Annotated in this window: 61 protein-coding genes (2 of these 61 running past the window's edge); 14 read left to right on the top strand and 47 right to left on the bottom strand. The window is 64.2% G+C overall.

Annotated elements, in window-relative coordinates; all coding sequences use genetic code 11:
* The 3 genes in view from BM338_RS14985 to BM338_RS14995 are tightly spaced (at most 36 nt apart) and all read right to left on the bottom strand, a layout consistent with a single transcriptional unit that may run on beyond the window.
* Positions 1-128: the 5' portion of a hypothetical protein gene (locus BM338_RS14985; protein WP_090452012.1), read on the bottom strand. It extends 70 nt beyond the left edge of the window; the window shows 128 of its 198 coding nt (coding positions 1-128); it begins with the start codon at positions 126-128; the stop codon falls past the left edge of the window.
* A 36-nt stretch (positions 129-164) separates the two neighbouring features.
* Positions 165-971: a family 1 encapsulin nanocompartment shell protein gene (locus tag BM338_RS14990; RefSeq protein ID WP_090452014.1), complete on the bottom strand. Its 807-nt coding sequence runs from the start codon at positions 969-971 to the stop codon at positions 165-167.
* Positions 964-1,968, bottom strand: coding sequence for a Dyp-type peroxidase (locus BM338_RS14995; RefSeq protein WP_255367328.1), 1,005 nt, complete (start codon positions 1,966-1,968; stop codon positions 964-966). Before BM338_RS14995 ends, BM338_RS14990 begins: the two co-directional genes overlap by 8 nt.
* Positions 1,969-2,687: 719 nt before the next feature.
* On the opposite strand from BM338_RS14995, the gene BM338_RS15000 reads away from it, so the two are divergent.
* Together BM338_RS15000 and BM338_RS15005 are read left to right on the top strand one after the other, a co-directional pair.
* Positions 2,688-7,154 (top strand): PAS domain S-box protein, encoded by a 4,467-nt coding sequence (locus BM338_RS15000; RefSeq protein ID WP_177229372.1) that lies wholly within the window; start codon positions 2,688-2,690, stop codon positions 7,152-7,154.
* Between the two features lie 68 nt (positions 7,155-7,222).
* Positions 7,223-8,092: a diguanylate cyclase domain-containing protein gene (locus BM338_RS15005; protein WP_255367329.1), complete on the top strand. Its 870-nt coding sequence runs from the start codon at positions 7,223-7,225 to the stop codon at positions 8,090-8,092.
* 57 nt (positions 8,093-8,149) lie between these two features.
* Here the strand turns inward: BM338_RS15005 and fdhD are convergent, their stop codons facing one another.
* From fdhD to BM338_RS15065, 12 genes are all read right to left on the bottom strand, one after another.
* Positions 8,150-8,965 carry a formate dehydrogenase accessory sulfurtransferase FdhD gene (gene fdhD / locus BM338_RS15010; RefSeq protein WP_090452020.1) on the bottom strand — a complete coding sequence of 272 codons (816 nt, stop codon included), beginning with the start codon at positions 8,963-8,965 and terminating at the stop codon, positions 8,150-8,152.
* The gene (locus BM338_RS15015) at positions 8,962-9,969 is read right to left on the bottom strand and encodes an ABC transporter ATP-binding protein (protein WP_090452022.1); all 1,008 of its coding nucleotides are present in this window, start codon (positions 9,967-9,969) and stop codon (positions 8,962-8,964) included. The genes fdhD and BM338_RS15015 overlap by 4 nt, the downstream gene beginning before the upstream one ends.
* Positions 9,969-10,736: an ABC transporter permease subunit gene (locus BM338_RS15020; RefSeq protein ID WP_090452024.1), complete on the bottom strand. Its 768-nt coding sequence runs from the start codon at positions 10,734-10,736 to the stop codon at positions 9,969-9,971. The genes BM338_RS15015 and BM338_RS15020 overlap by 1 nt, the downstream gene beginning before the upstream one ends.
* An 8-nt stretch (positions 10,737-10,744) precedes the next feature.
* A complete protein-coding gene (locus tag BM338_RS15025) occupies positions 10,745-11,656 on the bottom strand; it encodes an extracellular solute-binding protein (protein WP_090452026.1) in 912 nt (303 codons plus the stop codon).
* A complete protein-coding gene (locus BM338_RS15030; protein WP_090452028.1) occupies positions 11,653-12,003 on the bottom strand; it encodes a hypothetical protein in 351 nt (116 codons plus the stop codon). The genes BM338_RS15025 and BM338_RS15030 overlap by 4 nt, the downstream gene beginning before the upstream one ends.
* Positions 12,000-12,572, bottom strand: coding sequence for a molybdenum cofactor guanylyltransferase (locus tag BM338_RS15035; RefSeq protein WP_090452030.1), 573 nt, complete (start codon positions 12,570-12,572; stop codon positions 12,000-12,002). Before BM338_RS15035 ends, BM338_RS15030 begins: the two co-directional genes overlap by 4 nt.
* Positions 12,556-13,068 carry a molybdenum cofactor biosynthesis protein MoaE gene (locus BM338_RS15040; RefSeq protein ID WP_090452033.1) on the bottom strand — a complete coding sequence of 171 codons (513 nt, stop codon included), beginning with the start codon at positions 13,066-13,068 and terminating at the stop codon, positions 12,556-12,558. Before BM338_RS15040 ends, BM338_RS15035 begins: the two co-directional genes overlap by 17 nt.
* Before the next feature lies 1 nt (position 13,069).
* On the bottom strand, positions 13,070-13,330 hold the full coding sequence (locus BM338_RS15045; RefSeq protein ID WP_177229373.1) for a MoaD/ThiS family protein: 261 nt from the start codon (positions 13,328-13,330) through the stop codon (positions 13,070-13,072).
* A complete protein-coding gene (gene glp, locus BM338_RS15050) occupies positions 13,327-14,580 on the bottom strand; it encodes a molybdopterin molybdotransferase MoeA (RefSeq protein ID WP_090452037.1) in 1,254 nt (417 codons plus the stop codon). Before glp ends, BM338_RS15045 begins: the two co-directional genes overlap by 4 nt.
* The gene (gene moaCB / locus BM338_RS15055) at positions 14,577-15,575 is read right to left on the bottom strand and encodes a bifunctional molybdenum cofactor biosynthesis protein MoaC/MoaB (protein ID WP_255367330.1); all 999 of its coding nucleotides are present in this window, start codon (positions 15,573-15,575) and stop codon (positions 14,577-14,579) included. Before moaCB ends, glp begins: the two co-directional genes overlap by 4 nt.
* Positions 15,576-16,279: 704 nt before the next feature.
* Complete coding sequence (locus tag BM338_RS15060) at positions 16,280-18,586, bottom strand: FdhF/YdeP family oxidoreductase (protein ID WP_090452040.1); 2,307 nt, start codon at positions 18,584-18,586, stop codon at positions 16,280-16,282.
* 52 nt (positions 18,587-18,638) lie between these two features.
* Positions 18,639-19,535 carry a bestrophin family protein gene (locus BM338_RS15065; protein WP_090452042.1) on the bottom strand — a complete coding sequence of 299 codons (897 nt, stop codon included), beginning with the start codon at positions 19,533-19,535 and terminating at the stop codon, positions 18,639-18,641.
* Between the two features lie 469 nt (positions 19,536-20,004).
* On the opposite strand from BM338_RS15065, the gene BM338_RS15070 reads away from it, so the two are divergent.
* The 5 genes from BM338_RS15070 to BM338_RS21410 all read left to right on the top strand — a co-directional run bounded on the left by BM338_RS15070 (position 20,005) and on the right by BM338_RS21410 (position 61,873).
* The gene (locus tag BM338_RS15070) at positions 20,005-20,775 is read left to right on the top strand and encodes an efflux RND transporter periplasmic adaptor subunit (RefSeq protein ID WP_177229374.1); all 771 of its coding nucleotides are present in this window, start codon (positions 20,005-20,007) and stop codon (positions 20,773-20,775) included.
* Positions 20,776-20,910: 135 nt separating this feature from the next.
* Entirely contained in the window at positions 20,911-59,154 is a 38,244-nt protein-coding gene (locus BM338_RS15075) for a pesticin C-terminus-like muramidase (RefSeq protein ID WP_090452046.1), read from the top strand.
* An 80-nt stretch (positions 59,155-59,234) separates the two neighbouring features.
* Positions 59,235-60,500 (top strand): hypothetical protein, encoded by a 1,266-nt coding sequence (locus BM338_RS15080; RefSeq protein ID WP_090452048.1) that lies wholly within the window; start codon positions 59,235-59,237, stop codon positions 60,498-60,500.
* A 37-nt stretch (positions 60,501-60,537) separates the two neighbouring features.
* Entirely contained in the window at positions 60,538-61,239 is a 702-nt protein-coding gene (locus BM338_RS15085) for a lysozyme inhibitor LprI family protein (RefSeq protein WP_090452051.1), read from the top strand.
* Positions 61,240-61,312: 73 nt separating this feature from the next.
* Entirely contained in the window at positions 61,313-61,873 is a 561-nt protein-coding gene (locus BM338_RS21410; RefSeq protein ID WP_143109315.1) for a hypothetical protein, read from the top strand.
* A gap of 18 nt (positions 61,874-61,891) precedes the next feature.
* Here the strand turns inward: BM338_RS21410 and bamE are convergent, their stop codons facing one another.
* Positions 61,892-62,206 (bottom strand): outer membrane protein assembly factor BamE domain-containing protein, encoded by a 315-nt coding sequence (bamE, locus tag BM338_RS15095; RefSeq protein ID WP_090452055.1) that lies wholly within the window; start codon positions 62,204-62,206, stop codon positions 61,892-61,894.
* Positions 62,207-62,613: 407 nt separating this feature from the next.
* On the opposite strand from bamE, the gene BM338_RS15100 reads away from it, so the two are divergent.
* The 4 genes from BM338_RS15100 to BM338_RS15115 are packed head-to-tail and all read left to right on the top strand — an operon-like array spanning position 62,614 to position 69,951.
* A complete protein-coding gene (locus tag BM338_RS15100; protein WP_090452057.1) occupies positions 62,614-63,963 on the top strand; it encodes a TolC family outer membrane protein in 1,350 nt (449 codons plus the stop codon).
* Positions 63,960-65,810 carry a GAF domain-containing protein gene (locus tag BM338_RS15105; RefSeq protein ID WP_090452059.1) on the top strand — a complete coding sequence of 617 codons (1,851 nt, stop codon included), beginning with the start codon at positions 63,960-63,962 and terminating at the stop codon, positions 65,808-65,810. The genes BM338_RS15100 and BM338_RS15105 overlap by 4 nt, the downstream gene beginning before the upstream one ends.
* A gap of 15 nt (positions 65,811-65,825) precedes the next feature.
* Positions 65,826-67,970: a peptidase M50 gene (locus BM338_RS15110; protein ID WP_090452061.1), complete on the top strand. Its 2,145-nt coding sequence runs from the start codon at positions 65,826-65,828 to the stop codon at positions 67,968-67,970.
* Positions 67,963-69,951: a preprotein translocase subunit SecA gene (locus tag BM338_RS15115; RefSeq protein ID WP_090452063.1), complete on the top strand. Its 1,989-nt coding sequence runs from the start codon at positions 67,963-67,965 to the stop codon at positions 69,949-69,951. The genes BM338_RS15110 and BM338_RS15115 overlap by 8 nt, the downstream gene beginning before the upstream one ends.
* A 9-nt stretch (positions 69,952-69,960) precedes the next feature.
* Here the strand turns inward: BM338_RS15115 and poxB are convergent, their stop codons facing one another.
* Entirely contained in the window at positions 69,961-71,673 is a 1,713-nt protein-coding gene (gene poxB, locus BM338_RS15120) for a ubiquinone-dependent pyruvate dehydrogenase (RefSeq protein WP_218156367.1), read from the bottom strand.
* 222 nt (positions 71,674-71,895) lie between these two features.
* Between poxB and BM338_RS15125 the strand changes: the two genes are divergently transcribed.
* Entirely contained in the window at positions 71,896-72,522 is a 627-nt protein-coding gene (locus tag BM338_RS15125; RefSeq protein ID WP_090452069.1) for a LysE family translocator, read from the top strand.
* A 50-nt stretch (positions 72,523-72,572) separates the two neighbouring features.
* Here the strand turns inward: BM338_RS15125 and BM338_RS15130 are convergent, their stop codons facing one another.
* On the bottom strand, positions 72,573-73,493 hold the full coding sequence (locus BM338_RS15130; RefSeq protein ID WP_090452071.1) for a sigma-70 family RNA polymerase sigma factor: 921 nt from the start codon (positions 73,491-73,493) through the stop codon (positions 72,573-72,575).
* A 2-nt stretch (positions 73,494-73,495) separates the two neighbouring features.
* Positions 73,496-74,248, bottom strand: a complete 753-nt coding sequence (locus tag BM338_RS15135; RefSeq protein ID WP_090452073.1) for an SDR family oxidoreductase — start codon at positions 74,246-74,248, stop codon at positions 73,496-73,498.
* A gap of 117 nt (positions 74,249-74,365) precedes the next feature.
* Between BM338_RS15135 and BM338_RS15140 the strand changes: the two genes are divergently transcribed.
* Positions 74,366-74,914, top strand: coding sequence for a hypothetical protein (locus BM338_RS15140; RefSeq protein WP_090452077.1), 549 nt, complete (start codon positions 74,366-74,368; stop codon positions 74,912-74,914).
* Positions 74,915-74,918: 4 nt separating this feature from the next.
* Here the strand turns inward: BM338_RS15140 and BM338_RS15145 are convergent, their stop codons facing one another.
* From BM338_RS15145 to BM338_RS15280, 28 genes are all read right to left on the bottom strand, one after another.
* Complete coding sequence (locus BM338_RS15145) at positions 74,919-75,545, bottom strand: TetR/AcrR family transcriptional regulator (RefSeq protein ID WP_090452079.1); 627 nt, start codon at positions 75,543-75,545, stop codon at positions 74,919-74,921.
* Entirely contained in the window at positions 75,542-76,942 is a 1,401-nt protein-coding gene (locus BM338_RS15150; protein WP_090452081.1) for an efflux transporter outer membrane subunit, read from the bottom strand. The genes BM338_RS15145 and BM338_RS15150 overlap by 4 nt, the downstream gene beginning before the upstream one ends.
* Positions 76,935-80,078: an efflux RND transporter permease subunit gene (locus BM338_RS15155; RefSeq protein ID WP_090452083.1), complete on the bottom strand. Its 3,144-nt coding sequence runs from the start codon at positions 80,076-80,078 to the stop codon at positions 76,935-76,937. Before BM338_RS15155 ends, BM338_RS15150 begins: the two co-directional genes overlap by 8 nt.
* Before the next feature lie 9 nt (positions 80,079-80,087).
* Positions 80,088-81,266, bottom strand: coding sequence for an efflux RND transporter periplasmic adaptor subunit (locus BM338_RS15160; protein ID WP_090452086.1), 1,179 nt, complete (start codon positions 81,264-81,266; stop codon positions 80,088-80,090).
* 246 nt (positions 81,267-81,512) lie between these two features.
* Positions 81,513-83,135: a DUF6519 domain-containing protein gene (locus BM338_RS15165; protein WP_090452088.1), complete on the bottom strand. Its 1,623-nt coding sequence runs from the start codon at positions 83,133-83,135 to the stop codon at positions 81,513-81,515.
* A gap of 10 nt (positions 83,136-83,145) precedes the next feature.
* Positions 83,146-85,395 carry a hypothetical protein gene (locus BM338_RS15170; RefSeq protein WP_090452090.1) on the bottom strand — a complete coding sequence of 750 codons (2,250 nt, stop codon included), beginning with the start codon at positions 85,393-85,395 and terminating at the stop codon, positions 83,146-83,148.
* Entirely contained in the window at positions 85,392-88,529 is a 3,138-nt protein-coding gene (locus BM338_RS15175) for a putative baseplate assembly protein (protein ID WP_090452092.1), read from the bottom strand. Before BM338_RS15175 ends, BM338_RS15170 begins: the two co-directional genes overlap by 4 nt.
* Positions 88,526-91,285 carry a putative baseplate assembly protein gene (locus BM338_RS15180; protein ID WP_090452094.1) on the bottom strand — a complete coding sequence of 920 codons (2,760 nt, stop codon included), beginning with the start codon at positions 91,283-91,285 and terminating at the stop codon, positions 88,526-88,528. The genes BM338_RS15175 and BM338_RS15180 overlap by 4 nt, the downstream gene beginning before the upstream one ends.
* Positions 91,282-91,641, bottom strand: coding sequence for a GPW/gp25 family protein (locus tag BM338_RS15185; RefSeq protein WP_090452096.1), 360 nt, complete (start codon positions 91,639-91,641; stop codon positions 91,282-91,284). The genes BM338_RS15180 and BM338_RS15185 overlap by 4 nt, the downstream gene beginning before the upstream one ends.
* 7 nt (positions 91,642-91,648) lie before the next feature.
* Positions 91,649-91,972, bottom strand: coding sequence for a hypothetical protein (locus BM338_RS15190; protein WP_090452098.1), 324 nt, complete (start codon positions 91,970-91,972; stop codon positions 91,649-91,651).
* Between the two features lie 12 nt (positions 91,973-91,984).
* Entirely contained in the window at positions 91,985-92,500 is a 516-nt protein-coding gene (locus BM338_RS15195) for a phage baseplate assembly protein V (protein WP_090452100.1), read from the bottom strand.
* The gene (locus tag BM338_RS15200; protein WP_090452102.1) at positions 92,497-93,624 is read right to left on the bottom strand and encodes a hypothetical protein; all 1,128 of its coding nucleotides are present in this window, start codon (positions 93,622-93,624) and stop codon (positions 92,497-92,499) included. The genes BM338_RS15195 and BM338_RS15200 overlap by 4 nt, the downstream gene beginning before the upstream one ends.
* Positions 93,625-93,628: 4 nt before the next feature.
* Positions 93,629-93,988, bottom strand: a complete 360-nt coding sequence (locus BM338_RS15205; RefSeq protein WP_090452104.1) for a hypothetical protein — start codon at positions 93,986-93,988, stop codon at positions 93,629-93,631.
* Positions 93,985-94,641, bottom strand: a complete 657-nt coding sequence (locus BM338_RS15210; protein ID WP_090452106.1) for a hypothetical protein — start codon at positions 94,639-94,641, stop codon at positions 93,985-93,987. Before BM338_RS15210 ends, BM338_RS15205 begins: the two co-directional genes overlap by 4 nt.
* Positions 94,638-97,415, bottom strand: a complete 2,778-nt coding sequence (locus BM338_RS15215) for an eCIS core domain-containing protein (protein ID WP_177229375.1) — start codon at positions 97,413-97,415, stop codon at positions 94,638-94,640. The genes BM338_RS15210 and BM338_RS15215 overlap by 4 nt, the downstream gene beginning before the upstream one ends.
* A 25-nt stretch (positions 97,416-97,440) precedes the next feature.
* On the bottom strand, positions 97,441-99,783 hold the full coding sequence (locus tag BM338_RS15220; protein WP_177229376.1) for an eCIS core domain-containing M35 family metalloendopeptidase: 2,343 nt from the start codon (positions 99,781-99,783) through the stop codon (positions 97,441-97,443).
* A gap of 4 nt (positions 99,784-99,787) precedes the next feature.
* The gene (locus BM338_RS15225; protein WP_090452114.1) at positions 99,788-100,099 is read right to left on the bottom strand and encodes a hypothetical protein; all 312 of its coding nucleotides are present in this window, start codon (positions 100,097-100,099) and stop codon (positions 99,788-99,790) included.
* Positions 100,096-102,258, bottom strand: a complete 2,163-nt coding sequence (locus BM338_RS15230) for an ATP-binding protein (protein ID WP_090452115.1) — start codon at positions 102,256-102,258, stop codon at positions 100,096-100,098. The genes BM338_RS15225 and BM338_RS15230 overlap by 4 nt, the downstream gene beginning before the upstream one ends.
* On the bottom strand, positions 102,255-103,499 hold the full coding sequence (locus BM338_RS15235) for a Pvc16 family protein (RefSeq protein ID WP_090452117.1): 1,245 nt from the start codon (positions 103,497-103,499) through the stop codon (positions 102,255-102,257). Before BM338_RS15235 ends, BM338_RS15230 begins: the two co-directional genes overlap by 4 nt.
* Positions 103,496-104,245: a hypothetical protein gene (locus tag BM338_RS15240; protein WP_143109317.1), complete on the bottom strand. Its 750-nt coding sequence runs from the start codon at positions 104,243-104,245 to the stop codon at positions 103,496-103,498. Before BM338_RS15240 ends, BM338_RS15235 begins: the two co-directional genes overlap by 4 nt.
* Positions 104,242-104,988: a T4 family baseplate hub assembly chaperone gene (locus tag BM338_RS15245; RefSeq protein ID WP_090452121.1), complete on the bottom strand. Its 747-nt coding sequence runs from the start codon at positions 104,986-104,988 to the stop codon at positions 104,242-104,244. Before BM338_RS15245 ends, BM338_RS15240 begins: the two co-directional genes overlap by 4 nt.
* Positions 104,989-104,990: 2 nt before the next feature.
* Positions 104,991-105,518, bottom strand: coding sequence for a phage tail protein (locus tag BM338_RS15250; RefSeq protein ID WP_090452123.1), 528 nt, complete (start codon positions 105,516-105,518; stop codon positions 104,991-104,993).
* Between the two features lie 10 nt (positions 105,519-105,528).
* On the bottom strand, positions 105,529-107,118 hold the full coding sequence (locus tag BM338_RS15255) for a phage tail sheath family protein (protein WP_090452125.1): 1,590 nt from the start codon (positions 107,116-107,118) through the stop codon (positions 105,529-105,531).
* A gap of 34 nt (positions 107,119-107,152) precedes the next feature.
* On the bottom strand, positions 107,153-107,422 hold the full coding sequence (locus BM338_RS15260; protein ID WP_090452127.1) for a hypothetical protein: 270 nt from the start codon (positions 107,420-107,422) through the stop codon (positions 107,153-107,155).
* A gap of 377 nt (positions 107,423-107,799) precedes the next feature.
* Complete coding sequence (locus BM338_RS15265) at positions 107,800-108,795, bottom strand: sigma 54-interacting transcriptional regulator (protein WP_090452129.1); 996 nt, start codon at positions 108,793-108,795, stop codon at positions 107,800-107,802.
* A 296-nt stretch (positions 108,796-109,091) separates the two neighbouring features.
* Entirely contained in the window at positions 109,092-110,552 is a 1,461-nt protein-coding gene (locus tag BM338_RS15270; RefSeq protein ID WP_090452131.1) for an efflux transporter outer membrane subunit, read from the bottom strand.
* Positions 110,549-113,746, bottom strand: a complete 3,198-nt coding sequence (locus BM338_RS15275) for an efflux RND transporter permease subunit (protein WP_090452133.1) — start codon at positions 113,744-113,746, stop codon at positions 110,549-110,551. Before BM338_RS15275 ends, BM338_RS15270 begins: the two co-directional genes overlap by 4 nt.
* Positions 113,743-114,879 carry an efflux RND transporter periplasmic adaptor subunit gene (locus BM338_RS15280; protein ID WP_090452135.1) on the bottom strand — a complete coding sequence of 379 codons (1,137 nt, stop codon included), beginning with the start codon at positions 114,877-114,879 and terminating at the stop codon, positions 113,743-113,745. Before BM338_RS15280 ends, BM338_RS15275 begins: the two co-directional genes overlap by 4 nt.
* Positions 114,880-115,014: 135 nt before the next feature.
* On the opposite strand from BM338_RS15280, the gene BM338_RS15285 reads away from it, so the two are divergent.
* Positions 115,015-115,343 carry the 5' portion of a TetR/AcrR family transcriptional regulator gene (locus BM338_RS15285; protein WP_255367331.1) on the top strand. It continues 298 nt past the right edge of the window, so the window shows 329 of its 627 coding nt (coding positions 1-329); the start codon lies at positions 115,015-115,017; its stop codon lies off the right edge, out of view.

A 115,343-nucleotide genomic window follows, 5' to 3' on the forward strand; every position in this document is an offset into this window, starting at 1 on the left:
TTCGCCCAGACGTGACCTTCCAACTGCCACTGGCTCGCATCGGCGAGGTCCGGCAGTCCTGCTCCCTTCCGTATGTAAAGCCCCAGCGTCGGTCTTTTCGGATTGATGTAGAAGTCAAATTCCTGCATGGACTTGCCCTCCCGCAGACGTCGCCTCGCGATCGCTCACTTGCCACCGGGTGCCAGTACCACGACGGCCTCGGCGGTCAATTGCAGGAAGGTGAAGGTCTCCTGCAAATACAAGCGAACGGAACTTTCGGTATGGCTCAGGTAGCCGATGGAGATGTCCTGGCCAAGGTGCAGCTCGAAATCGCCGCCACGCGTGCTAAGCACGACACCACCCTTGATGGCCGGCGCCCAGATGATGTCGCCATCCACCAGGTTCCGGATGTCCTTGATCACCGGATACCCTTCTTCGGTGGCGCCGCTGACCGCCGTATAGGGCTGCTCGCCCAGCAACAGCGTGTAAGGGCCGTTGACCCCCATTTCGCGCAGCTGGCTTATCGCTTGTGCCACTGCAGCGGGGTAGCCATCCACATCGGTGGGGAGCGCGATCGCGGGGTTGCTGCTGCCGCGGCGAATACCGCGGATGCCGGCCGCTTCGTAACCTTCGAAGACCACACGATCTTCGGCGAAGGCGATCTTGCGCGCGGCATCCTTGAGCGGCTGCAAATCGGGATCGTTGGCCCCGCGCGCCACCGAATCGATGGCACTGCGCGAAAGCTCAAAGGGAACCCGCAGCTCCACCAACGCCTTCGCCTCACGCAACGAAGCCTCGATGCCGTCATCCGGTGGCTGGATCTTTTCCTGGTGGCCGGTGCCCACCGCCGCGCTATCGAGGCCTTTCGGTCCCACCACATCCACCACCCGCCGCGCGGCCAGATGGCGTTTCAGGGTGCGCGCTGCTTCCTGCTCGATCTGTTCCCACGCTTCCGCGGAAATGGGCGCGAGTCCACGATGAAGATTATTCATGTGCTGCTTCTCCTTTGAGCGAACCGATACCGAGCGAACCATCGGATGTGCCGGCGCCGGGCACATCGGCGGCTGGTGAAGGGCTGGAAGGTCCTACCGACACGTCGGCGAGGAAGGTGGCGGAGGGCACAAAGAACAATGAGCCGGTGACGGCTTTGCTGAAGTCGAGCAGGCGGTCGTAGTTGCCCGGCGGCCGGCCCACGAACATGTTGGTGAGCATCTTCTCGATCCGGTCCGGGGAGCGGGCGTAACCGATGAAGTAGGTGCCGAACTCCCCTTTGCCGACATCGCCAAACGGCATGTTGTCGCGCAGGATTTCCAGCTGCTCGCCGTTTTCTTCAATAGTGGTCAACACGTTGTGTGCGTAGATCGGTTTGGCAGCGTCCTCCAGTTCGATATCGGAGAGTTTCTTGCGGCCGATGATCAGCTCCTGCTGCTCGACAGGCACCGTGTCCCACGCCTTCAGATCGTGGAGGTATTTCTGGACGATGACATAGCTTCCGCCGGCAAACACGGCGTCCTCGTCACCGATGGTCACGGTGTCAATGGCGTCCTGATCCACCGGGTTCTCGGTGCCATCGACAAAACCCAGCAGGTCGCGCGCGTCGAAATACTTGAAGCCGTGCACTTCGTCCTCGGTCATAACGGCGTCGCCGATGCGGGACATGATCTGGGTAGCGAGCTCGAAGCACATATCCATCCGCATCGCGCGGATATGGAAGAGTAGGTCCCCCGGTGTGGAGACGGCGTGGTGCTCGCCTTTGATTTCTCGGAACGGGTGCAACTCAGCCGGTCGCGGCTCTCCGAACAACCGATCCCACGCCTCTGAGCCGAAACCCATCACGCACGACAGGCGGCCATCCGGGTTGCGGAACCCGATCGCCCGCAAAAGGGAGGCCATATCGCTACAAAGCGCACGCACGGCATCCTCGTTTTGCGTCTCGGGCTTCAAGGTCACCACGAGAAAAATGGCCGCGCTCGTGAGCTTGGAGGTCACCGACTGCGAAATGATGGAAGGCACTATCCACTCCTGATGATGGGGTTTCGAAAACATGGTCGAGCCACGATAAAGCCATCCATGTTAGCCAACTATCAATCTTTATCGATCCATCCCTCCCATGACGACTTCGCCCGCCTCGTACAGGAGAGACTGGACATCGTCCGGCGAAAGCATGCCCTAGGCGACGAGCATCTTGACTAGCACCCTGAGGATGAGAGCTGAAGTTCTCCCTCAGGCCCGGAGGGGCTTACGGCCCATGCAGGGTGGCACCATGTGCGCGAGGCGGTTCGCGAGAATCGTGCTTCTTTAAAGCAAGGCGCCCTTGCCAACGGAAGGCTTTCACCCGGACCGTCCAGCGATGATGCCTTACCGAATCACCGCCCCCAAGCCACACCGGTTTCCCTGCGATAAACGTGGCTCGTAAGGCGCCCGGCCCAGGGGCGAGACACTGACTGATCGGGCTTGCGTCACCAGGGTGCTATCCGGTGGCCCGAGATGGTCATCACGCTTGCAGCGCGCCATCCGTTGCACAGGGCGTTGCGCGCTGTATGAGCGCCCGGCGGCATGCCATATTGGCCGAAATCAACCTCCGTCAGGTTGCCGCCCAGGGCCCAACGTCGATGTTCAAGGCACAGAAGTCCCGCCCTCGGCCGGCAAGGCCCGCTCCGGCGGATCACAGCATAGAAAAAGGGGGTTCCTGGCGCAGGTCCAGCCCCTTGTTCTGGTCATTACTGGTGCTGCTTGCCTCGTGCGGCTATGCAGCATTCCATGGGTGGGTCATCCATGAGAACAACAAAAAGGTGGTTGCCCAGCAACTGGACTCCCTCGCGGATAGGGTTTCGAACGAGCTGCAGGAGCGCTTCCGTACTTACGAATATGGCTTGCGCGGTGCGCGAGGCGCGGTCATCGCCGCAGGCGGTACCGGCATCACGCATGCCGCTTTTGCTCGTTACATGCGATCGAGAGATATGGCGACGGAGTTCCCCGGCTCCAGGGGATTTGGCTACATCGTTCCAGTCAAGGTGACGGATCTAGCCGCCTTCGTAGCGCAAGCGCAAAGCGATCGTGGGTCGCCCTTTCAGGTCAGGGAGCTCTCGCCTAACGATGGCGAGCATTTCGTTATCAAATACGTCGAGCCGGAGTCGCTCAACCTGGCGGCTATCGGGCTGGACATTGCTTCGGAAAGCAACCGCCGCGAAGCGGCCGTCAAAGCGATGTCCAGCGGGAAAGCCACGCTCACCGCACCCATCACGCTCGTCCAAGCCACGGGAGCGGTGAACCACAGTATGTTGTTCTTGCTGCCGATTTACTCGGGCGAGCAGCTCCCGCCGGAAAACCAAAGAGCAGGCTCACTGCTTGGGTGGACATATACCCCGCTCGTCACCGACGAAATTCTTGGCGCCATGGCCGGAGCACACGCCGATATTTCCTTTTCACTTGCAGATATCGACGCGCAGGGCAAGGAACAGGAGGTATACGCAACGCGGGCTAAGCGCGCCAAGGCCGATGCCATTGAAGATCGCACAAGGCAGTTCTCCGTCTACGGCAGACAATGGCGCCTGATCGTTGCGCCCGACAACACATTCCTGGCAGGCCTGGATATCCCCGACCCGGTGCTTCCCGTCATCTGGATTGCCACCGGCGGCAGCTTGCTGGCATTGGCGGTATTCCTGGCCACCAGCACTGCTGGGCGGCGGCGGCGCGCGCTGGCGCAGCGCGCGCGCCTGGCAACCATTGTGGAGGATTCGCACGACGCCATCATTGGCACATCGCTCGACGGCACCGTTACCGAGTGGAACCGCGCGGCAACCCATTATTTCGGCTATGAGGCTGGCGAGGCCATCGGCAAGACGATTGCCGACCTCATCGTTCCCGCGCGCTACATCAAAGAAGACCACGACATTCTTGAGCGAGTATTCGCGGGCGAAAATGTCGCCATCAGCGAGTCGGTCCGGCGTCAGAAAAATGGATCCACGTTGTTTGTCGACATCTCGGCATCACCCATTCGCGATGGGCATGGACGTATCGTTGGCGCGGCAAAAACGTTGCGCAACATTACCGAGCGCAAACTTGCCGAGCGAAAGATTCTGGAACTCAACGCCACCCTAGAAGAGCAGGTGCAGCGCCGTACCGCCGAACTTCAATCGGTCTCGGCCCTACACCAGGCCATTCTGTCGAATGCAGGCTACGCGATTATCGCGACCGACCCCAAGGGCACCGTCACCCTGTTCAACCCGGCCGCGGAGGCCATGCTCGGCTACAAGGCCAGCGAAGTCGTGGGCATCCACTCGCCCGCACTCTTCCATGACAAACGGGAAATGGTATTGCGATCGGCGCATCTGACTGAGGAGCTCCAGCGCAACATCGAACCAGACTTCGAGGTCTTCGTCGCCAAGGCGCAAGACGCACCCGATGTGAACGAGTGGACCTATATCCGCAAGGATGCGCAACGGATTTCCGTGCTGCTGAATGTAAGCGCCCTGCGTCGCGAGGACGACACTATCCAGGGCTATCTTGGCATCGCGGCGAGTCTGGTTGAGTTGAAGCGGCGCGAGGCGGCCTTGGAAATCAATGAGCGCAAGTTGCGCGGGCTGTTCGAACTATCGCCGCTGGGTATTGCGCTGACCGACGAGGTCGGCAGGCTGATCGAATTCAATGAAGCCTATCGCGCGCTCACCGGCTACAGCGAGGCCGAATTGCTCGCCATGGATTACTGGAGCCTGACGCCGTCGGAATACCTGGCGCAGGAGCAGTCGGCGCTTATGACGCTGGAGCTGAACGGGCGCTACGGACCCTACGACAAGCACTACATCCGAAAGAATGGAAGCCGGGTTCCGGTACGCCTGAATGGCGTGTCGCTGCGCATTGATAGCAAACCTTGCACCTGGTCCATCGTGGAGGACACCACGGACCAGCGCCTGGCGGAGGCGACCATGGTCAAGGCCATCGCGGCGGCGGAGGCGGCGAGCAAGGCCAAGAGCGACTTCCTTGCCAATATGAGCCATGAAATTCGTACGCCGATGAATGCCGTTCTCGGCATGCTCCAGCTGTTGCAACGGACATCGCTGGACGACAAGCAGCGCGACTACACCAGCAAGACCGAGACGGCAGCAACCACATTGCTTGCGCTGCTGAATGACGTCCTGGACTTCTCCAAGATCGAAGCGGGGCGACAGACCCTGGAGATCCATGAGTTCGATCTGGATCAGATGTTGCGTGAGATCTCGGTCATCGTCAGTGCGAATGTGGGCAACAAGGATGTCGAGGTGGTGTTTGACATCGACCCCCGCATTCCCGATTGGCTGATGGGTGATTCGCTGCGCTTGCGGCAAGTACTGATCAATCTGGCCGGCAATGCCGTGAAGTTCACCCAGGCCGGCGACGTAAGGCTGCAAGCCAAGCTGCTATCACTGGAGACCGGCCACGCACTGCTCCGCTTTGAGGTGACGGACACCGGCATCGGCATTGCCGGCGACAAGCTGTCGACCATTTTCGATGGCTTTTCCCAGGCAGAGGCATCGACGACCCGGCGTTATGGCGGCAGCGGTCTTGGCCTGGCCATCAGCCGGCAGTTGGTGACCCTGATGGGCGGCGAGCTTCACGTGGAGAGTGAGCCTGGCATGGGCAGTTGTTTCTACTTCACCGTGGAGCTGGAAACGACAGCGTCACCGCCGATACGCGATGCCGCCGAAGTCATGCGACGACTGTGTGGCATCCGGGTACTTGTGGTGGATGACAACAGCAGCGCACGCGACGTCATCGCCGACATGGTGCGTTCGCTGGGCTGGACCTGCGACACCGTAGAAGATGGGCCACAGGCGCTGCGGCAGATCGATTCCGTGGAAATGCAGAATGCTTTCTACGACGTCATCCTGATGGACTGGAGCATGCCCGGCATGGATGGCTGGGAGGTCAGTCGCCGAATCCGGGAGCGATACTCGCCCCAGCGCTGCCCGCTTATCGTCATGGTGACCATGCACGAGCGCGAAGCAGTAGCGAATCGTCACTCGCAGTCAGATTCGGTGCTGGACGGTTTTCTGATCAAACCCATCACTGCGTCCATGTTGCTGGACGCAGTGGCGGATGCGCTCGCGTGCCAGCACCCAGCCCTGCAGGCGCGCACCAGGCGCGCCATCGACGCGAATGATGCCGTGCGATTGGACGGGATACGCATTCTGGTTGTCGAGGACAACCTGACCAATCAACAGGTCGCCAAGGATCTGCTGGAACTTGAGGGGGCTTCAGTGGATGTGGCCAGCAGCGGACGCCAGGCCATCCAGTTGCTGGATGAGGCCAAGCAGCCTTACCACCTGGTGCTGATGGATATCCAGATGCCCGACATGGACGGCTTTACAGCGACCCGCCATATACGTGACATGCCCGAGCTGGCCAGCCTGCCCATCGTGGCGATGACGGCCAATGTGCTGGAATCGGACCGCCTAGCTTGCCTGGCGGCGGGCATGAACGATCACGTGGGGAAGCCGTTCGACCTGAATGTATTGGTAGATACCATTCACCGCTGGATAGGCCGGTCCGCGTCCATCAGTGGCGTCCCCTCCTCCGACGCGCGCCCAGGCGAACCGGCCAAGGCATTCGCCGATGTCGAGCTCGATTACGACGGCGCGCTGGCCCGGTTCAATGGCCGGCGCGCACCCTACCATGCGGCGCTGCGCAGCCTCGATCGGTCCGCCCGCGAGGCACTCGCCTTGCTGGGTGAGGCGGTAGCGGACGACAGCCGGGAAGATGCCGCACGGGCATTGCATACGTTGAAAGGTGTGGCCGCCACGGTGGGCGCTCTGCGGCTCGCTACTTTCGCGGCCGTCGCCGAGCGTCGGTTCGACGACCCGCTGAAGTGGCGGGAAGAGCTGCCGCTAGGTGAGCTGAAGCAACTGATTGAGTATGCGGTTCTGACTGCCAATGCGCGGCTGGCCGAGCAGCGTGAGGTACCCGCCGTCCACGCGGGCGACGGCGTATCTCGACCGTCTATCGAGGAACTGGCGACGTTGCTGCGCGCGTCCAGTATGCGCTCGGTAGAGCTTTACGAAACGATCAGGCCGGTTCTGTCGATATCTCGGCCCGAGATGAGTGCCAGACTCAATGACGCACTCATGATGCTTGATTTCCCGAAGGCTCTTGCCGTCTGCGAGTTGTTGCTTCACACCTATGGCGAGGGGCAGCGATGAAAACCGACGACATCTTGCAGAGCATGAGCATAGCTGGCGATAGCACCTCGCGTCCGAGGCTGCTTGTGGTGGATGACCAGCCGATCAATATCCGTGCGCTGCACCAGGTTTTCTCCGAGGACCACGAGGTCTTCATGGCCATGAATGGCAAGGATGCCGTGGCGTTCTGTGAACGCACGCCACCGGATCTGGTGTTGCTGGATATCGTCATGCCTGGCACCAGCGGGCTTGAGGTCTGTCGCGAGCTGAAAGCCAATCCTTTCACGGCGGATATTCCCGTCATATTCGTCACGGCCCAGGACAATCCAGAGGAAGAAAGTGCTTGCTGGGATGCTGGAGCCGTCGACTTCATCACTAAGCCGATCAATCCACAGACCACACGCAATCGCGTGCGCGCACACCTGACTCTGAAGCGGCAGGCCGACGTATTACGCTGCCTCGCCTGGATCGATGGACTTACCAGCATTCCCAACAAGCGTCAGTTCGACGAACGTATGCAGCAGGAACTCCGGCGTTGTCAGCGAGAGTCGATACATCTGGCGGTGGCGGTGATTGATATCGATTACTTCAAGGCCTTCAACGACACCTACGGACACCTTTCGGGCGATGACTGTCTGAAGAACGTGGCCCAGGTGATTCATCGCTGCATGCAGCGGGCCGGCGACATCGCGGCCCGCACTGGTGGTGAAGAGTTCACCTGCATCCTGCCAGGCCTGGATCCTGGCGGAGCCAGGGAGATAGCCGAACGGATCCAGCAGGCCGTGTCTGCGCTGGACATTTCCCACGCTCACGGCATTGGGAACAAAGTCACCGTATCCGTTGGCGTTGGCAGTGTCGTGCCGGATCTGGAAGTGTCGGCCGAATCGCTGATCGAGAAAGCGGATCAGATGCTCTACGCGGCCAAGCACGCCGGTCGCGCGCGCGTCTGTGTCGGTTAACGGACAAGCTCAGACGGCGTGCTTGCAGCCTCGCGCTCAAGGGGCTACAGCAGATCGTCAGGCGATGCCGTCGCCCAGCCGTTGCGGATGGGTGTACACCACGTGCCGTCCCGGGCGCACAAAGCCAGCCAGGGTCAGGTTGCTGGCGCGGGCTAGCTCCACCGCCAGCGCGGTCGGAGCCGATATCGCCGCCAGCAGGCCCACGCCGAGCCGGGCGGCCTTGGTCACCACTTCATAGCTGGCGCGGCTGGTCACCAGCACGAAACCGCTGCGCATATCGGCGCCCTCGCGGCTCAACGCTCCCAGCAATTTATCCACGGCGTTGTGGCGTCCTACGTCCTCGCGCACATACAGAATCTCGCCTTCGATCGATGCCCAGGCCGCGGCATGCACCGCGCCGGTGCAGCTGTTGAGCGGCTGTCGCTGCGCCAGTGCTCCCAAGGCACGCTCCAATGCTCCGGGGGCGAGCACCGGCCCGTCAGGCACCCGCGGCGGCATGGGTTCGAGTACGTCTTCCAGATGACGGTTGCCGCAGAGTCCGCAACCGCTGCGCCCCGGCATCAGGCGCGCCGAGTCGTCGTCCACGGCCAGCACGCCGGAGGCCTGGATGTCCACGACGTAGCCTTCCAGTTGCTCGTGCACCGTCACGCTGTGGATATCGCTTGCGCGAGCGACGCGACCCTCGCTCAACGAAAAGCCATGAGCAAAGTCCTCCAGGTCCGCCGGCGTGGCCATCATCACCGCGAAGGCCTCGCCGTTGTAGCGCAGCTCGACCGGAGTCTCCTCGGCCAGCCAGTCCTCGCCATGTTGTTCGGTGCCGCCCTGATGGACGATGACGGCGCGCCGCGCCAGGCCGGGAGGATGCTGCGTCATGGCGTTGAATGCTCCTGCTCTGCGACGGGCCAGCAGCGAATCGCACTCGGCGGTAGCGACAGCATCGGTGCCTCCGGCGCTTCATGTCCAGGCGGCAGTTCGACCCATAGCCGCGCCTGTCCGCAACGCATGCCGAGGTAACAACCATGCGCGCTGGTTTGCCGCAGCTCGAGCACAGCGGGCAAGGACCCGGAAGGTGCGGAGGCCGCCGCATGCACCTTCACTGCATTGGGGGCGATATGCCAATCGACCGGCGTGCCATGGGGCAGCGTGGTGTGCACCGGCAGGGCTGCATTCGCCTGTGACCACAACAACTGTGGTTCTCCGGAAGCGCCGGCGATCTGACCGCGCTGCACATTGCGCAGCCCCAGCAGCCGCGCCACCGCACCGCTGGCTGGTTGCGCATGGACTTCCGCGGCGGTACCCACCTGCACGATGCGCCGGTTGTGCATCAGCACCAGGCGGTCAGCAATGGCGGCCAGCGCCGGATCATGGCTGACCGCCAGCGCGGGAATGCTCGCCTCGTGGACTTCCGCAATCAGCTCGGCAAGTACTTCATCGCGAGTGATCGGATCCAGCGCCGACGTAGGTTCGTCGAGCAGCAGCAAATGCGGACGCCGCGCCAGCGCACGAGCCAGCGCAACGCGCTGTTGCTGGCCGCCGGACAGCGACGTGGGCCAGCGCTCGGCCAGCGCGGAGATGCCAACCCGCTCCATCCATTGCATGGCCAACTCGCGACGGCGCGAACCGCGCAAGGCAAAAGCCACGTTCTCCCATGCACGCAGATGCGGGAACAGCGCGTGCCCCTGTGGCAGGTAGCCCACCGCGCGACTCTGCGGCGGCAGACCGCCAAACGGTTCGCCACGCGCGGGCACCAACCCGGCGATGGCAGACAGCAGCAGTGACTTGCCTTCCCCGCTGGCTCCCAGCAAGACGGTGAAGCCCTCCACCTCGAAGCAGGCATGCAGCGCCACCGGCCGCTCGATGCGGTAATCGATGCGCATCAGGACAAGCGCCTGCGCACGGCAATGCCCAGCGCCAGCGGCAACGGCAGTGCCACCAGGAAGAACACCCATAGCAAGGGATACACCGCATCCAGCCCGATGTTCTGCAGGTTCACCCACAGCTTCACCGGGATGCCTTGTGGGTAATAGGCGACGATCAGCACGGCGCCGAACTCACCCAGTGCGCGCACCCAGGCCAGCGCCACGGCGGCCGCCAAACCCAGCCGCGCCAATGGCAGACTCACGTGAATAAAGCTGCGCCACGGCGAGTAGCCCAGAGTCAACGCGATCTGCTCCAGTTCGCGCGGTACGCCCTCGAACGCGGTACGCGCGGCCATCACGTAATAAGGCAACGCGGCGTAGAACTGTGCCAGCACGAAGGCCGGCGCCGAGTTAGTAAGCAACAGCCCTGCCCGCTCCAGCAGACGGCCGGCAGGACCATAAGGGCCATACATGGCAGCCAGCAGCAAACCCATGGCCAGCGGCGGAGTGAGCAGCGATACCAGCAGCAGCGCATCGATCAGCCATTGCCTGCGCGTGCGATGCCGTGCCAGCCACCAGGCCAGTGGTGTACCCAGCGCGATGATCGGTACTAGAGCCACCAGGCTGTAGCCCAGCGATACGCCCACTGCCCCGCCATCGCCACGCGTGAACGCGAAATGCCGCCAGTCGGTGACCCACAGCAAGCCGGCAAAGGGCGTAGCTAGTAACAACAACGCCAGCGCCGCCGCCAGTGCGGGCCATCGCGGACGTTGCGATGAGGTCATGGCAATTGTCACAGAGCGTCGCCGTGCGGCGCATCGTAACCGCGCTCACGCAGCATCACCTGTCCCTCGGCGCTCTGCAGCAGGCTGATGAAGTCCTTGCCCAACGCCGGTTGCTTCGCATTGCTCAGCACGGCGGCATAGAACACCAGCGGCTGCGCCGTCAGCACTTTGCCGCCGGGCAGATTCAAACTTGCCTTCGCATACCACGAAGCCTGCATGGCGGGCTGCGCAAGGTTGATTTCGTTGGGCAGATCAATCGTCGGCAAATGGTGCGAATGCGCTGCGCTGGCGTAACCGATGGCCGCGTCGATCTGGCCCGCCTCCAACCGGGACATCAGCGAGGGCTCTGCGAAAATCTGGCTGGGGTTTTGCAGTTCGCCGGCCACTTGTTGCAGCAATTCCGCCTGCTGGTAATAGCGCGCGGCCAGCTGCAAAGTCAGCAAGGCGTTGGCGCCCTGCGGATCTACTGCCGGGTCGGTGCGCCCCAGGCGAAGGCCGGGTTTGCGAAGCACGTCATACCAGTATTTTTTGCCGCGCGCAGCGGTAGCGAAGTCGGCGGCAAAACGACTGCGGGGACTGTAGATCACCACCATCCGCGTACTGGCAACGGGCACGGCGTGCTCCACCAGTCCAGCCTGTTGCACCACCTTCATCGGGCTAGGCGTGATGGCGACAAACACATCCGCTTGCATCTGTTTCGCCGCGAGCAGCCGTGCCAGCGCGAACGAACCCTGGCCGATACCTTCATAGCTGGCGCGATGCGTATTGGCGAAGGCTGGACCGAGCGATTGATCCATCACCACGCCCATTGAGCCGGCATAAGCGACGCGCAGCACTGGCGCATCGGTGGCCAGCGCGGATATGCCGACCAGCATCAGCAGTGGCGCGAGCCAACGTGCCAGAAGTGATGTGCGATTCATGCCTTGTCCTCACGATTCGGGCGGCGATGGCGCACGCTATCGCGCACATCAACGTCGAACAACAGCTGCAGCGGTTCTCCGTCGGGTACCGGCAATCTCAGTGACAAACCGTCGCGACTAGGCAGGCGCGCGGCGAACGCACGCACCTCGGTGTCGTTCATGGTCACCCGCCAGCCGTCGCCATCGCGCTGCCAGCCATCGCGATCGCCCAACGCCAGTTGCTGATGCTCCACCCGCCCGTCGGGCCAGCGTGTCTGGTTGCCTACCGCGGTGCCGGCGAGCAGTTGCGCCAGTTCCGCTTCGTCGATACGCAGGCGCAGCGACTGCTCTTGCAGTTGTATCTTCATCCGTTGACCTCGCTCCACATCGCTTCGGTATTGCAGTCGGTGAGTTGCGCCGCCTCGGCAGCGCTCAACGAGATTTCCTCGTTGCCGATGGCGGCCTGCAGGGCACGCAGCGAGCGCTGCCGCGGATCATCCTGCCGCAATAGCTCGAGCAGCAATGCACGGCCGTGGGTATCCAGCCGTAACCGCAGCGGCAGCACATGACCGACGAAACACAAACTGTGCGCGTGTGATCGCTCCGTGCGCAGACGTCGCAAAAGTCCGGCCTGTAACAGCGGCATATCCACCGGGATCACCAGCAGGTCGGTGTCATCAGCCAACGTTTCAGCGATGCCCGCCAGGCCGCTAAGCGGGCCGGCCTGAGGAAGCGCATCGGCGATGCCGTGATAGTCCGGACGATGGCCGCTGACGCGAACATCGTCGACACCCGCTTCGCGCAGCAGGCCAAGCTGATGTTCGATCAGCGGTCGCCCCTTCCATGACAGCAACGCTTTGTCGCGCCCCATGCGTGATGACCGGCCACCGGCCAGCACCACGCCGATGCACGGCGGCGGTTCAATGATCGTGCCCATGGCCTGCGGTTCCACCGTGGCTGTCCTGGGCACGCTGCATCTCATGTTGCTCTTCGCACAACGAGCAGCCTTCGCTCCAGGCACTGTCGCCGTCGATGTAGTGCTCCTGCTTCCAGATCGGTGCCTCGTGCTTGACCGCTTCAATCGCCAGCCGGCACGCGCGGAAAGCTTCATCGCGATGCGGCGTTCCGGCGGCCACCACCACGGCGAGATCGCCGAGGCCCAGCTCGCCTTTGGCGTGGGCAATATAGAGCTTCAGCGAGTCACCCACTTCGGCACGCGCGCGTTCGCCGATCGCGCGGAAGATACGCAGGGCCAGCGGTTCGAAAAGGTCATAGCTGATCCCGGTGACGACCCGGCCCAGGTTGTGATCGCGCACACGGCCCACGAAGACGGCGATGCCGCCGAAGCGCGGATCGGACACAAACTCGATCGCCGCAGCCGCGTCCAGCGCGGCCACTTTGCGTTCAACCACTGCGACATGCATATCGTCCATGTCAGCCTCCACTCACCGGTGGCAGTACGGCCAGCGCCACATCCTCGGGCACCGTACGATGGTTGTGCAGGATCTCTTCGTCGCTGGCGAATGCGGAGATCCGCACCAGCTTCACATTCACCGCAGGCGCATGCTCGCTCAGGTGCGCGGTGAGCAGTTCGCGAAGCGTTGCGATGGTGCTGCCTGGGGGCACCTCCAGTTCGACGTAACCGCGAGGATCGGCCTCGCGCAACGCGCCATACAGTGCAATACGGACATTCATGCGCCGCTCCCGTCCCATTGCGGACTTTCCAGATGGCTCAGGCCATAAGTGTCCACCAGCGTTCCCACTGGCAATTCCATGGCATCGCGCGGTATGCCGATCCAGGCATTCGCTTCTGCCAGCGGCCGGATGCGGTACGACTCCTGCCCCGTCAGCGCGGTGGCGGCCAACTGCCCTTGGGCGCTCACTTCGATGCGCGACTTCAGATAGAAATGCAGGCGCGGTTTCTTGGTAAAGGCCGCAGCCAGGGGCACCTGCCACGGCCGTTCGCGCGGCAGGCCCAACATGGCTCGCAACGCCGGCTCGACAAAGAAGCGCAGCCCCACCGCCACCGCAATGGGATTGCCGGGCAGACCAAAGAACAGCGTGCCATCCGGCAAGCGCGCAAACAGCAACGGTTTGCCGGGGCGGATCGCTATCTTGTGGAACAGCACTTCCGCGCCCAGTCGCTGCAAGGCCGCTGGTACAAAATCGTAGCGACCCATGGATACCGCGCCGGTGGAGATCACGACGCGCGCACCTGCGGCGCGGGTCCGTTCGACCGCGGCAAGGAACGCATCCACGTCGTCGCTCACCGTTTCGGCGTGCACCAGCTCCGCGCCGGCACGCGGTATCCGCGCAGCCAGGAAGGGTCCGTTGGAATTGCGGATCTGCCCCGACGCCAACGGTGTGTCAGGGTCGTCCACTAGTTCGCGGCCGGTGCATAGCACCGCCACGCGCGGCCGGCTGGCCACACTGACACTGGCCACGCCCAATGCCGCCAACAGCATGAGGTGCTGCGGTGCCAGCAAGCTGCCTGCGGTCAGCACCGTCTCGCCCGCGGCCACGTCGGAGCCGGCGAAGCGCACGTTCTGTCCCGCCGCTACTTCGGCCAGCAGGCGCATACGCAATGGCGCCTCCAGTCGTTCGGCCTGCTCCACCGGAATCACGCGATCCAGCCCGTCGGGCATGCGCGCGCCGGTCATGATTTCCCACGCGCCGCGCGTACCGTTGCGCGCGCCATCACCTGCCGCCTGCTCGCCTTCGATCGGCCATTCGCTGTCGGTCGGCAGGGGCTCGGCACCGCCACTGAGCGCGTAACCGTCCATCGCCGAATTATCGAACGGCGGCAACGCACTCGCACTCAGCACGGGGTGCGCAAGCAGGCGACCCAGCGCGGCGGTGCTATGGCAGCTCTCGCGCTGCCCTTGGCTGCAAGCATCGAGAATAATGCGCTGCGCACCGGCCGGATCCAGCAGATCGTGATTCATGCGTGACCTCCGCCGGCCGCCATGTTCAAGGCGTGCGCGAGGATCGGCGCGAGAATGTCCATGCCCTCGGCCACCGCCTTGGCGCTGCCAGGCAGGGCGATTACCAGCGTTCCCTCCACCAGCACGGCATCCGCGCGACTCAGCCAGGCCAGCGGGGTGTGCTGGCTGCTCTCGCTGCGGAACAGTTCGCCGATGCCGGCCACATGACGATCGGCCGCCAGCGCCAGCGCTTCGGGCGCGCGGTCGCGCGGACCGAGCCCCGTCCCACCCGTGCACAGCACCAATTTGATATCGGCGGCAGCGAGTTCGCGCAGGCGCGCCGCCAGAGGCTCCGCATCGTCAGCACGTACTTCGGCCGGCCCCGTGTCGGCGCCCAAGGTACGCAGGCGCTCCACCAGCAACGGCCCAGAGGTGTCCTCGTAGTCGCCGCGACTGGCGCGGTCGCTTAGCGTGATCACCGCCGCGGCGACGCCTTCAAGCCGTGCCGGCGCACGCGGACGGTAGCGCTGCCGCTCGGCTTCGCTCATGCCTTCCGGATGCAGCCACAAACCCTTCTTGCCACCCTCCTTGAATAACAGCCGGATGGCGCCGAGTGACAGCGCCGGCTGCACTGGCTTGGTGAGGTCATAGAGCGTGAGCAACGCAGCACTGGCGCCTGCCAGGGCCTCCATCTCCACCCCGGTACGGGCAAAGGTGGCGACCTCGCAGTAGACACGGATGGCCTGGCGTTCCGGCACCGGCTCGCACTGCAATTCAATGTATTCCAGCGGTAACGGGTGGCACAGCGGCATCAGTTGCGAGGCGTTTTTTGCGCCCTGCAGCCCGGCGATTTCAGCCATGGCGATGGCGTCGCCCTTGGGCAGTCGCCCTTCCACGATGGCGTCATAGGCGCTACCGGCGTTGAGTTCGCCTACCGCCACCGCGCGGCGCGCCGTGATGCGCTTGCGCCGTACGTCGGCCATATGAAAGTTGGCGCGAGGTTCGCGCTCGGACATGAATCAGCCTCCAGTGGATGCGGGAAGGGGCATTTAATAAGTCTGTCCTCCCATCCTATCCATTTACGCTGCGATAAATGCGGCAATTCCTCCCCAGCCAGGGCATGGGGGCGCGATTGTCCTTTCTACTTCGTCATCCCTGCGTAGGCAGGGATCCAGTAGTGGTGCGTTCGGTTTTGGCGTCTGCGTGCTCTGGCTCGCCTGCCGCGGGCTTCCGAACCGCTGCCGCGGCCCGGGTCACTTTCTCTTTGCTGACCCAAAGAGAAAGTAACCAAAGAGAAATGGCCTGAGAGCAGGCGATGTGCTTGTAGCTAAGCCTCTTCCAGTGTCAGGCGTCGGGCTGTCTTCTCTTCCTGCCCTTTCCTCTGGGTCTGATTAGCGTCGTGTCGGAGCAACGCGTGTTTTTCTCCTCCCCCTGCTCGCAGGGGGAGGCCGGGAGGGGGTAAGCCCTTGAGAAAACCTCTCCCGATACGCTTTCTCAAGTACTCACCCCTCCCCAACCCTCCCCTGCCAGCAGGGGAGGGAGCGAGAGCAAACCCTACGCCTGACACTGGAAGATGCGCAGCTACAGAGCACACCGCGCTCTTTAGACCATTTCTCTTTGGTTACTTTCTCTTTGGGTCAGCAAAGAGAAAGTGACTCGGGCGCCGGCAGGCGTCCGAAATGCCCGCTGCATAAGCGGCCAGGTCGCGACAACGCGCCCACTACGGATCTTTGGCGCCATGCGAGACACCCGCCAGGCCCTCAGCCACCACGCGCACCGGAATGGACTTGGCCGCAGGCGTGCCACTGATCCTGTCGTAGTAGTCCAGCGGCAGCAGCGAATTGAGCTCTGGGTAGTACCCCGCAATAGCGCCGCGCGACATCGGGTAATCGAGAATCGTCAGCCCCTCCACGCGCCGCTGGATGCCATCTTCGCTGATGGTTTCGAGAGCCACCCGGGCCCCCTCCTCCAGACCACGGGCCACGCGATCCTGTTCGTTCATGAAGATCACCATGCGGTCGTTATACACGCCACGATAGCGATCGCTGTAACTGTAGATCGTGGTGTTGAACTGGTCGTGTGAACGCACCGTCGCCAGACGCAACATCGACGGATCGTCAATCGGAGTGTTGACCTCAAGCCCCGGCAGCGGCAGGAAATTGGCCTTGCCATTCGGGGTGGGCCAGACCAGCCGGCGCGGCGGCACATCGAGATGGAAACCCTTAGGGTCTTTGATCCGCTCGGAGAACTCGCTATAGATCGCGGGATACACCTCGGCAATCTTGTCGCGGATCAAGTCGTAGTTGTAGATGTAGCTTTCCCACGGCAGCTTGCTGTCCGGCAAGGTGGCGCGTGCCATGCGGCAGACAATCTCCACTTCCGGCATCACGTCTGCACTCGGCGGATCCAGCACGCCGCGGGACGCCGACACATTGGACATGGCGTCTTCGATCGTGACGAACTGCTCGCCCGCGGAAGTGCGAATCCACTCCGAGCGGGAACTCACCGGCAGGATCAGCGCGTCCTTGCCGTGAACCAGATGACCCCGGTTGAGCTTGGTCGCGATGCCCACGGTCAACGCGAGCTTGCGCATCGCGGCATAGGATCGCTCGGTATCCGGAACCGCACGGACAAAGTTGCCGCCCATGCCGATGAAGACTTTGGCTGTGCCGTCCAGCATCGCCTCGATGGACTCGACGGTATGGTGGCCGTGCTCGCGCGGCGGCTCAAAGCCAAAGACATCGCGCACGCGGTCCAGGTAGGCCTGGGACGGTTTCTCGTCAATACCGACGGTGCGGTCCCCCTGCACGTTCGAATGTCCGCGGATCGGCGCGATGCCGGCACCCGGCTTGCCGAAGTTGCCGCGCAACAACAACAGGTTCGCCACTTGCTGGATCAGTCGCGAACCCTGCTGATGTTGGGTGAGCCCCATGCCATAGCAGATCATCGTGGCGCGCGAACGGATATAGATGTCAGCGCAGCGGCGAATCTGGGCTTCCTCCAGACCGGAGATCCGTACGATATCGTCCCACGTCTGCAACATCACTTCGTCGCGGAGCGCCTCCAGGCCCACCGTATGCTGGCGGATGAAGTCGTGATCGATGACCTGCTCGCCCAGCGCCTCGCGCTCAAAGATCACCCGCATCATGCCTTTCAGCAGAGCAAGGTCACCGCCGATCTTGATGTGAACGAATTCGCTCGCAATAGCGGTGGAGCCGAAGGTCGCCATCTGCACGACATCCTGAGGCTCCGTGAAGCGAATCAGCGCCCGCTCCGGCATCGGATTCACCGCCACGATCGGAACGCCGCGCTTACGGGCCTCGACCAGGTGGGTCATCATGCGCGGCGAGTTAGTCCCCGTATTCTGGCCGATCACGAAGATGGCTTCGGTGTGCTCGAAGTCTTCCAGCACGACCGTACCCTTGCCCACGCCAATCGCCGGCGCCAGTCCGCGGCTGGTGGGCTCGTGGCACATGTTCGAGCAGTCCGGGAAATTGTTGGTGCCGAATTCCCGGACAAAAATTGAGTAAAGAAAGGCCGCCTCGTTGGGCGTGCGGCCCGACGTATAGAACTCCGCATGGTGCGGGCTTTCGAGCGCGCGCAGATGGTGGCCGATCATCGCGAAGGCCTCATCCCAATCGCACGGCACGTAATGGTCCGTGGCGGCGTCGTAGCGCATGGGCTCAGTCAGGCGGCCCTGCATCTCGAGCCAATGATCCGACTGCTCCATCAGTTCGGCGACGGTGTGCTTCGCGAAGAACTCCCGAGTGATGCGGAACTTGGTCGCCTCGAACGCCAGCGCCTTTACCCCGTTTTCGCAGAACTCCAGCTTCTTGGTGCAAGCGGCGTCCGGAAAAGCGCAGCTTGGGCACTTGAAGCCACCCGGCTGGTTCATATCGAGCAGCGCACGCGACCCTTTGGCGACCACGCTTTGTTGAAGCAGCACCTTGGCGGTCGCCGCGGCAGCGCCCCAGCCACCGGCCGGATGGTTGTAAGTCTTGTAACGAGGGGGCTTGCTGTCAGCCATAGTCAACGTGTTCCGGGAAAGAAGTGGCTTGGACCCGCATGGCCCACTGGTTTCAACTCAGCACATCATTATGCGGCTCCAGCAGCGGCGGAAGCTCCTTTTCGCCGAGCAACCCCAGCATCTCGCGCTCGACAATGCGCTGTATCGCATAGAGCGGCAGCGCATTCGGCTCCAGGCTAAAGGGCGCTTCAAGCTGATGGCCGAGCGCATCCAGGCCAAAGAATGTGTAGGCGACAAGAAGCACCGGAAGCAGGGTCCACCAACCCAGCGAGCCCGCGAGTGCGAAAGGAAGCGCGATGCAGAAAATCAGAGCGGTACGGTGCAGCAACAGCGAATAGGTGAATGGCACCGGGGTCGAGGCGATGCGCTCGCATCCGCCTTGAACATCGGATAGCTGGGCAAGTTGCTTTTCCAGCACCGAATAGTGGATCGCCCCGATCTTCTCCTGATGCATCAGCGTCAGGCAGTACGTGCCGACCTGATTGAGCACTTCGTTGGTGGGATTGGGGCTTTGGTCCAGGTTGTCGATGGCACACCACAGGGCGATCGCCGCCGGCTCATCATCGCCGCGAAGACGTGCGGTAAGCCCGGCGGTGAATCCGCACAGGCTGCGCAAGAGGTACTGCCTGTCTTTCTCCTCAAGCGTCGATGTCTGCCGTGCGAATGAGCGACAGGAAATGATCAGCTCGCCCCAAAGCCGTCGCCCTTCCCACCAACGCGCGTAACACGCGTTGTTGCGGAAGCTCATGAACACCGACAGCGCGATACCGATCAGGGTGAACGGAACGGCACTGATCCGCGCAAAGATCCCCGGATGCTCGTTCGCCGCGAGAATCGCGACAACGCTGAGTAGCGCGATCGTGGCCAGGCGCCGCGCGATCCGCGGCAGGATCGACCCGCGGATCGCAAACAGAATGTCTTTGAAAGAGGGCTGCTGGCGGACAATCATCTCGATGAATCTCAATACGTACTAGCAGGAATGGTAGACCGGATCAGCTCGCTCGAGATCGCAGCGAAGGCGGTCGCGGTCGGGCCATCCGGCCTTGAACGTGCCAACAACATGTCCATGGCAAGACACGTCGCCCCCTCCGCACGTGTCGATCGCACCACCCGCGAAGGCATCTCATCTAGACGTTTGCTCACCCGCCGCACGAGCCGCGAATCGGAAGTTGTTGTTCCTCCTGATAACGCAATAACTTGCGAAAAATACTCCTTGTGAGTCATCTGCCGAACCGATAGTTTCTGCTCCGCGGTTTCGCTGGGCGAAGTCAGGGGGCTCCGCCGCAAACCGTGTAACAGGGGACAATGGAATGACTCTTCTGCCCAGACTGGTTCTGGGATGTCTTGGCGCACGGCTGCACGCCCGAAGAATTTGCGTTCTGGCCTTGGGCGCCATCGCTTCCATCGCAAACACATACGTGTCGGCCCTGCCGGCACCGGCAGGCTATGACTGCCTGATCGAGCCCATGCAAACCGTGGAGCTGGGCGCACCCGTGGCAGGCCTGATCGATCGCGTGCTGGTCAAGCGCGGCGATCGCGTGACACACGGCCAGGTACTTGCCTCGCTCGAATCCCATGCCGAACAGGCGGCGTCCGACCTTGCCCGCTATAAGTCACAACTAGCCGGCCCGAGTCAGCTGGCGCAAAGCAAGATCGAATTCTCCCAGCGCAAGTACAACCGGCGTCGCGATATGGCGGCGGAAAAACTCATGTCCAAACAGGACAGCGATGACGCTGAAGGTGAACTCAAGCAAGCCCAGGCCGAACTGCTGGTAGCCAAGGAAAACCGCGAGGTGGCGCACCTGGAGTACGTCCAGCAATCGAGCCAGCTCAACCTGCGCACGATTCGCAGTCCCTTCGACGGTGTCGTGGTGGACCAGATGATGTGGCCCGGCGAAATCTTCGAGCCGGGCGCCACCAAGCACGCCATCGTCAAACTCGCCCAACTCAATCCCCTGCGCATCCGCGTGGTGATGCCGATGCGCGCGTTCGGCGAAGCGGCGGTCGGCATGACCGCCAACGTGGTTCCCGAAATACAGCCGGGCAAGCACTACACCGCGAAGGTCTCCAGCGTGGATCGCATCATCGATGCGGCCAGCGGCACCTTCGTGGTGTTCATGGATTTGCCCAACCCCGGGCTGGACGTCCCGTCGGGCGTCAAGTGCAAGGCCAGCCTGGGCAAGCAGTGACTCGCACATAACGGATGTGACGGTCAGCGCCGCTGCGCTGATCGCTGATGGTTTCAAGGCAACGACACAAGCTCGACACCTTTCAACGCTGAGGGCCCGGCCATTGATGCGCCGAAGGCCCGCCAAGAGGGCAACATGGAACAGTCGCACAGCAACAGCAACGGCAAGGTCTCTCTGGACAACCTCTCGACGGAGCGCGCTGACACAGCGGCGCCCTCGGCCCCGGCGACACCCGCCATTCGCTTCGAAGCGCTTGAGCCGCGCGTCCTGCTTTCGGGCGACGTCAATCCAGCAGCGCTGTCCATCAGCGGCACGCTCGATGCACCCGGACAGCAGAACCACTACCAGTTCACCGTACAGGACACCAAGCGTGTCGTGTTCGACAGCCTGACCAACCGCGGCGATATCAACTGGTCGCTCTCGGGTCCGAACGGGTCGGTGGTCAACGGCAAACAGTTCTCCGCCGATGGCGGCGGCAGTATGCCGGCGTTCGACCTCACCGCCGGCACCTATACGCTAACCGTCGACGGCCTCAACGACGCCGTTGGCGCCTATGCGATGCGCATCGTCGATGCCAGCGCCGCGGCCAACCTCACGCCCGGCACCACGGTGTCCGACACGCTCGTGCAGGGCAACGAGACCAGCGTGTATCGCTTCAACGCCACCGCCGGCCAGCAGTTCTACTTCAAGAGCGGCGGCGTCAGCCCCACCACCGGCGGCAACGCCTACTGGCGCCTGATCGATCCGTATGGGCGGCAGGAAGGCAACGTCAACAACCTGGCTTACGACCAAAACACCTTCGCACTCAAGAGCAGTGGCGAATATCTCCTGCTCGTTGAAGGTGATACCAACAACGCATCGCCGCTGAACTATTCGTTCAACCTCAACCCGGTCACCGATACTCACGCTACGCTCGCGCTCGACCAGGCCACCACGGCCACCATCGCGCAGCAAGGGCAAACGGCGTACTACGACTTCGACCTGTCCACCACCACGCCTGCAATCTTCGATCGTCTGTCGAGCGCCGACTTCGAATGGTCGCTGACCGGCCCCTACGGACAGGTGATTTCCCGTCACAACCCGATCTACGGCGAAAACCCCAACCGCATGAATCTGCTTGCCGGCCATTACACGCTGGCGATCAACATGGACAACGGCGCGCTCGGCAGTGTGCCGTTCCGCTTGATTACCGGGGCATCCACGCAAGCGCTCTCCACCAACAGTGCCGTCACCGGCAGCCTCGACGTTGCCGGCGGATCGGCGCTGTACAAGGTCTCGCTATCGCAAGGCCAGAAGGTGTGCCTGAGCAGCACTTCGCCATCGGGTGGTGCGGTCAACTGGCGCCTGCTCGATCCCTATGGCGCACAGGTGAGCAATGGCACGCTAGGACAGGCTGGCAACACGTATGCGGTACCCACCAGCGGCGATTACTGGCTGGTGCTCGACGGCGCGGACAACAATAGCGCCACGGCTACCGTCAGCTACGGATTCCAGCTCAATCTCGTTCCTGATATCGCGGCCTCGCTGACTGTCGGTACGGCAGTCAGCGGCAACATCGGGCTGGCCGGCCAATCGACCATCTACAGCTTCCACCTGGCTGCGGCAACACAGTTGGCATTCGACTCGCTGACCTCGCGCAATGATGTGCTGTGGTCGTTGAGCGGTCCGCGCGGGCAGGAAGTCAATGGCCGCTCGATGGCCTATTCGGAGGGTTACTACAACAACAGTCTGATGGTGCTTCCGGCGGGCGACTACACGCTCACCGTGCAAGGCAACGGCACGGCCACGGGGGCGTATGGGTTCAACTTGCTCGATCTGTCGCAGGCGGTCGCGGCAACGCAGGACACGGCTTTCAGCGGCACGCTGACACCGGGCAATTCGAGCATGGCCTTCCAGTTCAGCGCGGTGGCCGGCGACAGCGTCAACCTGCACGCCATGGGTGTCACCGGTGGTTCGGCCACCTGGCGTCTCTACGATAGTTTTGGCCGCGTGGTGGCCGGGGCTGCCTCGCTGGCCAACGACAGCGGCAACCTTTCGCTGGCCGTGGGCGGCAACTACACCTTGCTGGTGGAAGGTGATGTGTCCAACACCGCCGCGGTGAATTTCCAGGAGCGTGTCGATCACGTCAGCAACACCGCTCCCACACCGCTGCCCGCGGGCGATCCGCTAGGCCTCGGCAGCACCACTGCCGGCACGCTGGCGACCTGGGACGCCACCAAGACCTATCGCTTCACGCTCACCGGAGACACCCAGCTTCTGTTCGACAGCCAGACCAGCGGCAACAACGCCATTTGGACACTGCGCGGTCCGCGTGGCACGGAGTTCAACCAGGCGTACCTGTCCAATAGCAACGACAACGTATTCACCCTGCCCGCGGGCGACTACGCACTGACCGTGCAAGGTGCGCCGCAGGGCTATGGCGTGGGCAATGGCGCCTACGCGTTCCGCGTCACCGACTTGTCCACCCTGCCCCCGCTGCAACTGGGTCAGTCGACTGTGGCGAACCGCACGCCAGCGAATGCGACAGTGGGTTATCGCGTGCAGGCCACCGCCGGTTCGACGTTGGTGCTCAACGTGGACCGTATTACCAGCTACTACCAGCCCACCTGGCGCCTGATCGGTCCGCAAGGCCAGGTCATCAATACGCAATCGGGCGACAATCCGGGTTATCAGTTCGCCATTCCGGCCGATGGCACCTACACCCTGCTGGACACGGGGCAGTATTACGACAGCTCCGCGTCGTCGAGCGACACCTTCACCCTGAGCAAGCAGGACGTCATCACTACGCCGCTGAACGTCAACGACGTAGCCACCGGCACGCTCACCGGGCGCCAGAGCCTGGCCCAGTACACCTTCACGGTCGATCACCCGCAGGTGCTGATGTTCGACAGCCTCGCCGGCACCAGTGGCGTGCCCAGCAATGTGCAGTGGCTGGTGCGTTCGGCCGCGGGCACGTTCACTAACTGGCAGCAGATGTCCTATGACACGGCATCGGGCGTGCTCTTTCCGCCTGGCCGGTACACGGTGTTCCTGCGCAACATGCAGGACACGCCCACCAGCTATGGCTTCCGCTTGCTCAACCGCGATGTGGCGCAGGATCTGAGCGTAGGCACGACCACGCAGACCAGCCTCACCAGCGACAAGACCACCATCTACCGTTTCAACGCGAATGCCGGCGACCATCTGTACTTCGCCGCCGACCGCAGTGGCGTCAACTACAACGCCAACTGGCAGTTGTTCGGTCCGCAAGGCACGGTCGTCGCCCAAGGCTCGGCCTATAACTATTACGACACCAGCGACATCCTTGCGACTTACTCCGGCGAATACCTGCTGGTCTTTTCGCCCTACCAGAATTCCTACAGCCCGCCGCTCACCCAGTCGCTGACCTTCACCCTGGGCAAGCGCAGCACGCTGTCTGCGCCGCTTACCCTGGGCAGCGATATCGCCGGAACCATCACGCAGCCAGGCCAGACCATCTCCTACAGCTTCACCCTGGATGCGCCCGGCACCCTGCTGATGAACACGCCGCTCGCGCAATCCAACCTGCAGTGGAGCCTGACCGGCCCGCGCGGACAGGAGGCATCGCAGCGCAGTTTCGGCAACAGCTATAGCAACCTGCTGTCGTTGCCGGTGGGTACCTATGTGCTCACGGTCGCCTACACCGATCTCTCTACTGGCAATTTCCATTTCGGCTTGATCAATACCGGTTCGATGACGACGCTGGCCGCCGATCAGGCATCCACCGCCGCGGTTTATCAGAACGGTCAATCCACGCCATACACCTTTACCGCTAGCGCGGACGGCGACTACACCATGGAGGTACCGCCGAACCAGCAGTACAGCCAGTGGCGCCTGCAGAATTTGCAGGGCACGGTGGTCGCCAGCGGCGGCAGTAACAACGTCGCGGCCGATCCGTTCCATTTGCTGGCCGGCACCTATGTGCTGACTTGGAACAACCCGTACTCGGGCCAGCCCGATAGCACCTGCAATTTCACGCTGCGCCAGGTGATCACCACGGCGCTCAGCATGACGCCCGGCACACCGGTGACCGGGACGATCGACGCAATCGCGCGACGCTACGAGTACAACTTCGACCTGACCACGCCCACGCAGGTACTGTTCGACGCGCTCGGCAATCGCTCCGACATTGATTGGCAGCTGGTCGGGCCGACCGGCCAGATCATCAATCGGCAGTCGCTCACCCAGGCCGAGGGCAGCGCCGGCAATCCGTTCATCGCGCTGCTCGCAGCCGGCCACTACCGGCTGACGGTGGTGCCCGAGGGTGCGGCCACGGGTGCCTATGCCTTCAACCTGCTGGATCTTGGCGCCATCAGCGCGCTGACCTCTGGCAATGGACAGACACTGCACATGGCCACCGGCAGTGCGTCGATGGCCTATGCCATCCAGGCACATACCGGTGATTATTTGAAGCTGCACGTGCAGGCGCCGCAGGGCGGCGTGGTGCGCGTGCGTGTGCTCGATGCCAACGGCAATGTGATCCTGCCCTCCTCCGCGTTGGCGGGCGGTGCTGATTTCGCCCTGAAGCTGCCGAACGACGGCCGCTACACGCTGCTATTCGATGGCGACAACACCAATACCTCAGCCGTTGATCTGACCTATGACGCCAGTATCGTCACGCCGGTCACCGCGCCGCTGAGCGCGGGCGTCGATGCACAGGGCAATCTCGCCATCGTCGGCGTACCGGATATCTACGCTATCTCGGTCGCGGCACCTACCATGTTTGTGGTGGATGGCCTGGCCGGAAATGCGCACTGGCTGGTGCGCGATGCCAGCGGTGCCGCCATGCAGTCAGGTCAGCTCGGTGTCGCTGCGCCCATCCGTCTGGGGCCGGGTGCCTATACCCTGGAAATCCAGGCCAGCGACAGCAGTTCGCTGGGCGCATATGGCGTGCGTATCGTCGATGTCGCCACCGCCACCGAGCTGTCCATGGGTCAGGCCACGACGGTGTCCGTCACTGACAACCTTGCGCTGATCTATCACATTGCAGCGACCCTCGATCAATCATCGCTGAGCCTGCAGGTGGATACGGCCGCCGCGGCCGGCGCCATCGTGCGCGTGTTCGATGCCGCGGGTCAGCTGGTGTTGTCCACCAGTGGCGCGATGGCATCGAGTGTTGTGGCAGCCAGCGTGCGTGCCGGCGTCGGCCGCTACATCGTGATCGACGGCAGTACGCCGGCCAGCTTCACGCTGACGCCGAGCGAAGTCGCCGCGCCACCGCCGGCCTTGCTCAACTGGGGCGCCACGCTCAGTGGTTCGTTCACGCTCGCCGGCGACGTGGCCAGCTATCGCCTCGCCATGAATTTCACCCAGACGATGAGTTTCAACGAACTGCTGCATGATCTGGGCTCGCAAGGCATTCACTGGCGCATCGTGCGTGCCGACAGCGGCGACAACGCGCCGTGGCAGGATCAGAACAGCAGCTACTACGACAACCTGCCGCAGGCCGGCGACTATGTACTGAGCATTGCGGCGACCGCCGACAACGCCAGCTATGCGCTGCAAACCCTCGACACTGCCGGCGCACCGGTGCTGGGCGCGCCGGTGCAAGGCATGATGGCTGTTGGTCAGGGCGCTGCCCTGTATCGCTACGAGTTGTCATCGCCGAGCGCCTTGCATGTTCTGCTCGACGCCCAGGGCGCAACGGATTTCGGCTGGACCTTGTTCGATGCGCAGGGCCGTCGCGTTGTCGATGCCAGCAATGGCACCGATACACCAGTGCTCATCGCCGGCACCTACACCTTGATGGTGGATCACAGCCAGCTTGGCGCCGCCGCGGCGTTCGGCCTGAATGTGCAGGCCCTGCCCTTGCCCGTGGTGCCGTTCGACGACCACTTCAGCGGCACCTTGTCGTCAGCGGCGACGATCGCCGGCTATCGCTTCGACCTCACGGCACGGACCGTGCTCCAGTTGCACAACCTCAGCACAGTGCCGGGCTTGCAGTGGAGCATTGTGCCTGTCGGCCAGATGCCCAACTGGTACAACGTCACAACGGGCCAACAGGGACAAAACGATCCCGAGAACGGTTACCCCGCCACTCGTGCGTACGATGCTGGCAGCTATCAATTGTGGGTTCGCGGTCCAGCCAATGGCGGGCAATTCGCCTTCCAGCTACTCAATGCCGCACTCGCTCCCGACCTGAGCGCGCCCGACACCAAGGGTGCGCTCGCCGATGGCAGTTCCGCCGCGATGCTGCGCCTGTCGGTTCCGACGGCGTCGGCATATCACTTCTCGTTTGGTGTGCCGAGCAGCAGCGATGTCAGCTGGAGCCTGCTCAATCAAGACGGCTCCGTGGTCGCCCAGGGCATCGATACCAGTGATGCCAATGTCGATACGTTGCCGCCGGGCACCTACACCCTCGTGCTGAAGGCGGTAAGTTCCAGCGCCGCCCCGGTCGCGTATGACGTCACCACCGCGCTGTACACGCCGCCGGTAGTCCAACTCGGCGATGTCGTACAGGGAACACTCGGCGACAACCCAAACAAGCCGCAAAGCTATCGGTTGGAGGTAACCGCCGATACGTCCCTGCTGCTGAGCCAGCTGACCACGCAGAACAACGTGAACTTCGCGTTCTATCGCGATGGGCAGCTCTACTATCCGGGGCGTACCGGCGACCGGTATTCGTTGCAGGCTGGTACTTACGATATTCGCGTCAACGGCTGGCAGGCCGGCGCCAACTATCAGTTCATGCTGGTGGACGACAGCACCGCGCAGGCCCTGACGGTTGGCACCACACTGCAAGGCCAGCTTGCCTCCACGCAGTCCACAAGCAGTTTCCATTTCAGCAGCGACGGACACGCGCCGCTGGCGCTGTCGACCGGTACCGATGCGCTGAACTGGATGGTCTACGACAGCCGCGGTGATGTGGTCGCCTCGCAGATCAACGGCAACAGTCCCACGCAGATCTGGCCGGCTGACAACTACACCCTGGTGCTCTATCGCCCCATGCCGGGCAGCGACACCGTCAGCTACAGCGTCGCGGCCACCGCGGCCACGGTGCCGACGAGCGCGCTTGCCCTTGGTCAGCAACAGAGTGTTTCGCTGCAGGCGGACAGCGGCTATCTGGCCGACCTCACCTTCAACGTGACCACCGCTGGGCGCTACATGCTGGTATCGCCGGCCAATGGCGGCGACGGCATTTCGTACACCATCACCGACGCGCAAGGTTATACCTGGGCGCAGGGTGGCCTGGGCAACGGCAACAACTACGTCCTGCAGCTTCCTTCGGGCAGCTTCACCCTGCATTTGTTCAAACAGGCAAACTTTAACCACGGCGGCGGCGGTGCCTTCGCCGTGATGGCCGCTGTCGGCAGTAGTGGTGGCAGCAGTGCGACATCCGCGGTCGACGCCGCATTCACCCTAGTCAACCTGGACCAGGGTGCGGACCTCTCGGCCGGCCATACGGTGTCGCTGAATCTGGCCAGCAACCGGGATGTGCAGACCGCCAGCATCAATGCCAGCGCCGGTGACGTACTCAATCTGAGCGCGTTGACCGCCATCGCCGGCGGTGCTTCGTCGCAGGCGTACTGGTACATCCTCGATCCGGACAACAACCAGATCGCGTCCAGCTATTTCAACCAGGCAGGTGCTACGCAGTCGGTCACCTTTACCCAGGGTGGGCACTACGTCCTGGTGGTCATCAACGCAAGCGCGGCGCTCACTGCGACTTTCACCACATCGTTGGTCAGTCAGGGCAACCAGCCCGTGGTCACGCCCGAGGCGCTGGTATTGGGGCAGGACTACGCCGTGCCCTTCAGCGGCACTGACCAACACATCTATACCTTCCATCTCGACAACACGTCCCTGCTGGGGTTGCACGGGCATAGCGACGGTTACGGCGTGAACTGGGTGCTGCGCAATGCCGCCGGGCAGTGGCTCAACGGCGGGCTCTATCCGGGTAATGATCAGTTCAACAGCACGGTGCTCGGTGCTGGCGACTACACGCTGGAACTGACGGCATCGGTCGATGGCACGGCCAACGTCGATTTCAGCGTGATCACCCAGGCACAGGCGAATGCCGCGCAGGATGCAGTCGACGTACCCAGCACGCAGGGTATCTATGCCCTCCACGTGCAGGCTGGCAAGGACTACTTCATCACCGGCCAGTCCTACGTCAGTTATACGATCTATCGCCCTGACATCACTACGTTGAACAACGGCTCGATCTATAGCTCGGACAACATCTTCGTTCAGCACGCCAACACCGACGAGATCTGGTACATCGTCGCATCGGGCGGCAATGGTCCGACCGATTCCATACTCCACGTTGCTGCGGCCGTCTCGCTCAGCCTGAATCAGGAATTGCAGGCAGCGATGCCTGCCACCGGCGGCGCGCGCGTGTATTCGCTCACGATCGATCAGCCGCAGTTGGTGTACATCCAGATGCCTGTCCAGGGTGGCATGCAGGCAACGCTCAGCGGCCCGGGTGTGCAGGGTGTGAATCTGGGTAACGGTTACCAGGTGATGCTCCTCGCACCTGGCACCTATCGCGTCACGGTGACTGGCTATAACCAGGGCGGCGGGAGCGCCACCTCGCCGGATGTGCCTTTCAGTCTGTTGTTCAGCACCCTGGCCAGCGCGCCATCCATCACCGCGGACACTGCACTTTCGGTCAGCCTCAATCCCGGTGAAGTCAAAGCGTTCCAGTTGAATGTGCAGGCGGGTCAGCGCCTGTATTTCCAGCCGCAGGACGGCGTGCCGACCAACGGCTACTGGGATCTGTACGACGCCAATGGCAACAATGTGTACAGCGACGTATCCGATGCACAGGACACGCTGCCCGCCTTTGCCGCTGACGGTACGTATTACCTGGTGTGGTCGTCGAACGCTTCCGATCCAACCACTTTCAACTACACCCTGAGCACTACCGCGCCCCAGCCTGCGGGCAGCGTGGTGCTGGAACAGCCGCTGCTGCTCGACACCTCCGGCCCGGCGAGCACGCATGTCTACACCTTTACGCTGACCCAGGACACGCGTGTTCTCATCAACGCACTGGACAACAGCGGCGACGGTTTCAACTGGCAGCTGACCCAACTCGATACCTGGTTCGGTGGTGGCAACTTCAGCGCCGGCAATTTCAATCCTTCCGCCATCCAGCTTCAAGCGGGCACGTACGAGTTGAGCGTGCGTGCGCAAGGCAGCAATGCCAGCCATTTGTCGCTACTGCTCAGCGACGTGGCGCAGGTGCCAGTGGTGACGATGGACCAAGCGGTATCGGCCAGCCTCGCTCCGGGCCAGCAGTTGATCTATGCCATCGACGGCACTAACCAACAGATTCACCTCACACCGCCGGCCAGCAGCACGCTGAGCGGCAACTGGACCCTGCTCGACAACAACGGCAACCGGATCAGCAGCGGCTCTCTGACCAATGCCAGCGACTTCTATCTGTCGACCGGCCGCTATCTGCTGGTGTGGGATGCCGCGGCAGCCACCGACACCACACCGGTGTCGTTCCAGTTCACCCTCAACACGCCGACGACCCGGTTCGATATCGGCAGCTGGCTCTCGCCGCAGCCGAGCACTCCCTACGCCTTCCACCTGGACCAGACCACACGCCTGATGTTCGACGCCGGCTTCATCGCGTCGGGTGGCTATGTGAACTACCAGATCCTCCAGTATGGCCAGGTGGTTTACAGCACCAGCGCTAATGCCGGTGCGTCGGGCAGCAATATCTTCCAGCTCGAGCCGGGCGACTACCAGCTGGTGCTTGGCTACGCGCCCTACGGCTACGCCAACATGAGCGTGCGCCTGCTCGACTTGAGCAAGGCCGCTGTATTGACCAGTGGCACGCTTACCACGGACAGCGCCACGCCGGGCGCCGCCAGTCTTTACGCGTTCGATGCGAGCCAGGGCGACACCGTATCGCTGGTGACTACCGACAGCGCCTCAACGTGGATGCTTTACGACGCTTTCGGCCGGCAGCTGCAACAAATCGCCGCCGGTGGTTCGCTCAATAATCTTCCGCGTACCGGTCGTTACTATCTCGTGCGCGACACCTCGGCCGACACCATCGGCGCGGCGCAGTCATTCACCTTTACTTTGAATCTTTCGCACAGCCTGCCGTCGCTCACCATCGGGCAGATCACCACGGCGAACATCCAGAACGGCTCGGCAGCGTTCCAGCTGCAAGTCACCCAGGCCAGCAGTCTGTGGTTTGCCAGTGCCGCCACCGGCGATCCGCAGGTAAGGGTCGATCTGTACGACAGTCAGGGGACCTTGCTCTATTCGTTCAACCCGAGCCAGGCCAATTACGCGCTGATCCTGCCCGGTGCCGGCACCTACACGCTGCGCCTGACCGATGTGAACGGGTCGACCTACGCGCGCAACTTTAATTTCCTGCTAAGCGACCTGGCAGCGGCGCCGGTGCTTGGTGCTGATACGGTAGCCAGCGACAATTTCGATACGTCGGTCGGCATGAAGGCGTATCACATCAACGTTGCCCAGGCCGGCACGTTCTCATTCACCAATCTCGGCAACAACTACTACACCAACTATCTGCGCTGGCATCTGGTCTCCGCATACGGCAACGTCGTGGCTACCGGAACTCTCAATACAACCACCGGCGCACTGGCGCTGGCCGCCGGCAGCTACACGCTGGTGATCGACCAGCCGGGCTACTACCTCAGCGGCACCATCGCCTACAGCTTTGCCATCAACACCCAGCCGGTGACGTTGCCACTCAATACCGTGATCAGCGGCAGCATGCCGGTGGCGGGCGCACCGCTGCACTACAGCCTGCACGTGGGCGCGAGTGGCGTGTATACGTTCGACAGTCTCGGCGCTGGCAGCGGGGCTAGCTGGCGGCTGGATGGCCCCGGCGGCACGCGGGTGTTCGACACCAATCTCAACGGCGGTGGCTACTACGACAACTACTACCTGTACGACTTCACCGGTCTGCTGGCGGCGGGCGACTACGAGCTGACGGTCTACAACAACAGCACCTCGGCCGCGCCTTTCAGTTTCCGCGTGATCGATCCGTCGCAGGCGACGCTGGTCACGGCCGATACGCCGGTGAATACCGCCATCGATAAGCCGGGTGGCATGCAGCTGTTCCGCTTCAACGCCCAGGCTGGCGTGCATTATTTCCTGGACGCGTTGCCGGGCCTCACCTCGTCCAACTACAGCTATCCACCGCAGTGGACGCTGCTCGATCCGCTGGGCCGCGCGGTGTTCAACGCGCAGTCGGCCGGCTCGATCGGCTCGGTGTGGGACAGCACGCAAAGCCGCTACGTCTACCAGTTCAACGGCACCGGCATCGATCTGGGCGCGCTGGCCGAATCGGGCCAGTACACGCTCGTGCTGGGCATGCCCAACAACAACTTCAACACGCCGGCGAACATGAGCTTCAGCCTGGTCACGGTGCCCGAGAAGCCACCAGTGATCCTCGACACGCTGGTGGTCAACCCGGCGCCTGATCTCACCGTCACCAGCGTTGCCATCACTCCATCCGGTACCTTGCAAACCGGACAGACCATCGACGTGCAATGGGTCGTCGCCAACCAGGGCATCCTGCCCACCAACGGCAGCTGGAACGACCGCATCGTGGTGCGCAACACCGCTACCGGCGTGATCCTGGCCGACGTCACGGTGCCGTATGACGCCAGCGACGCCGCCAACGGTGCCATCGCCAATGGCGACGCACGCACACGTCATCAGCAAATCCGCCTGCCCGACGGTGCTTATGCAGCCGGCGATGTCAGCATCACGGTCATCACCGATGCCGACAACGTCATCAAGGAAAGCAACGCCAGCGGCACGGCCGAGGGCAACAACGCATTCACCACGCATGTCACGGTGCAGCTGTCGCCGTATGCCGACCTGACCGTGCAGAACCTGGCGCTGCAACCGGCCAGTGCTTTCCAGCCCGGCCAGACGGTCAACGTCAGCTGGACCACGAGCAACCAGGGCAATGTCGATGTCGCCCACGCCTGGAGCGAAACGCTCGAGGTGCGCAATCTTTCCACCGGCAAGGTGGTCGCCACCGTGGTACTGCGCGATGCGCTCGACCAGGGTGCGCTGGCTGCCGGCGCAAGCCGCCAGCGCGCGACCAGCTTCACCTGGCCCGATGGTGTAGACGCTTCAGGCAACTTCGCCATCCGCGTCATTGCCGACAGCCTCGGCGAAATTCCCGAATCCAACGCGCAGGGCACCGGCGAGAGCAACAACATCGCCGAGATCGACCAGGCGGTGGGCCCGGACATGCTGGTGAAAAACCTGCAGGTCACCAGCACCGGCGTGCAAGCCGGCGGCCTGGTCACCATCACCTGGGAGGACTGGAACCAGGGTGCCAGCGCTACCGGCACCGCGTTCAACGACCGCATCACCCTCAAGCGCGCCGACTCCGGCTTGATCCTGCTCGATACGAGCATCGTCTACGACCCGGCCGCGATCACCAACGGACAAGCCAACGGCGCCATCGGCCCGGGCGGCCATCGCCTGCGCAGCTATACCTTCCGCCTGCCAGATGGACTCAAAGGCACCGGCAATATCAACATCCTGGTCACCACCGACCAGAACGCCGCCGGTATCGGCGTGCTGTACGAAACCAACCTGACGCACGACGCGGAGAGCAACAACACCGCCGCCACTGCGGTGATCTCCGCGGCCGTGCCGTATGCCGACCTGCGCGTGGACAGCGTGAGCGTGCCGCCTGCCGGCATCGGCGGCCAGCCGGTCACGGTGAACTGGACCGTCGCCAACCATGGTCAGGCCGCTACCAGCGATGCGTGGAACGACGTCATCGTGCTCAGCACCGACGCCATCATCGGCAACGGCGACGACATCATCATCGGCACCGTGCGCCACACGGGCGCACTGGCGGTCGGCCAGAGCTACGCGCAAAGCGCCACGGTCAATCTGCCCAACCTGCCAGACGGGCACTACTACATTGCCGTGCGCAGCGACGCCGACAGCGAAGTGCTGGAACCGGATACCCGCGGCAACAACGCCAGTGCCGGGCAGCCGATCAACGTGGCGGCTGCCTATGCCGACCTTGGCGTGGTGTCGGTCAGCGCGCCGACCAACGCGCTCAGCGGCGAGAACGTCAACGTCAGCTGGACGGTCAACAACACCGGCAATGCGCCGACCAATCTTGCCCTGTGGAATGACCGCGTCGTGTTGTCGCGCACCGGCGTGCCTTCGGCCGACGACATCGTGCTGGCTGGTTCGGTGACGCATGCGGGCATCTTGGCCAATGGCGACAGCTATACGGCCAACGCCACGCTTACCTTGCCGCGCGATCTGGTGGGTGACTACTACCTGCTGGTCTATACCAACCTCAACAACACCGTCACCGAGAACGGCCACACCGGCAACAACACTGGCGTGACGGCAACGGTGTTGCACATCACGCTGGCACCGTCGGCCAACCTCACGGTGAGCGACGTCAGCGGCCCCGCCACGATACGGCCGGGCGATGCAGTCAGCGTCAGCTACATGTCGCACAACATCGGCACGGCCAATGTCACGGCGGCATGGCGCGACCGCGTCTACCTCGACGATGGCAAGGGCAACCTGATCGAAGTAGGCAGCCAGTTCTACACCGACGGTCTTGTGGCCGGCGGCATCGTGACGCGCACGATCAGCTTCACCCTGCCCTCGAACTTCACTGAAGGCAGCTACACCTTCGTTGTGCGCACCGATGCGGACGACACCATTTACGAGCGCAACGGCGAGAACGACAACGTCACCTCGGCCACCGCCAGCGTGGTCGTGGCACGCCCGGATCTTTCGGTCAGTGCGGTCAGTGGACCGACGCTGGTGCTGTCCGGCAGCACCGCTCACGTGCAGTGGACGGTCGCCAACCTGGGCGGCATCGCCACGGGCAACTGGGTCGACCAGGTATTCCTGTCACATAACGGCACGATGCAAAAGGTTGCCGAAGTTGCCCATGGCGGCCCGCTTGCCACCAACGGCAGCTATGACTCGTTTGCCGATATCCAGCTGCCGCTGGATGCCAGCGGCGATTATCAGTTCGTGGTGATCACCGACGCGGCTCGCGTGCTGGACGATCACTCGCGCAGCAACAACAGCGGCCAGCAGGCGCTGACCGTGCAACTGGCGCCCTACGCCGACCTTGCAGTGAGCGCCGTGCAGGCGCCGGCCACCGTGATCGCCGATCCAGCCACGTTGAACGTGAGCTGGACGGTGACCAACAACGGCACCGGCGCGGGTATCACCTCGCAGTGGGTGGATCGCGTGATCCTTTCCACCGATGGCGTGCTCGGCAATGGCGACGATCTCGTGCTGGGTGAAGTCGTGCACAACGGCGCACTCAGCGCAGGTGCCAGCTACAACGGCCAGCTCAGCGTGATGCTGCCGCCGGGTACCACCGGTCGCTACAAGCTGTTTGTAGTGTCGGATGCCACACGGCAGGTGTTCGAGAATGGCGCGATTGCCGACGACACCGTAATGCTCGACCACAACGTCGACATCATGCCCAAGCCGTATGCCGATCTGCAGGTGCAATCCGTCACCACGCAGGGCACGCCGGTCAGCGGCCAGCCGCTGCAGATCACCTGGACCATCGCCAACAACGGTATCGGTATCACCGACAGCTCTCAGTGGTCCGACCAGGTGTGGCTGAGCAGCAACCCGGATGGCAGCGGCGTCATCGCGCAGTTCGGCAGCGCCAATCACATTGGTCAGCTTGCGGTGGGCGATACCTATACCCGCAGCATCAACGTGACCATGCCCAACGGCATCTCGGGCAATTACTACGTCAATGTCCGTACCGGAGGTCCGTTCGAATTCATCTTCGGCAACGATGACACCGGCCACAGTGCAGCCGTGCCGGTCACCCTGTCACCTTCACCCGATCTGGTGGTACAGGCGGCGAGCATTGCCGCCACCGCCAATGGCAGCACGGCACCCGATGGCAGTCTGCTTGAAGGCACCGTGGTCGATGTGGCGTGGACCGTCAGCAATCAGGGCCAGGCCGATGCCATCGGCCCGTGGGTCGATACGGTCAAGTTGATTCCGGTCAGCGGCACTGGCGCGCCCATTGTGCTGGGCAGCTTCACCTATGACCGCCCGCTCGGCGCCGGCATCAGTTACACGCGTACCGAACAGTTGCGCCTGCCTTCCAGGATCGAGGGTTTGTATCGCCTGCAGATCACCACCAACGCCAACTTCGGCGGCAGCGGTGCGCAGGTGTACGAGTACGGCGCGGCCGCCAGCAACGACGTGTTCATTGCCAGCAACCCGGCGCAGATCAGTCTGCAGCCACGCCCGGATCTTCAGGTCGGGGCAGTCACCATCCCCGACCACGTCACCGCCGGCACCAACGTCGGCATCCAGTACACCGTCACCAACCTGGGCTCGGTGCCCGCCAGCGGCCACTGGCGCGACAAGGTCTACCTGTCACACGACGGCACGCTCAGCGGCGATGACCAGCTGGTCGGCGTTTTCGACAACGGCAGCGCGCTGGCGCCGACCGAGAGCTACTCCAATATCACCGGCAGCATCAGCATCCCGATCCGGTTCCCTGGCGACGCGTACCTGATCGTGGTGGCCGACGCCGACAACAACGTCGACGAGTACCCGAACGACAACAACAACGTCAAGGCGGTGCACTTCTACATCGACCCGGTGCCGTTCTCCGATCTGGTCACCAGCGGCGTCACTGCGCCCGACCAGGCCGTGCACGGCGGCACGATCGACGTGCGCTACAAGGTCGCCAACCTCGGCAGCGCTACCACGCGCGGTCTTACCGCGGACGTCAACAGCTGGACCGACACGGTGTGGCTGGCCAAGGATCCGAAACGCCCAGGCGCCAATAAGGGCGACGTGCTGCTGGGCTCGATGGTGCATACCGGCAACCTCGCCGTGGGCGAGGACTATCTGGGCGACATGCAGGTCGCCATTCCGGACGGCACGCTCAGCGGGCAGTACTACATCACCGTCTGGACCAACACCTACAGCACCATCCTGGAAGACACGCTGGCGTCCAACATCAATGGGGACGACCCGACGCAGATCGACAACAACGATTACAAGGGCCGTGCCATCAGCGTGCTGGGCATCACGCCGCCCGATCTGGTGGTGACCCAGGTGAACGCGCCGGCGACGATCGACGCCGGCGGCCCGCTCAGCTTCAGCTACACCGTGCAGAACCAGGGCGACCTGTTCACCGGCGGCTGGACCGACACCATCTACGTGGCCGACAATGCGGACCTGAGCAAGGCCACCCGCGTCTGGACCCTCGGCAGCTATACGCAGAGCCGCACGCTCAACAACGGCGAGAAGTACACGGTCAACCAGACGGTGCAGCTGGCGCCCGATATCGTCGGCAGCTACATCATCGTCAAGACCGACGCGCTCAATCAGGTACGCGAGCTCAACGAGAACAACAACGTCACGCCATACGCGGCGGCGGTCATCCCGCATCCGGCCGACCTGCAGGTGACGGCGGTGCAGGTGCAGCCGCAGAACTACTCCGGCGAACTGACCCCGATCAGCTGGACCGTCACCAACTTCGGCCAGGCCGTGTGGTCCGGTACCGTGAGCTGGCAGGACTCAGTGTTCATCAGCACCGATCCGACCTTCATCCCCAGCCGCGCCATCGCGCTGGGCCGGTTCGAGCACCAGAACACCAACGGCCTCGTGGCCGGCGCCAGCTACACCACCACGGTCAACGTGGCGTTGCCGCCGGGCACCAACGGGCGTTACTACGTCTACGTCATCACCGACAGCGCCCGTCCCGACAGCTACGGCCTGCCGCCGCGCGCCGCCGACGAGATTCTCAGCGGCGGCGACAACAACTGGCCGCTCAACCTCTACGCGACTTCGGTCTACGAAGGCAGCGCCAACACCAACAACGTCGGCAGCAGCCCGCTGGACATCACCTACCGCGAAGCCGACCTGCAGATCGGCAGCATCCAGGTCTCCAATCCGGCGCCGAAGTCCGGCGACCTGATCACCGTCACCTGGACCGTCACCAACCAGGGCAACCGCGCCACGCGCGTCAGCCAGTGGAACGACGGCGTGTATTTGTCCAATGATAGCTCGCTGGACCCCACCGACTATCCGCTGGTGGAGGGCTCGCTCTACGACAACCCGGGACGCGTGCAAGCCATCTCGCTGGTGGATGCCAACGGCGAGCCGCGCTTCCTGCAGCCGGGCGAGTCGTATACGCAGTCGGCCACGTTCCATCTGCCGCAATCTATCAGCGGCAACTTCAACATCATCGTCAAGGCCGATACGGCGACGGTGAAGGACTGGTACTTCAGCCAGCCCAGCTCGATCCGCGACGGGCTCGATGTGGTCTGGGGCAGTGGCCCCGGCTCCGTGCTCGAATTCCAGAACGAAGGCAACAACGTCTCGTCCATCCCGCTGCCGATCACGCTGGCCACGCCGCCCGACCTGCAAGTCAGCGTGGTCACCGCGCCGACCACGGTGGTGGCCGGCCAGAGCTTCACGGTGGACTATCACGTCACCAACGCTGGCGGCGATACGCCGAGCGATCAGAGTCAGTGGAACGACCTGGTCTATCTCTCGCGCGACCGCTTCCTGGACGTCAACCAGGATCGCTACCTCGGTTATCTCTCGCACAGCGGCGGTCTGACCGCAGGTGGCGGCTACGACGGTCGTTTCACCGTTACCGCACCACGCGACCTCGACGGCCCGTACTACGTGTTCGTCATCACCGACCCGGCACGCGCCTTCGGCGCCGGCCCCTACGGCAAGGTGCTGGAATTCGGCAACGATCAGAACAACGCCACCGCTGCCGTGCAGCCGATGCTGGTGCAAACGCCGCCCCCGGCCGACCTCAAGGTCACCGACGTCACCGTGCCGCCGCAGGCCAAGGTGGGCGACGCGGTGACGGTGAATTACACCATTATCAACGACTCCACCAACCCCGCTTACGGTCAGTGGACGGATGCCATCTATCTGTCGATGGACAACGTCTGGGGCCTGGACGATATCCTGCTCGGCAAGGTCAGCCACAGCGGCGATCTAGCCGGTGGCGCCAGTTACAGCGGCAAGCTCACCGCCAACCTGCCGCCGCTGAAGGACGGCAACTGGCGCATCATCGTGCGCCCCGACCTGTACAACGAGGTGTACGAAGGCGCCATCAGCTACGGCCCGAACGGGCTGGTGATGGCGCCGGGCGAGGCCAACAACCTCACCGCATCCGCCGCCACCATCCAGACCCAGGTGCCGCCGCTGGCGATCGCCAGTCCACTGCAGACCACGCTCTCCAGCGGCGACGTGCAGCTGTACAAGGTCAGCGTTGCGGCCGGCCAGACGCTGCGCGTACTGCTCGACTCCACCGCCGCCAGCGGTGATAACGAGCTGTATATCCGCTATGGCGACATCCCGACCACGTACGCGTACGACGCGGCGTACAGCAACGCCTCGGCGGCGGACCAGCAGGCGCTGATCCCATCAACACTGGCCGGCGACTACTACATCCTGGTGCGCGCGCGCAGCGGTAACGCCGTGCCGGTCACTTTGCGTGCCGATCTGTTGCCGTTGTCGATCACCAAAGTGACGCCGGATAACGGCGGCGTGAGCGACGACGCGCACCGCTGGGTCACGCTGGATATCTATGGCTCCGCCTTCCAGGCGGGCGCCATCGTCAAGCTCACGCGTCCCGGTGTGTACGAAGCCGAGCCGGATCGCTGGCAGGTGCTCGACGCCACGCATATCCGCGCCATCTTCGACACGCGCGCCTTCCCGCTTGGCCTGTATGACGTCACCGTCATCAACCCCAACGGCCAGAGCGTGACCGAGGCGAATCGCTACCTGGTGGAACGCGGTATCCAGGACGACGTCACTATCGGTATCGGCGGCCCGCGCAATCTCAATCCGGGCGACGCGGCGACCTATTCGGTCTCGCTGCAGAGCCTGACCAATGTCGACACGCCGTATGTGCGCTTCGACATCGGCGCGGTAGAGATGGGCTACAACCAATACCTGCTGGGCGGCCTCAACCTGCCCTATGCCATCTTCGGCTCCAACGTCGGAGGCTCGCCCTACGGCAACATCGCAGGCGCGCCCGCCAACACGCAGGCCTACGGCCAGACCCCATCGACGCAGGCGCGCACGGATATTCCGTGGGCTTCGCTGGACGGCACGCTCAACACCAGCGGCTACAACCTGGCGCCGGGCTACGCCTTCGACGTGGCCGCGCATGGCTTCGTCGGCATGAGCTTCCGCCTGCAGACGTATCCTGGCCTTACCGCGTGGATCAACCGCGACTTCAGCGGCCTGCGCGACGCTCTGTATGCGACGCACCCGGACTGGAAGGCGCAGGGCCTGCTCGATGCTGGTGTAAGTGGTCTGGACAAGATCTCGCAGGGCCTGACGGCACGCTTCCTGTCGACCGATCCGCAAGACATCATCTACAAGATCGAGGCGCTCTCCGAGTCGTTCCAGTTGAACGTGGTAGCCGCCGCTACCGCGCTCACCCGCGATGAATTCATCGCCGAACAGACCGCCTATGCGCTGCGTCTGCGCACGGCTGTACTGGCCGATGCCGGCGCGCCGAGCAACCTCGCCACCCTCGCCGCCGATGCCTCGCAATGGGTCAACGGCTGGCTGGCCGCGCTGGAAAGCTCGGGCATGCTGCTGCCGGCCGACCAGGCACCGCCGATCACCACCAATCCGCAAGTGGTCAGCCTCAACGCCACGCTCGCGGCCGGCATCCTGATGTCCAAGGGTGGCGACAACTACCGCACGCAGGCCGACATCCTCGGCTTCTTCGCCAAGGTGCAGCAGTGGTACGGCGACACCGCGACGTATGCGGGTGATCCGAACGCGGCCAAGGGCCCGATCGATCACTACGAAACCCGCCAGGACGACGAGGGCGACACCATCGAAGTGCCGGTGCCCGCACTGGCCAACCCGGCCGACTACGACCAGCACGCCGGCCGCACGCTGCAGTTCGAGAACTTCCAGATCTTCGTCGGCAGTCAGTCGGAGCTGGAGTACCTGCGCGCACAGGGCTTGCTGGATGAGAAATTCAATCCGCTGCCGGGCAAGAGCCTCAACCTCACTCAATACCTGCAACTGGTGGCACAGCAGGCAGGCGTGGCCAATGCCGCGATCAGCGTGCAAGGCCCGCAGGGCAGCGCCACGGCGACCGATGGTAGCGTCTATGTGCCGGCGGCCACACCGCTGCCCTACACGTTTGCCTTCAGCAACCCGACCGGCCAGGGCGTTGGCCAGATCCGCATCGTGTCGCAGCTCGACGCCAATCTCGATCCGCGCTCGCTGCGTCTGGGCGATCTGAAGATCGGCGACATCAACATCCACATTCCGGCCGACCGCGCCAACTTCCAGGGCGATTTCGACTTCACCGGCAGCAAGGGTTTCATCCTGCGCGTGAGCGCGGGCATCGATGCGGAAACGCGCATCGCCACCTGGCTGCTGCAGGCGATCGACCCGATCACCGGTGAGGTGATGCAGGACGTTACCCGCGGACTGCTGGCACCACTCGCCTCGGCGCAGGGCAACACTACGCCGCAAGGCGGATTCGTCAGCTTCACCATCTCGACCGCACAGGGCGCTGTGTCGGGCGCGAAGATCGCAACGCAGGCGCGCGTGTTCTTTGACCAGACGCCGCCGATCGACAGTGCCGCACTCAACGTCACGCTGGACACCAAGGCGCCTACCACCACGGTGACGGTCACTTCGCTGGGCAATAACGCCCAGGGCGCGCCGACCTACGACGTGAAGTGGAACGCGCAGGACGATGCCAGCGGCATCCGCTTCGTCACGGTGTATGTCGCCACCAACGGCGGCGACTTCAAGATCTGGCAGCGCCAGGTCGATCCGAGCGTGAGCGATGCCGTGTTCACCGGCGAAGCCGGCAACCATTACGAGTTCCTTGCCGTCGCTACCGACCTTGCGGGCAACCGCGAAGCCGCCTCGGTCAGCAACGCCGTACTGCCCGACGATGGTGCACGCCAGAAGGTGCTCGATGGCCTCGGTGTCACACCGGGCGTGGATCAGACCGCGCCGGTACCGCAGGCCGCGCCTGATCGCCAGTACGACAGCAATCCACTGTTCCAGCAAGCCACGCAGATGCTGCCGGGCTCAGTAGCCAGCGTGAACGCGGGCGACTTGCATAACGTGCTTGCACCATTCGCTGCGCGCGGTTTCGCCGACGGCTTCTCCACCGGCGCGGCCGACATCGGTGCGATGGCCATGGTGCAGTTGCCGGATGGATCCATCCTGGTCAGCGCCGGCCAGCAGCGCAACGAGGTCTATCATTACGGCAAGGACGGCGGTCACAGCACCACACCGTTGTTCGTACTTGATCAACCTGTGCTCGACATGGCTGTCGACGCGCTCGGCCAGCTGTGGGTGATGACCGGCAACGAACTGTTGCAGGTGGATGCCGGCAGCGGCGCCATAGTGCGCCGCATGCAGGGACCGAGTCAGCAGCCGCTGACCCACGCGCTGGCGATCAAGCCCGGCACCGGTGACATCTATGTCTCCGACGGCGACGGCATCGAGATCTTCCATTCGAACGAAACAGATCCGAACAAAGCCTGGCAGCACTTCAGCAACACCCGCGTAGGCGATCTCGCCTTCGGTCCGGATGGACGCCTGTGGGGCGTGCGCTGGACTGGTAGCGACATCACCGCCGCCGATCCCAACGGCAGCACCGACATCATCAGCTTCCCGATGAGCGGCATCACGCTGGGTCGTGCAGAGCTGGAATACCGCATCAACGGTGTGGTCGACAGCATCGCCTTCGGTGCGCAAGGTACGTCGCTGGCCGGCCTGTTGATCGCCTCCGGCGCCCTGCCCCAGCATGTACAGGTCGCGGGCATAGCGGATACCACCACCGGTTCGTCGGTGTGGACGATCGAACTGGCGTCGCGCCGCGTGCTGCAGCTCGCTGGCGGCGGCACCCAGGGTGAGGCCATCCTCACCACCGCCGACGGCCGCATCCTGGTCGCCGAAACCCACCACATCGACGAAATCGCCCCGGCGCGCGCGCCGAAGGTGATCGCCACCAGCGTGCCAGATGGTGCGTTGATCCCGCTGCCGGTGGGCCAGATCGCGGTGCAGTTCGACCAGGACATGTGGCTTGGCAGCGATCCGCAATCGGCACTCACGGACGGATCGAGCGTGCTCAATGCCGGCAACTTCCAGCTGATCGGCGCCACTACCATCACGCCCAACAGCGTGCGCTGGGATGCCGCCACGCACACCGCCTACCTGGACGTGACCGGGCTGCCCGCCGGGCACTACCAGCTCACCATCAGTGGCAACCTGCGCAGCACATCGCAGCTGCGTATCGGGCAAGACACCATCAGCGGCTTCACCGCGCTGTTCGATATGAGCACGCAGGTGCAGCTGACTTTCAGCAATACGCGCTCCGATCAAAGCACCGGCGCGGTGAGCTATGACGTCAGCCTGAAGAACATCGGTACCGACGATCTGCATGGACCGCTGATGTTGCTGCTCGATCCGGGCGCGTACTTCGGCATGAACATCGGCGGCGCCACGCAAGGCACCGGCGACCAGTCCGACCTGTGGGTGCTGGATCTCACCTCGGCGCTGCAGGCACTGGGCGGCAAGCTGGCGGTGGGCGCCACGCTCGCCAACCAGACCATCAGTGTGGTGCCGGCGAGCCACTTCACCGGCGGCCTGGCGGATCTGGCGAAGTTCAACCTGGGGCATGGCATCTACGCCGTACCGCAGGCCAACCTGCCGCCGACCATCGCGCCGGTGAACACCAATGCGGACATCCCGGACGTGTTCGCCCAGCCGGCAACTATCGGTCAGTCCTGGAGCGCCACGGTCGACGCCATCGACAGCGACGGCACGATGTTCTACTGGCAGGTGGTGCAGGCCCCGGCGGGCCTGGTGCTGACGCCGCCGGCCGGCTACACGGTCGGCGCGGACGGCAACTATCACTCCACCGCCACGCTCAGCTGGACGCCGGGCGCCAACGCCATGGCCGACACCGTGATCGTGCTGCGCGTGCAGGACAGCCGTGGCGGCGTCGCGCTGCGCACGCTGCATGTGCCGGTTGCCAATGGCAACCACACGCCGGCGTTGTCCACGCAGGGCAACCTGACCATCGTCGAAGGCCAGACGCTCACGCTGCCACTGACCGCGGCTGATGCCGACGGCGATACGCTGACTTTCAGCATCAGCAACCTGCCGCCCGGTGCGGTGTTCGATGCGCGCACCGGCGTGCTGACCTGGACCCCGAGCTACGACCAGGCCGGTACCTACCGCAACGTCACCGTGCGTGTGAGCGACGGCAAGACCACCGTCAGCGAGCAGTTCGACATCGTGGTGCAGCAGGCCTTCGCGCAGCCCGTGCTGCTCGCGGTGCCGGCGCAGACCCTGCGCGAGGGCGACGCCTTCGCGCTGCAGCTGGCCGGCAGCATGCCGGGCGGACTGGCGCGGCCCGATGGCACCACGATCAAACTCAGCTACGCCGCGGCCGTTCTGCCCGGCGGCATGCAGCTCAACAGCGATACCGGCTGGCTGAGCTGGACGCCGGGTTATGCCCAGCACGGCAACTACAACGTGACGGTGACCCTGCTCGCCACCATCACCCAGCCCGATGGCAGCACGCGCAAGACCAGCGTGCAGCAGACCATCCAGCTCAACGTGCTCAACGTCAACGGTGCGCCGCAGTTCGATCCGACGGTGGGCCAAACCTGGAACACGCTGGAAGGCCAGCCGCTGAACATCAACGTGTTCGCGTTCGATCCCAACAACCCGGGATACATACCCAAGGTGCGCCTGCAGCCAGGCGGTCCGCTGGTTGACCAGAACGGCGGCGGCAGCACGCCGGCCACGATCACCTACCAGGTGCTCGGCCTGCCGCCGGGCGCGACTTTCGATCCGGATACGCTGGATATCCACTGGACGCCTGGCTACGACCAGGCCGGCACCTATCACGTCACAGTGATCGCCACCAACGACGGTGACGGCACCGGCGTGCCGGCCTCGGCACAGGTGACCATTCCGGTCGTGGTCGGCAACACCACGCGCGCGCCGTTGGTCGCGGCGATCGGCAACGCCTTCGTGGACAAGGGCGCCACGCTGGACATTCCGTTCGACATCACCAACGTGGACGGCAACCCGATCGTGGTGAGCCTGAGCGGTCTGCCGCGCTTCGCCAGTTACACCCAGAATCCGCCCAGCGCGAACGGCCACATCACCGGCACCATTCACTTCACGCCGGGTGACGGCGACCGCGGCGACTACACCATCACCCTGACCGCGCAGGACACCGGCGGCAGCACGCCGAACCAGGCCCAGGCCACCGCGGTGAGCTTCGTGGTGACCGCGCGCAGCCTGACCGAGCCGCCGGTATTCAGCCTACCGCAGCAGATCGTGGCGGTGGCCGGCCAGCCGATCAGCCTGCCGATTTCCATCAGCGATGCGGACCAGGATGGGCTGCACCTGAGCACCATCGGCCTGCCGCTGGGCGCGCAGGTCACCGCGCTGGCCCAGTACGGTCAGCTGCTGCTGACCTGGACGCCGAGCGCCGACGACATCGGCCCGCACGACATCACCTTCACCGTCACCGACAGCGGCCTGCCGCCGCAGGATCAGGGCTACACCAATCCCGCCAACCCGGTGCCTAACGTGGTTAGCCACACCATCCGCGTGGTAGTGCGCGCCGCAAATGTCGCGCCGCAGTTGCTCGGCGTGCAGCTCAATGGCAATGCCGTCACCGACAGCGGCGACGCTTCGGTGCCGATCGTGCTGGCTGGCAGCGAGAGCAATCCGCTCAGGCTGGACCTGTTCGCGAGGGACCCGGATGCCGATTTGCTCAACTGGAGCGTGACCGGCCTGCCGCCGGGCATGGCGCTCGACGTGCCTGCCGCCGGCAGCGGCAATCAGGCCACACTGCGCTGGACGCCCGGTATGTTCGCCGCCAGCAGCGATAACGTCGGCGGCAGCAGCCCCGGCGTCTATCGCTTCACTGTCACTGGTAGCGATGGGGCAGCCAGCTTCGTGCGCAGCTTCGAGGTGCATGTGGCCCACGTGAACGTGGCACCGGTGATCCTGCCGATGCCGATTCAGCTGGTGAACGAAGGCAGCACGCTGTCGTTCAACCTGCGCAGTGCCGACGCCAACGGCGACCCGCTGCACATGAGCCTGGTGTACGACGACAACACACCCGCCGGCGTGTCGTTCAACAATGTCACCGGTGCATTTGAATGGACGCCGGACTATGGCGTGGTCGACAACGCCGTCACCAGCACGCGCGATTTCAGCTTCACCTTCAAGGTCACCGACGGCTCGCTGAGCAGTACGCAGACCGTCACCGTGCGAGTGCTCGATGCGAACCGCGCGCCCACGCTCGCAGTGAGCAGCCACGCTGTGACAGTGGGCCAGACCCTGAGCCTGCCGGTGCAACTGGGCGGTAGCGGCGCCGGCGGCATCTACGCCAGCGATCCGGACGGCGCGGCGCAGACCGCCGCGCTGACGGTGAGCTTCAGCGGCCTGCCCGAGGGCGCCAGCTACGACGCCCAGGCCAGCCGCCTGAACTGGACGCCTGGCCCCGGCCAGGTTGGCGACTTCGTGATCACCGCCCAGGTAAGCGATGGGCAATCCACGGTGCGCAAGACCTTCACCGTGCGCGTGGTGGCTGACGCTTCGGCCAACGCGCCGGCCATCCTGATCGACAGCGTGCCCAGCACGCCGGCCCTGCCCGGCCAGACTGTGCTGGTCACCGTGCGCGCGAGCGGCTTCAGTCCGATCGCCAACACGGTGGTGCAGGTGCGCGGTGCGGCGCTCGGCAGTGACCAGTGGCAGACCGTGGCGCTGGATGCCAGCGGCCGCTTCCACCTGCAGGCGACACAGCCAGGCCTGATCGACGTGCGCGTGACTGCCACCGATGCCGACGGTTTCAGCGGCACGCAGCTCGGCCAGTTGCGCGTGCGCGATCCGGCCGATACCCAGGCGCCCGCGCTCCAGTGGCTCGGCGCCCTCGCCGGCGCCACCGTGGCCGGCCAGCCGGTGGAAATGGACGTGCCGACCACGCTGCAGGCCTCGCTGCAGGAACTGCAGTTGATGGGCTATCGCCTTGAGATCGCCGCCGCCGGCAGCGATCAATGGCAGACACTGGCGCAGCAGAACGATGCTGCCGTTAGCGTCAATCAGGCGCTCACGCTGGCCACGCTGGATCCGGCGCTGCTGCGCAACGGCGCGTATCAGTTGCGCCTCACCGCGTGGGATCTCAGCGGCCGCACCAGCGAGATCGATGCGCGCGTAATTGTCGACACCGAGCAGAAGAGCTTCGCCCAGCAGAACGCGGCTGATGCCACGTTCCAGCTCGGCGGTCATGCCTTCACCGTCAATCGCGGGCTCGGCAGTGATCCGGGCGCGGCCTTCGGCAACTGGGGGCTGAGCGGTTTCGACACTGGCCTGAGTAGCGACCAGTTGCCCACCACCGCCACTGGCGCCATCGCCGCGTGGACGATCGGCTCGCGCGTGTGGCTGCGCATGCCCGACAACCTGGGCGACGCCAACGCTGCGATCTGCAATCTCAGCTTCACCCTCGGCACCAGCGCGACCACCCTGCCCGGCGGCGCCGGCGCACCGGTGGTCTACCAGACCAGCTTCGGCAGCGACCAGGGCTGGCAGCTGCAAGCGATCAATGGCAGCAACCTGCAGCGCCAGGGCAGCCACCTGTACGACCAGCTCACCGGCCTGCCGTGGGTGCCGGGCGGTTATGTGCTCACCGCGCCCGATAGCACGCACTACAGCCTTGATGCGCAGGGCAAGCTCACTGGCGTGGCCTTCGCCGATGGCACGCAGTGGCTGGTCTCCGACGCGGGCGTCGCCCTGGTCGGCGGCCGCGCCAGCGATCGCGTTGACATCGTGCGCGACACGCAGGGACGCATCGTCCGCATCACTGGCCCTCTCGACGCCAGCGCCAACACGCGCAGCATCGTCTACCGCTACGACGCGCAGAACCGCCTGATCCTGGCGCGCGCGCTGGACGACAACGCCATGGGCACACCCTATGGCTACGACGGCAGCGGACAGCCTTATCAGGACACGATAAGCGCCAACCTCGGCACCGCGGCCGATTGGCTCGGCAACAGCAGTGCCAATCAGTGGAGCGGCAGCCTGGCGACGGGACAGACCACCACGCTGGCCTTCCAGGTGCGCGACAGCGAACTGGCTTCGACAATCAAAGTGCCGGGTGGCCAGGGCGCCATCTTGTTGGCGATCAGCGTGCAGTTCGGCGACGCTTCGTCAGACCTGCAGATAGTCGGCGGCGAAGTGCTGGGCAGCACCCTGCACAACGGCGTGCGTACCGTGCTGGTGCGCGTGACCGAGGCCGGCATGAAGCTGATCCGCCTGAGCGGCACGGGCAGCGCGAACATCAGCGTGTCCGTAGTGGGCGATCTCAATCGCGACGGACGGATCGACGGCGCAGACAGCGCCGCGTGGAACCAGGACGCCGCAGCGGCGGCGGCCACGGGCGACCTCAACGGCGACGGCGTGATCGACGCCAGCGACCGCCAGTTGCTCTACGCCAACTACGGCTGGCGCGCCAACCTGCCGCCAACAGCGGTGGTGGCGGCGCCCACGCTGACTCACGCCGGGCTGGACGTGGGTATCCCGCTGTCCGCGATCGCGCTCGATGGCGAGGGCGATGCGCTGTACTGGCGCGTGCTCAACGCCACCCATGGCACGGCCAGGCTGAGTGGCGACGGCTTGTCGGTGATCTTCTCGCCTGATGCCGGCTACACCGGCCCGGTCAGCGTGTACGTGATCGCCGATGACGGCTTCGGGGCCAGTGCCCCGATCCAGCTCAACATCAACGTCAGCGGCGCGAAGATCACCGGCATCCATCTGCAGCCGCTGCCCGACCTGGGTGCCGGCCAGTCCGCGCCGATCGTTGCGACAGTGGACTTCGAGGATCAGCAAGGCGTCGACGTCAGCGCCGCGCCCGGCTACCTGCACCTGGAGATCGCCGACCTCGGCGGGCTCGCGCTGACTGACAACGCACCGGTACAGATCGATCCGGCCACCGGCATCCTGCGCTGCATCGGCGCCGGCCCGGCCCTGCTCGTCGCTACCCGCACCGATACCGACGGACACGTCGTGCGCACGGTGCAGGCGATCAACGTTTATCTCCCCGACGACGGCGCGCTGGCCGGCGGCGAGGACATGAGCGATCCCAACATTCCGAACGCTGCGCCGGACGTCTATCCGGGTTCGCTGACGCTGACTCCGGGCGGCACGCGCCAGCTCAAGGTGACCCTGGCTGACGACAACGGGCAGCCCGTCGACGTCAGCCAGGCCTCGCAGTCGGCGCATACCGGCACGCGCTACTACTCCAGCGACGAGAGCATCGCCACGGTCAGCGCCGATGGCGTGATCACCGCACTGAAGGCGGGTCACGTGGTGATCTCGGTGGTGCACCTGCAAGAACTGATCGATGCCGGCGGCAGCAGCTCCATGCAGTACATCGGCCAGACCGACGTCGAACTCAACGTGCAGCCGCCTGCGCAGGTGGGTGATGCGGGCACGCCGGGTACGCCGGCGAGCGTGGTCGTTGCGCACGACACCGGCGGTGCCGTGGCCGATGCCACTGGCGAGACGGTGATGATCGGTGCCGGCGTGCTCAAGAGCGACACGCCGGTGTCGATCAGCCGCGTCAACGTGGCGGACGTCACCGACCGCACCGGCATGGCACCGCCCCTGCCGGACACGCTGGACACAATGGCAGCTTTCCATCTGGACATCGGCGCGCAGACCACCAATGCCCCGCTGCAGCTGAGCATTCCGCTGCAGACCACGGCCGGCTGGAACGTCGGCGACGAAGTGCTGTTCCTGCGCCGCGGCATCATCACTGACGCCATCGGCGTAGTGCACGACGTGTGGTGGGTGGTCGACAACGGCCACATCGGCGCCGACGGTGCCGCGCATACGGCCTCGCCGCCCTACTCGGGCGTGTCGGCCACCGGCGACTACATCATCGTGCGCAACACCAAGGTGGACGCGCACACCGGCGCGGTCACCGTGCAGGGCGCGGGCGTCAACATGTACGCGCTATGGGCCGGTCCGCTGGCCTTCGCCACCGGTGCCGCGATGGGCATGGGCGGCATGCTGGCCGGCGCGGCGGCGGCCACCGAGATCATCGGCATCCTCGCCACGCAAGCGATGCCGCTGTACGCGGTGAACTGGTCGTTCGACGGCGCCTACAACGACATCGGCGCGATCCAGACCAATATCGACTCCAGCGGCAACCTGACGCTCAGCGTGAGCTCCAGCACCGGCAGCGGTGGTGGCGGCACGCAGCCGGGCGGCGGCGGTGGCAGCAATACCGGCGGGCTGAACGTAGACCGCCAGTTCATTTACCAGTCGGAGCGCAACGCAACCGACGATGCGGTCAGCGTCCCGGCCAGCGGCACCAGCGGTGTCACGGTGGCGCACGGCTTCGACCTCGGCGCGCGCAACAACCACGACTTGGTAAGCCTCGGCCTGGCCCCCGACCTGATCACCCGCCTGGCTCCCTATCTGGGCCTGCAGCGCAACGCGGCGGCGACCTATCTGGCCGCGCATCCGCTGGTGCTGAGTACGCCGGACGAAACGGCCATCGACGATGCCGTGTTTAACGATATGGCCAGGCGCCTGCAGCAGGATTTCGACCCGGCCAGCTCCACGCCGTTCCACTCACTGCCGGGCAATACGCAGACGGCGATCATGGACCTGATGTACCAGTACCAGAGCCTGCCGAACAAGACACCCAGCTTCTTGGCGGACATCACCAGCGGCAACTGGGATGCCGCGGTGGCCGAACTCAAGAACTTCCACGACGCCTACCCGACACGGCGACATCGCGAGCAGGCGCTGATCCAGGCCGACATCGACAGCGGGTTGATCCCGGGCACGATGAGCAACGGCCAGCCCAACCACGTGGCGACCACGCCGCGCACCCCGGTCACGCCGGGTGTGCTGCAGGTGACCGGCATGCAGATCGCCAACGGCAAGCTGCTGATCCAGATGAGCGGCCTGCGCGGTCCGGCCGGCGGCCCCACGGCCGGCCTACCGGCGAAAATCCGCCTGTGGCTGTCGCCTGATGATCTGGAGATCGACGCGCAGGGCAATGCCAAGTCCGACAACTGGAACGGCCAGGCGACACAGCAGCAAGGCATTCGTGCCTGGCTGAGCCTGGGCGACTTCGACATCCTGTCCGACACGCAGACCTTCACCGTCGACCTGCCGGCCGGTATCGCGCTGAGCCTGCACGAGGTCACCGCCGAGCGCATGGTGCAGGCGCCTTCCACGCCGGATTCGCCCGGCGCGGCGGCATGGGTCACCGATGGCGATCCCGCCGCCGCGACCATCAATCCACAAAGCAACTACAGCGCGATCACTACCAGCTCGCAGATCCAGATCATCCGCGACGGCAAAGTGGTCAATCAGCTGCCATTCCTGGACGACAACGGGCAGCCGACCTTCGTCGGCGGCGGCAAGTCGCACCAGATTGTCTTCAACGGTGACCAGACTTTGATGTTCGTGTCCGGCAACGCCGGGCAGATCTACATCGTCGATACCTCCGTGATGAAGATCGTGCAGGTCTTCCACCTGCCCGGCTCGCACGACAACCTGTCCAGCCTCGCCGTCTCCGGCGACTGGATGTACGTGGCCGAAGGTGGCTCGTTTGCGGCCGGCAATGGCAATCACCGTCTGCTGCGCGTCAATATTGACGAGACCTCGGCCGACTTCCTGAAGACCCAGCAGATCCAGCTGCCCGACGCACTGAGCGGTGCCAACGAAGCGTTCGGCTACGTCGACCTAGCCGTGGTCAATGGCGCGCACTCGTACCTGGCTGTGGCGACGGCGAAGTACCCACTGGGTATCATCGCGACCGGACACGGCGTGTCTGGCGACGTCTTCATCATCGACCTGAACTTGCTCGATAACGACTCGCCCGACCACGGCGCGGCCAAGATCGGTGACGGCGGCCTGCGCGTAGTCAGCTTCGGCACCAACACCGGCAAGGGGCCGCAGTACCTGACCGCGGTATCCAGCGTGGTCACCCAGCAGAACGGCGTAGCGGTAATCACTCAGGTGCGCTTCCTGCTGAGTGATTCGTTCGACTACGACGCCGGCCTGTCCACGCTCAGCATCGATGTGGGGCCGGATGGTGCCATGAGCGCGGTCAATACCGCCAAGGTGTGGATGACCGGCGTACCCGACGGTCAGGCCTCGGTCTCGCGCTTCAATGACAAGTACCAGCTCAACATCCAGCGCGCGCAGAGTCCTCTGCTGGTCAACTACCAGGGCACCGAGTACGCGATCGTCGCGGACTACTACGTGGTCTTCAACGATCCGGGCTATTCGACCGGCGCTATCAACAACAAGCAGGCCGGCGGCAAGATCGGCATCATCAAGGACCCGTTCGGCGCGCATCCGGAATACCTGGGCGCCACCACGCCGATCATCGACGCCTCGATCAACTCGCTGATGCTCGATCCGACCGGCACGCAGCTGTGGGCGGACGTGCGCAACTGGCCGATCGGCGACAACAACAGCCCGCCGCCGAACGGCGTGCTGATCTGGAAGCTGCAGGACCTGTTGCAGGCGGCGATAGACAACTCCATCGCCAAGCAGGGCAACCCGCGGCCGATCCCGGTCGACGAAAAGCGCGGCACGAACGGCAACACGCAGACGGTGACGCCGGTCAAGGTCGACACCGGCTGGCTGTTCGGCATGGCCTCGGCCGGCCAGAACGTCACGGTCAACGTGAGCGATACCCTGCGCTACGGCGACGTATCGCGCATCGACCTGCTGGCCCTGATCAAGAAGTACGCGCCGCAGTACGCCAGCAGCGTCATCAACTTCACCGCCAGCGGCGTGCAAGTGAACGCGGACGACGCCATTCTGGCCAAGGACGCCAACGGCAAACTGATCAGCGCGGCGACCGATACCGACCAGACCCACTCAGGGGCGGCCGGGGCCACGCTCGCCAACTACCCGGCGGGCCAGTTCGCCACCTCGGGCGTGCTGTTCCTGCTGCCGACGCTGTCGCAGGCTGACGTCAACCTGCTGCGCAACGGCGGTCACCTCGCCAATCGCACCATCACCCTGCATGTGTCGGGTGTATCGGTGAACGGCCAGGCGGCGCCGGGCTTCGACATCGTGATTAAGATCGCCGATTACGACAACTCGAATAACCCGCAGCTGTTCGGTGACCGCCCTGCCAGCAATCCCGGCTACTCCGATATGAAGCTGTCCGGTCCGGTATCCGTCGGCGCCAAGGGCACGCTCGACGTGTACAAGCTGGAGCAGCGCCTGAAGTACCTGGGCTATCCGGCTTACGGCGTCTATGGCGATGGCCAGTCCAACACCACGCTGCGCGAGTTCAAGGTCGATGGCGTATGGGATGTGGCGGACTCCTACGCTGCCTTCCTGTTCGATCACGTGGTGATCTACGGCAGCGCGCCCGGCACTCTCCAGTTGATTCCGCACGACAAGCACGATGCGGCGCACACCATGCCGAACCTGCTGTCGGCCGCGCAAGCCTTCACTGTGCAGGCCACGGGCCCCATGCTCAACTACTTGAGCGCATGGAACGCCCCGCACTGGGTGAACGTGTGGCGCTCGCTGGGCGGCGCCAATGACACCGCGCACGGCACTGTCAGCGGCACCAACGGCAGCGTGTGGCTGAAGGACGGCACGGAGTCTGACGTCGAGCACTACGGTACGAGCTGGGCGCGCGACCTGCTGATGGCCTGGGAGCTGACCGCCTCGGCGCGCAGCGCGATCGGTCTGGGCACGGCCACGCAACTCTCGCTCAACGGCATCAGCGACGAGGACTTCATCCTCACCTCCAACGACCACAAGACCCACGACGTCGGCATGGCGCTGGACATCGGTATCGACCCCAGTGCTTCCAGCAACATCAACACTCACAACCCCAACCTGGCTGCTCCGCCGGCGGGCCTGACGCCCGACCAGCTCGTCAACTTCTGGGCCGGCAATACCGCTATCGCGGGTGTCACCCTGCCGCCGGACGACCAGCGCCTCAACAGCGGCCTGCGCATTCTCGAGCAGAACCTGCTGGCGATGCTGATGCTGACCCACCAGGCACAGGGCAACTCGATCTTCAGTGCGATCCCGGTGGTCAACGCGGTGCCGGGCCAGGGCGGCGCAAGCTCGCTCGACGCCACGCGTGCCGCGCTGTTCGGCAACCTCACGCAATTCATCTACGTGGGTACCACGTCGGGGAACTACACCGACGATCGCCGCGCGCTCAATTCCGTGGCCGCCGCCCTGGGTGCCGCCGACGCGGCTCGCTATGGACGCTTTGTGGCGCCGCACGACCGGCACTTCCATATCAACCTGAAGCCGCCGACAGCGATCAAGATCGCGCCGCCGCCCGCGCACCAGGACACCGTCGACGGCACCGCCCCGGCAGCAGCCGACCCGGCCGCCACCGCCAGCACCCAGCAGTCGGTCAGCGCACTGGCGCCCACCGTGGTCGCGGTGTGGAACGCACTGACCGGCGGCGTATCCGGCCAGTGGCTGCAGGTCTGGCAGACCGCCACGGCGCAGTTGCAGACCGGTGAAGCCGGCGAGACCGCGGGTGGCGTCACCACGCTCGACGTGGATGCCGCCGGGCATGGCTGGTACATCAACGCAAGCAACGACGACTTCCTGCCCACCGCCGATCCGAACGTATGGATCGCGCGTCCCGGCAGCGCGGCCGAAGGCAAGCTCGACATGCTCACGGTGCTGTTGCACGAGTACGGTCACGCGCTCGGCCTCGATCACAGCGCTGCCTCTAGCGACCTGATGAACGCCGTACTGACCCCGGGCGTGCGCCGCGTGCCGTCCTCGGCCGACGTCGCCGCCCTGCTGGCTATGGTGCGTGCGGCGATGCCGGCGGCATCCGGCACCGGCATGGTCGGCGGCCAGGCCATCGTGGTGACGAGCGGCACCAACGCCTCGACGCCTGCCACCACCACCGCGCAGGCTCAAGTGGCAGCCAACCCGACACTGGAGCATGGTGACTTCTCCAGCGTCGCGGGCTGGACCACCAGCGGTGCGGTGAGCATCGCCGACGGCACCGCCGTGCTCGGCGAATCGACCCATCAGCAGGCCCGCCTGACCCAGGCCTTCGTGGTCGGTGCCAACGACCGCTTCCTGCGCTTTACCGTGGGCGGTGTGGCCCTGCAGAACCCGGGCGACATGCCCGAGGACGCCTTCGAAGCCGCGCTGCTGGATGCGGTGACGGGCGCGTCGCTGGGTGGCGCCATCGACCTGAACCGCACCGACGCCATGCTCAATCTGCAAGGCGATGGCAGCGCGCATCTGGGCCAGGGCGTCAGTTACGTCACGAATACCGACGGCAGCCGCACCTACCTGGTCGACCTGCGCGGCATCGCCGCTGGCACCGCAGTCAATCTGTCCTTCGACCTGATCGGCTTCGGCCCCGCCGGCAGCCACGTCACTGTCAGCGACGTCGCCCTCATGGGGCTGCCGCAGGCCAACGACGATCTGATCAAGGGACAGGAAGACAGCGCCGTCAACGTCAACGTACTCGGCAACGACGCGAACGCGACCGGCGCCACGCCCACCATCGTTACCGGGCCTGCGCACGGCACGCTGGCGCTCAACGCCGACGGCAGCTTCACCTATACGCCGGACGCGCTGTACTACGGCAACGACAGCTTCACTTACCTGCTCAACAACGGTAAGGCGCAGTCCAACGTTGCCACCGTCAATCTCGCTATCGCGCATGTGAACCATGCACCGAACGCGAACAACCTGACGGTGACGCTGCAAGAGGACGGCACCGCCATCGTCGACCTGCACCAGCTGACCTCGGATGTGGATGGCGATGCCCTCACCTACCGCATCGTCAACCAGCCACAACACGGCTCGCTGACGCAGAACGCAGACGGCACCTTCACCTATGTGCCCAGCTCGCTGTTCTACGGCGACGACAACTTCACCTATGTGGCCAACGACGGCACCACCGACTCGCCGACAGCCACCGTCAGCCTGGTGGTGATCCACGTCAACCACGCGCCGATCGCCGTCAATGCCCAGGTGCACACCCTGGAGGACCAGGCACTTGCCGGCCAGGTCATGAACTACGGCACTGACGTGGATGGCGATCCGCTGACCGCCACCCTGGTGAACGGACCGCAGCACGGCACGCTCACCTTCAACGCGGACGGCAGCTTCACCTACACGCCTGGCTCGCTGTATCGCGGCACCGACAGCTTCAGCTACCAGCTGAGCGACGGTCAGCTGAGTTCGGGCGTCGCCACGGTCACCATCACCATGGATCCGGTGAACCACGCACCGGTGGCGAACGATGTCGCCACCACGGTGGCCGAGGAAGGCGTGCTGTCGATCGATCCACGCAGCGGTGCCAGCGATATCGACGGCGATGCACTGAACACGGTGATAGTCAGCGGCCCGCAGCACGGCACACTGACCCGCCTCGCGGACGGCACCTATCAGTACGCGCCCAACGCGCTTTACCGTGGCGACGACAGCTTCACCTACAAGGTCAACGACGGCGCGCTGGATTCGAACGTCGCCACCGTGAAGATCTCCGTGACGCCGATCAACCATGCCCCGACCGCAAGCAACGCGAATGCAACGCTGCCCGAGGACGGCAATCTCACGCTGGATCCACGCACCGATGCCAACGACGTGGATGGTGATTCGCTGACCGCGATCATCGTCAACGGCCCGAGCCACGGCACCCTCACCCAGAATGCGGACGGCAGCTTCACCTACGTGCCCAATGCGCTGTACCGGGGCACGGATAGCTTCAGCTACAAGGTCAACGACGGTACGACCGACTCCAACATCGCCACCATCATGCTGACCGTCACACCGGTGAACCATGCACCGGTGGCGAAGGACGGCAGCGCGAGCGTGGCGGAGGACGGCGCGGTGTCGGTCGATCCTCGCGCGAATGCGAGCGATGTGGATGGCGACCCGCTGTCGGTGGTCATCGTCAGCGGTCCGACTCACGGCACGCTGGTGCGCAATACGGACGGCAGCTACAGCTATACGCCGACCACGTACTACGCCGGCAATGACAGCTTCACCTATAAGGTGAACGACGGCACGGTGGATTCCAACGTCGCCACCATCGTGCTCACTGTCACACCGGTCGATCACGCACCGGTGGCGGTGAACGACACGGCTGCGACCGACCAGGGTGTGCCGGTGGTCGTCAACGTGCTCGCCAATGACAGTGACATCGACAACAGCACCGGCGTGAACGCTGGCTCTGGCCGTGCAGCCAACGCGGGCCTGACAGCGCGCGTCATCAGCCAGCCGGCCAACGGCACGCTCACGATGAACGCGGACGGCACCATCACTTACACGCCAAAGGCAGCGTTCAGTGGCAACGACAGCTTCAGCTATGTCGCCAACGACGGCCAGCTGGACTCGGCGCTTGCCTCGGTCACCATCACGGTGCGCGCGACCAACCATGTGCCGGTGGCGAATGACGATGTGTTCAATGGCAAGCAGGGCCAGGCACTGAGCTTCAACCCGCTGACGAACGACACAGACGCCGACGGCGATCCGCTGTCGCTGGTCATCGTGTCCGGCCCGACCCATGGCCAGCTGACGCGCAACAGCGACGGCAGCCTGAGCTACACGCCCACCACCAACTGGTATGGCACCGACACCCTCACCTACCAGGCCAGCGACGGTAAATCGCTATCCAACGTGGCGACGGTACGTCTGATCATCGCCTCCGCCAACCAGCCTCCGGTGGCCGCTAACGACAGTGCGTCCGTACACAACAACCAGACCGCGGTAATCCGTGTGCTGGCCAACGACACGGACCCCGATGGCGATGCACTGACTTCGCGCCTGGTCGGTGGACCGAAGCACGGCACAGTGACGCACAACGCCGATGGCAGCTTCAGCTACACGGCGCAGTGTGGCTACATGGGTACCGACACGTTCACCTACGTCGCCAACGACGGCAAGGTGGATTCCAACCTGGCCACGGTGACGATTACTGTGCTTGGCCCCAACCTGCCGCCGCTGGCATTCGACGATGCGGCGTACGTGAACGAAAACGGGTCGGTGAAGATCAATCCGGTTGCCAACGACTGGGATCCAAACGGAGACAAGCTCACCGCACACCTCCTGTGCGGACCGAGCCACGGTACCCTGTCGCTCAACGGCGATGGCACCTACACCTATACGCCGGACGCGAACTGGTACGGCCTCGATGGCTTCGTCTATGCGGCCAACGACGGCCAGTTTGATTCCAACCCGGCAACGGTGTGGATCCGCGTGGCGCACGTCGATCAGCCACCGGTCGCCAACAACGACGCCTTCACCGTTCGTGCCGGCCAGCCGACCCGTATCGATGTGCTGGCGAACGACACGGATGAGGATGGCGACGATCTCGATGCCACCGTCGTCAATGCACCCAAGCACGGCACGCTGACGCTCAACTGCGACGGTAGCTTCAGCTACACCGCGCAGGCTGGCTTCGTAGGCACGGACAGCTTTGTCTACGTCGCCGACGACGGTGAACTGAAGTCCGCGCCCGCCACGGTCACCCTCACCGTGCTTGCTCCCAACCATGCACCAGTCGCCAAGAACGACCAGGCCACCACCAACGCCGGCACGCCGGTACGCATCAACGTGCTCGGCAATGACACCGACGCGGATGGCGACAAGCTGACGTCCCGCATCGTCTGCAGCCCCTGCCACGGTGTGCTCAGCCTCAACAGCGACGGCACCTACACCTACACGCCGAACAAGGGCTGGTATGGCACCGACAGCTTCAGCTATCGCGACAGCGATGGTCAGGCTGATTCGAATGTGGCGATGGTTTGCATCTCGGTCTTGCCGGTCAACCACGCACCGACGGCACGCAACGCCAGCTTCCAGGTGCAGAGGGACGGCAGTGTGCGCATCGACTTCAGCTGCCTGATCGACGACGTGGATGACGACTGCCTGACGCTGAGCCCGGGCAAGGCTGCACACGGCAGCCTGAGCCGCAACTACGACGGCACGTACACCTATCGGCCCGCCTATGGCTACACGGGCACCGACGGGTTCGCGTACACCGTCAGTGACGGCAAGCTCAGTGCCACCGCCACCATCAGCCTCAACGTGATCGCCAATGGCGGTTGCTGGAACGGGCAAAGCGTGATGGTGGCCGCAAGTGCGCAAACCTATGGATGGTCGGCGAGCAGCAGCGGCTATATCGTGGTCCGGCGCGCCAACACCGACAGCGATACCGCGCAGGCGATCGATTGGCAGGGCGATGCCAGCTCGGCCATCGGCAGCTCGGCGAACGTCGGCGGCGCCTGGTGGGACGCCCTGGTGGCCGAGCCGCTGCCGACGTCGGATGATCTGGCGGCGCAGAGCGGTCTGGTGGTGAAGCGGCTGAACTGAGCGAACGGCCCCGGCGATCCACGCGATCGCTGGGGCCGTCTGTCCATGCGGATCCACACCACACCTGCAACGAGTCTCGAATGAATCGACCGATACTGGCCTGCATGCTCGTCCTTGCCGCGGCCACCGCCGCCGCGCAATCACCTCCGGCCACGCCAATCGGGGACGGTGCAATCTGGCTGGGCGAATACATTCCTAGCGCCTATCCGGCGCGCCTGCGTTCCGGCATGCCCTTCAGCGACAGCCAGGATCCGCCTGGGCCGGGCGCGCGCGCTACACAGCCGCTGTCCGCACTGCGGCCTTGGGGTTTTCTTCGTGGAGGGCAGTTCGTCGGCGTCGGCGCGCCGCTGCGCGGCACGGCCATGGATGCCTACGGCAAAGCGCTTTTGCGCTGTGCCGCGGACAAGCCGGACACACGCGCCGCATGCCGCCTTGCGGTCGCTGAAGGCAAGCTTGGATTCCACACACAGGAACTGCGCGACCTGACGTGGTACTGCGGCGCCGGCCGGATCGACACGCGCGATGCTACGGCCGCATTCCAGGACAGCGCGGATGGCGTACCTACCGAGGTGCCGGTGCGCGAGCTGTCGCTGGCGGCGACCACCGTCGACTGCGGCAAGCTCATCACCTCGGGTTTTTCGGGCGACCCGGCGATTCCCGTCAGCACCTCGACGCATGCCAGCGTCCAAGCCTTCCAGCCGCTGGAAGATCTGATGCCGGGCAACCAGGTCGCCGCCCTGCGACATCGTCTGTGGCCGACGGTCCGCCAGGCCCTGGTGGACCAGACGCGCGCGCAGCTGGCGGATGCTTTGGCGCGTGCCGCCTACGAACAGCAATGCAAGCAGCCGGGCTTGTCCGGTCGCGACGTGCAGTTCGCCCCTATCGCCGACCTGTCGAAGGCGCCCCTGGAAGACTATGCCCGCAGCGGTGCCGACGTCGCCCGGATGTGGCAGCTCGCCCGCGTGGACGACAAGCGGCGGCTGATCTTCGTGAAGCTATGGGCCAATGTGCTGCTGCCGGGCGTTACCCAGGGCGACTGTCCGGCGACCGTGCGGGCCAACGCGTGGATCATGGATGACGGCACGGAGGGCGGACGCAGGCTGCGCAGTCCGGCAACCGGCGTCTCCGCACCAAATGCGCTGCTGCATGTCGAGGACGGCGTGTACGTCATCAACCGGCTCGATGGGCATCTCGACCTGGGCATGCCGGAGAACGACGAAACGCCGGCCCCGCAGCTCTCCATCGAGCAGCTGACGCCGGAAGGCCTGAAGCGTCTGGGCTATCCGGGCTATGGGCCGGATAATCCGCAGCCCGCTCACGGCCTGCCCGTGGGTTACGCACACTGATCTGGCACACCGACTCAATCAGGAATCTTGCTTGCCCATGCTCCGATCGAACCCTCTGTCCATCGCCACCTCGTTATGGGTGGCCTTCGCGCTCCACCTATTGCTCGCAACACTGCCGGTGGCCGCCGCCGAAGCGCCTGCCGGCATCGCCTGCGCGCGTGCGGGCCAGGGCGTGGAAGCATCGATCTGCGAGCATCCCGAATTGCTGGAAGCGGACAAGCGTATCGCCGTCGCCTTCGGCCACCTGCGCGCGGCCTTCCAGGGCGAGGACGCCGCCAGCTTCGTCGCCGGCCAGAAGCTCTGGCTGATCGAGCGCAACAACTGCACCAATGCCAAGGCGACGGGCGAGTTTCCGGATGTCAGCAGTTGCCTCGCCAACCGCATGGAGGAAAGGGCCAACCTGCTCGAGCACCTGGCCCCCACCCACGAAGCGTTGATGACCACTGTCGCGAGCTATCGCTTCGTCGAGCCGGCGTACGTCGACCAGTTCGCCGCGTCTTACGAAGGACACAAGGTCAAGGCCGTCGGCTCCCTGCTACTGGATGCTTGCGACAACCGCCATACGGCGTCGCTCGATGGCCACATTCAACACAAGGGCGCCAGCCTGCCGGTGCGTTTCGCCGTGCTGGAGCCGGTGCAGGTCGAGGCGCTTTGCCACCAGAAGCCCTTCGCGTGGTGGACGGGCACGATCCAGCTGGAGCACGGCAGGCCGTACTTACTCATCTCCGAAAGTCGATGAAACAATCGCAGAGGCAATCGACCTTATGGAAAGACGAGACCACAGTACGAGGTCGAAACTGCGAAAGACGTCCTTGCTGAAAGTGGCCCCGCTCGCATGCGCACTGATGGTCCATCCGGGGCTGCACGCGCAGACGTACTTCGGGAATCGCATCGAGGGCACGCTTTGCCAGGCCGGCGAAACCGTCATGTTTTCCTGCAATTCAGCGCAAAAGAAGATCGCTGTATGCGCCCGTGCAAACAGTGACTCTCCGTTTGGCGAACTACGCTATCGCTTTGGTAGCGACGACCGGATAGAACTTGAGTTTCCCAAGCACCCTGCCCCTCTCGCTTCCTATGCTTCGGGAAATCGGTTGGGTGACGGCTTTCGCGGAATGCTCAGTTATCTGCATTTGCGCAATGGTGACACCACCTATTCGGTCTACTTCGAGGCCGTCGCCCCCACCTACAGCGGTGAGGATGCCCACGAAACGAGCGGTGTCATCGTCGAAAGCAAGGGAAAGATCGTGGCCAGACGGATATGCGACCGCAGTGGGCGCACCCACTCCGGCATGCTGGACGATCCGAAATTCCTGGGCGTGGCACTGCCGCCCGACACGCAAGGACTCAGCGGTTTTCCCAACTATCACCCGTAAGGAGTGTCGCGTGCCGCCCTACGACTCCGGCGGCACGATCATCACGCCATGCAGCCCTTCCCGCTGCGCGAGTCCCGGACCGAACTGCATCACGTGCCCGTCCTTCATCACCACCGTGTAATCGGTGTGTGTGACGGACAGGCGCGAGCGATGCCGGGCCAGGTAGGTGTAGACCTCAAAGTCACCGACGGTGCGGACGGCATCGGGACGTCCAAGTGTGGCGATAACCTGTTCCCGGCTACTGCCCGGATCGAGTGTGGTGATTTTCTGGCCGGTGGTGTGACAGCCGGCCAAGGCGACCGCCAGTACGGCCGCTCCCATGATGCGCTTCATGACTCCCCCTGAGACTGGCGAACGATACGCCGAGCGCTGGCGAACAGTCCTGATGGTAGCGCAAACATGTGACGTCCAGACCCTCCAAGCCGGACGCAAAAACTTACGCCAGACTTGCCTTCGCCGTCCCTTGGCAGGGTCTGCGGGACGGTGCCAGAATGACGTTGCTTCAGGGGGATTTACTGAACCAATGACGATTCAGGGCATCGCGCCTGCGCGCTGTCCGGTTCGTTGTTGCGGCCCATGACGGGTCCGCCTCTCCCTCGGACACAGCGAAGGGATTTGAGGTGCGACGCGAAGTTACTTACGTCAACGACAGGGATGCGGTCCGGTTCGACCCGCCCCTTCCCGCGCGCGCATCACTCTGCTTGCGAGCTGCCCTGGCATGCACATGTCTGTTCGTTGCGATGCCCGCATTGGCGAGCACTGCGGTGAATTCGCTCGGCGAACTTTTCAGCATCGCGCACGAAAGCGAGCCGGGCTACAAAGCGGCCAGGGCCAATCTGGATGCTTCGCGCGCACGCACACGGCAGGCGTTCGGCGCCATGCTGCCGCAGGTTTCCGCAACCGCCAGCACCAATGGCAATCGCCGCCGCTACGAGTCGTTGGATCGCATCACGCGCACCATGCACGACCGTTATCACGGCACCACCGATCAGCTCAGTCTTACCCAGCCGATCTGGCGTGCGGCGAACGTGGCCAGCCTGCGCCAGGCGCACGAGTCAGCGCAGCAAGCGCAATACCAGCTGGAAGATGCCGAACAACAGCTTTATCAGAAGCTGGCAACGGCGTGGTTCGACCTGATGGAAGCGCGTGACGCAGTGGAGTTCACCACCGCGCAGCGCGACGCCTTGCATGCGCAATGGGACATCGCCCGGCGCGGCGCCGAGCTCGGTGCGCAAGGCGAACCGCAGGCCGACGATGCGCGCGCCAAGTACGAAGAAGCCAGCGCCGACGAAGCCTCGGCCGAACTCGACCTGGCCACCAAGCTCGCGGCGCTCGAGCAATGGGTCGGGCCGGCCGAAGATCTAAAGCAGCCCCATCTCATCGACAACATGGAATTGCCCAATCTGCTCGGCGACGATCTTGAGCCATGGATGACCATGATCGACACGCATAGCCCCGCCCTGCGCGCCGCCGCTCGTGCGGTGGCGGCGGCGGATGAGGAAGTGAGCAAGCAGCGCGCCGGTCATCAGCCCACGCTGGACATGGTGGCCAGCTATGGCAACAACGACCAGAACGTCGGCAACTTTCCCGGCCAGCCGGGCTATCACATCCGCACACTCACCGTCGGGTTACAGCTCAACGTGCCGCTGTATTCGGGCGGCACTCAGTCGGCCAAGGTGGCCGAGGCGATCGCGCTGCGCGACAAGGCCAGGGACGATCTCGAAGCGGCGCGACGACAAGCCACGGTTGGCGTGAAGACAGCTTTCTTTAGCTGGCGCGCGGGCCTGGCCAAGGCTCGCGCGTCGAAGATCGCCATCAGCGCCGCCGAGAAAGCACTGGCCGTCGCCGAACGCGGCAGTGCACGTGGTCTGAAGACCGAGGCCGACGTACTGGCTGCCCGCCAGCAGATCGCCGCATCACGCCGCGACATGCGAAAGGGGCGCTATCAGCAGCTCACGTCGTACATCAAGTTGAAGGCGACCCTCGGCGATCTGAGCCGGGTCGATATCGACGAGCTCGATCAATGTTTCGTGGCGCAGCTGACGGACATGCCATCCACCGCTGCGTTGCATGACGGGAGTGCGCCATGAACGCCTTGCCTCGCGCCGGCGACATGACTGCCGACGCCACCACGTTGTTGGCAGGTGCGTGGCAGCGTTTCACCGGCGCGCGCACCTCCGCCGAGTTCTGCGACGGCTGGCTGGCCTTGATCCGGGAAAAATTTCCGGACATCGCGCAGGCAGCCATCCTGGTCGAATCGAACGACGGCCAGAGTTTCGTGCCGATTGCTGTCTGGCCCGCGGCCAACACTGACATGGCACGCATGGGCGGTGCCGCGCAGCGCGCGATGGTGGAACGCCGCGTCATCGTGCAACCGTGTGAAGAACCAGCGGGCTTGTGGCATGTCGCCACACCCATCGCCGTTCACGAGCGTATCGCGGGCACGGTCGTTATCGAAGCCGCGCTCAGCGAAGGCAGCATGCCAGCGCTGCTGCGCGAATTGCATTGGGGCAGCGCCTGGCTCAGCAATCTGCTCGGCAAGCGCGAACACGACGATGCGCGCCAGTCGGCCGAGCGTTCGCTGAGCGTGCTGGAAGCCGTCGCCACGTCGCTGCGGCACGAGCGTTTCCAGCAGGCCTTGTTTGATGTCAGCAACGATCTGCGCCGCCGCTTCGGCGCCTCGCGCGTCGCCATCGGGCTGATTCGTGGCGGGCATGTACGGCTCGCGGCGTTGTCGGAAGCAGCGAGCTTCGAGAAATCCTCGCCGCTGGTACAGGCTTACGTTGCCGCCATGGGGGAATGCTGCGATCTGGCGCAGACCGTCGACACCACGTTCCCGGTCGACCCGCTGTTGCCGGCCTACCGCGCGCACCTGGCCTTGCTCCAGCGCTCCGGTGCCAGTCGCGTGATGTCGCTGCCGATATCGCAGCAGGCACGCGCATTGGCGGTCATTACCCTCGAACGCGATCACGGCGAGGCCTGGAGCGAGGAGGAACGCCGCTGGCTCGATACCTTCGCCGCCCTGCTCGCCCCTGTGGTCGAACAACGCAGCGATGCCGAACGGCATTCGCTGCAGCGCCTGCGTGATGAAACCCGCCGAAGCCTTGGTGCCGTCATGGGGCCACGCCATCTGATCTGGAAAGCCTGCAGCCTGCTCGCCGTGCTGGTGCTCGCGCTGCTGGTTTTCCTGCCGGTCTCCTATCGCGTCTCGGCCAAAACGGTCACCGAGGGCGAACTACAGCGTGTCGCCGCCGCGCCGTTCGAAGGTTTCCTGGCCACCGGATTGGTGCGCGCCGGTGATGTGGTCACCAAGGGTCAGACCCTGGCCCAACTCGACGACCACGAACTTCGCGTGGAGCGTGCCAAGTGGTCGAGCGAGCGCGATCAGTACGACAACAAACTGCGCGAAGCGATGGCCGAGCATGATCTCACCGCGATCCAGGTGGTCAGCGCGCAGCTCAAGGAGGCGCAGGCCCAGCTCGACCTGCTGGATGACAAGCTGTCCCGCGTGAACATCGTCGCGCCCTACGATGGCGTGATCGTCAGCGGCGATCTGAGCCAGCAAGTGGGCACGCCGGTAGAAGCGGGCAAGAAGTTGTTCGAGATTGCCCCGCTGCACAGCTATCGCATCATTCTTCAGGTGGACGAGCGCGATATCGGCCAGGTGCAGGCCGGCCAGCCGGGTGAACTGGTGATCAGCGGTCTGGCCGGCAAACCCATGCCGTTCACGGTCGCCCGCATCATGCCGGTGGCAACCGCGCAGGATGGCAAGAACTTCTATCGCGTCGAAGCCAGACTCCCGCATGACTCGCCGCTGCTGCTGCCGGGCATGGAAGGCGTTGGCAAGATCGGCGCGGGTCGACGCAAGCTGGGCTGGGTGTTGCTGCACAGTCTGTTCGACTGGCTGCGCCTGAGTCTGTGGAACTGGGGCTTGTAAGGATGAAGACCCGGTATGTCGCGTAGCCCGTTCAGCCCGTCCTGGCACAGCGTGGCGTCATTGCGGCCGCGACTGATGCCTTACGCGGTAGTGCAACGCGTAGTGTTTCGCGGCAAGCCCTGGTACGTGGTGCAGGATCAGACCGGCGGCCGCGTCTATCGCCTGTCCACGGCCGCCTACGCGCTGATCGCGGGCATGGACGGACACCAGACCGTGCAAGCCCTGTGGGAGCGCGCCAATACCTCCGACTCGCGCGATGCCTGCACGCAACCCGAAGTGGTGGATCTGCTGGTCCAGCTGCATGCGGCCGACCTGCTGCAGACCGATGTCGCGCCGGACTCGGGCGATGCGCTGGATCGTCATCGCCGCAAGCGCTCGGAAACCCTCCGGCAGTGGCTGCTCAATCCCATGAGCCTGAAGCTGCCGCTGTACAACCCCGACCGCCTGCTCACGCGACTGTCGCCGTACGTGAATTGGTGTTTCGGCACGATCGGCGCTCTGCTCTGGCTAATCGTCATGCTGCCCGCGTTGGCGCTGGCCGCGCAGCACTGGAGCGAACTGACCCACAATCTTTCCGACCGCGTGCTGTCGGCCAGCAACCTAATGGTGATGCTGGCCGTCTATCCGGTCGTCAAGCTACTGCACGAATTAGGGCACGGCTTTGCGGTGAAACGCTGGGGTGGTGCGGTGCGCGAGCTGGGGTTGATGTTCTTGATTTTTGCGCCCGTGCCTTATGTCGAAGCTTCTTCTTCGGCGGCCTTTCCTTCCAAATACAAACGCGCCCTGGTGGCGGCCGCCGGCATGCTGGTGGAGTTGTTCCTGGCGGCGCTTGCGCTCTATGTATGGCTGCTCGCTGAGCCCGGTGTGGTACGCGGCGTGGCGTTCAACGTGATGGTGATCGGTGGCGTTTCCACCTTGCTGGTCAACGGCAATCCGCTGCTGCGCTATGACGGTTACTACATCCTGTCCGACCTGATCGAGATGCCCAATCTCGCGCAGCGCGGGCAGGCGTGGTGGGCCTGGCTCATCGATCGCTACGCCTTCGGTTCCACCGATGCGGTCAAGCCTGACGAGTCGCCGGCCGAACAACGCTGGCTGTTTTTCTATACGCCGCTGGCCTGGTGCTATCGCACCTTTGTGACGCTCTCGGTGATCTTTCTGGTCGCCGGCAAGTTTTTCATCGTGGGCGTGATCATGGCCTGCTGGAGCGCTTTCAGCCTGTTCGTGATGCCCTGGCGCAAAGGCTGGAAGCATCTTCGCCAAAGCGCAGCGCTGCACCGCTGCCGCGAGCAGGCGATACGCCGTACGGCGATCGCGATCGGGCTGGTCGCGGCCTTGTTGCTGTTCGTCCCCCTGCCCTTGCGCACCCATGCCGAAGGCGTGGTGTGGTTGCCTGACCACGCCATGCTGCACGCTAGGGAGAATGGCTTTTTCAATCACTGGCTCAGTGCGCCCGAGCAGGCGATACACCACGGCGACCCCCTGTACCTGCTGGACAATCCGCAACTGCAGGCCGAGCTAGCCGTGGATCAGGCCAAGCTCGAACAGGCGCAAGCGCGCTACGACGCCGAACAATTCACTGACCCGGTGAAGGCCGGGGTATCTGGCCGGCAGTTGCAGGAAGCGCGCGAAGTGGTCGAGCGTGCGCAGACGCGCGCGGCGCGTCTCGCCGGGCAGGCTGAAACCGACGGCCATCTCATTGTGGCCACCGCGCAGGACATGCCCGGCCGCTACTACAAGAAGGGCGATCTGCTCGGCTACGTGCTCGCGCGCGACGAGCTAATGGTGCGGGTCGTGGTGCAGCAGGACGATATCGATCTCGTCCACCAACGCCTCCATGGTGTATCGCTACGGCTGGCCGATTCACTCGGGAATGTCTACGCATCCCACGTCGTACGCAGCTTTCCCGGCGCGGTCGATGAGCTGCCGACGGCAGCGCTCGGCCTCAACGGTGGCGGCACCATCCCCACCAATCCCAACGATACCAACGGCGTGAAAGCGCTGCAGCGCGTCTTCGTACTCGACCTGGCGTTGCCCCGCGATACGTCGCCATCGTTCGGCGAGCGTGTGCATGTACGCTTTGAACACGGCAGCGAACCGCTCGCCTTCCAGATGTTGCGTCGCTTGCGCCAAGTGTTTCTGAGTCACTTCAGTGTCTGATGTACGCGCCCTGCTCGCCGGCCGTTCGCTCAAGCTGGGCGACGGCCCTTACCTGGAACGTCTCGACGCCAAGCGCTCGCCCTGGGAAGACCGCCTGCGCGCATGGCTGGGCAAATTGCCACGCTTGGATGGCTATCGCACCCGCCGCTTCCTGCAGGCCGCGTCGGCACGAGAACCTGCAGCCATGGCGCTGAGGGATGCGGCGCTGCGCGCGCAGCTGCACGAAGTCACCCGGCATCTGCTGCGCGAAGGTTTTACCGATCAGCGGCTGGCCGAGGTTTTTGCGCTGATCCGCGAAGCCTCGCGCCGCACGCTGGGTATGCGGCACCACGATGTGCAGCTGCTCGCCGGCCGCGCCTTGTTGCAAGGGCGGCTGGCCGAAATGGCGACGGGCGAAGGCAAGACCCTGGCCGCGACCCTCGCCGCCTGTACCGCAGCAGTCACTGGTGCCGCCGTGCATGTGGTGACGGTGAACGACTATCTCGCCGAGCGCGATGCTGAGCACAACCGGCCGCTGTTCGACTTCCTCGAGCTGAGCGTCGGCGTCGTCTTACAAGACATGGCCGTCGACAAGCGACGTACCGCCTATGCCTGCAACATCACTTATGTATCGAATAAAGAGCTGACGTTCGACTATCTCAAGGACTGCATTGCCATGGGCGAGGCCTCCCTCACCCAGCAACGCCTGCGCCTGCTCGCAGGCGCGCGTTCTGGCGAGCCACCGATTTTGCGTGGCCTGCACATCGCCATCATCGACGAAGCGGACAGCGTACTGATTGACGAGGCGAGCACGCCGCTGATCATTTCCGAAACGCTCCCAGACGATCTCGATCCGTCGATCTACACCCAGTCCATCACGCTCGCCCGATCGCTCGAACTGACTACACACTATGTCAAAGGCCAGCATCGTGATATCTGGCTGACCCCGGCCGGCAAACAGCATGTTCGCGACGCCACGGCGGACTTCGGCGGCTTGTGGCGCTCGTCCCTGTGGCGGGACGAGTTCGTGCAGAAAGCGCTCTCGGCCGTGCACTGCTTCCAGCGCGACCAGCACTACATCCTGGCCGAAGACAAAGTGCAGATCGTCGACGAGTCGACTGGTCGCGTGATGCCGGACCGTACCTGGGAGCGCGGTCTGCATCAGATGATCGAATCGAAAGAAAGCTGCGAGATCACCGGCCAGCGCCGCACGCTGGCGCAGATCACTTATCAGCGCTTCTTTGGCCGTTACCTGCTGTTGTGCGGCATGACTGGCACCGCGCAAGAGGTGGCCACCGAGGTCAAGCAGACCTATGGCTTGCCGGTCACCCGCATCCCCACGCACAAACCCAGCCGTCGCCACCGTCTCGCCGATCGCATTTGCAACAGCAGCACCGAACGCTGGAGCGAAGTGGTGCGGCGCGCCGCCGAAATCGCGGCGCAGGGGCGCTCCGTGCTGATCGGCACGCGTTCGGTGGAAGCCTCGGAACTACTTGGGCAACTGCTGGAGCGCGATGGCATCGAACACACCGTACTCAACGCGCGGCAGGACAAGACCGAGGCCGATACGGTGTCGGTGGCCGGACAACCTGGCCGCATTACTGTTGCCACCAACATGGCCGGGCGCGGCACCGACATCAAGCTCAGTGCCGACGTGGAAAGCGCGGGCGGCCTGCATGTCATCCTCACCGAGTTTCACGAATCCGCCCGCGTGGACCGTCAGCTGTTCGGACGCTGCGCGCGCCAGGGCGACCCCGGCACTACCGAAGCCATCGTGTGTATCGATGACGATCTGTTTCATCGCTTCGCCCCTGCTCTCGGCCGTCGCGTGATGCGCTGGCTGGTCACCGACATACGGCAGAGCCGGCGCTGGTTCCGCCGCTGGGTCACCCGTGTGCAAGACCGCGCCGAACGCCACTACCGGCGGCAACGCGTCGAAACACTCAAGCGCGACAGCGAATGGGTGAAGGCGCTCGGCTTTGTCGGCAAGACGCGCAAATAGGTACGACGGTCAGCGATCGAAGGCGGTCCGTGCCACGTCGACGACCTCGTTGGCCCGCCCGTTGAGTACGGCCTTCATCATCCAGATGCTGAAACCCTTGGCCTGCTCCAGCGTCACCTTGGGCGGCATGATCAGCTCGACCGGATTGGTGACCACATCGATCAGGGCCGGGCCGTCATGGGCGAAGGCGCGCTTGACTGCATCGGGGAGCTGCGCGGGATCTTCCACGCGCACGCCATAGATGCCCACCGCTTCGGCCACCTTGGCAAAGTCGGGATTCTCCAATCGTGTGCCGGTCGGCAGGAATCCGGCGGCCTTCATTTCGATATCCACAAAACCGAGCAGGCCGTTGTTGAACACCACGATCTTGATCGGCAGCTTGGACTGCCGCAGCGTCAGCACGTCGCCCATCAGCATGCTGAAGCCGCCATCGCCCGACATGGAAATCACCTGCCGCCCCGGATGGGACACCTGCGCGCCAATAGCCTGCGGCATGGCGTTGGCCATCGAGCCGTGCAGGAACGATCCCAATAACCGGCGCTTGCCGTTCATACGCAGATAGCGCGCCGCCCATACCGTTGGCTCACCCACATCGCAGGTCACGATCGCGTCTTCGTCGGCAAGATCACTGACCACCTTGGCCAGATATTGCGGATGGATCGGCCGCTGCGAGGCATTACCGACCGCCAGGGCGTCCAGTTCGGCGCGCGCCTTTTTGTAATGCGCCACCGCGCGGTCCAGATGAGCGCTATCCCTCTTTTCATCGATCCGCTGGAGCAGTCGCCGGATCACGTCGGGCACATTGCCAATCACCCCAAGATCCAGCCGGCAGCGCTTGCCAAGATTCTCGCCGCGGATGTCGACCTGCGCGATACGGGCATGGTCCGGATAGAACTGCCGGTACGGAAAATCCGTGCCGAGCAGGAGCAAGGTGTCGCACGCCTCCATCGCGTGATAGCCGGAGGAGAAGCCGATCAACCCGGTCATGCCGACATCGAACGGGTTGTCCCATTCGACATGCTCCTTGCCGCGCAACGCATGAACCACGGGCGCTTTCAGTTTCGCCGCCAATGCCACCACTTCATCGTGCGCGCCGGCGCATCCCGCACCACACATCAGCGTGATGCGCTTGCCGCTGTTCAACAGCGCGGCGAGTGCATCGATATCGGCTTCCGCGGCGACGACATCGGGCAATCGCGGAATGAGCTGTGCGGATGGCTTGCGCGGTCCGGCCGCGCGCAGGGCCACATCGCCGGGTATCACGATGACGGCCACGCCCTGCTTGGTGATGGCTTCGCGGATGGCCGTCTCCACAATGCGCGGCACATGATCCGGGTCAGTGATCAGCTCAGCGTAGTGGCTGCATTCCTTGAACAGGAATTGCGGATGGGTTTCCTGGAAGTAGCCCGAGCCGATTTCCGTGCCGGGTATCTGTGCGGCGATGGCCAGTACCGGCACCCGGTTGCGATGGCAGTCGAACAGACCGTTGATCAAATGCAGGTTGCCGGGCCCGCAGCTACCGGCGCATACCGCCAGTTTTCCGGTGAGCTCGGCGTCGGCACCAGCCGCGAACGCGGCGACCTCCTCATGGCGGACCGAAATCCATTCGGTCTTCTTGTGCGCCCGCAGTGAATCGGTGATGCCGTTGAGCGAATCGCCCACCAGGCCATAGATGCGCTGCACGCCGGCCGCTTCAAGGGTTTCTACCAGTCGTTCGGCTATGGTCGTCATGTCGGTCTCGTCAATGGCAGTGGTGCGCGCATGCGATGCAGGTCGCCTATCAAAAGGATGTCCGGGCAAACTGGCATCCGGTGCGTTAACACTAAGTGGATATGGATCGCCGCACCAAGCCCTGTACGGTCCAGGATGGGTAGCCATCGACCGCGTTAGAATCAATCGATAGCTACGCCAGGCACCTCTCGTCCCTGCGCTCCAGGAGCAGCCATGTTCGATCTCTCCACGCTGAGCACGTTTGTCGCGGTCGTTCTTGGCCTGTTCCTCATTCCCGGGCCGGCCGTGCTGCTGGTGTTGAGCCGGACCGCACAAGGCGGACGGAAGATCGGCATCCTGACTGGCCTTGGCATCGCCACGGGTGATTTCGTCCACACCTTGTTCGCGGCAGTCGGCTTATCCGCGGTGTTGATGACGTCGGCGCTGGCCTTCAACGTCGTCAAGCTCGTGGGTGCCGCGTATCTGATCTATCTCGGCGTCCGCGCATGGTTGGAGAAGCCGCATAACCCGTCGCTTCCCAAGGTTTCGCCGATCACGCCCGCGAAAGCGTTCCTGCACGCGATACCGGCCGAAGTACTGAATCCAAAAGCGGCTCTTTTCTTCCTTGCTTTCATGCCGCAGTTCGTCCACCCCGAACGGGGATCGACGTTTGTGCAGTTCGCCGTACTTGGCCTGATTCTCGTCGCACTCAGCTCGGTCTATACGACGCTCCTGGCCTGCTCGATCCGATGGCTGGGCCTGCTCACCCACCGTCTGTCGTGGCTAAAGCGCTGGCAAGGGAAGATCGTCGGCGTGATCTTCATCTCGCTTGGATTGAAGGTGGCGACCCAGCAGCGCTGAGCATTCGCATGACAGGCCGCTCGAAAGTAGAGCGCCATGCCGCGTCTCGATCACATGACTTCCCCGGCAACGACCAGGCCAGCCACCAAAGCGTCCTGCAACACATACGGCACGTAGCGAAAGTCGCGGATGAAGCGCACCTTTCCCTGCTCTACGGTCAGCTCGATGAAATAGCCCGGCTGCGTGTCTGCGGGTGCGCGGAACACCGCGATCACTTCGCGCCCCTGCAGCCAGGCTGGCACCAGGCGCCAGTCGTTGTAGCGCTGGTAGTTGCTCATGTAGTCGCCGACGGCGCGCCCGGCACGCTGAGCGCGTGAGAGCAGATCGAGCCTGACGTCTTCGGCCAGCATGGCGCGCACGCCGTCCCAGTCGCGTGCGTTGAACAGTGCGGCGTAACGGGCCACGGCTGGGGAGGTTTCGCGCGGCGAAGGGTTCGCCGGCGACACCTCCGCCAGTTCGCGTAATCGCAGCCGGCCGCGGTGCAGTGCCGCCTTCACCGCCGGCACGCTCAGCTCCAGCAGCGCACCGATCTCCTCCAGCGAATGGCCCAGTACGTCCTTGAGGATGACGCAACTACGCTGCGCCGGCGGTAGTCCGACGAAACGCGACACCGCCAGCCGCACCGCTTGCTGATGCGCGATCACATCACCAGGGTCCGGTGCCGGGTCGCTGATGGTGTCATGCACGGCATCTAGCGACTCGCTCATACGCGCTTCGTACCGGCGCAGGTGATCCAGCGCGCGGTTGTGGGCGATACGGAACAGCCAGGGGCGGAACGCCGGCATGTCTCCCATATCCGGCAACAGGTAGTAGGCCCGGGCCAGCGTGTCCTGCACGATGTCCTCACCATCGGCGATGGAGCCGGTCATGCGTGCGCAATAGCGATGCAGCTCCGGCCGCAGGTCCGCTACCAGTTCGAGGAAGCGGCGGCGGCCTTCGTGCTGGGTAGCGAGTAGCGAGTCGTCGGTCACGCTCAGGCTCCCAGTGCCTCGATGCCGTAATCGGCCTTGATGCCCAGGGCAGGCTCTTCTTCATACTGAGCTTCGGTGAGGATGCGCACGACGTAGTCACCGAAGTCCTGTGCCGATAGCGGTTTGCCGAATCCGGCGAGGAACTGCTCCTGAGTGATGCCCTTGCGGTTCGAGTAGTACTCGGAGGCCATGCGCCCCACACCGCCGGCCGCCGTCATTTGACGCGGTACCACTGCCTGGAAGCGGATGCCCAGATCGAGCTCCGCCGATACACCATTCGCGTAAGAGGCCATGATCCACAGCATACGCTTGGCGCCGGCATAGCCACCGGACATCGGGGAACCGTTGACGGCCGCGCCGCTGGAAACCACGAGTACGCGGCTGCCGCGCTCCAGCGGCAGGCGCAGCGCTTCCTGGATCCAATGAAAGCCGGCTTTGACGTCGCTGTTCCAGGGCTCGCTGAAGCCTTCCCAGCTTTGCTCGTGCAGCGGCCCCATCGGCGGCCTGGAACCCGCATTGAGCACGAGAATGGTGGGCCGGATTTCCCGCAACAGAGAAGTGGCCAGGGCGCGATCGGTAACGTCGCCCGGTGCGCTGTTCACACCCAGCCGGGTTGCCACCTCGGCCAGGCGCTGGGCATCACGTGCCACCACGGTGATGTTTGCGCCGTGTGCCGCGAGGGCTTCCACGACACCGAGGCCAAGGCCGCTGCTGCCGCCAGTGACGATGACACGCTGGTCTTTGAGATCTTGCATGGGAGTCGCTCCTTCGGAAGGGTGAGCCCCAACAACGATCCAGACTGCCCAAAGGATGCGCTGCGTTTATCATTGCCCACTTATGCCGTCCCGGCCGGCGCCAGATCTTGCTTGCTCATGGACGAACCGATGCGTTATGAACGGCTGCGTTTTTATCTGGCGGGGGTCGTGACCGTGGCCTCCGTGTGGGGCTTTCGCTTCGGCCTGATGAGTTTGGCTGCATGGCTGGGCATTCCGCTGTGGGTCGAGTTCGATCACCCGGTGACGGTGCGCTGGCCGAACACGAGTGGCATCGGCTGGGTCGACGAGACGTTCACCCGGGAAATGACCTGGGCCCATCTGTTGTTGATGGTGCTTGCGCTGGTCATGGCCTACTACGTCGCGCGAATCACTTATCGTCTCAGCGTAAGCGCGGTGCTTGACCGCAGGAATCGCTGGCTGCTAGCGGGGTGGTTCGTCTTTACGGCGCTCATGATCGCCCTGTCGCGGATGCTGTCCGCGATGTTCCATCCGCCCTCCTTGCCAAGCGGCCCGGACTGGGCATGGACCGGCGATGTGGTCGGCGTGGTGGGCCTGTTCGTCATCCTGGTACTGACCAACTTGTTCGTGTCCGCTTGGGGACGCCTTATGCGCTGGTGCAAGGTGCCCGCGAAGAGCGCGGACTAGGCGCTTATTCCGCGACCAGCCGCGGCATCACTTCAGCCAACGCACTCCGCAGCAGATCCAGATCCATCTTCGGGTCACGTGCGGCACGCACGGCCAGGCCCTCGATGATGCACAGGAAAACCAGAGAGCGGCGCTCGCTGAGAGCGGAGGTCATGCCCAGACCGCCTTCTTCCCGCGGGCGCGTCAGCCAGGCGAGAAATTCGGCGAAACACAGATCGTCAGCGTGATGAATGGCCGCGGCGACCTGTTTGTCGCGTGTGGCTTCGGCGCTGGTCTCCAGAAACAGCGCGGCATTCATCATGCGCATGTCCGGCGTGGGCTTGCTCCAGATAACGAAGGCCTCTATCAAGGCTTCGGTGAAATCGGTGGAGGCACTCAGCGCGCGAATGTCCTCCAGCTCGATCTCGGTCTGTCGCTCGATGATGGCGAGGACGATGGCGCTCTTGTTGGGAAAATAGCGGTAGATCAGGCCCGCGCTCATCTCGGCCGCTTCGGCGATGTTCGCCATGCTCGCCGCGTGAAACCCATACTTGACGAAACATTGCTGCGCGGCGGCCAGGATGCGCTCGCGTTGCTCCCTGGCGCGCCGACTCAGCGCTGTTTCTTCGATGGATTTCCCGTGTTTTCTCATGGTGTGCGTTCGCTCCAGCCGCCTCCAAGCACTTTATACAAAGTGACCCGGTTGGTCTGCTCGGCGAGGCGTGTGGCGATGAGCTGCTGTTGCGCGCTATAGAGCGCCCGTTGCGAGTCCAGCGACACGAGGTAGCTGTCGCGCCCTGCTCGATAGCGTGCGCGCGACAGCTCGTCCGCCCTGCTCGCCGCACCTACCAGGGCCTGTTGAGCGGTACGTTGTTCGTCCAGGGTGCGCGTCAACGCCAGTGCATCGGCTACTTCGCGGAAGCCGGACTGGATGGCTTTCTCGTACTGGGCCAGGGCGATCTGCTGATCAGCCTTGGCACCCGCCAGCTGCGCCATGAGGCGACCGCCCTGGAAGATCGGCAAGGTGATCTGCGGCATGAAGGTCCAGGTGCCGCTACCACTCTTGAACAGGCCGGAGAGCTCATTGCTCGCCGTCCCAACGCTGCCGGTGAGGCTGATGGTTGGGAAGAACGCTGCGCGCGCCGCACCGATATCCGCATTCGCCGCGCGCAGCAGATGCTCCGCTTGCAGGATATCCGGACGGCGCAGCAATACATCGGATGGTAAGCCGGCTGGCAGGGCGGCGATCATGGTGGTGTGGTCGCTCATCCCTGTCGGCAACAGCGTGTCTTCGGCTTGCCCGCCCACAAGTAGATTGAGCGCATTGGTGTCCTGCGCGACCAGGCCGCCAAAGCGGGCCACATCGGCGCGTGCGGTTTCCACCGTGGTCTGCGCCTGGCTCAGGTCGAGACTGGAGGCAGCACCAAGTGCATGCCGCTGCCGGGTCAGGTCGAACGAGGATTCCTGGTTGTCGCGTGTGGCCTTCGCGATCTGCAGCGACTCCTGGTCCGCAGCGAGGGTGAGATAAGCATTCGCCACTTCCGCGATCAGGCTCAGCTGCGCACTGCGTTGCGCTTCGCCTTGCGCGAGGTAGCGCTCCAGCGCACTGGTGCTGAGCGAATGCACGCGGCCGAACAGATCCAGCTCGAAATCGGTGGTGCCGAGGTTGGCGAGATATTGCTGGGTCACCGGCGAACCGCTGACACCGGTACGCGTGAGTGACGCCGTGCCGTTGATCGAGGGCATGCGGTCGGCGCGCTGGATGCGGTACTGCGCGCGCGCCTTCTCCACATTCAACACCGCCACACGCAGATCACGGTTGTTCTGCAATGCCTGCTCAATCAGCTTCACCAGCCGCGGATCGGCGAAGAACTCCCGCCAACCGATGTCCGCCGCCCTGCCCTGCGCGGCGGCGGCCGTGGCTTCCGGCAGCGGCCACGCGGCCGGAATGTCCGGCTGGGCCACAGGCACTTTCGGCGCGAGGCTGACGCAACCGCCCAGGACCAGCGCGATGGCGGCGCTGCATGCGGCAATCAAGAACTTATTCATGGGACAGCTCTCCCGCCGCCGGGGCTTGCGTTGAAGCGGCTTTTTTCTTTCCGAACCAACGCTGCACCGTCACAAAGAACAGCGGCACAAAGAAGATGCCCAGCGCGGTACCTGCCAGCATGCCGCCGAGTACGCCGGTGCCGATGGCGCGCTGCGCACCTGAGCCGGCACCGGTCGCGATCGCCAGCGGCAACACGCCGAGACCGAAGGCTAGCGAGGTCATCAGGATCGGACGCAGCCGCGTGCGCACCGCCAGCATGGTCGCAGCGATCAGCTCCATGCCTTTCTCGATGTTCTCCTTGGCGAATTCCACGATCAGGATCGCATTCTTGCTGGACAGGCCCACCGTGGTGAGCATCGCCACCTGGAAATACACGTCGCGATCCAGTCCACGCAGGAAGGCCGCCGTCACTGTGCCGAGAATGCCCAGCGGCACTACCAGCAATACGGCGGTGGGAATCGACCAGCTCTCGTACAGCGCGGCGAGACAGAGGAACACCACCAGCACCGACAAGGTGTACAGCAATGGCGCCTGTGCGCCTGCTTCGCGTTCCTGATACGACTGGCCGGTCCATTCCAGGCCGATGCCTAGCGGCAACTGCCCCACCAGTTTCTCGACTTCCGCCATGGCGTCGCCCGAACTGACACCCGGCGCGGCCTCGCCATTGATCTGCATGGCAGAGACGCCGTTGTAGCGCTCTAGTCGCGGCGAACCGTAATCCCAATGCGTGCTGGCGAAGGCGCGGAACGGCACCATGGCGCCGCTGGTGTTGCGCACGGCCCACTTATCGAAGTCTTCCGGCGCCATGCGGAACGGTGCATCGGCCTGTACGAACACGCGCTTCACCCGGCCGCGGTCCATGAAGTCGTCGATGTACTGACCGCCCCAGGCCATCGTCAAGGTGTCATTGACGTCGGCAATCGAAAGCCCCTGCGCAGCGGCTTTCTTGTAGTCCACATCGATGCGGAACTGCGGCGTGTCTTCCATGCCGTTGGCGCGCACGTTGGCGAGCAGCTTGCTCTTGTTCGCCGCCTCCAGGAATTGATTGCGCGCCTTCACCAGCGCTTCGTGGCCCAGGCCGGCGTTGTCTTTCAGATAGAAATCGAAACCCGCCGAGTTGCCCAGCTCCGGCACCGCCGGCGGCGCGAAGGCGAATACCATGGCCTCCTTGATCTGACTGAAGGTACCCATCGCACGACCGGTGACCGCATTCAGGCTCAAGTCCGCGCTATGCCGCAGCTTCCAGTCTTTCAATTGCACGAAGCCCATCGCCGCGCTCTGCCCGCCGCCAGCGAAGCTGAAACCCTGTACGGTGAATAGCGAATCCACAGCCGGGTCGGCCAGATAGTGCTTTTCCACTTTGTCGATCACCTTGGCCGTACGCTCGGTGGTGGCGCCGACCGGCGCTTGCACCATGGTGAATACAAAGCCCTGGTCTTCCAGCGGCAGGAACGAAGTGGGCAGGCGCAGGAACAACACCGCCATCGCCACACTCATCGCCACGAAGGCCAGCAGGAAGCGCCGACTGCGCCCGATGATCCCGCGCACGGCACCCTGATACTTCAGCGTGCCCTGATCAAAGCGGCGGTTGAACCAGCCGAAGAAACCGCGCTCGGAGGCGTGATGGCCCTTGGCGATCGGCTTGAGCATGGTGGCGCACAAAGCCGGCGTGAGCACGATCGCCACCAGCACCGACAAGGCCATGGACGACACGATAGTCACCGAGAACTGCCGATAGATCACACCGGTCGATCCGCTCAGGAAGGCCATCGGCACGAACACCGCCGACAACACCATGGCGATACCGACCAGCGCGCCGGTGATCTGCGTCATCGATTTGCGCGTAGCTTCGAGCGGCGACAGACCCTCTTCGCTCATGATGCGCTCGACGTTCTCTACCACCACGATGGCATCGTCCACCAGCAGGCCGATGGCCAGCACCATGGCGAACATGGTGAGCATGTTGATGGAGTAGCCCATCGCCGCGAGCACGCCGAAGGTACCCAGCAGCACCACCGGCACCGCAATCGTCGGAATCAGGGTGGCGCGGAAGTTCTGCAGGAACAGGTACATCACCAGAAACACCAGCACGATCGCTTCGAGCAGGGTTTTGATCACACCCTGGATCGACACCTTCACGAACGGCGTGGTGTCGAACGCAATCACCGACTTCACGCCACGCGGGAAGGAAGGCTGCAACTGTTTCAGCGCCGCCTGCACCCGCTCGGCCGTCGCCAGCGCGTTGGCGCCAGAGGTCAGCGAGATGGCGATGCCGGTGGCCGATTTGCCGTTGTACTTGCTGGTGAAGCCGTAATCCTGCAAGCCAAGCTCGACCCGCGCGACATCGCCAAGGGTCAGCACCGAGCCATCGGTGCCGCTGCGGATCACGATGTTGCGGAACTGCTCCGGCGTCTGCAGGCGCTGCTGCGCAACCACTGTGGCGTTGATCTGCTGACCCTTCACCGACGGGTTGCCGCCGATCTGGCCCACCGCCACCTGCTGGTTCTGCGCCTTCAGTGCCGCTACCACTTCGGCGGGCGTGAGCTTGTAGGTGTCGAGCTTGTTCGGATCAAACCAGATGCGCATGGCGTACTTGGAACCGAACACTTCGATATTGCCGACACCGGCCACGCGGCTGAGCGGATCGACCAGATGCGCGGTGACAAAGTCGGAGATGTCATCGCCGTTCAGCCGGCCATCTTCCGACACGAACGCCACCACCATCAGAAAGCCCGAGCTGGACTTGACGACGTTGAGGCCCTGCTGCTGCACGATCTGCGGCAGCAGCGGTGTGGCGAGCTGCAGCTTGTTCTGCACCTGCACCTGCGCGATGTCGGGATTGGTACCGTTCTCGAACGAGAGAGTGACCTGCACGTTGCCATCGGAGTCGCTGGTGGCGGACATGTAGAGCAGGCCATCGAGGCCTTTCATGTTCTGCTCGATGATCTGTGTCACCGAGTTTTCGACAGTTTGCGCGGAAGCACCGGGGTAGCTGGCGTTGATCGACACTTGCGGCGGCGCGATCGCCGGATACTGCGACACCGGCAGGCGGCCCAGCGACAGTGCGCCGGCCAGCATGATGATGATGGCGATCACCCACGCGAAGATGGGGCGATCGATAAAGAACCTTGCCATGACTATTCCTTAGTGGGCCTTGGTCGCTGGCGTTGCCGCCGCGACGTGAGTACCCGTTTCGGTGGCATGCACCGGCGCGCCGGGCTGGACCATCTGCAGCCCTTCCACGATCACTTTGTCGCCGGCCGACAGGCCGCTTTCCACCAGCCACTGGTCGCCGATGGTGCGGCTCGCCTGCACGTCGCGCAGCGCGGCCTTGCCGTCCTTATCCACCACGAATGCAGTGGCGGTGCCCTTGGGATCGCGTGCGATACCAGCCTGCGGCACCAATAACGCCTGCGGGCTGGTGCCCTTGTCGAGCACGGCGCGCACGTACATGCCGGGCAATAGCGCGTGCTCGGGGTTGGGCACGATCACGCGCAGCGCGAAACTGCCGGTGGTCGGATCCACGCTGACATCGGCGAACTCCAGCTTGCCGTCGTGCGGATAGCGGCTGCCGTCTTCCAACAGAATCTTGACCGGCGTGCCGTCGCTTTCCTTCAGCGTGCCCGCAGCCAGCTGCTTGCGCAGTTGAAGCAACTCGCCGCTGGATTGCGTGACGTCGACGTAGATCGGATCGAGCTGTTGCACCCGCGCCATCGGGTCGGCCTGATTGGCGGTGACCAGCGCACCCTGCGTCACGCTGGACTTGCCGATGCGGCCACTGATCGGCGACACGATACGCGCGAAACCGAGCGTGACGCCGGTGCTTTCCACCGATGCCTGCGCCGCGGCCACGTCGGCCTCGGCCTGACGCCAGCTGGCGGTGGCGCTCTCGTCGTCCTGCTTGCTCACCGCATCAATGCGCGCGAGTTCGCTGGTGCGCTTCGCGTTGAGCTGCGCCGAGTACTGCGTGGCCTTCGCCTTCGCCAGGCTGGCCTTGGCGTTGTTGTGATCGGCGCGATAGGTCGCGTCGTCCAGCTGATACAGCGGCTGCCCCGCCTTCACCATCGCGCCCTCGGTAAACAGACGCTGTTTGATGATGCCGTTCACCTGCGGCCGCACTTCGGCGATCAGATAGGCACTGGTACGCCCCGGCAACTCGCGGGTCACCGTAACCAGCTGCGGCTTGAGCGTCACCACGGTGACTTCGGTCGGACCGCCCTGCTGCTGTTCGGCGGGACCACCTTTGCAACCAGCCAGAGCCAGTGCGCCGGCAGTCAAAACGCCCACCAACATCAGGCGGGACAACTTATGTGGGGAAGACATGCGAAACCTCGATCCAGATCGCTCGGGGATAGCGAAAGGCAAAGAATGAATGATCATTCTCATTATTGAACCGAATCGTAGGAATAATCAACCAAACTAAAGGCACGGGGGCAAAAAGGCCACCGCAACAGTTAGTTACGGATGAGCCAATAGTGTACCTAAGAGGCCGGAGATGCCTCTGCCGTTGGTCACCCTCCCCCTGGCCCCCGGCTGGCATGCCCCGCCAGCCGATGACCGGCGCTGGGCCTAGCCGGAAGGTCCGGTCTTGCCCGTGCCCTTCTTGGTCGCCGTCTTGGCCGGCGCGTTTACGGCGTTTTTGGTCGCTGGCGCCGGTGTTGCGGGCTGCAGATCAAGCAGGTTGTTGACTGGCTGCCGGTTCATCGTGTTCCTCATCAAGGCACACAACGAATCGAAGCGGCAGCAGCATTCGGTGTAGGCGCCTTGCGCCCCGAAGATGCCGAGTACCGCCTGATGATGCATGCCGCGCGATGTCACCGCGGCGGCCGAGCCATCCGCCGCCTGCGGCCAGTCCAGCGTGCCGTTGCCGGCGACACGCGCGGGGATCAGCCAATAGTCGCCGGTGGCATAGATGCCACCGGGTTCAAAGCGGATCTGCACACCATCCTCCAGATCAATGAACTCGCCCTCCACCAGCGACACGCAGCCTTGCGCATCCAGGCCCTGGCTCTGGTCCCAGCGGCGCAACAAGGGATGTTTTTTCGGATCGTTGCTGACGGCATAGGCGGTGACATTCTTCGGCACGGCCAGTGTCACCAGGCGCTGGGCGATATCGATGGCGATCACCTGCAGCAGAGGGGAGGCGCGCTGTGCCAGCGTGTAGTCGTCGTCGACCAGTTCCACCCAGTCGTTCACAGCCAGACCCAGCCGCTGGTCGCGGCCCAGGTTGGCCAGCGACACCGCAAGCTGCGCGCTGCCGTCGCTCTGCGGATTGCTCGCTGCATTGAGGATCGGGAAGATCACCGAGCCGTTCTCGCGCGACCATTTGAAGTCGGTGGTAGTGGCGGCATTCGCGCTGCTGGCCATGCCGCCCTGATGCACTTCCACGCGATACAGCTGATTCTCGCAACCGCGATAGCGCGCATCGGCGGCGATTACACAGGGATCGCTGTCCGAGGCCACCGGGCCGAGCTGAGCGCGCAGGCGTGGCCATGCATAGGTAGCCCGCGTGCCCAGGATCTGGCGCAATGCGCTGCAAGGATCATTGTTGTTTCCGGCTGCGCCGGCGGCGAGGCTGTTGCGCAGCTGGGTAATCGCGTCGAGCTGCTGCTTGATCGCGGCTTTTTCCGCATCGGTCGTCGCCGCCTGCAAGCGAAGATTGAGCGCCGCCGTAGCGGCATCCAGTGGCGCCGTCTCGTGGGCCGTATCGAGATCCAGCAGGCGCAGCTGCCACACCGTCTGTGCGCGCGTCGCGGTGTCGATGCCGTTCAAGGCGATGTCGGCGATGCCCGGCGCCTCGACAGCGGAAAGATGCCGCTCCCAAACATCCAGCCACAACGCGAAACTCGCCGGAGGATTGCTCCAGTCGCCGCCGCCGTCGGGCGGCGCGGGCGCGTAGGGCTGGGTGGCCGGCGTACACATCGCATCGTTTTCGCAAAGGATGCCGTCGACATAGAAATGCCCTGCCTGCAATTGCCAGTCCGCCAGATGCGGCTGCGGCGTCATCGCAAAGCCATTGCCCACCGCCCAGCACGGTCCCACCAGGTCGCGGATCAAGGTGTGCAGCAGATGCAGCTGGATACCGGCCTGCTCGTTCCAGTCAGCCTCCAGCAGCACCCTTCCCTGTTGCTGGAACACCCGGTTGTAGTGCCGTGCCGGATCGAACGTGACACGTGCGAAGTCGCCTTTCATGGTCGATCTCCTAACTCGCGTAGAGAATGCCGGCGTCGGTTTCCGCGGGCACGTATTCTTCCAGCCGCCAGACAAGGTTGGCCTCGCGCTGCGGCTCATACAGGTCGTGGTACACGCCCATCGCGGAACCGTCGGAAGCGCCGCTGCGGATTTCCTCGCAACAGCTATCGTCCAGGCGCGCGTAATGGGGTGCGGTGTAGCGCAGGCTGCGGAACTGAGGCACCACGCGCAGCGTTTCCTGCGCGCGTTGCGCATCGGTAGTGACCGCGGCGAGCGCCAGGTCGGGCTGGCAGTGGAAACGCTGTGGCGTGCGCGAGCCCGGCGGCACGTAGCAGAAGCGGACGCAGCCGGATTGCCGGCGCAGCACGCGCACCGCGCTGGTGAAGATGCTGTCCTCCGCCAGACGGATGCTGTGCACCTGCACCTGGCCGATCACCGTGCAGCGCCGCAAGCTTGCTTCTACGTACGCCACCGCTTCATCGGGCGAACCCAGCGCCACGCGTTCGATGCCCGTCGCGTCCACGATGCTGTCGCATACCTGGAGTGCTGGCGGCTCACCGCGCCGCGGCGGGCTGATCACCGAGATGGCGCCGACGATGCTCTGCTCGATGCGCAACGATGCGCGCGTGCTGTCGAGGGTAATGCTCGGCTCGCCCGGGCGTTTCGGATCGCAATCACAATGCAAGGCCCAGCCAGGCACCAGAGTGCAATGGCGAATCACCAGCTCGCACAGATCCTGCTGCAACGCGGTGGTGCCGTCATCGCCGGCCGGTCCGTGCACCTCGATGCCACGGCCCACCACCAGCAAACCGTCGAGCAACAAGCGGCTGCCGGCGCCACCGCCGACGCTCAACGCATCCGGCTGACTGGCACGCACGTCAAGCAGGCGCAGCACGGGCCGGGTGCGTTCGGCCGCGCGTAGCTGGATCGCCTCGCCCGCGTCCAGTTGCAGATCGATGCTGCCCTCATAAACGCCGCTCTCGGCGAGCTCGATGATCAGCGCGTGCAGCGTCGCGTCTGCCGCCTTGGCCTGGGTCCAGGCCTTCAGCGCGTCGGCGATGCTGGCAAAGTGTCCGGCAGGTAACGGGGCCTTGGCCGGATCGCTGCCGGGCAGCGCGGTATGCACGATGTAGCGCGTGGCGTGCTCCAGCTCGGGGGTGATCCGCGCGTACTCGCCGCCGCCCAGATCGGCGGCGAAGCCATAGCAGTACGACACCCATACGCCGCTCTTGGGCCGCTGATTGGCCGGGAACATCATGCGCCCGCGCTCCGGATCCACCGCGAGCTGGCCGCGCGGCACCTGGTAGCGCCAGGCCGAGAGGTCGGCCGGTATCAGCGCTTCGCGCGGCACCGGCATCCCCTGCCCTTTGGACGGCCAGTCGGGTGCGTAGATCAGCACGCTCTTGCCTTCGCCATACAACGCGGCGGATACGTTCGCGTAGTCGGCCTTGGCACCGCGCTCGGCGAAGCGGTAGCGACGCAGCGGCACCGGCAGGTTGTTCTCCTGCGCGATATGCGTGGGCACGGTTTCGGCCACCGGCCGTTGGAACAATGGCGCGTCGTTGCCCAGCACGCTGAAGGTAAAACAATGCGGGCCGCGTTCTTCCAGGCAATAGGCTGGCGTCACCGTGACCGGATAGCTGCGCAGGCGGAACACGAACAGGCCCAGGTCAGGAATGCCATAACGGCCGCGACGATGGCGACTTCCCATGCGTCGCACATCGACGCTGTGCGCGAACGGATCGAACGCGCCGTTGGCCCAGCCAATGCGTTGCAACGTGCCGGGATCGCGCAAATCGGCCGTGCCGCCGCGATGCGGATGCTGGTGATCCAGGTGCTGCATCCAGCCCAGCAAACGGTAGAACTCCACCGCGCGCGCCGGCCATCCGGCACTGTCCCGCGCCAGATCCTCCAGCAGCGACAGCGTGCCCTTGCGACGACGCGCATCGATGGTGTTGGCGACATCGGCACGCGGCGCCAATACCCGGCCAAGGCGCGCGGCATGCGCGCGATCGTCGCCCAGCGTGGCCGCTTCCGGCAGCAGGCCGTAGCCGAGCAGGTCGCCGATATACGGCACCACCCAGTCGTCGCAGGTTTCGATAAACCAGTTGTTGTAGAGCCGCGTGATGTCCTGTTCCAGCACATTGGCCTGGGTCGACAACACCCGCAGAAAATCGCGCAGTGGGTAACCCTGCTCCGCATCGCGCATGCGGTAGACCACCGGCATCAGGTCGTAGAGGCGGTCCGGATTCGTGCTCATGGCGTGGCCTCCTGCAGCAGCAAGGTGTCGGGCACGGTGGGCAGGAAGTAAGTGAGCTGCGCCGGCAGCAGGTTGCCGCTGTCGTCATAGCGTGCGGGCAGCGCCTGCACGCGCTGGGTCATCGTCCCCAGTTGCGACGCGGCGGATGGCTTCGACGCCACGGCAAGCGTATTTTCGCCCGTGTTCTTGTCGCCACCCGGATCGTCGGCACCGAACCCTTCCAGCAGGGCCGCCTCGTCCATCGAACCGAACGCATCCACATCGACCCAGGCCACGCCGCGCACCGCCTGGATGCAGGCGACGATCTCGCTGAGATAGACATTGCGGGCCAGCCCGCGCCGCTCGAAACCGAAGCGGTCGAGCAAGGCCGCGCGCACCAGCGGCTCGACCGTTTCCCAGGCATAGTCGGTAGCCAGCCCTACCTTCGCGCTCAGCGTGAGCGAGATCAGTTCGCGCACATCCAGGCTCACCGGCAACGAAGGATCGCCGTACTTCTGTAATGCCTGCAGCAGGTTTCGGTAGAGATCGGAGGTTGGGTCGACCGGCGCGTCCGCCGCGCCAGCAATGGTTACGCACACCTGGGTACCCAGCTTGACCGCCGCCGCCTTGCCCACGCCGCCGAAGGTGCGCGCGAAATCGGCGTAATCGGTAATCGAGACCAACCGGTCAAGGGCAAGCACCGCTAGCGGTACGTTGCGACGCGCCTGGTCGCGGGTTTCCGCATCGGCACCACCCGAGGCACGCAAGGGGTTGATCACCTGCCTTACGCCTAGCGGCTTGGTCGTCGGCAAGCTGATCTGGCCGGCCTTCACATTGCCCGGCGTACCGATCCCGTTACGGTAGATCGCGATGACATTCTCCATACCGGTTGGCAAGCGCGCACCGTGATTGCCATCGCCGAAAGTCACGCTGGTCTTGCCGCTACCGTCGGTGGCGGTGACAAAACTGCGGCTACCCGCATCGGCGAAAGCAAGGTTGCGCAGTTCATGCCATTGCACACCGTTGACCATCACCCCGAGCGTGCTCTGCACGCCATCGACGGTCGCAGCAGAGACATAGGTCAACGGCGACTGTTTTAGCGCGAAGACCTGCATCGGCTTGGCACTGTTGCCGTAACCAAGCACCTCGTTCCTGGTTTCACCATGAGTGGCACGCACCACGTTGGCATACACCTTTACGCTGTCACGCCGGTAGCTATAGGCCAGACCGTTGTTGGCAAACACCAGCGTGCTGTGCACGGTGTCGCCGGACAGTTGCGAGTCCACGCCCTGCTCCACCGCGGCCAGCATCACTAGTTCGGCCGAGGTCACCGCGTTGTCGCTCGGTACATCGGCACGCTGGCCTTCCACGATCACCCAGCGGCCGGGCTTGAGTCCGTCTACAACAGCATCCAGCGTGAGCCGCGTTGCACTATCGGCCGGCACACTCGGCGTGCTGACGTTGCCAACATCGTCGGTAATGGCCTGGTCGGCGAGCGTAAGTGCATCGCTCTGCGCGAATACCTGCGTACTGCGTAGCCTGGCAATGCTCGAGTCGCCGGTGAGATCCCATAGCGGGCTATTGCCTTGGGCGACGAGTGCGATTTCCGTGGTTTTTCCACTGATGCCATACGCCGTATGCGGATGCGACTGCACGCTTCTTGCCTGAGCAACGAACGGCAATTGGTCGCTCCATCGCGGTGGCTTGATCAGCAGATAGCTTTCCACTGCCACGCCCTCATAAGCGTTATCCAGCTGCACCACGTCGGGTGTCTCGCTGGGCGGCCAGTCATTGCCAGGCACTGATACGAACGGTATGGCCGCCTTGGTGGCGTTATCGGTGTTAGGCGCGAGTCCCATGGGCACGATCGCGTTGTAACCGAACATGGGTGCGGCGAGCCGCAACGCGAATACGCCGCTGAGTTTCGGCGACGGCGCGCCGTTCGGCACGCCCGTCCATGATCCGTAGAAGGTATCCACCAGCCGCGCTTCGAAGTTCAACAACAATTGCGGCCTCGCGTCGCTTGCCGTACTCAATGCAACGGTCGCACTGCGCGGAAGCAGCAAGTTGTTCGCCGGCTGTACCGTCGGCATCAGGATCAAGGCCTGAAACAGGGACGAGAACGACGTGGGGAAACCGCCCGACCCATCCGATTCGCCAGCGAATGCCGCCTTCGCGGCAGTCGCGAAGACATCGACCGGCGGCGGTCCCGGCGGTGGCGCGTCGTTGCCGAACGGAGACTTCATCAAGCTGTCGTAGCTGTCGCTCTGATCACCTCCGAACAACAGCAGCTTACGCACCCAGGTCAATGCGGACAGCCACTCATCGTGATTTGGACCGGCACTGGAGGCATTCAATGCATCGATAGCTGCATTCGCAGCCTGGATGATCTTTACGGCGATCGGATCCAGCAGCCGCAGCACGATCCTGCTGCGATTGCTCTGCGCCTGCGCGTCCACCGACTGCACTACGCGCACCGCCTGCACGCCGGTGGCGAGTTCGCCGAAAAGAAACAACAGCCGGTCACCTTGTTTGAGGTTGCTGTTGGTGCCGGCGATCCACAACTCGCCAAGATCAGCAATGGTCTGCACTGTGATGTTCTGTGGCCGGCTCAAGCGGGGCTTCAGTCCATTCCATGCGCTGCGTGCCTCCAGCGGCTCGGCCGTTTCGAAGGTCTGCATCTGTTCGCCAGGGGCCGGTACGGACTGCGCTCTGGCGCCGCTGGGTATGGTCACCGGCGCCGAATTGTCGTCGATGGTGTAGGCCAGGTACACGCTGGCCGACACGCCGGGCCGCAGGCGGTAATCCACCAGGCGGCCGAGCTGCAGCACCGAGCAACGTTCGGTGGCGGTGCGCAGATAACCCTCGTTGGCAATGCGCTCCTGATAGAAACTCAATACGTCGGCGCCAATCGCCCACGCGTCGAGCAAGGCCATCGACGGATCGTCCAGGTCTCGCGTGCGCAGCGCGGCCAGCGCCGGCAAAGCGGCATCGCTCAAATCCATCTGCATGGTGGCGCGGAAATCAGCGTAGGTACCGACGCGATAGACCAGACTGTCCAGGCCGGGTCGGTTGTACAGAGAACGCGGTGTGCGTATGCCTGCGCCGCATCCACAAGCGCAGGCATGTTGGCCGCAGGCGCTGCAGCAGCTCATCGGCCACCTCCCATCGTGAACGTGATACTGCCGTGGTCGGGATGGTCCGGATCGTTATCCATCTGCGCGATCTCGGTCGCCGCCATGTCGAGCAGACCGTCATCCGGCACATCGCCCTTCTTGTCGCCATCCATGCGCGCCAGTGTGATCACCTCCACGTGAGCCACGCCGGTGATGGCCTGGGCTTCGGCCATCAGCGCACTGGCGCTGACTGATTGACCCAGCCGCAAGCGATCCGGATGGAAGAAACCTGGCGTGCCGTCACGGCGTATACCGGCACTGAAGCGATCGATCAGCTCCGCCTGTATATGCGCCACCAGGAAATCCGGCAGCACGCAGACCATCAGTTCGATCAGCAAGGGCACATAGCACGCGCCGCGCACGGCGATGTCGTGGCCGATGCGGCGATACGGCTGCAGGTCGCGCTTGATCTGTCTGGCCAGCGCGGCGGGCAGCGACTCGCGGCCCAGCGGATCGACCACCACGTCCGCTTCGTACCAGCTGCCGTTCCAGTCCAGCGTGCTGGCTGCGCCCTGCAGCGCCGGCTCGCGTGCGGCGAACATGGCGTAGTCGTCGGCGGTGATGGCGCGCAGCGGATGCGCACGGAATGCGCCAGGCGCATACAACTTGACCTCAGCCAGCGTCTCCGCCGCCGTGCCGCCGCTCGCCGGCAATGGATTGCGCGGAACCAGTCCATCCGGTTGATCGCCCGATGTCAGCGCCAGCCACACGATGGTCTCGCGGCCGACATTCCCGACCGTACCGTTGCCGAGGCGCGTCCGCGCGCGGAAGAAATCGCCAGCCTGCGGCTGCCGTCCGAGCACGCCATCGCCGAAACGCAGATGCGCCGCACCGTCGTCGTCGATCTCGACCACATAGTCGCGATCGTCCGGGCCGCTCTCCAGCAGATCCTGCCGCGCCTGCCAGTGCCACTGCGCGGCAGGCGTGCCTTTGATCAACACGCCATCCAGCGCACCGCCATAGACATCGAGCTGAGGCAGCGCCGCACGCGGATCGCGCACCATCAATCGGCACACCGGTGCGTTGGGGCCATCAGGCAAGGGTTCGGCCCAGGTCAGCGGCGTGCCAGGCAACACATGGCCGGTGTCCGTGGGTGGGCGCGACACATCCTGCACCGCGCCTTCGCAACGGCAGCAGTCATACTGCTCGCTACCGTGCACCAGCCAGCAGTCCTCAGCGAGCGCATCGCAGCGCATACAGGCATCGGGCATCGTGGCGAGCGCCTGGCTCAAGCCGGGATAGTCGGTATCGTCGATGGATTCCGGCGGCGCGCAGATCGGGTCGCAAGTGCACTGCCCCGGCACATGGTCGCCGTGATCGACCAGCAATACATTGCCTCGCGCCAGGCTGACGTCATGCAGCCACGCGCAATCCGGCGACGGTTTGCGCACCGACAGACACAGATCGAACGGCAGCGCATCGCAGGCATCCCAGCTCACCTGTAGCAGCAGGCTGCCATCGAGCGGATCGACCATCTCCAGCACTTCGGTCAACCGCACTGCATGGCGATGTTCCGGATTCGCATCGGCCGGGTTGCCGGTGGCAGGCCCCAGGACTTCTTCTAAGATCAGCAGATCGCCGACTTGCAGCTTCAATCGGCGCTGCACGGTCGCCGTGGGGGCCACATCCATGGCCAGTGCCGCCGTGGCGCCGGCATTGGGCGCCGTCGGAACGGAAGGCGGCGGCGCGTCGAGCAACACCGCCTTCGTGCTGCCTCGCGGCAGGCAGCACAGCTCATTGCCCCAGGTATATAGGGGAATCGCACTGTGCGCGGCGACCACGGTGATCGAGGTCGCGCCGTCCAGCGGCATCGGTTCGAACACCAGCGCACCGTTGGTGCGCACGCGCGTCAGTTCTTCCGCGGTAATCGTGCCGGCCTTGACGTTTTCCTGCGCAGGTGGTGGCACCAGCAGCAACATCTCCGCGAGATCCAGCGTCACTTCGCCGGCTGGCAGCGACAGCGCCACGAACGCGCGCGCGTTGCAGCCTTCGTGCATGCGGTAGTCCACCAGCCGCGCATGCCGGCGCACCGAGATGCGCTGTCGTGCCGTCGCCAGATAAGCCTCGGTGGCCACGGCATCCTGGTAATAACTGAGATAGTCGGCGGTGTAGGCCAATACTTCGACCAGTGCGATGCCGATGTCGGGCACGTGGCGCTCTTGCCAGGTCGGCGCGTCGAGCGCCATGCGATCGAGAAACAGCTGGCGGAAACTAGCGTAGTCCTTCGCCAGGTAGTTGATTTCCGGTAGCGGCGCCGGCGCCTCCACGCAAGGTGTTTCTACCGCGCAATCGAGATCCTTGGCGCAGTCCAGCCAGAAACGCAGCGCGGCGCAGGCATAACGCGGATCGAAACCGGGATAGGCGATCCAGCCTGACGGATCGGTGCCGGACGATGCGTCGACCAGACACAGGCAGTACGTCGAGTGATCGCCTTCGCGATCCAGTACCACGCGCAGGCAGGCGTCGTCGTGCATGTCCGGCTCGTTCTCTTCGCTCACACTAAGCACGCGCAGACTGGTGATGCGATCGCCGCCACTGACGCGCACGTTGGCGACGCCCATACTGGCCGGGATGGCGCCGAACAGATGTATGCACAGCGTCACGCCGTCGTCGCCGACTTCCACGTAGTCGATGCCGTTGAGCTGGCTGGAGAGATGCAGGCGTTCGCGCCGCGCCTCCACACTGCACGAAGGCTGCGGCGCACAGCCGGCCACACGCAGGCTCTGCGCGCTCATGGCAGGCTCCTGACGAAACTTTCGCTGCGCGCCTCACCGGTGGCGCGGATGGTATAGGCAAGGTCGACCTTGAGGGTCGAGTCCACACTACTCACCTGAAGTGAGCCGACGTCGATCACATCGCCAAGCCATTGCTGCAACGACGCCTGCACAGTGAACTGCAGCGCGGCGGCCAGCTCGGGGCTGTTCGGCGCAAACACCAGCTGCAGCAAACCGCTGCCGAAATCCGGACGGTTCACGCGCTCGCCCGGATGAGTGAACAGCAACTGCTCGATCATGTCCCGCACGTGATCGGCATCGTCGGTGTCGGCAGTGCGTCCGCGTTGATCGAAATGGAATGGGAAGTCGATGTTCATGGCGTTCTCACATGGCGATGACGCGCATCTGGCTGGCCACCGCAGGCAATGGCGTGCCAGTGGGCGCACACATCGCTTGGCTATCCAGCAACAACAGCGGCTGCCCATTCGACGTCACCCGCGTAGCCGCGCTAACGAACTGCGCGCTGATGCAAGGGCCATTGCCGGCGGGCGGCGGCGGCAATGGGCAAGCGGACACCAGCCACGGAGCGGCCGCGGTCACGGTCGGCTGCCCGCTCACCGTGACGACCGGGTTCGGTACGGTCGGCTGCGCTTGCCCGCCGTGCGAACAAAGCACGGTAGCGCCGACATGCAGGAGCGGACCAGGCATTAGGCATTCTCCCTAAGACACCATCAGTGCGCCGTTGTTGATCATTACCTCGGTCCCCGTCATCAGAATCGTGGCTCCCTGGCCATTGGTGATCGTGATACCGGCTTGATTGACCATGATCATCGAGGTGCCACTCCGCAGCAGGAGACCGCCCGCCGGCCCTGGCAGGTCGCTGATCGAAATCACGTTCTGCCCCAGGGTCTGCAGCACGATGCTCGGACTCAAAGGATTGCCTGCCTGCGCGAGCGCCGGCACTTCCGCACGGGAGCCCCACCAGCCACCCAGCCACACGGGGCGGTCGGCATCCCCACCCTCGAACATCATCCACACGCCGGCGTCCATCGGCGGCACGGCATAAATGCCCGCCTGAATGCCGGTCATCGGCAGGCATGGCATCGCCCAGCTGGAAGGCGTATCGCCGCAGACATCCGTCACGAAAGCCTGGATGCGCCCCTGATTCAAAGGGTCCACGCAGTTGCACACCGTGCCCCGGTAGATGCCCATGTATTTAGGCGTGTCGTCCGTCATAGCTGCACCGTATCGACCGAGGAGAACAGGCCGCCACGCTTGAGCGTGAAGCTTTGCGTGTATTGGCCATGCTTGATGTTGTGGGTGACGCTTTTGACGCTGTACAGCCCGTCGTAGTACGGGCCGGCGCCGCGCACACCAACTTTCTGCCGCGCCTTGAGTACATGTCCGTAACGCAACACATCCAGCTGTCCGCTTGCGCTGACTGCATCGGCGGACCTGACAAGGGCACCGATCACGATCATCGCCGCTTCGGCGAAACTCTTGTTCGCCATATCGCCCAGCACTTCGCTCTTCAGCGGCGTAGGCGCCTTCTTGGAAAGCGAGGCCTTGAGGAAATCGATGTCCGGCAGTGGGATCGGAATCGGAATCTTCGAATTCGGCTCCAGAATGGTGACGATGTATTGCTTGGCAACGGTGCCGTCGTATGAAAAATTCAGCGACTCGGCATTGCTCGCCACGTCCAGGTCGACGCCTAGTGCGGATTGCGTGGGAAAGAAGCCGCCGAGCTCCGGCCCCCAGTACGCAATGCTCATTCCGGGCTGAGGGCCGGGGTCGATGTAGAACACGTGGCCACAGCGCCTGGCCAGGGAAGTGACGTATTGGTAATCGGTGCCCTGCTGCTTCTGCAAGCGCTCCAACGGGTTCTGCACCAGGCCGATGACGTCAGGTATCACCACCGGAACCACGCCGAACGCCAGATACTTAGCCAGCACCAGATCGATGATCGCGAACAACGGCATCGCCGGATAAGGGATACCCGTCAAATCGATGAAATCCATCAGCGCGGAAATGTCGAGTCCGGTGACGGTGAGCGTGGATTGCCCCGGGGTATTACTCGGCGTGACGTCCTGCTTGGTGATGATGCCGTCCATCAGCACCGTCGGCGAACCATTGACGACGACGGTGATAATGACCCGGCGGCGCGGATCGAAATAACCGGAAGGCAGCAGCGTCTGTCCGATCAGCGAGCGCTTGCCCAGGGTGAACTTGAGCTGGAATCCGCTTTGCGCGCCGACAGTGCTGGATACCTGCACCTCCGACAAGGCATCGATAACCGGCTGCGGTGCGGGATCGGCACCCATCGAACCGACACGCAGCGATAGATAGAGCCCCTGATTCATGACGTCATGCCACCGGCCCAATGACGCCAGCGGGCAAGGTGATGCGCAGGCGGCGGCCCATGACTTCGGTCAGCGCGTCGGGCCGCATCGCGTTGTTCGCGTCGCACAGCCGCCAGAACTGCAGAGGGTCGCCCAGGGCCTGGGCAGCGATATTGTCCAGGCGTTCGTTCTGAGCGACGACGTGGCAGTCGATCGACTGCAGCTGATCCGGCGACGGCAGAAAGCGCCGCCGCAAGTAGGGCACTAACTTGCCGTCGGACCCGCTCCATATCGTGGTATCGATCGCGTAGTACCGACTGGTGATCGGAAACTGCTGCGCCACATTGAAGTTCGGCTGCAGCACCGCCTGCATGGGATCGCTCATACCAAACCTCCCCCTCCGAGCATGTTCAGCGTACCGGCCGGCCCTTGCGTGGCCAGTCGCTCCTTTTGCCGCTGGAACACCATGTAAAGGCCGCCGCCGCGATGGTCGAACCCAAGATCCGTTACTGACAGCACTCGCATACCGAGACTGATCTTGGCGCGGATCGGATTGAGCGCGGTGTCGAATGCTTCTTCGGTGATGCTGAATTCGGTGATGCGCATGGGCAGCACGCGATTGCTGCTCCAGATGAACAGCGTCATCGGCGCCTCGGCGGGAATGATCTCGAGTGCGCCTTGTTGCGCGAGCGTGTAGTTCGCTTCGAGACGCGCACTGGTCGGATAGACGATGATTTCCAACGCCGCCAATTGCGGCGCAAGCCCGGATTGCACCGCGATCTGGTTCTGGTCCGGAAATTCGAGCTGGTCGGTGAGGTCGAGCTCGGCCTCGAGCTTGATGGTTTCGATAGGCGGCCCTTTCAGCCGCAGCGCCTCCGAATGATCGGCGCCGTCGCCGGCGCCCTGCACTTGCAAGGTGCGGCTGACCGAATCGGGGTTGTATTGCAGAGCAATCACGCGCTGCACGGCACCGGAAGCGGCATCGAGCAGCACGATGCCGCCTTTGAGCAAACGCGGCGAGCCGGGGAAGCTGCTCATGGTTTCGGTTCTCCCGATGGCTGCTCCGGCGGCGTGGGGGGCTGATAACCCTGCTCTCCCGGCGTCAACGCTGCCGAATCGAACGGCAGTTGGCTTTGCTGGCAGTAATCGTTGCGGGGACCGCCAGCCAGAATCTCCTCAGCGAACCTGTCCGCATTCACACCCGGAGCCTTGGCGAACGCCCAAGTAATCAATGCGCAGCGACCGTAGCGCGCGTTGAACGCGCGATGCAGCGCCGGCACCTCACCGGTGAAATAGGCGCGCGCGAGCGTTTCCTCGCCCACCGCCTCCACCAGCCGATTCACGCCGACGACTCGGTCGTCGTAGCCGGACCCGTAGGGCATGTTGATCTCATCCTGCAGCTTTCGCGTGAAGTATTCCGTGGTGCCCTCAACCACGTAGTTGTGCAAAAAGGCGAAGTCCGGGTGTGAATAGGCGTGCAATCCCTCATGCAGCAGCGTTCCTGCGGTTTCGCTGCTGCGGATGTAGTAGATGACGGGCTGTTGCGGTGTCGCGTGCTCGAGTTGCTGGCCATGACAAGTGGGCTCGGCAGTTGCCGATGGAAGTGGCGTTGGCGCACGTCCGCTAATCGGCTGGACGGCGGGCCCGGTATCGGTCCAGCCGATCAAGCCGCCGCAGTCCGGATCGTGGGTACGGCATTCGTGCCGTTCGCACAGCTCCGCTCTGCTCACCGCGTGCACGCGTGCTGCCCGCAATGCCGCGGGGATACCGCCCGGCAGATAGCGGCCGTAGCGGCGGCGAATGAGCATGTCTGCCTCCGGCACTGTCTCCGACGTGGTATTCCTGGACAATCCACCGATCAAACCGCCGACTAACGCACCGACACCGACGCCGATCGCGCCACCGATCAACGCCCCCATGCCGAACGGTTGGTTGTGCATCGCCGCGGCCACGCCCAGGCCGATCAGGGCACCGGCCGCGCCCACTGTTGCGGCGCCGATACCGATGCCGGCAGCGGTCTGCTCACCGCGGGTCATCGCGAGCAAAGACTGCTTGGAGCCATGCATGATCTGCGCCGTGCGACCATCGGCGACGGACGCTCCTGCTATCGCGGCCTCCCGCTCAAGGCTGGCAACGGATGCCGCCGGCGCGGAAGACTCATTCTGCGTCACGTGCGCCAGTTCGTGACCGAGTATCGTCCGGCCCTCACGCGTATCAGGCGCATACGCATCCTGAGCGAGATAGACATCGCTTCCGCTCGTCACGGCGTAGGCATTCATCGCACCGGTCAGGTGCTGGGCCCGGCCGTCGCGATGCAGGCGCACACGCGAAAAATCCCGGCCGAACCGGTCTTCCATCACTTGGAGGGTCGAGCCATCCATCGGTTCGCCGCCTTCGCCGGACGGCAGCCCTTTGGCCGGAGAAGCCGCCGGCGTACCGCGCGATGCGTGAGCGGTGCCGCCCCCTGCCCGCTCGGCCCATTCATCGGCCTCGCGCTCCTGCGAATCGGTACTGTGCGCGTCGCGCTGTTTCGGCTGCAGCTTGCGCCGCTTCTGATCGCGCGGCCCTTTATTACGATCGTCCGTCGCCGCGCCGGCGATAGCGCCGACCGCACCACCGAGCAGCATGCCCGCGGCGGCACCGCCGGCGAGCGTACCGAGGATGGCACCCATCTGCGCGTTCCCGCTCAGGCCACCAGCACCAGCGCCGATCGCGATCGCCCCAGCCAGACCGCCAACGCCACCTGGCAACAATCCCCAGAGGGCGCCTTTCTTCGCACCGCGCCACCATCCGGAGGTCGACGCGTAATCAATCTGCTCAGTAACCAGCGCATTCAAGGCATCGAATTCGAGTCCCTCGTTGATGTGCGCTTTTTCGGTGTTACCGACATAGATGTACAAGTGTGGTATCTGGCGATCCACATAACCTTCGATGGATTTCTTGTTGGCATCGTTATCGGTATCAACCGAGTAGAAGCGCACGGGCACCGACGGTGGCTGCTTGCGTAATTTGGCGCAGATTTCCTCGAGTCCGCTCTTGTTCTGCTGACAGCCCTGGCACCACACGGCGCCGAACTCCACGATGGTCACTGCACCTGCCTGCAGCAGAGACGAGATGTCCTCGCCAACCACTTCTTCGATGCACGGCCCGGTAGCCGCCGGCGCGCCCGTTGCCGCGGCTGCGGGGTCATTGGCCGGTGCTTCGGTTTTTGCCTCCTTGCGTTGCAGACCAGCGCTGGCCGCGGCGGTGTCCGTCGCGGGCGCGCCTGCCAACGCAGCATCGGCGGCGCTGTCCGCGTGGGCTTCACTGGCGCTCAAATCGGACACCGCGATCGCGCCGCCTGGCGGTGATGACGCGCCGTCCTGCTGTGCCACATGGGCCAGCTCATGCGCCAGCAGTCGCCGGCCCTGCTCGCTGGATGGCGCATACATGCCGCTGTCGAACACGATATCGCGACCGACCGTATAGGCCTGCGCATGCACCGCCTGCGCGGAGCGGCCGGCCTGCTCGCCGGTATGTACGCGCACGTGCGAGAAATCGCGATCGAAGCGGCTTTCCATGAAGGCCTGAGACGAGGCATCCATAGGCTGACCGGGACCGCGTAAAACGTCGTAGACAATGGCTGGCGCATCGCCGGCATGTGCAGACGAAGCTTTGCGCTGCAAAGCCTGTTTCTTGCTGGCGCACTCTTCGCATTCGCCGCCGTCGGTGTGCGTGCCACATTCGCATTTGCGTTGCAGCATGGTGTGCCCGACCGAGCCGACGGACATCGAGCGGCGTGCGGATGCGGCGCGATAGTAGCGAAAGCTCATGGTCGCAACTCCTCTGCCGTGATGTTCATGCGATCCCCGTCCCTGGGGGTGACATCGGCACATCATCGACCGGTCCGATCGGCAGAGCCGTGCCAATGGATCTCGGCCCGGCTTCGATTTCGTTCTCGCCCTGCTTGCGGCGCCAGATGCCGTTGACCTTTTCCAGCCAAGTGATGGAATGCCACCGGAATTCGTTGGATACCGGCGTCCACGGGCCATTGCGCACGCGCGCATGGACGAATTCGACAAAGCTGGCTTTGTAGACGAACTCTTCGGCCGCGGCTGCACCTGGGCCGGGCTGGTTCAAGTTCGGCAAACCCGGCCCGTCGATGGCGTAAATATGGTTGTTGACCGGAATCAAAGACTCGTCGCGGTCCGTGTGATCGTCGTCGGTCCCTGGCGGGTCGTACTGCAGCAGCTCCCACTGCCCGCCGGCACTCCGCCAGATCGCGCGTTCTTTGGTCCGTTTGAAATCGTATTCCACCCCGCGCCGATGTTCGTCGATGTCCCCGCGCACCTCCATGATGTTCAAGCCGGTCTGCGCATCGAGTCCGAGACCGGGAAGGTCAGCGCAGACCGGACACGTGTTCTCTTCGCTCAAGTCGCCGCTGTTGCGGAAATGGCCCACCGTCACCTGCGGCAGATTCGGGCCGGGATTCGCGCTGCCGGGCGCGGCGCCGGTGCCGGGCAACTGCGCGATCAATTCGCTCGCAAAATACGCATACGAGTCGGGATTGCGCAGCGCGTTGTCGAGATTCATGCCGCAGCCCGGCTGATACTGGATATCGTCGAGTAGGCCGGCCATGTGCACCGATTCATGTACCACAGTAATCGCTTGTCCCTCGGCGGATTGACGGAAAAAATCCGCGCAAAGGAAGACTTCTGGAATGGTGGTGGCGTGCCCTGTTCCGTCGTCCTGGCCGTACGTCACCGCATATTCGCTGGTGCACGGGATGGCATGCGCCGCCCCCGTCGAATCGCGCACGGTCATGCCGGCGAGTTCGGCATCTCCGCCCTCCGCACCGCAGTGATAAATGCGTCGAGGCAACGCACCACGCACACGGGTGAAAACGTTGACTATCTGTGCGATCTGCGCCGGCGATGCACCGTGAAAACGGCAATCGATCACCTGTCTTACGTGCGGGGCATCGACCTGGGTCGAGAGCAGCCTGATCGCGTTGTCCACCATCTCTACCGCCGACTGCCGCGCATACTCCAGCATCAAAGACTGGCGCCCGGTGCATGTGGGGCCAGTGTTTCTGCGTTGCTGTGCCGTATCGCGCGGCAGGCGCGCTTCCAGTAGCCGCTCGAAGCGGTCGTGATTGTCGCCGCCGACTTTGTGATCGATATCCTGCACTGACAGGCCATGAATGGGATCGAGCAGGAGCACGATGTCGGGCGTGGTGGAGCGCTCCAGGATGGTCAGGATCGCTCTTTCATCGTCATCGCCCGTCACTCCCGACAGCATCTCGCGGATCAGCAACCGCTTTAGCTCTACACCCGACAAGGCGCCGCCGGTGGTGCGGTGTCCGCTGTCGAGATTGAAATCGACTTCACCCGCGACCCAGCGGCGCACGAGATCGCGCGCCTTGTTGTCGCTATCGCGGTTGTCCTGAATGTTGCGCGTGCGCGCCAGCACATCCAGATAGGCCATCAATTCGCTAGGGGTGTACACCGAGCGATCGAACGCGCCGGCCAGCCACGCGATCCCTACCCCCAACAACGCGCCGCCACCCACGACAGCCGCACCGATACCGACGCTTTCGCCCGTGCTGAGGCGATGCGCCTGTGCTTGCGGCGCCTGCGTCATGCGCACCGGGTGGCCCTGCATGACACGGTCCGCGGCCAGTTCCGCCTCGCGTTCGGCCGGATCGCCGGGTCGGCTGAGCACGGGCGCGCACTCTCCCATCGACCTGCCGAAAGAGGCGTGTTGCGCAACGTGCGCCAGCTCATGGGCCAAAAGATGTGTCCCAGTCGCCGTGCCTGGGTTGTACTGCCCGGAGCCGAACACAATGTCGTCGCCGATGGTATAGGCAGCGGCGTGGATGGCGTGCGCTGTCTGCGCGGCCTGCGCATCGGTATGGACTTTGACCGTACTGAAGTCCCGGCCGAACGCCGGTTCCAGTACCGCTCGCGCCCCCGGCTCTAGCGGACGACCCTGGCCATGCGGAATCAGCGACACACCTGCTGGTGCCGACGCAGGCGCATCTGCTGTAGCACCGCCCGACAGGCTCCGACGCGCGCACTCGCCGCACATGGCGCCGCCGGACGTGTGCGTGCCGCAGGCGCACTTGCGCTGCAACAGCGGAGCCGCTGGCGTTGCCGCTGAAGGCGCGGCGGCCACGGTCGTGGTGGCTTGCTCGCCCATGCGCTTAGCCCTTGCCCTTGGCGCCAGTCGCGCCCTCGATCGCATGCGGATGCGCGGCCCCGCTTAAACCCAGCCCCTGGCCAACCGCGGCGGCGACGCGCGCCCCCAGGCGTTCGCCCGGCCGGACCGCCGCGCGCAGCGATGTTGTCGGCAACGCATCGACGATGCCGATGCGGCGGAACGGATCCGCTGTTCCGGTCTGCCCCAGCAGCGCGGCCAGTTCGTGCTCCAGCGCCGTGCGCACCGATGCTGCCCGCTCGCCCTGCAGCAGCGCCTCGTCCAGCACCAGCCGCTCGACATGCAGCTGAATCTTCATGGCGACGTCCCGGCCGGCTCCAGCCAGCGGAATTCCGCCTCGTTGATCGGCTTCTCCAGCTTGCGGAACTCGCTACGCGCGGCATCCAGCAGCAGGGGCATGGTGATCTGCACACCAGACTTGGCGGCCATGAACGCAGCATTCAAAGCGATTCCCTGGATGCTGCCGCCGGTGAGTGCCAGCCGGGCAAGGCGCTCCAAGTCCAGAGCGCCGGTAATGACCTGCGGTGGAAACACCGAGGACCAGATCGCCTTTCGCTCGGTATTGCCCGGGAACGGAAAGTTGACGATAAAGCGGATGCGGCGGAGGAAGGCGCTGTCCAGTGCGCTCCTCATATTGGTGGCGAGGATCGCCAGGCCGCGGAAGGTCTCCAGTCGCTGCAGCAGGTAGTTCACTTCGATGTTGGCGTAGCGGTCGTGGCTGTCCTTCACTTCACTGCGGCGACCGAACAAGGCATCGGCCTCATCGAAGAACAGGATCGCCCCGCCTTCCTCGGCCGCATCGAACAATTTGCGCAGATTCTTCTCGGTCTCGCCAATGTATTTGCTGACCACCGCGGACAAGTCGATGCGGTACAGCGACAGGCCGAGCGCGTTAGCGATCACCTCGGCCGCCATCGTCTTGCCGGTGCCGCTTTCGCCGCAGAACAGCGCACTGATCGACAGACCGCGATTCATTCGGTCGCGAAAGCCCCAGTCGTCGTAGACGGTGCTGCGCTCGGCGACCTGGTCGGCGATCTGGTGCAGCAGGTTCTTCTCGGCGTCGGGCAGTTTGATGTCACCCCAAGTCGCTTTGGGTTCGATGCGTTGCGCCAACTGATCCAGCGCCGGGCGCGTACGGGCGAGCGCGCCGTGCCATAACGATTGGGCCAGCGCCTCGGGCTGCTGTGCGGCGGCGGCCAGCGCGGTGTGCGCGACCTGCTCGATCTTGCCCAGGCCGAAGTCGAAATGCCCGGCCAACTGTTTGGGTTGCCCGCCGGCCTGCTCGCCGAGCAGCCGCTGCCAGAGCGAGCGCTGCTCGAACGGTGTGGGCTTGGCAATATCGGCGCTAAGCAGGCTGCCTGCGGTACCGGGCCAAGGTTCGCGCGTATCGACGAAAGTGAGCCCACCACTGCGCGCGAGAAAACGCCTGACCGGCGCGGAGGCTGCGTCGCCGTGATCGATGTCGGCCGCATCGATATACAAGGCAATCGGCAATAGCTGGCTTTCACGCAGCCACAGGCGGATCAGCGTTTCCTGTTCGCCCACCGCGTGAGGCAACAACTCAGCCGAGAGCCGATACACCTGCACGCCGAATGCCGCAGCGATGGCCCAGGCAATGGCTTGCTTGCTGGTGCTGTCGCTACCCAGCAATTGCACTGTCGGCAACGCTTGCCCAGGCGGCACATGACGCAGCCCATCGAGCACCTGCTCCACCACCGTTTGCTGCGAAGGCGGCAGCGCCGCCTGTGCGAGCGGCGTGAGTAACGGCATAAGGCGATCGTCGAGATGGTTCAGACCTCGCACGAAATTCACCACGCGTTCGTCAGCGCTGAGTGCCGCACCGACCAGCGGCTGTGGTCCTGGCTGATGAATATCGAGCAGGCGCCAGAAGCGCAGCGGACGCTGCGGCGACAACGCATCCCAACTCGGCGCGTCGAGTATCGAAAAAGCCAGCGCGAACGTCGGCCACGGCTTGGAGGGATCATGTTGGGCCTGCGCACAGAGTGCCGGCATGCCGGTGTCCAGCTCCATCCCGATGCACAGCATCAACAGGCTACGCTCGAAATCCGACAGGCCGAGCCGTTGCGCGAGCAGCATCAGCGCAGGCGTTGACGCGCTATCGCCAGCCGGCGGTTGAACGGTCGTGTCTCTAGGGTAGCCCGCGGTGATAGGGAGCGGATCGGGACGTGCCGCCTCCAGCGCTTGCAGATCCTCGGCGGACAAAACGGCCCGCTCGGCGTGGACGCCAAAAAGCCGCGTCAGCCAGCCGTGACGTTCCGTGGAAGCGGCCGCAGCATCTTTGCTCAAATCAGCCGGTGTCGCCGGCACCTGCTGTGGCTTTACCACCGCGGGAGCGTCGCTTTGCACGGCCGCGCGCTGCAGACGCGCTCGCAAATCGGCCATTGCATCGGCAAGGTACTGATCGTTCGTCTTGAGCCACTGCGCGTAGTCGCTCATGTCACCACCACTTGCTGATCCGTCGCGAAGACGGGTGCGTTACCGCTGAAATCTACCGGCACGCTGTCCGCACCATCCACGCGCAGCCGCACTGTATAGGTGCCTGCCGCCACACTGGAGAGAGAGAACACCAAGTCGGTGGGCTGATGCGGATCGGCGGGATTGCTCATGCTTTGCGGGCTGACCACCCTGTCGCCGAACAGCAGGAAAATCCGCTGGCCATCGCGGATACGTGGCAGGCAAGTCAGGTGCAGTGTGATCGCACCCGCCGCGGCTGCTAGCGGACTGACCGTAATGATCGGCGCCAGCGCGAGCGGCAACTCGTTACTGAGCAAGGCCGGCAGAGTCGGCGACTGTTCGACCAGCCCGATGGTATAAATGCCTGGCGCCCAGCGCGACGCGGCATTGGCGTCTTCGGCCGTATCGGCCAGATGGACCTTCAGGCTGCCCGCCCGGCCACCGGCCTGCGGCGCTACTTCGACCGGCGCATCCAGGCGCAGACTGCTGAAACGAGCCATCGTGTACTCGGTCGTGAGCTGACGTCCGTTCAAGATCAAGTCCTCACCGAGACGGATCGCTGCCTGGGCTCGCGGATAAGCCAGTGTATCGAGCACCGCGGCGGCCCTTGCGGCCGTACTGACACCACGATCCTGCGGACCGCGCCGCAGCACAGGCGGCGGCGAGCGCATGACCTGGCGGCTGTCGATCAGAATCACGGTGACCTCATACACCGCCGAAACACGGTAATTGGTCTGGTACGCCGTCCATAGCTTGGAAAGTTCCTCGACGCTTTGCGGCAACGGCGTGATGCGTACACGCTCGAACTGGTCGGCCAGATCGTTGCCTGGCAACGCACTGCGAATGTCATTGCCATCGAGCACCGCGCTATCGTGCAAGGTGCTCATCGCCGCGGCCAGCACGCGGTGACTGATCGCATCCAGATCGGTTTCACCGCGGCCATAGGCGGTAATCATGTAATGCAGATTCAAGGCGAGCGCCGGCGCCGCGCTTTCGCCCGCCCGTACTTGCCCGGGCATGTCCATGTTGCGCCACGCGACGTTCGCCACGACCTGATAAAGGAACAAATTGAGCTGCGCCTTGCTGATGCCCTTGCGGGCGACGTCCGGAGGCTGCAAGGTCACCTCCAGATCGCTGAGATCGGTGTCGACCAAGGGCATCTGCAACTGCAGCAGATTGCGCAGCGTGCGCGTGGTCGCGGCGATGGCCAATGCATTGCTCATGATGTCTGCTTGCCCCGCTCGCGCAGGTATTCGTCAAGACTGCTTGGACGCGCCGCATCCTGACGCCGCGGTGTCGCCGCCGTCATCGCGGCCGGTGCGGCGCGCACTTCGAGCCGGCCGATGCTGACGTGCACCGTCGTTTCACCAGTCTCGCTGTGCGGAAGTCCGCTGGATGCAGCAGCGGATCGTGACGACTCCGGCCTGCGCGCCGGTGCCGCGGTAGCGACCGGCGTCGCGAACACGGGAGCCGCTGGCGGCAGCAAGACGCCCTGATCCTCCCGGGATCGTTCCATGGGGGGCGTAGATGCGGGCTCCAGGCGAGTCTGTCGTGGACGCACGGCGTCGCGTGATACGACGTCATGTTCCGTGTGACGAATAATCGTCGTGTGTAGCTGTGTGGCTTCAGCAGGCCGCGCTGTTTGCGGAGCGACGGACGGGGACGCTTCCTTGAACGCGACGCGCTCGTGCTGTGCGGGTGGCGCCATTTGCTCGCGCACAGACAGCGGAGCACGTCGCGCTTCCACAGGATCAACCGCATCGGCCGCCCGACTTCTGGACGTTGGCATAGGCGGCGTCTCTGTAACTTCATCGCCGACGGGCAAACGGTCCCGCTCTACCTGGACACCCTGCACGGGCGGCATCACCGCCACGCGCTGCATGGGCTCGAACAGCGACGGCAGCCGCGGCGTCAGCACGCTATCGCTGCCGATCGCCCTTGCCGCCAGCCGGTCGAGAAAGTCGCTCACGACACGCATTGCTCCAGGTAGGCCTGGCGGCGGCGCGGACTGAGCGCGAGGATGTCCGCCTCGCTCCAGTGGTAGACGCGCGCCAGTGTGTCGACGTCACGCAGTACGCGCAGCGACCAGGCGTGCAGCTCCTGCCACAGGAACCGCGCGATATCGAACATGGGTTGCCATTGCTCTTCGCAACCGGGGCAAGTGAAAGCCAGTTGCACGTCGGCCTGCGGATCGGCTGTCGCCATCGCCTGCACCATCTCGGCCTGCAGTTCTGGCGACAGTGAGCGCGGCTCGGTATCCGCCGCGCCTTCCACGTCGACAAGACAGCGTTCGAGCAGCAACTGCCGCGCCAACGACGCATCCGCACAAGCTTCCAGCGCCAACAGGTCACCACTGTTGGGCACACGGAATCTCACCTGTATATCGTCGACGGACGAGTGCAATGTGAGGATGCGCGCGGCGTCATCGCCCGCGTCGCCCTGCACGGCGAGCAGGCCGTCGCAATCGAAGCTGGCCTCCACCATCGCGCCGCAGGCGGGACAGCTCGCCACCCCGTTGAGCTGCGTGCCGAACAGGCGCGCGCGCAGCTGCAGCAGCAAGGCATCGCGCCGCCCCAGCGGCATTCCGGCCAGCGCTTCCGGCACGTTTTCGCCACAGCAGATATCGAGCAACGCCAGCCCGCGGGCCACGGCGGACTGTACGCCGCCGCGCTCCCATACGTGCAGCAACTCGCTGGCGCTGGGTGTGCGCATGCTCAACCGGCCGGCACGGTGAAGCTGGGTTCGGTCGGCTCCTGCACGCCCACGTCGCGCTCCCAGCCCTCGTTTTCCAGCTTGAGGTGCTGGATGGCCACGGCGTTGGCGTTGGCGTCCAGGTCCGGCAGCGCCTGATACTCCGACACCCAGCAGCGATAGAGCTTGTAAGCGAGCGTAAGCTGCCCGGCCTCGTTGTAGACCTCCAGGATCAGGTCCTTGCGGAAGTCCTTCAGTGACACCTCCGCACCCAGCCCTGCCCCGTAGTTCCACACCTTGTTCGCCCACTTCTCGAACTCCGGGTCGTGGGTGACGCCGCGCTCGATGGTGATCGCCTCGTACTCGGTGCGGCCGGGCGACTTGCGGCTGCTGCTGGGGTCGCCGCCCTCGCGGTGCTTCACCACTTCGGTGGTGCGCTTGAGGCCGGAGACTTTACTGACGCCGGCCACATAGCGGCCATCCCACTTCACCCGGAACTTGAAGTTCTTGTACGGATCGAAGCGCTGCGCATTGACGCTGAATTGAGCCATGACATTGTCCTCAGGTCTGGATCTGGCCGGCCATCTGCTGCAGCTGGATGACCACGAATTCGGCGGGCTTGAGCGGCGCGAAGCCGACCACGATGTTGACGATGCCCAGGTTGATGTCGTTCTGCGTGGTGGTCTCACCATCGCATTTGACAAAATAGGCATCGTTCGGCGTCTTGCCCTGGAAGGCGCCCTGGCGGAACAGGTTGTGCATGAAGGCGCCCACGTTGAGGCGGATCTGCGCCCACAGCGGATCGTCGTTGGGCTCGAACACCACCCACTGCGTGCCGCGGAACAGGCTCTCTTCGATGTATAGCGCCAGGCGGCGCACCGGCACGTATTTGTATTCGTCGGCGAGCAGATCGGCGCCACGCAGGGTGCGCGAGCCCCACACCACCGGGCCGCTGAGCGGGAAGTTGCGCAGGCAGTTCACGCCGAGCGGATTGAGCATGCCGTTCTCGCCATCGGTGAGTACGGCGCTGAGACCCTGCACGCCGTTCAGCGCGGCATCCAGTCCCGCCGGCGCTTTCCACACGCCACGCTGCGTATCGGTGCGCGCCATGATGCCGGCCACGATGCCGCAAGGTACAAACGTGTCGAGCTGGCCCTGCCGCGCCGGGTCCGACTGGATCACGCGCGGGAAGAACAGCGCGGCGTTGCGCGCGGCCGTGCCGGTCAGGCCGAGACCCGAAACCTTTGACGCATCGATGGTGCTGGGGTTGAGCCACGTGCTGGGTGCATCCACGACCAGCAAGGCCCGCCGCTCCACACAGAAGGCCAGCGCGGTCTGGTACACCGCATTGTCGGTGTCGCCGCCGCGTACATCCGCCGGGATGCACAACAGATTGAACAGATCCACTTTCTTCAGGGCGTAGATGCCGGTCTTCGCATTCGGATCGCCGTTGTAGGTAGTGGTGTCGAGCGGCGCGCTGTCATTGCCGTTGGTGGATACACCGCTGGAAGTGCCGTCCTGGTCCCACACGGTCTTGCCGGCCGGCACCGTATCGGTCATCGCTGCCGGCGGCGTGCTCGCTGGCAGGCTCAGACTGGCCGCCACGCGGATCAGCGATGAGCCGGCCAGCAGTACGCGGTCGACGCGACGGGGGCTCTCTTTCACGCTGACATTGAGAAAACTTTCCTGGGTGCCGCTCGCCATGTCGCGCACGGTTACGTTGAACAGGTCGGCAGCGGTCAATCCGTACAAGGCGGCCACATCGGCCGATACGTGATTGTCCACACGCACGCGCAACTGATTGCCCCCAATGCCGGCCGAGGCGGCTTCCAGCGGCAGATTGGTGATGGCGAACTGCGCCTTCGCCTTGCTGGGGTCGCCCTTGTACAAGCGCACGATGACTGCCTGCGCGCCGCCGTTGAGGTAGAAGTCGCGCACCGCGTAACCCATCGGGTACGCGGGATTGAGCGCACCGAAGGTGCGTTCGTAGTCACCATAGCTATTGATGGTGACCGGACCGTCCGCGTCGCCCGGCCCTTTGGCCGCGCGGCCGACGAAGGCGGTGATCGACGTCGCCACGCCGGTGATGGTGCGAACACCGCTGGGAATCTCCTCGATATAGACGCCTGGATAACTCAGGGTGGCTGGCATGGCAGTTTTCCTCGTTAATGTCAGGGTGCGTCGGTCAATGCACGGCCGGCGGGTCGGAGCGATTCAGTGCGTACAGCACGTCGCCGCCGGGAAGGCGATCGCAGCGCAGCCGACCCAGCGCGACCAGATGGCCAAGCGCCTGCTCGATGCGCTGGCGCTCGATCTCGTAGCGCTGTTGCGGCAACCACCAGCTGACGATGCCGTCGAGCGTGTCGGCCGCATCAGGATGTCGCTCCAGATACGCAAGCACGGCGCGCTCTACCTCCGGCCGGTCGGCTTCGTCGTTGGTCCGCTGATGACTCATGCGACACCTCCACGTCCGGGGATGTCTAAGGCAATACGCGTGCCAGCGGCGAGTGCGTGAAGGAATGGCGTCAGTGATGGAGTTGCGCGCGATGCGTGCGCGGCGCCGGGTGAGAGTTGACCCGGTTTCTTGTGCGCGGGTGGGTTCGCGGGTACCCGGTGTGCTGATTGGCATCGGGTCCGAGTTGCGCCTAGTTGTCGTCATTCCGGCGAAGGCCGGAATCCAGTCCAATGAATAGTGCGAAGCACTCGACATAGAATTCGTGTGCTTCGCACGCGTACTTAACTGGATTCCGGCCTTCGCCGGAATGACGACAGTGAGGCGTAGCTAAGCTTCGACGCAATCAGGCCCCGCATTGCACCGCTACAACGATGCAGCTAGCTCTGAAAGCGAAACTGCGCCGTAGCGATGCCGTGCTTCTTGAGCAGCTTGCCGAGCTGGCGCCGCTCGGTGCCGGAGAGACGCGCCGCGGCGCTGATATTGCCTTGCGCGCGCTTCATCAAGGTCACCAGATAGCTGCGCTCGAATGTATGCATGGCGTGATGCTTGGCCGCCAGATAGTGCAGGCCCTCATCATCGGTGCACGCGTCAATACACTCGAGGGTGTCATCCGGCTCCGTGGCGACGATCAGGTCGCCGAGCATCGAGGCATCGACCAGCGCACCTTCGGTGCCGAGGTAGGCGCGCAATACCACGTTCTCCAATTCGCGCACATTGCCTGGCCAGTGGTGTGCTTCCAGTACCTGCAGGGCTTCGCGCGTCCATTGCCTGGCGGGTCCGTCCAGCCGCTGTGCCACCAGCAGCAAGAAATGTTCGGCGAGCATCAGCACATCGCCCGCGCGTTCGCGCAGCGGCGGCAGGCGGACGTGCAAGGCGTTGAGCCGGTATTGCAGGTCGCGGCGGAACAGACCGGCGGCAACTTGCGCATTCAGGCAACTATTGGTCGCGGCGATCACACGCGCACTTGAGATGCGCGCCGCGCCGCCGCCGACCGGCCGGTATTCGTTGTTTTCGAGGAAGCGCAGCAGAGTGACCTGCGCCTTGCTCGACAACGCATCGACTTCGTCGAGAAACAGTGTGCCGCCGCGCGCGTGGTCAATCAGGCCCGGTTGCGCGCTCTTGGCGTCGGTGTAGGCACCGCGCTCATGACCGAACAGTTCGTTCTCGATCAGATTGTCCGGCAGTGCGCCGCAGTTGACCGGTACAAAGGGCCGCTCGCGCCGGTCGCTGGCGTAGTGGATCTCGCGCGCGGCGAGTTCCTTGCCGGTTCCGGTCTCGCCTTCGATCAGCACTTGCACGTCGCACCCGGCATACCGATGCAACTGCGTACGCATCAGCAGAAATGCTTTGGAGTGGCCGAGCATGACCGACATCGTCGCTCCTCCCTGGAGCCTATCGAGCCGTGACAGGTCATCGCCACCAGACGGTGAGATATCCGTTGGATCAAGGGGTTGGGCGGCGACCCGGGGGAGTATGCGCGGCGCAATCGCACAATCCCATCGGTTGAAAGTTATAGACGTGTGCGCTGGTGATCATTTAGAGAATTCCCCTACACCATCCTCGCTAGTGCGAAGCGCCAGTCGTGCACACCACGTTGACATTGCGGCCTCTCTTTCGGCGAAAGAGAGGCCGCAGGCTTGCGTCAAACTGACTATGGGTGTCGTCGTTCTCAATCCTTCGCCAAAGGTGTTTCGGACGGCTGGACGCCCATCGCCTGGAACAGCGCAGCGGTATCGCTGAGCCGCGCCGCGGTGGCCTGGATATCCGACAGCCGCGTGTTCTGCCAGCGCTGTTCACTGGCAAGTGTCACCGGATACGACACCGCGCCAAGTTTGTAGCGGGCCTGGCTGTGGTCGAAGGATTCGCGCGCGGCCGCGGCCGCAGACTGAGCGGACTGCAAAGCCTGCGCATCCTGGTTCAGTGCGACCAGAGAGTCGGCGACGTTCTGAAAAGCGTTGAGCACCGTCTGTTTGTACTGCGACACGGAAGCGTCGTAATTCGCGATGGCGGCCTTGCGCTGGGCGCGCAGCGCGCCGCCGTGAAAGAGCGGCTGGGCGAAGGCGGCACCGACGCTCCACACCTCACCAGCGCCAGTGAACAGGTTGGCCGTCTTGAAGGCGCCAGTACCCAGCGAAGCGGACAGCGAGATACGCGGGAACATATTGGCGGTGGCGACACCGACCTGCGCGGAGGCGGCATGCACGCTGGCTTCGGCCGCGAGGACATCCGGGCGTTGTTGCAGCAAGTCCGAAGGCACACTCACCGGCACTTCTGGCGGGGTGTGCCATTGCGACCAGGGCAAGGCTGCGGGCGCCTGATCGGGTGTGCGCCCGAGCAGAGTCGCCAGTGCGTGGCGCGCGCGCTGTGCCTGGGTGCGCAGCGGCGGCAGTGAAGCGTCAAGCGATGCCGCGTTCTGCTGTGCACTCAACAGATCGTCATGCGATGCGGAACCGAGCTTGTAAGCGCGTGCGGTGAGCTCGGCCTGTTCGCGCGCGAGTGCGGTCAGCCGCTCGGTGGCGGTGACCTGCTCGGCCAGGGCGGAGGCATTGATCGCGGTCACCACGATATTCGCCGCCAGGGTGCGCCGCGCGGCATCGAACTCGTACGACTGCAGATCGACCTGCGCCGCTGCCTCCCTCACGCCGTAGCGCGCCGCACCGAACAGATCGAAGTTATAGCTCAGATTCAACTGTCCGGCATACACGTTATAGAGATTGGTCGGCGGCCCGAACACGGGCGTGCCGAGCGCGCGCTGGCGACTGCCCTGCCCGCCCACATCCAGCGATGGCAGCAGGGCATCGCCGACTTCGGCGCGGAATTGCTGGTGCACGGCTTCCAGGGTGTGCTTCGCGGCATCGAGCGAAGGGTTGTTGCGCAAGCCTTCGTCGACCCAGCCGTTGAGCGTGTCCGAACCATACGAGCGCCACCACTCCGGCACGGCGCGCGCGCCCGGGACAAAGCGCTGCGCTACGCCGCCTGCTTCGGTGCTGTGATCCGCCACGGGCTCGACGGTGTAGCTGGCCGGCGACGGCGAAGCTGGCGGCTTGGCCGGTGGCGCGAACGAACAGCCAGCCAGGGCCGCGGCGATCATGGCGGCCGCCGCGGTATGTTTCATGCTCAGGTAGTTCATGGGGCGATCTCCTTCCGCGGCTCGTCAGCGCGCACACGGAACCATGCGGCGTACAGCGCGGGCAGATAGAACAAGGTCAGCACGGTGGCGACGGTGATACCACCCATCAGCGAGGTCGCCATCGGACCGAAGAAGTTGCTGCGCAACAGCGGGATCAAAGCCAGTACCGCCGCCGCGGCAGTGAGCGTGATCGGGCGGAAACGCCGTACGGTGGCGCCGACGATCGCTTCCCAGCGCGGATGCCCCGCCTGGATGTCCTGCTCGATCTGGTCCACCAGGATCACCGAGTTACGCATGATGATGCCGAGCATGGCGATGGTGCCAAGCATGGCGACGAAGCCGAACGGCTGGTGGAATACCAGCAGCGAGGCGATCACGCCGATCAGGCCCAGCGGTGCGGTGAGCACCACCATGAAGGTGCGGCCGATGCTTTGCAGCTGAATCATCAGCAGGGTCAGCACGGCGATCATCATCAGCGGCATCTGCGCATTGATCGAACCCTGCGCCTTCTGGTTCTGCTCTACTGAACCGCCGACTTCGATGCGATAGCCGACTGGCAAGTGCTTGCGCACCTCGTCCAGCTGCTTGTCGATGGTGTTGGTGACGTCCAGGCCCTGCGCGCCGTTACGTGTATCAGACTGCACGTTGATCGACGGCTGGCGGTCGCGCTCCCAGATCACGCCATATTCCAATCCATAGCTGACTTTGCCGAGCTGGCCCAGCGGAATCGCGGCGCCGCTGGGCGTGGGTATGGCCAGCCGTTCGATCTGATCGGGATGGACGCGGTCGCCCTTCGGTGCACGCAAGTCGACGGCGATTAGCTTGTCGCGCTCGCGGTACTGGCTCACGGTGGTGCCGGACAGCGACATGGTAAGGAAGTTGGCAACGTCCTGCGAGCTGATGCCGAGCTGGCGCGCCTTGATCTGGTCGATCTCGAAGCGCACCGAACGCTCGGCCGGCTCGTCCCAGTCGAACTGCACGCCCTTGGTGCGTGAGTCGGCACGCATCACTGCAGCAACTTGCTCGGCGATACCGCGCACGGTGGCGATGTCGTCACCATTGATACGGAACTGCACCGGGAAGCCGACCGGCGGGCCGTTCTCCAGCCGGCTCACACGGGTGCGCACGGCGGTGAACTCGCGCGGCAGCATGCCGTCCAGATAGTGCGCCAGTTGCTCGCGCTGCTCGATATTCTTGGCGGTGATCACGAACTGCGCGAAGTTGGGCTGCGCCAGTTGCTGGTCCAGCGGCAGATAGAAACGCGGCGCGCCGCTGCCGACAAAGCTGACGTAGTTGGCGACTTCCTTGCGGTCCTTGATCGCGGCCTCAAGTCGTTTTACCTGAGTCAGTGTAGCGTCGTACGAAGCGCCTTCTGGCAGACGCAGATCGACCAGCAACTCAGGGCGGTCCGAGCTGGGGAAGAACTGCTTCGGCACCAGGCCGAAACCAGCCAGCGAGATCACGAACAGCGCGACCGTCGACGCCAGCACCAGGAAGCGGTGACGCAGGCAGAAGTCCAGCCAGCCGCGGAAACGCCGATAGAACGTGGTGTCGTAGATCTCGATATCGCCTTCGTGATGCACGATGGCGGCGGCCTTGGCGGCGCGCGCGTCGTTCCAGCGCTGAGGCAGCACACGAGCCCACCATTCCTTGCCCGGCTTCGCGCGCTCGTGATGCTCGGGCAGCATGTAATAGCCCAGCAGCGGAATCAGAATCACCGCCGCCAGCCAGGACACCAGCAGTGCGATGGCGGAGACCTCGAAGATCGAACGCGTGTATTCGCCCGTGCCCGACTTGGCCAGTGCGATCGGCAGGAAGCCCGAGACGGTCACCAGGGTGCCGGTAAGCATCGGGAACGCGGTGCTGGTATAGGCGAATGCGGCGGCGCGCACCCGGCTCCAGCCCTGCTCCAGTTTCACCGACATCATTTCCACGGCGATGATCGCGTCATCCACCAGCAGGCCGAGCGCCAGCACCAGCGTGCCCAGCGAGACCTTGTGCAGGCCGATGCCGAGCAACTCCATGCACAGCGCGGTCGCCGCCAGCACGAACGGAATCGAGATCACCACCACCATGCCGGTACGGAAACCCAGGCTGAGCAGGCTCACCAGCAACACGATGGCGATGGCCTCGGCGACCGACTCCAGGAAGTCGTCGACCGAATGCGAGACCGCATGCGGCATGCTGGTGACTTCAGCCAGTTTCAGGCCGGCCGGCAGGCGCTTCTGCAAATCGATGGTGGCTTTGTCCAGCGCTTTGCCGAGCTGGATAACGTCGCCGCCCGGCTGCATGGTGATGCCGACGCCGAGCACGTGTTGCGACATGAAGCGCATCTGCTGGCTCGGCGGATCGTCGTAGCCGCGGCGAATGGTGGCGATGTCGCCGAGGCGCAGCGTCTGGTTGTTGATGCGCAGCAAGGTGTTCTTCAGCGCATCCAGATCGTTGAACTGGCCGGTGGGACGCACGAATACGCGATCGTCGGCGGTGGTAATGACACCGGCCGCGGCGACCGCATTCTGCTGGTTGATCGCCTGGGCGATCTGCTGCGGGCTGATGCCGAGCTTGGACAGCCGCGCATTCGGCATCTCGATAAAGATGCGCTGGTTCTGGTCGCCGAGGTAATCGACCTTGGCCACGCCGGGCACGCGCAGCAGTTCAGTGCGCAGCTGGTCGGCGTAGTCGTGCAATTGCGCCGGGGTGTAGCCGTCGCCTTCCAGCGCATAGATATTGGTGTAGACGTCGCCGAACTCGTCATTGAAGAACGGCCCCTGCACGCCTTGCGGCAGCTGGGCGGCCATGTCGCCGACTTTTTTGCGTACCTGGTACCAAGTATCCGGCACGCTGGAAGCCGGCGCCGAATCCTTGATATTGAAGAAGATCAGCGATTCTCCGGGCCGCGAATAGCTGCGCAGGAAATCGATCGACGGCGTTTCCTGTAGTTTTCGCGAGATGCGGTCGGTGACTTGTTCCTGCACCTGCTTGGCGTCGGCGCCGGGCCACATGGTCTGGATCACCATCACCTTGAAGGTGAACGGCGGATCTTCCGACTGCGATAGGCGGCTGTACGACAGCATGCCGAACAGCGCCACCATGATCATGATGAAGAACACCAGCGACTGGTGGCGCAGCGCCCAGGCGGAGAGATTGAAGCGCCCTTCTTCGTGCCCGGAGGAATTCTGTGTGGGCGAACTCATAGCGGCGCGTCCTCCGGATGCGGCGGCGTCACCGGCTGCACTTTCTCGCCTGCGGTAACGGTGTGTACGCCCTGCATCACCACGCGCTCACCGGCGTTCAGGCCGGTGCTCACCAGTACGTCGCGTTCGCCATAGCGCAGCACGCTGACCGGGCGCAGCTCCAGCTTGGAATCTTCGGCACGCACGACCCACACCGCGGTCTTTTCGCCCTGATGGAACAGCGCGGTGGCCGGCAATCGCACCGACTTGCCCTGGTTGGCCGCTGGTGCGAGCGCCACGTCAGCGGTCATGCCCAGGCGCAGTTGCGCGCCAGGCTCGTCGATGGATGCCTTGACCCGATAGGTGCGTGCCTGCGGATCGGCGGCGGGTGAGATGTCGCGCACACGCGCGGCGATCGGCTTGCCGGACAAGGCCAGCACGTTCACCGTGGCCACCTGCCCTACCGCGACGTCGGACAAGCGATCCTCCGGCACGTCGAAGAACACATCGCGTTCACCCGACCAGGCGAAGCCGAACACCGGCTGGCCGGCCGCAAGCACCTGCCCGACTTCGGCCTGCTCGCTCGTGATGCTGCCGTCGCGGTCGGCCACCAGGGTGGTGTAGCGCGACTGGTTCTGGCTCAGCGCGAGCTGCTGCCTGGCCTGATCGCGGCTGGCGAGCGCGGCGGCATAGGCGTCGCGGGTCTGTTCCAGCTGGAGCCGACTGATCAGGTTTTCCCTTGCCTGCGCTTCATCGCGGTCGCGCTGCTGGGTGGCGAAGACCAGGCGATGTTCGGCGGCGTCGAGTGCCGCCTGGGCCGAGGCCTGGGTCTTGCTCGCATCGGCATCGTCGAGCCGGGCCAGCGGCTGGCCTTTCTTCACCGTGTCGCCCAGGTGCGCGTAGCGCGCGATCAACTGACCGCCGATGCGGAACGACAGCGGCATCTCGTAACGCGCGTGGATTTCGCCGGGGAAGCGCAGCGCCTGTGCGCTGTCCGCGGTGGCGACCGGCTGCGCGATCACCGGCCGCGCCGCTTCGGTCTCGGGCGCTTTGCCACCGCAGGCGGACAAGACGGCGACCGCCAGGGTCGTGCCAAGTAGCCGCAACGGCCGAAGCCGCAGGCCGCCCGGGCCGGAATGATGGTGCTGAGTCATGGGTTGCTCCTGGGGAGGACGGGCGCGCAGGCGCACCCGCCGGGGATTCAGTGCCGAACACTAATACACAGTTGTATCTGAATTCAACAAAGAATCCAAATGATGACATTTGTCACCTCGTGCTAGGATGCGCGCATGTCCCGTAAAACCCTGCCCCGTAAGCGACTTACCCGCGAGGAAAGCCGCGACCAGACCCGCCAGCGCCTGCTCGACGCGGCGGCGGTGATCATTGCGAAAAAGGGCTTGCCGGCGACCAGCGTGGAAGACATCGCGGCACGCGCCGGCTATACCCGCGGCGCGTTCTATTCGAATTTCACCAGCAAGACCGATCTGTTCATCGAGCTGCTGAAGCGCGACCACGACGACATCCAGAATCAGCTGCAGCAGATCCTGGATGCGGGCTTATCGATCGAAGACACACAGGCGCAGCTGGCGGTGTTCTATGCCGAGTGCTATCGCGACGA

Source organism: Dyella sp. OK004 (genome assembly GCF_900114495.1).
GTDB lineage: Bacteria > Pseudomonadota > Gammaproteobacteria > Xanthomonadales > Rhodanobacteraceae > Dyella_D.

What these genes read in the sequence shown, in the direction of transcription:
- BM338_RS14990 (WP_090452014.1), bottom strand. Translation starts at nt 971, where the DNA reads ATGAATAATCTTCATCGTGGACTCGCGCCCATTTCCGCGGAAGCGTGG.
- fdhD (WP_090452020.1), bottom strand. Translation starts at nt 8,965, where the DNA reads ATGACGCAGCATCCTCCCGGCCTGGCGCGGCGCGCCGTCATCGTCCAT.
- BM338_RS15015 (WP_090452022.1), bottom strand. Translation starts at nt 9,969, where the DNA reads ATGCGCATCGATTACCGCATCGAGCGGCCGGTGGCGCTGCATGCCTGC.
- BM338_RS15020 (WP_090452024.1), bottom strand. Translation starts at nt 10,736, where the DNA reads ATGACCTCATCGCAACGTCCGCGATGGCCCGCACTGGCGGCGGCGCTG.
- BM338_RS15025 (WP_090452026.1), bottom strand. Translation starts at nt 11,656, where the DNA reads ATGAATCGCACATCACTTCTGGCACGTTGGCTCGCGCCACTGCTGATG.
- BM338_RS15030 (WP_090452028.1), bottom strand. Translation starts at nt 12,003, where the DNA reads ATGAAGATACAACTGCAAGAGCAGTCGCTGCGCCTGCGTATCGACGAA.
- BM338_RS15035 (WP_090452030.1), bottom strand. Translation starts at nt 12,572, where the DNA reads ATGGGCACGATCATTGAACCGCCGCCGTGCATCGGCGTGGTGCTGGCC.
- BM338_RS15040 (WP_090452033.1), bottom strand. Translation starts at nt 13,068, where the DNA reads ATGGACGATATGCATGTCGCAGTGGTTGAACGCAAAGTGGCCGCGCTG.
- BM338_RS15045 (WP_177229373.1), bottom strand. Translation starts at nt 13,330, where the DNA reads ATGAATGTCCGTATTGCACTGTATGGCGCGTTGCGCGAGGCCGATCCT.
- glp (WP_090452037.1), bottom strand. Translation starts at nt 14,580, where the DNA reads ATGAATCACGATCTGCTGGATCCGGCCGGTGCGCAGCGCATTATTCTC.
- moaCB (WP_255367330.1), bottom strand. Translation starts at nt 15,575, where the DNA reads ATGTCCGAGCGCGAACCTCGCGCCAACTTTCATATGGCCGACGTACGG.
- BM338_RS15060 (WP_090452040.1), bottom strand. Translation starts at nt 18,586, where the DNA reads ATGGCTGACAGCAAGCCCCCTCGTTACAAGACTTACAACCATCCGGCC.
- BM338_RS15065 (WP_090452042.1), bottom strand. Translation starts at nt 19,535, where the DNA reads ATGATTGTCCGCCAGCAGCCCTCTTTCAAAGACATTCTGTTTGCGATC.
- BM338_RS15075 (WP_090452046.1), top strand. Translation starts at nt 20,911, where the DNA reads ATGGAACAGTCGCACAGCAACAGCAACGGCAAGGTCTCTCTGGACAAC.
- BM338_RS15080 (WP_090452048.1), top strand. Translation starts at nt 59,235, where the DNA reads ATGAATCGACCGATACTGGCCTGCATGCTCGTCCTTGCCGCGGCCACC.
- BM338_RS15085 (WP_090452051.1), top strand. Translation starts at nt 60,538, where the DNA reads ATGCTCCGATCGAACCCTCTGTCCATCGCCACCTCGTTATGGGTGGCC.
- bamE (WP_090452055.1), bottom strand. Translation starts at nt 62,206, where the DNA reads ATGAAGCGCATCATGGGAGCGGCCGTACTGGCGGTCGCCTTGGCCGGC.
- BM338_RS15100 (WP_090452057.1), top strand. Translation starts at nt 62,614, where the DNA reads ATGCCCGCATTGGCGAGCACTGCGGTGAATTCGCTCGGCGAACTTTTC.
- BM338_RS15105 (WP_090452059.1), top strand. Translation starts at nt 63,960, where the DNA reads ATGAACGCCTTGCCTCGCGCCGGCGACATGACTGCCGACGCCACCACG.
- BM338_RS15110 (WP_090452061.1), top strand. Translation starts at nt 65,826, where the DNA reads ATGTCGCGTAGCCCGTTCAGCCCGTCCTGGCACAGCGTGGCGTCATTG.
- BM338_RS15125 (WP_090452069.1), top strand. Translation starts at nt 71,896, where the DNA reads ATGTTCGATCTCTCCACGCTGAGCACGTTTGTCGCGGTCGTTCTTGGC.
- BM338_RS15135 (WP_090452073.1), bottom strand. Translation starts at nt 74,248, where the DNA reads ATGCAAGATCTCAAAGACCAGCGTGTCATCGTCACTGGCGGCAGCAGC.
- BM338_RS15140 (WP_090452077.1), top strand. Translation starts at nt 74,366, where the DNA reads ATGGACGAACCGATGCGTTATGAACGGCTGCGTTTTTATCTGGCGGGG.
- BM338_RS15145 (WP_090452079.1), bottom strand. Translation starts at nt 75,545, where the DNA reads ATGAGAAAACACGGGAAATCCATCGAAGAAACAGCGCTGAGTCGGCGC.
- BM338_RS15150 (WP_090452081.1), bottom strand. Translation starts at nt 76,942, where the DNA reads ATGAATAAGTTCTTGATTGCCGCATGCAGCGCCGCCATCGCGCTGGTC.
- BM338_RS15155 (WP_090452083.1), bottom strand. Translation starts at nt 80,078, where the DNA reads ATGGCAAGGTTCTTTATCGATCGCCCCATCTTCGCGTGGGTGATCGCC.
- BM338_RS15160 (WP_090452086.1), bottom strand. Translation starts at nt 81,266, where the DNA reads ATGTCTTCCCCACATAAGTTGTCCCGCCTGATGTTGGTGGGCGTTTTG.
- BM338_RS15165 (WP_090452088.1), bottom strand. Translation starts at nt 83,135, where the DNA reads ATGAAAGGCGACTTCGCACGTGTCACGTTCGATCCGGCACGGCACTAC.
- BM338_RS15170 (WP_090452090.1), bottom strand. Translation starts at nt 85,395, where the DNA reads ATGAGCACGAATCCGGACCGCCTCTACGACCTGATGCCGGTGGTCTAC.
- BM338_RS15175 (WP_090452092.1), bottom strand. Translation starts at nt 88,529, where the DNA reads ATGAGCTGCTGCAGCGCCTGCGGCCAACATGCCTGCGCTTGTGGATGC.
- BM338_RS15180 (WP_090452094.1), bottom strand. Translation starts at nt 91,285, where the DNA reads ATGAGCGCGCAGAGCCTGCGTGTGGCCGGCTGTGCGCCGCAGCCTTCG.
- BM338_RS15185 (WP_090452096.1), bottom strand. Translation starts at nt 91,641, where the DNA reads ATGAACATCGACTTCCCATTCCATTTCGATCAACGCGGACGCACTGCC.
- BM338_RS15190 (WP_090452098.1), bottom strand. Translation starts at nt 91,972, where the DNA reads ATGCCTGGTCCGCTCCTGCATGTCGGCGCTACCGTGCTTTGTTCGCAC.
- BM338_RS15195 (WP_090452100.1), bottom strand. Translation starts at nt 92,500, where the DNA reads ATGACGGACGACACGCCTAAATACATGGGCATCTACCGGGGCACGGTG.
- BM338_RS15200 (WP_090452102.1), bottom strand. Translation starts at nt 93,624, where the DNA reads ATGAATCAGGGGCTCTATCTATCGCTGCGTGTCGGTTCGATGGGTGCC.
- BM338_RS15205 (WP_090452104.1), bottom strand. Translation starts at nt 93,988, where the DNA reads ATGAGCGATCCCATGCAGGCGGTGCTGCAGCCGAACTTCAATGTGGCG.
- BM338_RS15210 (WP_090452106.1), bottom strand. Translation starts at nt 94,641, where the DNA reads ATGAGCAGCTTCCCCGGCTCGCCGCGTTTGCTCAAAGGCGGCATCGTG.
- BM338_RS15215 (WP_177229375.1), bottom strand. Translation starts at nt 97,415, where the DNA reads ATGAGCTTTCGCTACTATCGCGCCGCATCCGCACGCCGCTCGATGTCC.
- BM338_RS15220 (WP_177229376.1), bottom strand. Translation starts at nt 99,783, where the DNA reads ATGGGCGAGCAAGCCACCACGACCGTGGCCGCCGCGCCTTCAGCGGCA.
- BM338_RS15225 (WP_090452114.1), bottom strand. Translation starts at nt 100,099, where the DNA reads ATGAAGATTCAGCTGCATGTCGAGCGGCTGGTGCTGGACGAGGCGCTG.
- BM338_RS15230 (WP_090452115.1), bottom strand. Translation starts at nt 102,258, where the DNA reads ATGAGCGACTACGCGCAGTGGCTCAAGACGAACGATCAGTACCTTGCC.
- BM338_RS15235 (WP_090452117.1), bottom strand. Translation starts at nt 103,499, where the DNA reads ATGAGCAATGCATTGGCCATCGCCGCGACCACGCGCACGCTGCGCAAT.
- BM338_RS15245 (WP_090452121.1), bottom strand. Translation starts at nt 104,988, where the DNA reads ATGCGCACACCCAGCGCCAGCGAGTTGCTGCACGTATGGGAGCGCGGC.
- BM338_RS15250 (WP_090452123.1), bottom strand. Translation starts at nt 105,518, where the DNA reads ATGGCTCAATTCAGCGTCAATGCGCAGCGCTTCGATCCGTACAAGAAC.
- BM338_RS15255 (WP_090452125.1), bottom strand. Translation starts at nt 107,118, where the DNA reads ATGCCAGCCACCCTGAGTTATCCAGGCGTCTATATCGAGGAGATTCCC.
- BM338_RS15260 (WP_090452127.1), bottom strand. Translation starts at nt 107,422, where the DNA reads ATGAGTCATCAGCGGACCAACGACGAAGCCGACCGGCCGGAGGTAGAG.
- BM338_RS15265 (WP_090452129.1), bottom strand. Translation starts at nt 108,795, where the DNA reads ATGTCGGTCATGCTCGGCCACTCCAAAGCATTTCTGCTGATGCGTACG.
- BM338_RS15270 (WP_090452131.1), bottom strand. Translation starts at nt 110,552, where the DNA reads ATGAACTACCTGAGCATGAAACATACCGCGGCGGCCGCCATGATCGCC.
- BM338_RS15275 (WP_090452133.1), bottom strand. Translation starts at nt 113,746, where the DNA reads ATGAGTTCGCCCACACAGAATTCCTCCGGGCACGAAGAAGGGCGCTTC.
- BM338_RS15280 (WP_090452135.1), bottom strand. Translation starts at nt 114,879, where the DNA reads ATGACTCAGCACCATCATTCCGGCCCGGGCGGCCTGCGGCTTCGGCCG.